Here is a 99,775-nt window from a genome sequence, read left to right as displayed (position 1 = left end):
CAGGAGTTCATCACCCAGTTGGGTCGTAACTTCCAGGTGATCTACGAGCAGGCCAACGCCCACGGCCAGAAGGTGCAAAGCGCCGGCAGCAACATGGCCAGCACCGACAGCGCCGTCGGATCCAGCTGGGCCTGACCAGTCAGCCCGGGCCGTCCGCGCACATCACTGACGTCATCACTCGTTGTCGTCCAGCAGGCCGAGACTGTGATCGCCATGACGCCATATCGCTCGCTCATCAGCGACAACGCCGCCGGCGGCGCGCCTGAGATCATCGCCGCTGTCGTGGCGGCAGCAGCCGGGCAGGCACCGCCCTACGGCACCGACAGTTGGACATCGAGCGCACGACGCCGCTTCAGCGAAGCCTTTGATTGCGACGTCGATCTGCTCCCCGTCTCCACCGGTTCGGCGGCGAATGCTTTGAGCCTGGCTGCGCTGACCCCCCCGTGGGGCAGCGTGTTGTGCCACCGCGACAGCCATATCAACAACGACGAGTGCGGCGCCCCGGAGTTCTTCACCGGCGGCGCCAAACTCGTTGCTCTGGGCGGGGATAACGCCAAGATCGACGCCGACGAGCTGCGGGCCGCGGTGCGCCGCAAGGTCGGCGACGTGCACAGCGCCCAACCCTGCGTGTTGAGCCTCACCCAGGCAACCGAGACCGGCGCGGTATACACCCCCGCCGAGATCGGGCACTTGGCCTCCATCGCCAAGCACGCGGGCCTGCGCGTTCACCTGGACGGTGCCCGCCTCGCCAACGCCGTCGCCGCGTTGGGCTGTACGCCCGCCGAATTGACCTGGCGCGCCGGCGTTGACGTGCTGTCCTTCGGCGCCATCAAGAACGGGAGCCTCACCGCCGACGCGATCGTCGTCTTCGAGCGCTCCCTGACCACCGAGCTGAGCTTCCGGGCTAAGCGCGCCGGACAACTCGCGGCCAAGATGCGTTTCGCCGCCGCTCAGCTCGACGCCTATCTGGCCGACGATCTGTGGCTCCGCAATGCGTTGCACGCCAATGCCATGACCGCGCGGCTCAAAAAGGGGCTGAAATCCGTTGCCGGTGTTCGTCTTTCGGGCACGCCGGAGGCGAATATCCTCTTCTGCCGCCTGTCCCTGCGGGTCATCGACGGACTTCTCGACCAGGGATACGACTTTTACCACGGCCGTTGGGAGCCAGGTGTCGTCCGCTTCGTCACCTCCTTTGCCACCACGACCGACGACGTCGACGGGCTGGTACACGCGGTCCGCCGACTCACCGCCGCCGAGATCGAGGAAAGCCGGGCCAAGCGGGCTCGCACGCAGAGATCGGCCGGCGGCCGCCGAACCGAGGTGGTTTGCATGGGAAGTGTCCGATGATCGAGATGGCCATCGTGGGCCTGGGCGCGTGGGGTCTTTGCGTCCTCGAGCGGGCGGTGAACCGGGCCCGGCAAGTCAGCACGCCGGTGCGGGTGCACGTGGTCGAGCCCGCTCAACTCGGGGGCGGGGTCTACTCGGCCGAACAGCCCGACTTCCTGGTGCTCAACAACGCCTGCGGTCAGCTCTCCCTCTACGTCGCCCCCGACGGCGACCCGCTGCCCCCCTACGCGGTGGGCCTGCACCCCTGGGCCGTGGTCCGCGGTTACCGCTGGATGGGTTACGAGTGCCGCATCGGCGCCGGGGGTGACCCGATCTTGCCCACCGACTACCTGCCCCGGCGGTTGATGGGCGAGTACCTGGTCTGGTTCTACGACACGCTGGTGTCCTATGCGCCGCCCAACCTCGAGATCGTTCGGCACTACGCGGCGGCTGTCGACATTTCGCCGGCCTTCCGGGGGCGCGAGGAGGTGCTGCTCGACAACGGCACCACCCTCACCGTCGACCACGTGGTGCTGACCTCCGGGCACACCTGGAACCACGAGCGCGGGGCCGACGGGGGCGTGCGCTACTTGCCGCCCTACCCGGTCGAATGCCTCGATCGCAGCGCTCCGGCCGGATCCTCGATCGCCGTGGCCGGCATGGGCCTGGTCTGCTTCGACGTCCTGACCGCCCTCACCGTCGGACGAGGCGGCACCTTCGAGCGCCGGTACGACCGGAGCGACCGCATGCGGTACATGCCCTCGGGACGCGAGCCAACCATCACCCTCTACTCGCGCTCGGGCGCGCCGTACTGCGCCAAGTCGGCCACCGGCGTCGACCCCTACGGGCGGTACCAGCCGGTGGTGTGCACCGCCGAGGAGTTCGCTGCGCTCACCAATCCGGGCGGATCGCCGATGCGGCGGCACGTGGACTTCCGGGCCGAGCTTCTGCCGCTCGTCTTCGCCGAGATGCAGGCCCGCTACTACATACACGCCGCCTTGCTGGCCGGGGGTGACGCCGAGTCCACCGAAGTCCGCTCCGTCCTTCGCCAGGGCTGGCTGGACGGGCATTACGAGAAGGTCGTCGACTGTCTCGAGCCGCGCTACGGACGCTTCGATCCGGCCAGTCACCTGTTCGCCGGGTCGGACCGCCACTACGCCTCGGCCGCCGACTACCAAGGCCAGGTCTACGACATGATCGACGACGACCTCACCGAGGCCCTGCTACCCGGGGGGAGCCCGGTCAAGGCGGCACAGGAGGTGCTGCGCATCCTCCGGGACAAGCTGCGTTCGGTGATCGAGTTCGGTGGCCTCTCCCTCGACTCCTACGTCGAGTTTCAGTCCAACGTCCGGGGCCGCATCAACCGGCTGGAGGCGGGCGTGCCTCCCCTGCGCTCCCAGCAGTTGCTGGCGCTGCTCGACGCCGGTGTCGTGCGCGCCCCGCTCGGACCGAGCCCGGAGTTGACCGCCTGTCGTGACGGCGTGCGGTTGAGCTCGACGGCCCTCGACGAACCGACCTCCGTGCGGGTCGACGGAGTGGTGCGTGGCTACCTCGACCTGCCCTCGCTGGCCCGGTCCGGCTCGCCCCTTCTCAACCGCCTCTACGCCAAGGGAAGACTGACCCAGCTCACCTACGGAGACACGCCCGTGGGCAGCGTGGCCATCAACGAGGACTTCCACCCCTACGACACCGAGGGCCGGCTCCAGCCCAACATCTCCTTGCTTGGCGTGCTCACCGAGGGAGTCCGCTATTTCACCCACTACCTGCCCTCGCCCCGCAGCCGCCTGCGCGCCGTCTACGACGCCCAGGACTGCGTCGAGGCCGTGATCGGCTGAGCGCATGAGCGATGCGGATTTGTCGGTGACAGGGCGGGCGCGGCCGCTGGTGGCGGTGGGCTACGGGCCGCGGTGCGTCCCGGTGATGCAGCTGGCCGAAGCGGCCGCGGGCCTCTGCGACCTGCTGTGGATCGTCGACACGATGCAACCGGAGATGCTCGAGATGACCAGTCTCCTCGACCGGTTCGGCCCCGTCGTCGACCTCGCGGGCATGAGCGCCGAGCAGGCGATCAAGATCCTGGGCGACTGGGAGCCCGACGGCATGACCACTTACCTCGACGCCGGCATGGTCGAGCTGGCCCAGGTGGCCGAGGGACTCGGCCTCCCCTTCCACAGCCCGGTGACCGCCGCCGCCCTCACCGACAAGGCCCGCCAGCGCCGCGCCCTGGCCGACGCCGGCCTCGACATCCCCTCCTGCCACCTCATTCGCGCCGACCAGCCCGAGCCCGACCTCTCGACGGTCGAGTCCCAGGTGGGGTGGCCCGCCGTCCTCAAGCCCCGCTCGGCCCAGGGCAGCCGCTGCACCTTTCTGGCCCGGGACCGCGCGGAGCTCGAGAAGCTGCTGAGCGCCCTTGGCCGGAGCCGCCCCGACATGGTGGTCGAGGGTTACCTCCCCGACGATCCGGCCCGGGCGGGCAGCCCCTACGCCGGCTATGTGTCGGTCGAGAGCGTCGTGGCCGACGGCGTCGTCAGCCACCTGGCCCTGACCGGCCGCTTCCCGCCGGCCGAGAATTTCCGCGAGACCGGGTTCTTCATTCCCGCCGCGCTGGACGCCGAAGACCGTTCGGCCGTCCTCGACATCGCCACCCGGGCGATCGGCGCCCTCGCGGTACGCACCGGGTGCCTGCACACCGAAGTCAAGTTCACCCCCGACGGGCCCCGCATCATCGAGGTCAACGGGCGGCTGGGCGGCGGTGTGCCCGAGATGCTGAAGCGGGCCGCGGGTATCAGCCTGCTCGACCTCACCCTGCGGGTGGCCCTGGGCGAGCCGGTATCCATCGACGGACCGGTCGCCACCGACCGCATCGGCTACCGCTTCTTCCTCCAGCCGCCGACCGTCTCGGCCACCGTGACGTCCATCGAGGGCATCAACGACTTCAGCGACCAAGCCGGCGTTGACACCGTCAGCGTCCACCAGCGCCCGGGGTCCGCCCTCGACTGGCGGGACGGCTCCGGCAACCACATCGTCGCGGTAGTCGGCTCGGCCGACGACGAAGAGCAGTTGCAGGCGGCCTACCGGCTCCTCCACCAGGAGGTCACCGTCACCTACACCGACATCAGGCATTGACGGCGATGGGCGTTCGACTGGCAGGGGGCCCCGACCCGGCGGGGACGACCGTCGCGATCGAGCAACCGGCGCGGTGGACGTGCGCGCTGGTCAACAACATGCCGGATGGGGCGTTCGACGCCACCGAGCGACAATTCCTGGGGCTGCTCAGCGCCGGGTCCGGGCCTGAGACGGTCGTCGTAACCCGCCACACCATGGTCGGGGTTCCCAGGGGGGACCGGATCCGGGCCCGTATCGCCGCCGAATACCGTCCCCTCGAGGACATCACCTCGAACCCCCCCGACCTGCTGATAGTGACCGGCTCCAACCCGATCGAGGCCCGCATCGAGGACGAGCCCTACTGGGCCGATCTGCACGGCCTGCTGAAGTGGGCGAGCGAGAACGTGCCGGTCATGGTGCTGTCCTGCCTGGCGGCCCACGCCGCCCTGGCGGTCTTCGACGGCATCGAACGGACCACCCTGCCGGTCAAATGCACGGGCATCTTCGCCCAGGAGGCCGACCCGACCCACCCCCTGGCAGCCGGCCTCGACGGCCCACTCGTCCTGCCCCACTCGCGGCTCAACGCCGTGCCCGCGGAGACGGTGGCAGCCGCCGGCTACGCGGTCGCCCTGCACTCGGAAGAGGTGGGGTGGAGCGTGGTCACCAAGGCGGTGGGCATTTCCCAAGCCGTGCTGTTTCAGGCCCATCCCGAGTACGACCCGTCGAGCCTCGTGCGCGAGTACGGCCGTGACGTGCGGCGCTACGCCGGCCGCGAACGCGACGAACCGCCCTGCCTCCCACGGGATTGCGTAACCGGCCCGGACTGGGACGAGCTTCGCCGGCTGCACGAGCGCGTGCTGGGCGGCGACCGGGACCCGGCCCTGGTGGCCGAATTCCCCTTCGACGAGATCAGCGCGCGCGCCCCCTGGCGGTGGCGCGGCGCGGCCCTGTGTATGTACGCCAACTTGTTGGCCACCATTCCGAAGAGGAGCGCCTGAGGCCATGCACGACGAAACCATCGCCATCCACGGCGGCTACACACCCGACGGGACGCGGGCGGTCGCGGTGCCCATCTATCAGACGGTGGCCCACGACTTCATCAACGCCGCCCACGCGGGTGCCGTGCTCGACCTCGAGACGCCGGGGTTCCACTACAACCGGCTCAACAACCCGACCCTCGACGTCCTCGAGCAGCGCATCTGCGCCCTGGAAGGCGGGACGGCGGCCCTGGCGGTGGCCTCGGGCATGGCCGCCGTCAGCTACGCGATCCTGACGGTGGCCAGCGCCGGCACCAACATCGTCGTCGCCCCGCAGCTCTACGGGGCCACCTTCACCTACTTCGCGCACGTGCTGCCCACCCTGGGCATCAAGGCCCGTTTCGCCGCCGACGACCGGGCAGAATCGATCGCCCCCCTGATCGATGCGGACACCCGCGCCGTCTTCTGCGAGACCATCGGCAACCCGGCGGGCAACATCGTGGACCTCGAGGCCGTGGCGGCCGTGGCACACGCGGCCGGCGTGCCCTTGATCGTGGACAACACGGTGGCTACGCCGCTGATGCTCAAGCCCTTCGAGCACGGGGCCGACGTGGTCGTCCACTCGCTGACCAAGTTCGTCGGCGGCCACGGCACCACCCTTGGTGGGGCCATCGTGGACGGCGGCCGATTCCCCTGGGCCGACCATCGTCACCGTTTCCCCCAGTTCAACCGACCGGAGCCCGCCTTCCATGGCGTCGTGTTCGCCCGCGACTTCCCCGAGCGGCCCTTCGCCGTGCGGGCCCGCTCCATCCAGCTGCGCAACAGCGGCGCCACCCTCTCGCCCTTCAACGCGTTCATGCTCCTGCAGGGCCTCGAGACCATGGCCCTGCGGCTCGAGCGTCACGAGGCCAACGCCCGGGCCGTCGCCGAGTACCTGGCCACCGACCCGCGGGTGGCATGGGTGAGCTTCGCCGGCTTCCCCGACCACCCCTACCACCGCCTGGTCGAGCGCTACCTGCACGGGCGCGTGCCGTCGATCGTCACCTTCGGGGCCGAGGGGGGCTACGAGGCGGGACTGGCTTTCTTCGATGCCCTCCAGCTGGTCAAGCGGCTGCTCAATCTGGGGGACGCCAAGACCCTGGCCATCCATCCGGCCTCCACCACTCACCGCCAGCTGTCCGATGCGGAACTGGCGAAGGCCGGCATCCGGCCGGAGACGATTCGCCTGTCCATCGGGATCGAGCACATCGACGACATCATCGCCGACATCGACCAGGCGTTGGACAAGGCGATGGCCGGCTGACTACCTGGGGTCGAACTGCCTGCACTTTCCCCGCGACAACCGCTCGATGAAGTCCACCTGTCGCACCCGGACGTCCGAATCGGGGCCGCCGTGCCGGCGGAGCACCTCGACCAGGTCGGTCCGCAGCCGCTGCAGGTCGGTTGAACCGTCCGTCACAACGGACACCTCGAGACCCTGTCGGGCCTTGCCGATGGAGAAGTTGGCGACGCCGGGTGTGGCGACGACAGCTTGCTCGACGGCGGCGCGCGGGACCCGAGCGCCGTCGTCGTACTCGAAGGCTCCGTTGATCCGGCCGTTGACCGAAATGATGCGGCGATGAGCGCAACCACACGGGCATGGGTCGTCGGACATCGTCACCGCGTCCACAAGGTCATAGCGGATCAGCGGTTGGTCCAGGTTGTACAGGTTGGTCAGCAACATTCGATCGGCGGGTTGCCCGTAGGGCACCACGTTGCCGTCGGCATCCGCCGGCTCGAGGATGACCAGGTCGTCGGCGACATGCCTGCCTTCTCCGACGCCGCACGGAAAGGCGTAGGTCCCTTCCGAGCAGCCCCAGAATTCCGAGGCCTCGATGCCCCACGCGGCCCGGACGGCCTCGCGCACGGGCGGTAGGCAGAGCTCTCCCGCAACGCTGACCCAGGTCGGTTTGATGGTGAGCCGTCCTTGCATCGCCTCCAGGGCCAGCTCCCGGATGAGGCTCGGCCAGCCCTGCAGTGCCTGGATCGCGGGGCGGGCGTTGTTGAGGCGGTCGACGATCTTGTCCAGGGGGAGCGTCGCATCGACGCAGTGCGATGTGGGGCCCCCGCTCTCAAAGGTGCTGAACGCGTAGAAGATTCCGGATTCGTGCTTGGGGCTGCAGCTGAAGCACTGCGCCAGCACCGCGTCCGGGTCCTCGCCGCGCCGCCCGGTCCAGCGCGAGCCCTGCATCACGAAGGTGACGAATGCGTCCCAGCCGTAGACGTGCAGTGACGGCGCTTCGACATACCCAGACGTGATGATCGCTCGGTACTCGTTGTCGAGGTAGCCGTCTCCGCTCATCTCATCGAGGTGCTGTTCGACTCGGGCACGTGTCAGGCCGGGGACGGTGACCAGCCGGTCGAACTCTTCCATCATCTCGGCTTTGGTCAGGATCGGCAGCGAGGGGAGGTCGGCCTCGGTGAAATTCGCCAGATCGCGACCCGCCAGCCGTTCGCTCCAGAACGGCGAATGCTCGGCGGCGTACACCAGGAGCTCGCGGAGAAGCCGTTCGCGCTCGGCGGCGAGACGCGCGGCGTCCCAGCGCAGCCGGCGGACCCCCTTCAGGTAGGTGTCCTGTAATTGGGCGCGCTGGCGGCGGACCAGCTGTTCGTACGATTCCCCCGCGGCCGCGCCAGTCGCCCTCGCCTGCACCCAGAGATCGTAGCTCAGGCGCCGCGGTTTAATGCCGGATTCCGACCATGTCCATGTGACTGAGCTGGGCCTACGCCGGTGCGGATAGGCCGGCCTCCCTCAGCAGCCGCCGCTCGTCGACCTTGCTGGAAGACGTCAGCGGCAAGTCGGCCACCAAGACGAATTGGTCGGGCAGCATGGTCTCCGGGAGTCGTTCGCCGGCGGCCTGGCGGATGGCGACGGGGGTGAGTTCGCCGTCCGGCACCACGAACGCGACGACCCCGAGACCGCCCTCCAGGTTGAAGGTCGTGCACGCGGCGGACGCGACCCCGTCGACACCGCCGAGGGCGTCGGTCACCTCCACCAGCGACATCCGCACGCCATGACGCTTGATGACCCGGTCGGCGCGCCCCACGTACACGTAGTTGCCCCGGTCGTCGCGGAAGACCAGGTCACCGGTGCGATAGAGGGTGGTTCCTTCGACGACGTCCCTCCGCAGCGCCGCCGCGCTCAGCGTCGGGTCGTTCAGGTATCCCGCCATGAGCTGCGGTCCGCCGATGTAGAGCTCGCCGACCACGCCGGGCTCATCCACCAGCCGTCCGTCCTCGTCGACGAGGTGGAACGAGCTGCCGGGGTGGGGATGACCGATCGGTACCGGCCCGGCGTCGAGCAGCTCGCGCGTCAGCTCCAGGTGGGCGACGGCGATGGTCGTCTCGGTCGGGCCGTAGCGGTTCACCACCCGCAGCCCCGGGCTGGCGGCCCACAGCGCCCTGATGTCGGCGCTGGATGGCGCCTCGCCGCCCAACGCGATCACCCTGAGCGCGGTGCCGGCCAGCCGCTCCAGGCGGCCGCTGGACCGGAGCAACCGGAGATAGCTCGGCGAGAAACTGGTCGCCGTGATGCCCTCGCTGTCGACGATCGAGAAGAACCTCCGTGGAAACAGCAGCGCTTCCCGGTCGGGAATGACGAGTGGCACGCCGCGGATGAGCGGAGGAAACATCGCGGAGAACGACCCGTCGAAGTGCACGGGCGAAACGCAGAGGGCCCGGTCCTCGGACGTCAGCCCCACCGCGTCGGCGCACGCCCGGGCCGCGTTGAAGAAGGCCCCCGCGGGGATCTGCACCCCCTTGGGGGCGCCGGTCGTGCCCGACGTGTAAATGATGTAGGAGACGGGACCCGTCAGCGGTGGCGGCGTCGGCTCATCTGCGGAGCTCAGGTCCGATAACGAGGTCCACGCCGTGCCCGCGGGAAGCCCGGACGGCGCCGCTGGGTCCGAGCCCGCCGTGACGACCTGCGCGGGCCGGCAGTCGGCCACGATCTGCGCACGGCGGAGATCCGGATCGGTGATAGCCAGCGGAACGAACGTGACCCCTGCCCACAGGCAGCCCAGTGCCGCCACCACGAAGTCCACGGAATTGCCGATCAGCAGGGCAACCCGATCCCCGGGTACGACGCCTTTCTGGATCAGGCCGGCGGCCACTCGCCCGGCCGCGGCGCGCAACTCGCCGCGGGTCAGCGAGCTGTCCAGGTCCTTGACCGCGGGCCGATCCGGAGCTTGGTCGGCGTGGTCTAATACCGCACCCAGGACGTCGCGGTCCGCTACGCCTTCCGCTATGTCGTGTACAGGCACAATGGTTTCCTCACGAAGGGTTGGAGCCGGGCGGGATTGCCTACCTTAGGTACGATTTTACCGCAGATCGCAGATATGTCAGTATGTATCCTGTGAGCGCTACCTGGGCCGCTCGTTCCCTAGGTGCCGCATTGTTGGGCGCCTGGGCGGCGTTGAACGCAGCGGCGAGTACGACTTTCACCGCCGCCGCGGGCCCATGCCCCGACGTCGAGGTGGTGTTTGCTCGCGGCAGCGATGATCCACCCGGTGCCGGCCTCATCGGACAGGCTTTCGTCGATTCGCTGCGATCGCACGTCAGCGGGAAATCTCTCGGGCTGTATGCGGTTGACTACCCGGCGACGAACAGGAGCAACGAGTTGGGTAGCTCCGCCTCCGCGGGCGCCGCAAACGCGAGCGCGCACGTCGAGTACATGGCGGCGAACTGCACCGACACCAAGATGGTGCTCGGCGGATATTCGCTCGGGGCCGCCGTGATCGACCTCATCACCGGGGCCGGTGCGCCACCGCAGGGCTTCGTCCCCGCGCCCATGCCGGCGGAGGTGGCCCACCACGTCGCCGCGGTCGCCGTCTTCGGGAACCCGTGGGCGAAATCGGGCGCGCCGCTGAGCGCGACCAGCCCGCTGTACGGGGGCAAGGCCATCGACTTGTGCAACCCGGGGGACCCGATCTGCTCCAACGGCGGGGATTCGTCGGCGCACGTTGGCTACGCGCAAAACGGAATGGTCAACCAGGCCGCGGCTTTCGCCGCGGGTCGGCTGTAGCGCAACCTATCCGGATCAGGCGCGGCCCATCATCCAGCGCGGCCGCGACCAGAGCTGCCAGTATTCGACGACCTCGTAGCCCAGCCCGCGGTAGAGGCGCTCGCCCTCCGCCGACGACTGCAGCAGCGATCCCTCGGCGGCCCCCGCTTCGAACCGCGAACGGAGGGCGGTGACCAGCAGCCGCCGCCCGTAGCCCTTCCCTTGATCCTGCGGCCGGGTGGTCATGGACCACACCACCGCCAGCCCGTCCTCGGTGGCCGAGGTGAGCACGGACACCATGCGGTCGCCGTCGAACAACCCCCACGCACCCAGGGTCGGGTCCTCCACGGCCGCGACGGGGACGGCCACCGCGGTGACCGCGTCGGACATGCTGTAGGTGTCGGTCAGTATGGAACGCGCCTCGGGCAGGTCATCTTTGGTGAGCGCCCGCACATCGGACCCGTCCACGTCCGGCAGATTCCGGCCCTCGAGCAGCATGAGGGGCAGCGCCGCGACCACCACCCAGCTGGCATCGACCAGCTTCTGCGCGGTGGCCAGGCCGGGTCCGGCGAGCATGATGATGCCGGGCTTCTTCAGGTCGAGGAGCGGCTCGAGGCAGTGGTGGACCAGCACGTCGTTGTAGGACGATTGGCAGCAGGCGACGTTGTAGTCGACGCCGGTCTCGCCGCTGAAGGCCGTCCACCACTCCGCTTCCACGGTGTGATGGGCCGGGGCGGACCAAAGGCGCGCGGCGGTGCCGAGAGCCCGCCTCAACTCGATCGGAGTTCGCGCCATGCCCGTGGATGCTATCGGGGCCGGGGCCGCCCCGATACTCGAACGAGCGCCGACGAAGGTCGCGATCGAACTCAGCCCGTTCGCGCTCGCTGGACCGCTCGGGCGGCGTCTTCTTGTCCGCCGGCCATCAGCCCAGAGATCACACCGTCGACGTCGGCGGCCGATCGGTTCTGGCTGAGCTTGAACTTGGCCTCGATGCGGCTGATCCGCACTTCCATTCCCACGATGCCGCGCAATTGGCTCTCGATGAACTGTCGCGGCGCGTCGTCGACGGACCATGGTTGCGGTCGGCCGGCCTCGTGACGCTCGGTCAGCTCACGCACATTCCGTTCGACCCAGGCCGGGTCGTCGTGCACCGCCAGTCGCCCGTAGACGTGGGCGGTGACGTAATTCCACGTGGGCACCACACGCCCGTGCTCGGCCTTGCTCGGATACCAGGCCGGAGAGACGTACGCGTCCGGTCCCCGCATGATCACCAGTGCTTCGCCGACCACCGGGCGCCGCCACTGGTCGTTGCCGCGGGCGATATGACCGCGAAGCGTCCTCATCTCCGGGTCGTAAACGAACGGCAGCGTCGTGGCGACCATGCCCTCCGGTGTCGCAGTGATCAGGTCCGCGGCGCCGTGGTGAGTGAGCAGGTCGTCGACGGCCCGTTCGTCGGCGGCGAAATGGGCGGGAATGTACATGTCGTCCACAGTATGTCGAGCGGTTTAAGCGCCACTGCTGGGCGCTTCAACGACCGGAAACGGCAATCGATTCCGCCGTCGAATAGGCATCCCCAGATTAAAAGTCTGTTCATCAATTACGGCGCCTTTCCAGCGGTAGACTACGACCCTGGCTAATAGGTGGCCTACGGCGAAGACGAGAGGGCGAGCGCGATGCAGGACCGGATCCGGGAGGTGCTGGCCGCCCATGGCCGTATGGCTGTCGATCCACGCGAGGTGGACGATCAGGCCGACCTTTACAAGCTCGGCCTGACGTCGCACGCGTCGGTAGACGTCATGCTTGCGCTCGAGGATGCGTTCGGCGTCGAGTTCCCCGACGAGGTGCTCAAAAAATCCACGTTTGCTTCCATCCGCAGTATCGAGCAGGTGCTCGAAGGCCTGGTCACGTCGTCGGCGTGACGCGGTGTGCGGGCCCGAAGTGAATCCCCTTACCGCGGCGACGATTACGGCGAACGCATGATGACCTTGCCGGGCGGGGTTGGCGGGTCCGGCGTACGCGCCGGATGCGATGTCGTGGCCGTTGGTGACGTCCGCGATTCGCTGGCGGCTTTCGGCGAACGCTACCTGCGCAAAGTCTTTACGGCGGGTGAGGTCAGCGACTGCAATGGCCGCAACCGGGTGCACAGCCTGGCGGCCCGGTTCGCGGCCAAGGAGGCGGTGATCAAGGCATTCGCGGAACCCGACATGCCTTTTCCGCTGCGCGAGATCGAGGTGACACTGGACGGCCCACTGCCGCAGCTTCGGCTGAGCGGAACCGTCGCCGAGCGGGCGCGGCACCAGGGCTGGGTCAGCTCCTCATTGTCGCTTTCGCACGCCGAATGTCACGCGATGGCCGTCGTCCTGGTGGTCTGCCGAGAGGCCGACTCCGAATAGGAGCGCTCGAAAGTCAAGGCGCCGGGCTGAATTGCACGCTGTTGACGAACGTGTACCCCAAGGGCCGGCCGCAGGCCGTGCTTCTCCCGGTGAGGTGAACTGTGCCCGCGAGCGTGTTCGGATTCCACACATAGTGGGCGTCCTCGGCCTGGAAAACCGTAATGTCATTGCGGCACAGCGCATTGCTCGTGGTATCCAGCGACCATTGTCCGTCGGCCAACCGCGCATGGCCCCAGGGCTGAACCGAGGCGCATCCGTCACCGCAGGGAGTGAAGTACCAGTCTTCCCTGGTGGTTTGGCCGGTGATGGCGTTGTTGACGATCACGACGTAGTGGCCGCTCATCACGGGGGAAGCGGTCGCTGGAGTAGCGAGTCCGAGAGCCAAACCCCCGAGGATGGCAGCCATTGCGGCGAGGCCCCGTGCGACAACCATGATCGGCACTTCCCTAGCCGATGTTCCGGTACGAGTGATCCTGTGATGGGGGAACCGCCTCCACCGGCAGCACAGCGGCGCGGATCGCCGTGAGCATCGCCGGGTGATGGGCGACGTGGTCGCCGGTGGGTGCGGCGATCAGGCGGGGTGGGCGCGACGCCCGTCGCAGCCGGTCAAGGGCCTTCCGACCGCCCCGGGCGGCGAACAGCTCCGCGTCCTCGGGGGAAACGATCAACGTCACGTCTGTGCCACGGCGGGCAAGCGGTGTCAGGACAACCTCCGGCAGCCACACCAGACCCAGCCAGCTCAACACGCGCAGCACGGCTCGCGGGAAATGGTTGTGCATAAGGGTTTTGGCCGGCTCCCGAGCCGGGTTGAGCAACGCTCGCAGCCGCGACTTCTTGGGTTCCGCAGGACCGCCGCCGTCCGTCTCGATGGCCGCGTTGGCATGCCTCGCCCTTTCCCGGCCGATCCACTGCATGAACATCGACGGGGTCACGCGCCAGTTCCACATCACCAGGTTGACCAGGATCGCCGACGGGGCGCCGAGTTTGCGGGCGGCGTGAGCGGCGTACCACGAGCCGGAGCAGATGCCGACGACCTCGAGATCGCCGCCGTTTCGGCCCGCATGCCGGGCCACCGCTATCGAGTCGGCGATGTCGGCCGTGGAATAGATGCTGCGCCAGGGCTCTCGGTTGATCCGGCCCGACAAGCCCTGTCCCGCCGGGTCCCAGCGCAACGCCTGCGCGCCGCTCGCCGCAATCCGCCGCGACAATTCGACCCACTCCCGGATGGGTCCCACGTGCAAGTCGTGGCCTGTCACGAAGAACACCACGGTCTTGGTCGGCGCGGGACTACGGTGTGGGGGCCGCGTGCGGATGGCGAATATACCGTTGGGTTCGATGCGTTCGATGGTCTCGACTACGTCGACCCCGTCGGGCCCTTCGGCCGGCATCGTCACCGTTGTCCGGTATCGGGGCACGGCGAGATGTGTGCGGGTGCAGACGTTTCCGTCGATCCAGTCGGTGATCGAATCGACCGCGGCGAACGGGATCGGCAACGTGTAATCCCTCGGGCTCGGCCCGGCGCATTCCGGCAGCCCGCCAATGGTGATCGAATGGACCCCTTCGGCGGACGCCAGGGCGGTGAGGCGCTCGTCGGTCTCGTCCGGTCGTCCCACCACAAGCACCTTGTCGACGCGATGGGCGCCGACGGGATCGGGGCGGATCCGCAGCGCGGCAAACTCTCTGGCGGCATGGGCGGTCAGTCGCCCACCGACGATCGACATTTCGTCCGGCGTCACCGCATCTTCGCCCACCGACAGCCGGAACAGCGCGGCGTGTTCCCGGAGATAGCGCCTTCCCGCTGCCGCGGGGTCGAGGTAAACCACGCGCTGGACGGAGTGGGATTGGGTCAGGAACTCGTCGAGGATGAGGCACCCGGCGCGGATGCCGATGACCGTCGTTGACTCGGCGCCGATCAGTGTCAGGTAATCGAGCGCGTGGCCCACGCTGGCCACCCAGTTGGCCACCGCGTCGTCGCGGACTTGGCTGTATGCGGAATTCCCCGAACCCAGATAGTCGAAATGCAGCACCGCGAATCCGCGGCGCGCCAGGCCGTCCGCGAGAATCCGGTGTAATCGGACGCTGTCCATTCCGTCTTTTCCGAGCGGACCGCAGATCAGCACCCCGCCCCTGATCCGGTTATCGATCGGCAGATGAATAACGCCGAACAATGGCGAGTCAGGCGGTCCGAAAAATGTCGGCACTTCGGTCGTTGGCAATGCCGCGCCCGGGCGCTCTCCGGTGGCCGCAACGTCGCGCGCGCGGACCTCCTCGGTGGTGGGTGCCCGCGTCTCGCGGGCGGTCGACGCCGGCATGGTTCCCCGGTTCTGAGCTAGAGGGCGTCGGCTGGTGCCGCATCGAGCGGGGCCGCTGCCACAGTTGACGCGATGTCTATTCGGTTGTTGCACGAGCTGCCGGGCCGTGCCCGCGCCCACCGAACAAATCTATACTCTTAGTCGGTATCAAGGCCAGGTTATTGTATGGCCGGTTTGTAACTTGCGTCGCCGCGACGCCGGCGAGCCAGCGCCCACCGACCCGCGTACAGCGCGCCGGAAACCGCGAACAGCAGCGCGCTGACACCGACCCAGTTGAACAGGTAGACGTCCTCCGTGAAGCCGGTGGTCGCCTGGTAGTCCGCGTCGGACAGCCGGAAGATCAGCGGGAACGCGATAGCGAAGAGCACACCCGAGATGAAGGCCGGAGCGCGGACGTGGTTGATCCACGGGACCAGCAGCCCTCGTGTGGCGGCCTGCCGGCTTTCGGCGCGTTGCAATCTGCGGTCGACCCACGCGTAGACCGGCCAACCGATCAGGTCGTGGGCGACGACGCACAAGATGAACCACAGGAATACCGCGGCCCATCCTCCTTCCTGCAGCACCCGCGTCGCGGCGTAGGCGGCGACGGCGAAGCAGGCGAGCAGGCCGACGAGATTCAGCGGGCCGGCCCCGTAGCGGTGGCGGAGCCACTGCATCTCAGCTCGCCTCCGAGAACGCGATCCGCTTGATCCACTTCAAGTTGTGAGTACCGGGCGCTGCCGGAACCATGACCCTGGCCGGGAATCCGTGATCGGGGGAGAGGTCGGCTCCGTTGACGCGCAAAGCCAGCATCGCGTCGGCAGCGCCGATTTGGACGGCCGAGAGCATCACCGTCAAAGAGTCGAGGGACTCGATCCGGGCGGAACCCGGCCGTTCGATGCCGGCGAGTCGGGCCAGGTCGGCGAGGGGGACACCGGTCCAGGTCTGCGTCGTCGACCAGCCTTCTGTGCAGGCGATCGGCATGGCCGCGCTGGTCAACCGCATGCTGGTCAGCTGTGTCCTGCTGACCGACAGCCGTTGCGTTCCCGTGACGACCAGCCGCCAGTCCGGCCCGGTCTGCGAGGCGGCGATCCGCCGCGCGGCGGCCGTGTGATTCACCGGGAAGTCGTTCCCTGCAGGGCCATTCGACCGATAGTGGGTCCCGAAGACGGCGAACCGGCGCGTGAAGCCGCCGATGGTGTCCCCGGCGTTCGACAGAACCACGACGAGCGACGTGCCGCCGACGAGGGCGAGGATCCCTCGCCGCGAGATCGTGGGAGCGGCCGGCTCGAGGGGGACGAGGCCGTCGTCCGCCTCCTCCGGTCGCGTCTCAGCCAGCCCGGTCCGCAGCTCGGTGCGTAACCGCCGGGAGCGCAGCGCGGTCAACATGTCTCCGAATTTCAGGCAGACGTGGACGACGAAGCCGGCGATGAAAGCCCAGGCGCCGAAGAAGTGGGCGCTGTAGAAGTTGATCGTCGTGAGGTAGTCGATGTTCAGAATTCCGGTGGTCATCTCCACCGCGACGCCGCCGACCACGAGGATGAGGCTGGCCCGCTCGAGGACCTGGGCCACCGAGGGCCGGCGCGGCCAGGCGAAAAGCTTCGGCATCACCGACCAGAGCTTTGCGAGGACCACCGGCACGAGCGCGAGACCCAGCATGACGTGGACGCCCTCGGTGAGCCGGTAGACCCAACCGGGCGACGTGAGCCAGTCGAACAGGTACAGCCCGAACAAGCCGTGCTTCGGGTTCGGGTCGTTGGAGCGGAATCCGGGGTTGTAGGCGGCGTACGACGCGAGCCCCGTGAGGAATTCGATCGGGATCCCGATGAGCAGGACCAAACCGAACACCGAGGTGAGCCACGGGCCCCTGACCGGGCTTCGCCACCGGCCGGGACCGAGCGCGCTCCGCGCCCGGCCGGGTGGCGGCCCGGGATCCGCCACCTCGCCCGGGGCATCGTCTCCGGGATGCCGATGCATCGCGCATTTCCTAAACTAAACGTTGGCTATCTGCTTAAATTATCGTCTAATAGTATGCAAACTAGGAGTCGAGGTGCATCAATGGTATACGCGCACGCTCGCACTCCGCGTGCCGGCGGGACAACCGGGGTGGGGGTGAGGGTTCATGACCGGGATCCCTCAATCCGCTGACATCCCGAAGGATTCGCTGATCAGCCACCTCGAACTCCCGCACCCATGGCGCGCGCCCGAGTTGGCTCGGCGACCGGACCTGAGGGCGCGCATCGACTGGGCGCGCGGACTCGTCGGCCGGGCCCGCAGCGACTCGCTCCTCCGCAACGGCGTGTTCAGTACCGCCACTCAGGTGGTGAACTCGGCCTTCGGGTACGTGTTCTGGCTGCTGGCAGCGCATTCCTACAGTCCCGCGACAATCGGGCTGACGGCCGCGGCCACGTCGACCACCAGCATCGTGCTGATGTTGTCCTGCCTCGGCGTCGGCGGGATGCTCATCCAGTCGCTTCCTCGGCAGGATAAGCACACCCAGTGGTCTGCCACGTTCTGGGCGGGAATGGCGACGGTGACGTTCTTTGCCGCGGCGCTGTGTGCGGCCGGCGTTGCGGTGCTTCCGCTGATCTCCCCGGAACTGGCGGCGCTGCGCGGCGTGGGCTTCGCGGCGGCGTTCGCGGTCGGCACCGTCGCCCTGACCGTCGGCACCACGCTCGACTGCGTCTTTCTCGCCGAGCGCAAAGCGAATTACGCGTTCACGCGCAACTTTTCTGTCGGCGTCGTGAAGGTCCTCCTGCTCGGGCTCATGGCGCTCGCCTTCGGACCGGATGCCGTGCGCCTGCTCGGGGCATGGGGACTTGCGGCCGCGGTGGGCCTGGGTACCGGTGTGGTGCTGCTCGTCCGCCATATCGGCGTTGCGCGACCCCCCGGGTTCTCGGTCCTGATCCGGACCGCTCGGGGGTTTCGTTCGCGCGTCACGCTCCACCAACTGATCGGACTCGGCGCGGGGCTGTTGACGTATCTGCTCCCGCTGATCGTGACCGTGCGACTCTCTGCGAGCGAGAACGCCTACTTCTACACGACCTGGATGTTGGCGGCGCTCTTCCTCGTCATCGCGCCCGCGTTCTCGAACAATTTGTTCGCCGAGGGGATGCATCGGCCCGAAGAGCTCGGCGCGCTGGCCCGGTCGGCGTTCAAGATCATGGGCGCGATCATGGTGCCCGGCCTGGTGGCGATCCTCGTTCTGGGTGGCACGATGTTGTCGGCCTTCGGTCATTCCTACAGCGGCCATGCGGTCGGGCTGCTGAGGCTGGTCGTGTTGGCCTCGATCCCGGACGCGGTGGTGCACGTGTACGTCGGGGTGCTGCGCGCCGAAGCACGGCTTGTCGCCGCCGCATCGCTGCTGGTCGGAATCGGCATCGGAACGGTGGTGATTTCGTGGTTCCTGCTGCCCGTGATCGGCATCAGCGCGGTGGGTTACGCGTTCCTGGCGACGCAGCTGTGTGGCTGCGCCTATGTCGTCGTCGACTGGCGTAGACGGGTATCGGGCGCTCGGGCGCACAGCGGCCAGGAGACTCGGTGACGACCCAGCGCGAATTCGTCGTGAGCGCTTCCGGCGGCGTCGCCACCATCCCCCGTGGGTTGGATCCCGGACCCATCCGCTCCGGAGGAGCGCGCAACGCCCGACCGATCAGCGACGGCCGGACGAGGACTTCGGCTGCGGCGGAACGGCTTTCGAAGCAGCTGGCCGACGAGGAACCGCGGTCAGCTCGATTCGCTTTTGGGTGGATGGCTGCGATCGTTCTGTGCAGCACCGCCGGGCTCGGCGCCCTCGCGCTGGCCGACCAAGCCAATCGGCACGAAAACACCTCCATCCCAACATATGCGCTGTTTTGGGTCGGGGTGCTGCTGATCTTCGTTCCGATCGCGATGCGCGCGCTGGCGCGTGATGTCAATCCGCTGGAGCGGCTGACGCTGATCGTCTTCCTCGGGCTGGCTCTTTACCTGGTGAAGGTCTTGGGTTCGCCCTACGACTTCACCTTCGTCGACGAGTACGTCCATGTGCGCAATACCCACGCGATCATCAGCAAGGGTCACCTCTTCACGTGGAACCCGCTGCTGGACACGGCCGCTTACTACCCGGGACTGGCGGCGCTCACCGCCGGAGTGGTGGAGCTCACCGGACTGAGCCTGTTCGCCGCGGGCCTGGTGATCATGGGCGTTGCACGCGTTTTGGTGTGCGCTTTCTTCTACCTCATCTTCGAGAGCGTGACGCGTTCGGGACGGGGAGCGGCGGTCGCCAGCCTGGTCTACATAGCCAACCCCATGTTTCTGTTCTGGTGCTCGACGTTCACCTACGGGAACCTCGCGGTTCCCCTGGCCGCGTTCGTGGTCTGGTGGGTGGGGCGGACACGCAATCGCGGCGGCATCACGTCCATCGTCGTCGCGGTGGTGGGCATAGTCGCGGTGACCGTCACCCACCATGTGGTCGGGTTCGGCCTGTCGGGGCTGCTCGTAGCCTGGTGGTTCGCCGAGCATGTCGGCTCCCGCGCGGCGAAAGCGGCGCGACGGCGGGTCGGATTCCTCGCGTTGGTGGCTTGCTGCGTGACGTTCACGTGGTTCTTCGTCGTGGCGCGTCCGGCCGCGGCGTACCTGATCACGGGCAATCTTCTTCCGGCCCTGCAGAGTACGGTCAACGTCATCCGCGGGACCACCGCTCCGCGCAAGCTGTATCACATCATCGCCATGGCGCCACCGGCTTGGGAGCCCATGGCGGGTTACGCGGCGGTGCTGGTGATCCTGGCGGTCCTGCCGGTCGCGCTGCTGCGCGCGCGGTGGTCTTGTCGCCGGGCACCCGTGGCGGTTGCCACGGTGCTGGCGATCGCCTTCCCGATCAGCCTGGTGCCGCGGTTCGCTCCGAACGGTGTCGCCGTATCGGGCCGGTCCTCGGAGTATGTCTACACCGGCCTCGGCTGCGTTTTCGGCCTGCTGTTCAGCGCGGCGGCATCGAGCTGGTACGAGTCGCGGGTGTTCCGGCGCGCCGGACGTGATGGGCCTCGCGACGAAAACCGAACGGGCGGCATGGCCGACGTGATTGGAAAGGCGTGGCGGGACTCGTTGCTTCCTACCGCGATTGCCGCCGCCCTCATCACCGTGGTGTTCGTCGGTAACGTGACCGTGGGCACCCGGTTCTTCGAGCGGCTCCCCGAGGGAACGAAACCGCACGGCTACGAGAGGTCGCTACAGCCCGACGTCATCGCCGCTTCGATATGGGCTCTGCAGAATCTGGGGCCGAACAACATGTTCGGCGCCAACGACATGGATTCGTGGGCGCTCGCAACGTATGGGGATCAAGACCTGGCCGACTCGCGCAGACTCTGGCCCGTCTTCTTTTCCGAATCGATCGACAGCGCGATCGTGCAGGACATCAAAGACCTGCGCATGCGCTACATATTGGTCAATTGGCGTATGACGCTGAGCATTCCGAACCTGGCCGACCACTATGTGCACACCCAGGAACCCGAGGCCGGCCACCAAAGCCATCCGTTCCCGGCGAAGGCCCTCGAGAAGTTCTCGGCCGACCCCTGCATCCAGTTGATCTACGATGCGGGACCCATCCAGATCTATGACGCCACCCGCATCGAAAGCGGTGCCTGTTCATGAGCCTTGCCATGCCGCACCCAGGCCAGTCAGCCATGACGCCACGCGCTCGCCGGTTGTGGTTTTACACGTCGTTCGCCGTCGGGTGCGCCGGCATGAACGCGGCGACCGGTTACGCGGGGCCGGTACGCGTCCCGCAAGCGATTCAGCTGGTGCTGGGGCTGCTGATGGTGTTCGTTGTCCCGGGTTTGTCCGTCATCTGCGCTGCACTGCCCGAATGGCAATCATGGGTGGAGCGGCTACTTGCGAGCGTAGGTATCAGCATCGCTCTGGCGACCTGCGCGGTGGTGCTTCTCGCGGCGATGCCAATGGGTTTCTCCCGGCAGCCTTTTGGGCAGTTGTTGGGCGGCTTGACGGTATTGCTGTCGCTGGGCGGACTGTACCGTTTGAGTCCGGGCGCCGCCGTCTGGGAGCCCCGCGCTTGGCTGAACGAAAAGCTCGCACAGATCACCGGAGGCGTCGCCGCCGAACAACGTGGGGCGCAACGGCCGAACAACCCGGCACGGACCGCAAGGTCGCAGCCGAGCGCGGAGAACGATGGCCGGTCATCCGTGGTGGTTCTCAACTTCTCGTTCGACGGAAAGCCGGCCGACCCGCGGGGTTGACCGTCGTCGCGTCGGGTTCCCCAAGGGGGCGCGGCAGAGCCGTCAGGTCGGGCACGGGCCCTGCCGCATCACGCCGCTTTCGAGCGTCGCTGACTCTCCCGTCGATCATCTTTCGCCGAGCGCGCGCCCCGCAGTTCGGTGTCCGACGACGGTGTAGAGCGGTACCGGCAAGGTCACCCGATGCCGGGTGGAGAGCTGTTGGTGATAGGTGACAGTCGATGATTCGAAACCCAGCGCCCCGATCAACCGCTTGACAAGTTTGGGGCTCAGCGTCCACCACGTTTCGTCGGGCCTTCCCGTCTTGGGGTTCGGCTTGAAGCGCATGGCCGGGCGCTGGAACATGTCGAGCATCTTGAGCGGAAACACGTCTCGCGGAGACAGGATGTCGGTGACGATGACCGTTTCCCGGGTGAGGCGGCATGCATTCCACAACGCCTGGAAGGGGTCGCGAAGGTGCAGCAGGATCGAGCCGAAGGTCGCGACATCGACCGCCCCGATCTCCTCGGGAACCGAATAGGCGGACGTATATACAACTTTGGCCCGGGAATTGAAAGCGCCATGCGCCAGCCACCAGGCGTTGTTGATCTTGCGCATGTGCGCTTTGCGGGCCGAGTCATCTTCTCGCGCATCAGATCTGGCGAACGGAACGATGTCCCAGGACTGTTCCTCGGACAGGTCGACCCCGACGACGTCCGCCCCGCGCCGCTCCATCTCAAAGCAGAGGAACCCGTTCGCGGTTCCCATCTCGAGCACTCGTTTTCCGGCGAGGTCGACCCCGCCGAGATAGCGGTCGACCCCCTTTCTCAAATCCCATTCGCCGTTCATCGTGCCGTAACCCGGGATGTCGATGGTGTGGTAGAAGAAGCATGACTCGGGGTCCGTGACGGTTCGGGGTGGCGCGTAAATCGACGGTATTGGAGCGTGATTCGTTGTCGCAAGGTTGTCGCTCAGGACGTCCACGGTTTTGTTCCTCCTCGTTGGAGATGGGTGATGGGCTTTCGTCGTTGTGCAAGCGTGTTCAGTTGTCGGCCGCCGCTCCGCTCCGCCGGCGTTGGAACAGATGTCGGCGGTGAGCATCTGTGGCGTCTCGAACGCGAACCGCACCCCGGTTCACGGTCACACTCGCGGTCTTCATTCGGGCACTCGCGTCCGCGAGCCAGGGGTTCGCGTTTCGAGCACGTCGTGGAACATCCGTTCCCACGCCCCCACGACCACGTCCGAGGAGTACGCGATTGCCCGGTCGCGACCCGCCTCTCCCAATCGGGCGCGCAAGGGCGCGTCGGCGACGATGCGCTCGAGCGCGTTGCGCAATGCCGCAACGTCGCCCGGCGGCACCTGGATCCCGGTAATGCCGTCCTGGACCAGCTCGGCCAACCCGCCGACCGCCGACGCCACCACCGGCTTACCCGCCGCCATCGCCTCCGCGGCGACCAAGCCGAAGGGCTCCGGCCACACCGATGGCACCACGGCGGCAAGGCAATGGCCCCAGGCGCGCAGAACCTCCTCGCGAGGGAGGACATCGTCGGCGACGATGACGCCGGGGGGAAACGAGGTCGGGGTGTCGAATCGCCGGATTCCGGCCAAGACCAACGGTGGCCTGTTTCGAAGGCCTGACCACGCCTCCAGCAGGACGTCGATGCCTTTGTGGGGTCCGAGTGCGCCGGCGAACATGAGGTAGTCGCCTTCGGGGGGCACGAAGGCCGGACGTGGTCCTCGTGCGGCATGAAATGCCTCGTCGGGAACGAATGGCGGGATTACGTCTATGCTCTGGCCGCGACCGGCCACCAACGGGGCCGAGGCGTCAGCGACGAATCGGCTGTTCGCGACGTAGCGATCGACACGCCCGCGCCACGGCTTCATCGCCGCCAGCCCGGTGGTGAGCGCGAAACCCTTTGCCGCGCCGTATTGCTCGCGTGAGCACGAGAGGCACTTCGTGTACGCGGGGCCCGTGCACACGCTGCCGCGGTGGACATACCCGACCCTGGGGCAGACGAAGCCGTAATCGTGCAACCAAACCACCAGCCGCGTTTTCGCCGACGGCAGCAGTGGCAGCAGCGAGTACAACAGCCAGGAGTGCACGTGGACGATATCCGGCTGCCGCTCCTCGATCAGCCGGGCGATCGCGCGGACCAGGCCCGGATCGGGAAGCGTTGGGTGGAAGGGTTTTTCGGGGTCGACATAGAGCGAATTGAGGACGCGCCCCCACCCGGCCATCCGGTGTACTCGTACGTCGCCGTCGCGCTCGGTGCGCGGGCCCTTCGGCCCGGCCAACGTCAAGACGTCGACTTCGTGACCCCGGCGCGCCAGCTCCCGAGAGAGCAACTGCACGGCGAGATCACGGCCCCCGACCAGCGGGGGCGGGTAGCAGTCCGTTGCCTCGAAGATCCTCATCCGATGTCTCCCGACCTAGGCAAACGCCGGTTCCAGGGCCTCACCGACTGCGCCGGTCAGATAAGCCGCATACGATTTGGTGAAGTGGAACCGCTCGTAATACACGCGTATGTCGGCGATGACGGGCTCGCAGCGATCCGCGCACACCCACGGCACCGTCGGCACGTACAGCGCCCCGGCGGCCGTCGCGGCGGTTTGCTCGGCGTCGAGATTTCCCGACGGGGTGCCCTGAGATCTCGGCACGCTGCACTCTTGAACCGCCGTGACATGTGCCGCCAGGCAGTGCGCGTCGTCTTGCTCCCACGACGGAATGTCGCCGAGCATCGCGAACCGGGTTCCGGGTTGGGCCAGTTCCCGGAAAGTCGAGGCCCAGCCCTGCTGCCACTGAGCGGCGGCCGGCTGGCTGCCGTCGGCAAGCATCTGCAAGCTGGCACCGGTCGTGATCACCAGATCCGGATGCAGGCTTCGAATCGCGGCTACTGCGCTTCGATGGAACTGATAGCACTCGTCGTTCGGCGCCTGGGTCTGATACGACATGAAATGGAGATCCAGGGCCGGACAGCTGTTCATGTAGAACGTGCGCAACTTATAGCCGTACTTCGCCGCCACGCCCTCGAGCGCCGCCCCCCACATCCATGCGCGGGAATCTCCGAATGTGACCATGAGCTTGCTGCCGTGCTCAGACCCGGCCGCGCACTGCCCGAATTCATGCCCCAACTCCGACTTGGAGAAGTCGACGAAATCGGGGGGAAGCGCGATCTGGTAGCAGTCGAAGCGTCCCGTGACCTTTGCCAGGTCAGGTTTGGTCAGCGACGCCGCCACGGCGTTGGGCAGGACTTGGAGGTGTTGGGCCGCCTTGACGGCTTCCAGGACCTGCGCCTGCCCCGCTGGTGGCGATTGCGGTGAGCGTGTGGTCCAGGTTCCGTCGTGCGACGCAATCTGCCGCTGTGCTATCCCGATTGTCACCAGCGTCAGGGCCACGCCGATCGCCAGAGTCAATTGCGTACGAGACCTCAGGATGGGGGAGTTGCGCACGGGATTCTCTATCAGCCGAAACGTGATTGCCGACGCCGCGACCGCAGCCAGGAGCAACCCCGAGTTTTGCCACAGACTGAGATGGTGCCCGGCATACCGGGCGGCGATCACGAGGATCGGCCAATGCCACAGATAAAGCGAATACGATCGCGCCCCTAACCACTGCATCGGGCGGACGGACAGAACGCGGCCGACGGCCGTCTGCGGATTGCCGCATCCGGCCCAGATCAGCATCGCGCTGCTGACCGCCGGGAGGGCCACCGCGCAGCCGGGATACGGCGTCGATGAGTTCAAAAGCACTGCGCTGGCTGCGATCCCGGCCAAGCCCAACAGCGCCGTAGCCTGGTGGACCGACCGAGGTGCTCGTGACACCACGGGTCCGAGCACTGCGATCAGGGCTCCCAGAGCGAGCTCCCAGGCGCGGGTCAGCGGAGAAAAGTATGCCCAAGTCGCATTCGACGACGTCTGAAGAACCGACCACGCAAGGGAGGCGCCGACGACCACCAGCAGCGAGGCGGTGAGCACGGCCCGCACATCGCGGTGCTTCGACAGGCGAACGATGACGGCCACCAACAGAAACAGGGTCGGCCAGGCGAGGTAGAACTGCTCCTCGACGCCGAGCGACCACATGTGCTCCAGGGGGGAAGGTGGCAGTCGCGATCCGAGGTAATCGGTTCCCAGCAACGCGAAGTGGATGTTCGCGGCGAACACGGCTGTCCATTTCGCGTCGTTGGCGACTTCGTTGCCGGAGATGAAGCCGAGCAGGTGATAGGTCGCGAAGACGGTGACGAGCACGGTGAGGGCTGCCGCCGGAAGGATGCGCCGCACTCGCCGGGCGTAGAAGCGCCAGAGGGAGATTCGGCCATCGTTGACCTGCTCGTGGAGGAGCAGGCCCGTGATCAAGAATCCGGAAATGACGAAAAAGACGTCCACACCGGCGAACCCGCCGGTGAAGGGTTTACCGTAGCCGTGAAACAAGAGCACGAGTCCGATCGCGACGGCGCGCATCCCCTCGATGTCCGGTCGGAACCGATCGCCGTGAGGCTTCGCCGGCGGGTTTGTATCGGGGGCTCGCGATCGACGGTCGACGGCGGCATCCAGCGATGCGACCACCGCGTCGCAGTTTGCCGTCGCCCTGTGCGTCATCGCGCTCGCGGAATGGACTTCGCCGGCGAGGGACTTGTGGCCGGATGCCGCTCCGGATTTTCGGTCGTCTGTGCCGGCATCCGCGGCCGCGTGATCACGAACGGCATCTGCTCCTCCCAGGGTAAGCAGGGGACCACAGGTGGTCCGTCGGTCACCGCGGCCCGTGAGTCCGGGCCCTGCGCGCATATACCGATGATGCGCTTAAACGCTCACAGTACATTCATTTTGTCTCAAATAGTGCCGAATCGCAAACCAATGGTTTCTTGGGGTACGCGCCGACCGCGGGCGATATCGCGCGGCGAGCGGTAAGCCAACACCCGGGGGCCTACGGCTCAACGCCGCCGCATCAGGGCAGTGTGCCCGCCACCGTCACACCAGGTCAGGCCCGATGGCGTCCGGCGCGGACTCGTCCGCGGGCACCGCGGCGCGTGGTGGCCAAAGGGACCATAGCGTCAGGTAGGCCAGCCCGAACAAGGCCCCGACGGCCAGCGCCAAACCGGTCGGCTGGACGTAGGTCAGCGGCGAACGCACCCAATCGAGCGTCGTCGCCGCCACGGCGCCCGGCTGCGTGACCAAATCCCATGAGTTCCAGCGCTGAAACCGACCGATCACCACGCCGACAGCGCACAAGCCGATCGAGACGACTACCGCGATCCACCCGGTCAAAGCGCCGAAGTCCCGCTCAATTCGCCGACACACCAGATGCACCGACACCACGCCGAGGATGACGCCGGTCCATGCGGCAACCCCGTATTGCATGACATGCCGCCACATTTCGACGTCGCGACGCAGGTGCACGAGGTCGGTCATCAGATACGGGGCATTGGGCAGGAACGCCAGCCACAGCAGCCCGACCGGGACCAACCAGATCCGTCGGCGCACCACGCCGAACGCGGCCGCGAAGAGCACCGGAATCCATGCCAACGCCAGATTCCACACGAAGAACCGGGTGGGATAGCTCGCGGGCGGGAACGGATCGGTCACACCCAGCACGAGTGTCAGTCCGGTGGTGGCCACCAGCGACGCCACCAAGATCACCCGGCGTGCAGCTGTCATGAGTGCAGTTTGCCAGTCACGGGCGAGAGGCTGCGCGCAACCGGGCTGGATGTGGGCGACGTCCAAAACCGCCGCGCGCGCCGCACGCCGATGACAATGCTTGGCGCACTACGACTTTGACGATCAATGGCCTAACCGGACCGGGAACGTGGAGAACGGCTGGCCGATGTCTTGGCGCAACTGCCGCCGTTGGTCGAACAGGCCTGTCTGCATGTCTTTCGTCGTCCCGAAGTCGTAGGCGGACCAAGCCAGCGCGCCCATACAGCGGGGATCGTTGTCGATCATCACGCGCACCGCGTTGTAGTAGGCGGCGCGCTCCTCGGGTGACGACGTATTGGTGATGCCGAATTCGCCGATGATCATCCTTTTGTTGGCGCTGGTCGGTCCTCCGTACGCCTGGAGCGAGTCCGTGGCCTGCGGCAGGTAGTAGACGTGGAAGTCGAGAAAATCGCCCAGGTAGTCGGTGAAGTAGTCCTGCGTCCATGCGCTCCTCGTCGTCACGCTGCGGGAATAGGTGATGGGAAGTCCGACCGACCGAACGACGTTGCCCAACTCGGTCAGCATTTCGGCGACCGGTTCTGGCTGGTTGTACGTCCAGCCCACCGGCAGCAGTGGCTGCGACGCCTCGTTGACGATGTCGACACCGATGACGTTGGGGTAGCTCTTCAGCAGTTGCGCGAGCTGGCTGTAGGTCTCGGTGGATTGCGCCCACGTGTACCGGCCCCAATGACCCAGATCCCCGCCGCAGGCGTAGACGAGGAGCCCGAGCGATTGGGCGTGGTCGAGGAGCTGTTGCCATCGGGCGAGGTACTGGGCGAGGGTGATGCTTTCTAACGCCATGACCAGCGTATTACCGAAGACCCGGACCGCATTCGCGATCGTGGCGATGTCTTCCAATTGCGGCGCAATGAGACCGTGCCAATCCCAGACACCCCAAAGCGAAGCCCAGATGTCGTTGCCGTCGGCGGCTGTGGTCCGAGTGAAGCTGTTGACGAGGTTGACCCCACGAAACTTGGCGCCCGGAGAGATGCCCGGATCGCTCAAGCTCTGCGCATTCAGGATGGCCGCGGCCCCAACGGATCCGGAGAGCGCGCCGACGGCCGCGACGCCACTCGCGCCGTGCAGAAACGTCCTGCGCGAAATGTTGCGCGTCATGCGGCGATCGTCCTGCGAGCCCGGCGGAGCCTAGCAGCCAACAGCCGTGTCACGGGTTCGCGCCTCGTGGGGTCTTGACGGGTGACAGAGCCGATCGCGTTCCAGGCGAAGGTTCATCGTCGGCCCCTAGGTGAGTGCCGGCTGGAGTGCCTCACCGAGTGCGCCGGTGAGGTAGACGGTGTAGGCGTTGGTGAAGTGGAATCGGTCTTGGTACACGCGGATGTCGGCGATGACGGGTTCGCATCGTTCGGCGCATACCCAGGGCACGGTGGGGATGTAGAGGGCGTGGGCTGTGGTGGCCGCGGCTTTTTCGGCGGCGAGGTTTCCTGAGGGGATGCCTTCTGATTGGGGCACGCTGCATTGTTGGACTGCCATGACGTGGCCGGCCAGGCAGTGTGCGTCGTCGTTTTCCCAGTGGGGTATGTCGCCGAGCATGGCCAGTTGTGTTCCGGGTTGGGTGAGTTCCTTTAGCGTTGTCTCCCAGCCTTTTTGCCATTGAGCAGGGGTCGGCTGGCTGCCGTCGGCGAGCATGTGGGTGCTGAAGCTGGTCACGATGACAAGATTTGGGTGCAGCTTTCGGATCGCGGCGATCGCGCTTGGCCGGAATTCATCGCAATCGGCGTCCGGCGTGCGCTTCTCGTACGAAAAGAAATGGAGATCGAGAGGCGAACAAGCCGCCATGAGGAAGGTGCGGAGCTGATAGCCGTTCTTTGCGGCGATGCCTTCGAGCGCCGCCCCCCACATCCGAGCGCGCGAATCGCCGAATACCACCATGAGTTTGTTGCCGTGCTCAGCGCCGGACGCGCACTCTCCGAACTCTGTCCTCTTCGGGTCGACAATGTTGTCGGGAACCCCGACGACGGGGTGGCAGTCGAAGTGCCCTTTGGCCAACGGCCAGTCAGCTTTGGTCAGGAAGCCCACCGAGTCGGGCAGGGTGTCGATGGTTTGGGCCGCCTTGACGGCTTCCCGAACCTGTGCCGCCGTGGCAACGGTCCGGCCCGGGTTCGTCGAGGCGCCCTGCGGGACGGCCGGCGTGTTCGACGTCGAGCAGGCACTCAGTACGACGGCCGCGGCCGCGATCCATCGCGCGGCCCGGTTTCCTCGCCGATTCCGAATCCCGAAAGTTGTCATAGATTGCGACCCAGTTCATAGCTCCGCGGCTGAACGCGCCGACCCAACGACGATACGCCCGGAAGCGTAGCCTTACATACCTATTTCCGGGAAACAAGCCGAAAAGCAGACTAGTGGCCTCTCGATCCGCGCCACTCAGACGGCCGCGGCGAGGGCGCGACCGGGACCGGCGATGCGTCGGACGGCAGGCCGCGCGCCGCTGCATCCCCGCCGTGCGTGCCATGCTCAGCAGGCTGTGAGACCGCCGACCGGGAGGCCACGGCGGGCCTACGGGTTCGTGTCAGCACCCAAGCAAGGGCCGATACCTAGAGTTGGCTATTGCCCTGCTAGACATTTAAAAAGTATGTATACTCTCGATTTGTGCCTATAGTCGGTACGGACGTCTCGAGCGGTTCGACGACCGCTCCTAACAGGCCTACGGTCGCGAACGGCGTGCCGGTAGGCGGTGGGTACCGCCTGCGGACAGCCCTCGACGCGAGCGGTCCCGCGGCCCTCGAATCTGCTGTCGCCGTCGGCAACGACTAACCAAGGGATCAAAAATGCCCGCACATACTGTGACGGCCAACTATTGGTTACAGACGAACAGCGGTCTGTGCGAGCGCGACAGGCGGCGACCGGCCCACCGGGTCCGTTCGCGTGCGCCGCTACGGATCGGCCTTGCCGGGGGCGGAACAGACGTGGCGCCCTATTGCGACACCTACGGCGGCATCGTCCTGAATGCCACCATCGACCGGTATTGCTACTCGACCCTGGAAGAGACCCAGGATGGCGCCATTGAGTTCCGTGCACCCGATATTGAGGTCACCGAGCCTGCCGCTGCCGGGCCGAAGCCGGCCGGCCCCTCACCGCTGACCCTTCACCAAACCATCTATGACCGCCTGACTCGCGAATTCGATCTGGGCAGGCCGGGTGTTCGGCTGACTACGGTGTCGGATGCGCCTCCTGGGTCCGGCCTGGGCTCGTCGTCGGCCCTGGTCGTTTCGGTGGTGGAGGCGTTTCGCGAGTTCTTTGCCTTACCGCTGGGCGAGTATGACGTCGCCCGGCTCGCGTTCGAGATCGAGCGCAACGACTACGGCCAGGCGGGCGGAAGCCAGGACCAATACGCGGCGACGTTCGGTGGGTTCAATGTGATGGAGTTCGGGCCTGCCGGACGGGTTGTCGTCAATCCGCTGCGAATCAAAGAGGCAACCCTGCGGGAACTGGAGGCCTCGATTGTTCTGTTCCACACCGGGGTTTCGCGCAAGTCCGCCGAAATCATCGAGCGTCAGACCACCTACATCTCAACGGGCTCGGCGTCGCAACTCGCAGCCACCCATGAACTGAAGGAAGAGGCCATCGCGATGAAGGAGGCCCTTCTCAAGGGGGATCTGGTACAGCTCGCCGGCGTTCTCGATCAGGGGTGGCGAATGAAAAAGAAACTCGCCGAGGGCATTTCAACTCCCCGCATCGAGCATTGCTTTGATGTCGCCCTCGCGGCCGGCGCTCTGGCGGGAAAGGTGTCAGGCGCAGGGGGTGGGGGATACGTACTGTTTCTCGCCGACCCGGTCCGACGGCCAGCGGTCATGAGGGCTCTCGGTGACTTGCCCTTCGGGGCGCTACAGCCAGCACATTTTGTATCGGAAGGAGCGGTAGCGTGGTCGCTGCGGTGAACACTGAGATGCTCGCTTTCATCGATGGGGAGCTAACCAAGACCCGGGTCAGCCTGGACGCCCTGCAACATCCGCAATACCAAAAAACCTTGATGGACATTTCCTGCCAAATAATCGCATCGTTGCGGTCGGGCGGGAAGGTGATGTTCTGCGGAAATGGCGGTTCCGCGGCAGATTCGCAGCACCTGGCCGCAGAGTTGGTCGGGCGCCAGAACTACGACCGGGCGCCCGCCGCCGGGCTTGCCCTGACCGTCGACACTTCGGCCCTCACCGCGCTCGGCAATGATTACGGATATGAAACCGTTTTCGCCCGGCAGGTCGAAGCGCTCGGCCGCGAAGGGGACGTTCTGATCGGAATTTCGACCTCGGGTCGCTCTGCGAACGTCGTGCGGGCACTCGAGGCGGCGAAGGCCAAGGGCATTGTCACGGTGTCCTTCACCGGTGATCGTCCCCGAGACATGGGCATCGCCGAATATCAGCTGAACGTGCCGGCCGACGAAACCGCCAAGATCCAAGAACTCCACATCCTTTGCGGTCACATAATCTTCGCGCTCGTGGAACGCGGCCTCTTTCCCATCGCTCGAAGTTCGGATTCCCGGCTTCTGGCCGGCACGGGCCGGTGAGCGTGGCCCCGGTTTCTAGTGCGGCACACATGCGCAATGGGGCGAACCCGTCTGCAAAAGTGAGCGGGGTCCGACAGGCGGGGATCAGCGGTGGATCAGACGACGTCATGGTCGTGGGCCCGGGCGCCCGTTTCCTCTCTGCCGTCGGGTATCACAACGCCGCGATAGCCAGGGCCATTGCGCGGCGCGGGGATTCCGTGAGCGCCCTGCTGATCAGAGATTTGTGCCCGCGTCGCTTCTATCCCGGACGGGACAGAGTCGGAACGTACGGTCCCGAGGCCCTCCACCTCGACGGCATCCCGACATGTGAGGGTCTCGATTGGTATTGGGGCCTGTCGATCTATCGTTCGATCCGGTTTCTCGCGCGTCGGCGACCGAAGGTCGTCCTGCTTCAGTGGTGGGCGGCCATGACTGGCCACAGCTACCTCGCAGTGGCGTTGGCCGCTCGATTGTTCGGCGCTCGCGTGGTGCTGGAGATGCATGAAACAACGGACGTGGGGGAGGCCGCCGTTCCCTTCGTCACCACATACGCCCGTTTATTGATGCGCCTCCTGGCCCGGTTGATCTCCGGGGTCGTTGTTCATTCGAAGTCTGACATCGATGTGATGCGGCAATTTTATCCTTCGCTGCGGCGACTGCCTTTCTCCGTGGTGTTTCCCGGACCGCTGGACGACGTCGGCGTCGGCAGATCCACTGCGAAGGACAGAGTGCGGAGCGACGAGGACCCGGTGAGGTTTCTCTTCTTCGGTGTCATTCGTCCGTATAAGGGCATCGATGAACTCGCGGAAGCCTTTTCGTTATTGGTGAACAGCGGCGTGCGCGCTCATCTCACGGTGGCCGGCGAGCCTTGGGGTGGCACAGAGGAGGCGTTGGAGACCATCCGAAATACCGGTGCCGACAACCACGAGATGTTTTTTGGTTTTCTTCCCGAGGAGCACGTCAGAGAATTATTCGCGCAAGCCGACGTCATAGTCGTGCCCTATCGCCGTGCCTCGGCGTCCGGGCCCGTCAACCTGGCCATGGAGGCGGGGCTTCCTCTGGTCACCACAAAGGTGACCGCGCTCCTGGAGGCCTGCCAGGACTACCAGGGCGTCTTCTTCGCCGAAGTCGGGGATCCGATCGGACTGCGCGATGCGATGCTGCAGTCCATGACGAAAGTCGGCGTGCGCTTTGACAATCCACACAGCTGGGATGCCAACGCCGATTGCTACGCCGATTTCTTTCGCGAGATCGCCGGGGGGTAAGGGTGCGATCGAATCGGTCTCCTCGATGGTCGGGCAACAACGGTTGATTCATGCTTCGCTACCTACGCCGTGACGCCGATTCGTCGCCTCGACCCGCGCTGTTCTTGGACCGCGACGGGGTCCTGAATCGGCATATCGCCGACGGGTACGTCATCGAGCCTGGTGACTTCGAGCCGATCGACATCGCCCTCGAAGCGGCCGTCGCCGCTCAAACAGTCGGTGCCGCAGTGGTTGTCGTCACCAACCAGGGAAGCATCGGCAAGAAGAGGGCCACCGAGTCACAGGTGATGGTTATCCATGGCCTGCTTCTCGCTGCGCTCGGCGCTCGTGGGATCGCTATTGACGCAATCTATGTATGCCCCCACCACCCGATGTCCGCCGACCCGGCCCAGAGGGATTGCCACTGTCGAAAGCCCAAACCGGGTTTGATTCTTGCCGCGGCGCGCGACCTGAACCTTGACTTGGCCAGGTCAATGTTGATTGGTGATCAGCCCAGCGATATCGCGGCCGCCCGCGCCGCCGGTATCGCCCCGGACCGGGCCCTGCTAGTCGGGCCGACCGCCCGGCCAGATTTGGTCAGGTGCGTCCAGGAGAAGTTGGTGCAACCGGAAAGCCTTGTGGGCCTGCGGAGTCGCTAACCGGCGATCGATCATGCGTTTCCCCCCGCGAAGGTGCCGGCACGACCGGCCAGCCCATGTGTCGCGAGGTGACGCCGCGACGGTAACGCATGGCGTCCCCTGGCTCTGACGAAGGCTTCCATATCCGTTCTCGCCAGGGCACAGAGAATCCCGACGGCGGCGACCGAACGCATGCTGGCTCCTCCCGATCGAAATGCCGTCGAGAATGCGCCGGTGGCCGCTCCCCAGTTTCCTTCGATCAGTTCGATCCGTCCTCGGGCTATCCACGCTTCCTGGTTCTGCCGAGAGGCGTCCAGACACGCCGCCTCTTCCAAAGACGCGGTAACGCTCGGTGGGAGGCGGTCGCGGACGTCCGACACGAACGCCTTCAGAAACGCGGTCCTGTCGTTGGTGTTGTCGAGCCAGCCGCGTGTCGTCACCTGCGTCGAATGCCGGCGCCAATAACCGACGACCTCAGGCGCAGGGGCAAACCTACCGGCCATGGCGAGCCGGAGCCAGGTGGGAAGGTCAACATAATTCGTGTTCGCCGGTTGCCAGAAGCCTCCGACCTCATCGAGGGCGGTTCGCCGGATCATCACCGTCGAAGCGTTGATGAAGTTGAGGCGGACCAGGGCCGGAAGGATCGAGCCAACCGGGTCGTTGCGGGCGACGGCGCCGCGAGGTTTGTGCCAGTATTTCGCGTAGGTCACCCCGTTCTCATCCATGAGACCTGCTGGCCCGTAGCTGAGTACAACGCCAGGGTCGGCGAACAGGGGCAACTGCTGCTCGATTTTGTGATCCGGCCACGTGTCGTCACCGTCCAAGATCGCGACGATCGGGCTTGTCGCCCGCGCCAGTGCCGACGCGTACCCGCGCCCGAGCCCACCGATTCCCTCATGAGGTCTCCGGATGACGATGATTCGCGGATCCCCGAAGGACTCGGCGATGTCCGGAGTGCCGTCCTCGGAGCCGTCGTCGACGATGATCATCTCCCAGTCGGGATTTGTCTGCCGGAGAACACTTTTAATGCAGGTCCCTATGAACGCGCCATGGTGATACGTCGCCGTGAGAACGCTGACAGACGGCACTTTTGCCTCCTAGGTGAGCGCCGGTTGGAGGGCCTCACCGACCGCGCCGGTCAGATAGACCGTGTAGCTGTTGGTGAAGTGAAATCGATCTTGGTAGACGCGGGTATCGGCGATGACGGGTTCGCAGCGCTCGGCGCATACCCACGGCACGGTGGGGATGTACAGCGCTCCGGTTGCGGCCGCGGCGGCCTGTTCGGCACCGAGATTTCCCGACGGCATGCCCTCGGCTCGGGGCACGCTGCACTTCTGGACCGCCGTGACGTGGGCCGCCAGGCAATGGGCGTCGTCGGTTTCCCAGTCGGGTATGTCGCCGAGCATCACCAACCGCGTTCCGGGCTGGGCCAATTCGCGCAAGGTCGACTCCCACCCCGTTTCCCACTGGGTGGCGGTCGGCTGGCTGCCGTCGGCCAGCACATGGGTGCTGAAGGCGGTCACGATCACCAGATCCGGATGGAGCTTCCGAATCGCGGCGATGGCGCTCGGACGGAATCGGGAGCAGTCCTGGTCCGGCGTGTGCTTCTCATAGGAGAAGAAGTGAAGATCCAAGGGCGCGCAGTCGCCCATGTGGAAGGTCCGCAGCTGGTAGCCGTCCTTTGCGGCGATGCCCTCTAGCGCCGCCCCCCACATCCCGGCCCGCGAATCTCCGAAGGTCACCATCAGCTTGGTGCCGTGTTCCGCACCGGCTGCACACTGCCCGAACTCCGATATGGAGGGGTGGAGAAGATCGGCGGGAAGGCCTACCTCCCGGGCGTCGACCTCGTGGCAGTTGAAGTGCCCCATGGCCATCGGCCAGTCCGCCTTGGTCAGGAAGTAGCCCACGGAATCGGGGAGCGTGTCGATGTTTTGGGCCGCCTTGACGGCTTCCAGCACCTGCGCCGTCGTGGCAACGGTTCGGCCCTGGTTCGCCGAGGCGCCCGGTGGGACGGCCGGCGCCTTCGACGTCGAGCAGGCGCTCAGAACGACGGCGACGACCGCCATCAGCGCCGCCGCGCGCGCACTAACAGCTCTTGTCGGGGAAACTGTTGACGCACAATGGTTTCGGGTCATCACCGGACCTCTGATGCCGCGGCGTCAATCTCTAGGGGAGGGCGAGCGGTTGGCGGCTGAGGAGTACATCGGCGGCATGGGCACGGGTCTCGCGCCAGCCCCGGTGAGAGAAGTCGCGGTATGCCGCCTCGGTAATCGCCGGGACCTTGTCCTCGTACACCCACCGATAATCGTTGTGTAGGTCGTAGACGTGGAAACCTTGGTCCTGGAACGGCTTCAGCGTGGCCTCTATTTGCGTCCTCACCTCTAGGGCCACCACCAGGTTGGGATGGGTGAAGTCAGCGGCGATCTGCGGCGCGATGGCCGTTTCCGCGCCCTCGACGTCCACCTTGATGAATGAGACCCGCGGAGCGTCGGCGCCCACGATGGCCGCGAGCGTGTCCGCGGTCACGGCCGTGGGAATCCAGGTGCTTCCCGTGAAGCGGCGGTCGAAGTCGCCCTTGACCGGGGGGCTGAGCCGGGAGAACGCGTCAACGCGGGGATGCAGGTAGAAGGTGAGCTCGCCCTTCTCCGCGGCGCAGGCCGCCTGGACGACGTCGACGATCCGGTCCACCCCGTTGAGCTCGACGTTGGCCCGCAGCCGCCGCGCGGTGTCGGGCGCGGCCTCGATCGCGATGACCTTCCCGGACGGCCCGACGCGCTTGGCGAACAGGAGGGTGAAGTAGCCGATGTTGGCGCCCGCGTCGACGCAGACGTCGCCCTCCTGCACGTGCCGCAGAATGAACTCCGAAAGCACCGGTTCGTAGGTGCCGCGAAAGCGCAGGCAGGCAGTGATGATTGAGCTGTCCTGGCCGGCTACGAACTTGGTTCCGTAGATCGATTCGACCGGCGTCTCGCCCGGCTCGTTGCCGAGCGCCGTGAGCAGCCGGCTGCATCGGTCCACGAAAACCCTCTTGGCGAGCATCGGCAGGTGTTCGTTCGCAACGCATGCGCGCATGGACCCGACCAGGGCATGGCTCGCGCGTCGCTTGGTCGTGTCGAGAGCGGGCATATTGCTTCCCAGGGTCTCCGTTGCTTCTACGTGGCGCGGGCGTGGTGGTGACTGATAGTCGCCGATTCGCCCGAAAATCATCTGTTTAGTCAGCATAACACGTGACAGCCAAACTAGAAGAAGCTTAAAATGCGTGAAAAGATACGATTGATCCGCTGACGGAGCTAGAGGCATACCCTTCGCCGTGCGCCGCACGACGTCCCCACATCGGATCGTGGCGGGTCCTGTGGAGGTCCGATGGAGATTGTGATCGTGGGATCTGGTCCCTCGGCTGCTGCGGCCGCCCTGGCGCTCGACGGTGTCCGCGAGGCGGCAATCACCGTTCTGGATCTGGGCGCCGAGCTCGAGAGCGCGCGACAGGACGCCCGGGCGGCCATGGCGAGCACGTCGCCGGACCGGTGGAGTCCGGACGACCTGGACTTGGTCTCCTCGCTTCCGCAAGCCGCGGCCCCGGGTCAGCTTCCGGTGAAGCAGATCTACGGATCGAACTTCGTGTTCGCGAACGCGGGCCAACTCGATGACATCGACGCGGACGGTGAAGCGAACCCGCTGGTGGTGTCGGGGGCCTACGGCGGGTTCTCGAACACGTGGGGGGCGCAGATGATGCCGTACTCGACGGGGACGTTCAAGACCTGGCCGATCTCACGCCCGGATCTGGAACCGCACTATCGCGAAATCCTCAGCCAGATTCCGTATTCGGGCGAGCACGACGACCTCGAGGAAACCTTTCCGCTGATGGGCGCGCCCGACCATCTGCCCGCCGTCACCGATCGCACGTCGTCGGTGCTGCGGCGCTACGAACGGAACCGCATCGCAGTCCGGCGGCATGGGGTGACCGTTGGGCTTGCGCGCCTGGCGTTGAAGGGATCGGCATGTCGCCGTGTCGGCCTCTGCATGACCGGCTGTCCCTACCAGCTCATCTACTCCGCGTCGCAGACTTTCGATCGCCTCAGGGCGAGGGGCCGGGTGGACTACCGATCCGGCATGCGGGTTGACCGCATCGAGGAGGACGACGCGGGCCGTGTGTCGGTTCACGCCACCGAAGTCGACACCGGACAGCGCCGGGTTTTCGGTGCGGATCGGGTTCTGGTCGGGGCCGGAGCGATCGGCACGACGAGGATCGTTGCGGGCTCTCTGGGGCTGACGAATCGTTCCATCAGATTGGCGGAATCCGTGCAGTTCATGACGCCGTTTTTGTCGTTGAGGCCGGTCGCCGAGCTGACGCAGGCCGGCGAGTTCACGCTCAACCAGTTCAATCTCTTCGTTACCTTCGACAGCGACGGCAAAGAGGCCGCACTGGTGCACTGCTACCCGTACAACGACATCATGTTGGCGGCCCTCCCGGGCGTCTTGACCTCCGGCTCGCTCAGCGCACTCACCGGGACGGGTCTTCGGCGCCTGACCGTCGGCCTCGGCTACCTGCCCTCGTGGGCCTCGCCCCCTGTCGAGCTGCGTATCGGTCGAGCGACGACTGACGGTTCGCTACCGCCGATCCGGGTGACCTCAGGCCGCAACGACGCGACGCAGCCGATGCTGGAACGGGTGCTGCGGCAACTGCGGCGTTGCGGTCGAGCGCTCGACCTGCACCCCATACCGGGTCAGACCAAGCTCGCGGGCGCGGCGAAGAGTTACCACTACGGGGGATCGTTCCCCATGCAGGCGAAGCCTTTCGGCCGGTTCGCCAGCGACTCCCTTGGTCGGGTAAACCCTTGGCGCAACGTACATCTCGTGGATGCCTCGGTGTTTCCGACGGTCGCGGCCACCACGTTCACGTTGACGATCATGGCGAATGCGCACCGCATCGCCACCGAAGCCCTAGGGAGAGCGTGATGACGTCGCAGCGGGTAGCGATCACGGGCGCGACGGGTTACCTCGGATCCGTTTTGTCGGATCATCTCTCGAATCGCGGCGACGAGGTGATCGCGCTGACGCGCCGCCGTCCGCAAGGCGCGGCCAGCGAGTGGCGCCACTTCGAACTCGGTCGAGACGTCGACCGGGCAATTCTGCACGACGTGGACACGCTGATCCACGCCGCCTGGGTTCTGAGCGGCAAAGACACGGGCCAACTTTGGCGCGAGAACGTGATCGGTTCGCGCAGGCTGATCGAAGCCGCCGCGACCGCCGGCGTCAAACAAGTCGTGTTCGTTTCCTCGATGTCCGCCTATTTCGGGACACGACAGGCCTATGGCTTGATGAAGCTGGCCGTGGAACGCACCGCCCTCGATATGGGTTGCGTCGTGGTCCGTCCCGGTCTGATCTACGGAGAGTCGCCCGGCGGCATGGCGGGCACGCTACGGAAAATCTCACGCCTCCCGCTTTGGCCGCGGTTTAAATCGGCGAAGCTCTTCCTGGCGCACGAGGACGACGTAGCCCACGCAATCGCAACGGTCATTGACCACTACGACGAGCTGTCCGGCGAGGTCATCGGGCTGGCCAATCCGCGGTCGGTCGACCTGCCGTCGATCTTTGCGGGCCTTTCGCCCGAGCAGAAGCGCCGGACCAGCTTGCCGGTACCCGCCGGCCCGGTGATGGCCGCCCTGCGCCTGCTCGAGGTCGCCGGCGTCCCGTTTCCATTCCGTTCCGACTCACTGCTCGGGCTGATCGAGGCCGTCGATGTGCTGCCCGGTCAGGAGTGTCTGGCACGGCACGGCGTTGATTTCCGAAGTGTCGGATCCCGCCCCCAGCCGCAAGTGGTCCGGCGGATCGGGCGCCGCAAAACCGCCGTGGAACTCCAGGTTTGACTGTGGCGCAAACGGATTAGACCCGGCCCGGGTCACCGGTCGGTCACACCATTGCAGCCGGGGTGAGCGAAGGCTCCGATGGCTCCGGTACCGCGTCCAGCTCTGCCGCATCCATCTCTGTTGAGCCCAAACCCATTTCGAGTTGTTCGTCGACCCGCAGCGCACGCGACGGCACCACCAGCGGCGGCCGCTGCGCCGGGGCCGGCAGGCTCGCCCGCGCGGCGTTCAACTGACGGCCGATGAGGCGATTCAGCCCATCCACCGCACCTTTCCCCAGCGGCTCGGCGCTGTGATAGCGCACCCAGGCCGACATCTCGGCCCGGCCGTCCGCGTCCGTGAGCCGGAGCGTCACCACGGTTGCGTCGGTATCGAGCAGCCACAACCGATCTAGCGTCTCGGAGCTGATATCCCGCGGCGAAACCCAGAAGCTGGTGACGTACCCGTCGAAATGCTTGAGATGACGCAATCCGGGCCGAATACGAGCCGGCTCCAGGCCCGCCATGATGGCGGTGTCCACGTCGGCGAGCTCAGCCGCGGTCAAAGGCCTTGCTGCGCAGCGCTTTCCATTCAGCGCGCCAGCGAGCCGCTCCGTGACCGCCGCCACGGTCGACACGACCGAGTCGCGCACCGCCACCGCCGCGACATTGCGCTGCGGATCCATCCGCAACACCAGCCAGGTACCGCGTTCGGTCACCGCGAGTCGGTCGTCCACCGACGACGTGGCCGATGGGTCGGCGACCTCGGAGACCTGCCGCCTTCGCACCGAAACGATGTCGATGGCGTCGAGGCGGACATCGAACTGGCGTAGCCCCGCCGCAACTGCCTCCACCGGCAAGGTCGGCGGCGGCACCCCCTCGCCCTGATGCCCCTGCGGTGGATCCGGCGGAGTCATTGCGATCACCGCGACCAGGTGGCCCTGGTGCTGGCGGACCCCGAGCACGTCGCGACCGAAGCGGCGCCGGTGATCGATCGCCGGCGTGCATCCCGGGCTCGGTGCGGCCTCCGCGCCGGGCGACGAGTCTCGCGGCTCGGCGGACCACTCCCACACCCACCGCGCCACAGCTGCGATGACCGTGACTCCGCGGTAGGTGAGCACGATGGCGATCGTGACCAGTGCCGCAACGGCGATACCCGCCCACCACACGGTGGAGCGGCCCGGCGCCGACAAGCGATTGGCCACGGTCAGCACCGCGACGTCGATCAGCAACGCACAGGTGATCGATGTCCACGACAGGTCCAGCCCGAGCGGGCGCTGCGCCTTCATCGGCGCCTCCGAGAGCGCCCTCGCACCGAAAAACTTAAAGTCTGTCCACACCTATCCGATGATACAGAAAGTATTGTACATTGGTATATCACTAGGTAAGCCGTATGTTACGGGCGCCCCAATGTTGGCTGCGACGTCAACGCAGCGGCAGCGGTGGCCTATCCATGAGGAGCGGCGTATGTCGTTCTCGTTCACAGTCCCACTGCGAGTGGCGGTCGCCGCCGGGTGCGTCGTCGTCGGTGCGACCGCGGGGTGTTCTCGCTCGCCGGATATCACGCCGGCCGCACCGGCAGGTTCGGCCACCGTCGCGATGCTGCCGTTGGCCGCAGCAAGCCAGGCCGAGTCGATGCCCGGCCTCGGGGCCACCCGGGCCGCCTGGGACGACTCGCACACGCCGAACTACGCGGCCGCTGATGCTTACGGTCGCGATCCCAGCCTGCCGGAGTACCTCGCGCATGGCGGTGTTGTCTACAACGACGTAGCCGACCTAGGTACCGGGAGGGTCCGGTCCTATTCCTTGAACATGCATACGGTCGACCGATTCGAGGTTCTGCGGCGCGTCTGGCAGGAGCTACCTCACGACGCGACGTTCGCATGGGATCTCATGCGCGACCACTGTTATCGCGTCGCGTTCAACAGCGCGAGCCTGCGCGCCGCCGGGGATTTCATGGCGGAGGTCCAGGTTCAATACGTTCAGGCGGACGGCAAGAAGGCGACGAGTTCTGACCGCTTCAACCAAGCCCTGTTCTGGCTTGACCCGGCCGGTTCGCCACCCGACTATGCCAGAGGCTGCGGGTAGTAGGTCGCAGCGTCGACGGCGCCTGGGCGCGCACGCACCGAGAGTTGTCGTCCCGCGCCGAGACTCCGCGACCCCGTAGGATTGTCGCGGTGGCCGAACTGACCGGCGCGCGGGCAGAGGAGCTCGCGAGGATGGACGTCTTCGCGGGCTGTCCCACCGAGGACCTGGTGCCGTTGGCGGCCCGCCTCCAACCGCTGCGCGCCGCGGCCGGCCAGGTGCTGATGCGGCAGGGCGAGCGGGCCGTGTCCTTCCTGCTGATCTCGTCGGGCACCGCCGAGATCCACCGCGTCGACAGCGACGGCGCGGTGATCGCCGGACAGGTGTCGCCCGGCACCATCGTGGGCGAGATCGCCCTGTTGCGGGACATCCCGCGCATCGCGACCGTTACCACCGCCGAACCGCTGATTGGCTGGATCGGCGACAACGACGCGTTCACCCGGATGTTGCACCTGCCCGGGGTCATGCCCCGGCTGCTGCGCACGGTGCGCCAGCGCATCGCCGCGTTCATCTCGCCGATCCCGATACGCGTGCGGGACGGGACCCATCTGATGCTGCGCCCGGTGCTGCCCGGCGACGACGAGCGGACCGTTCAGGGCCACATCCAATTCTCCAGCGAGACGCTGTATCGGCGGTTCATGACGGCGCGGGTGCCCTCCCCGGCGCTGCTGCACTACCTTTCCGAGGTCGACTACGTCGACCACTTCGTGTGGGTGGTCACCGACGGCGACGACCCGGTGGCCGACGGCCGCTTCGTGCGCGACGAGCGCGATCCGACGATCGCCGAGATCGCCTTCACCGTCGCCGATGCCTATCAGGGCCGGGGCATCGGGAGTTTTCTGATCAGCGCGCTGTCGATCGCGGCCAGGGTCGACGGCGTCGAAAGGTTCTCCGCGCGAATGCTTTCCGACAACCTCCCGATGCGCACCATCATGGACCACTACGGCGCGGTCTGGCAGCGCGAGGACGTCGGCGTCATCACCACCATCATCGACGTGCCGCGCCGGCTGGCCTTCGGGCGGCACCTGGCCGATCAGATCAGGCGCGTCGCCCGACAGGTGATCGAAGCGGTCGGCTGAACGGGCATGCGGCCGTTCTGGATTGGTGTGCTCACGATCCTGCTGGCCGCGTGCGCGCAACCGCACGCGCCCGCTCCGTCGACGACCACCAAGGCGACGCCCCACGACGCCGCCGTCAACCCCGCCAACCTCAAGCGGGTCGTGCGCGACCTGCCGCCCCACTACGAGGTGACGACCGGCATCCCCAGCGGGGTTTCGCCGAGGGTGATCTGGAGCCTCGAAGCCGACGCGCGGGCCGACCCGCCGCAATGCGCCGCCCTCGCCGACCCCGGCAACGGGCGCGAGCAGACCGCGCAGGGCTTCTCCGCCTCGGGCACCGGTGGCATCGTCAACGCGGTGGTCGTGGCTTTGCCCGGCCCGGTCGACCTCGACCGGGGCGTCGTCGGGGCGTGCGACCGGTGGACCATGAGCGACGGGCACACGACGGCGAACGTCCACCTGGTCGACGCCCCCCACATCGACGGCGCCGACACCCTCGGCATGGTGGCCGACACCAGATCATCGGTCGAGTCGGGCACCGAAATCGATTCGCGCGCATACACCTTCACCGCATACCTGGGCAACTACTACGCCTTCACCACGCTGACCACGGACCCGGGCTCGGCCCTTCCGGCGCTGCCGCCCCAATTCGTCGCCGATCTGCTCGTCAAAACGGTCTCCGCGTTGCGCAGCTGAGCGCCCGCTTTGGGTAGATTGGCCACGATGTTCAAGCTGATGCTCGCGACCGCATCCGTGTGCGTGCTGGCCGGCTGCTCATCGGGTGGCGATCCCGCCGTCAAGGCCGACATCGGCAAGGTCACCGACGTGAAGTCGAGCTTTGGGCCCGAATACAAGGTCACCGACATCTCCGAACGCGCGATCGACCCCAAGCTGCTCTCGGCGCGCAAGCTGCCCGAAGGCCTGACCTTCGACCCCGCCAACTGCGCGAAAGTGGCGGTGGGACCGGACATGCCGCCCGACCTGCAGGGCAACATGGCCGCCGTCTCCGCCGAAGGCAACGGAAACCGGTTCGTCGTCATCGCGATCGAGACCTCACAAGCCCTGCCGTTCAACGACCCCGGAAAGGACTGCGGCAAGGTCGCATTCGCCGGCACCGGTGTCCGGGGCGGCATCGAGGTGATCGACGCGCCGCACATCGACGGGGCGCGCACGACGGGCGTGCACCGGGTCCTGCAGGCAGTCGTGGCGGGGGGCGCGCGCACCGGCGAGCTGTACGACTATTCGGCTCAGTTCGGCGAGTACCAGGTGATCGTCATCGCCAACCCACTCGTCATCCCCGACCAGCCCCTCGCCAAGATCGACACACAGCGGGCCCGCGACCTCCTCGTCAAGGCCGTGGCCGCGGTACGCAGCTAGCTGAGTCGATGGTGGCGACCCACTGCGCCCGGCTACGCCGCGCTTGTGATCGCCACTAGCGCACGTCGCGGGGGCGGAACTGGATGCTCACCCGCGGGCCGGTCGGCGCCGACGTCTTGGGCACCGCGTGCTCCCAGGTGCGCTGGCACGATCCGCCCATCACCAGCAGATCCCCATGCGCCTGGGGCAGCCGCAGCGACGGGCCTCCGCCGCGGCGCCGCATCGCGAAGGTACGGGTCGCGCCGAGGCTGACGATCGCCACCATGGTGTCCTGCGAGCTGCTGCGACCGATGGTGTCGCCGTGCCAGGCGACGCTGTCGGAGCCGTCGCGGTAACAGCACAGTCCGACGGTGGTGAACGGCTCACCGAGCTCGCCGGCGTAGATGTCGTTGAGCCGCCGGCGCAGCCGCCCGAGCACGGGGTGCGGGGGCTCCTCGACCGCCAAGTCGTGAAAGCTAACCAGCCGCGGCACATCGACCACCCGGTCGTACATGTGGCGGCGCTCGGCCCGCCACGGCACCGTCGAGAGCAGGTCGACGAGCAGGCCGTCGGCGTCGGTCAGCCAGCCGGCGCGGATCTCGATGAACGCGCCGTCACCGAGCTCCCTGCGCTCGGTGTGCTCGAACAGCGAGCCCTGTACCGCGATGCTCACGCCGCCCAGTTTATCGCACACCCGTTCGATCGGAGGTGGCCCGGGCGGCCGACCGGCTACCGTTTCCCCCGTGGGTGTTGTCGAGTTGGGCACCAATTCCGAGGTCGGCGCGCTGCGGGTCGTCATCCTGCACCGCCCCGGCGGCGAGCTGTTGCGGCTCAATCCCCGCAACAACGACCAACTGCTGTTCGACGGGCTGCCCTGGGTGGCGCGCGCGCAGGAGGAGCACGACCAGTTCGCGGAGCTGCTGCGCGCCCGCGGCGTCGAGGTGCTGCTGCTGTCCGACCTGCTGACCGAGGCCCTCAACCACAGCGGGGCTGCCCGGATGCAGGGCGTCGCCGCGGCGGTGGACGCTCGCCGGCTCGGAGTCCCTTTGGCCCAAGGGCTTTCGGCGCACCTGCGGGGCCTCGAACCGGTCAGATTGGCCAACGTGCTGATGGCCGGCATGACGTTCAACGAGCTGCCGCCCGACATCCGCTCCGACGTCTCGCTGGTCCTGCGGATGCACCACGGGGCGGATTTCGTCATCGAACCGCTGCCGAACCTGGTGTTCACCCGCGACTCGGCGATCTGGATCGGGCCGCGCGTGGTGATCCCCACCCTGGCGCTGCCGGCCCGCGTTCGCGAAGCCTCGTTGAGCGACCTGATCTATGCCCATCACCCGCGATTCACCGGGGTGCGGCGCGCCTACGAGTCACGCACCGCCCCCGTCGAGGGCGGCGACGTGCTGCTGCTCGCGCCGGGGGTGGTCGCCGTCGGGGTGGGGGAGCGGACCACCCCGGCCGGCGCGGAAGCGTTGGCGCGCAGCCTGTTCGACGACGACCTGGCGCACACGGTGCTGGCGGTGCCGATCGCGCAGCGGCGCGCGCAGATGCACCTCGACACGGTGTGCACGATGGTCGACACCGACACCGTGCTCATGTACGCCAACATCGTCGACACGCTGTCGGCGTTCCCGATCCAGCCGGCGCCCGGCGGCATCACGATCGGCGACGAGACGCCGTTTTTGGAGGCCGCCGCCAAGGCGATGGGCATCGACAAGCTGCGGGTGATCGACACCGGGCTGGACCCGCTCGTCGCCGAACGCGAGCAGTGGGACGACGGCAACAACACGTTGGCGCTGGCGCCGGGCGTGGTGGTCGCCTACGAGCGCAACGCCCAGACCAACGGCCGCCTGCAGGACGCCGGCATCGAGGTGCTGACGATCGCGGGCTCGGAGCTGGGCACCGGCCGCGGCGGCCCCCGCTGCATGTCCTGCCCCGTCGCTCGGGACCCGGTCTAGGCGGCGTCGAGACTGCGTCCAGCGCGCCGGATTGGGCCCTGCGGACGCGCTGTGCGCAGTTTCGGCGCAATAATCAGCGCCAGCTGGGCAGCCAGATCTCCATGTTCCACGTCTGCTGGGAGATGGGCAGGCCGGTGAGCACCGGAAACAGCCAGGCGAAGTTGGTGACCACCAAGGCCAGATAGCACGACACCGCGATCAGCCCCAGCGTCCGGCGCTCGGAGCTTTGACGGCGGGCGTAGAGGATGTCGCCGCAGATCAGCGCGATGCCCATGGTCAGAAACGGCGCCATCGTCGACGCGTAGAAGAAATACATTTGCCGGTCGATGTCGGCGAACCAGGGCAGCCACCCCCCGCAATACCCCGTCAGGACGGCCGCGTAGCGCCAGTCGCGGCGAATCAGCATGCGCCACAGCGCATACAGCAGCACCGGCACGGCCAGCCACCACATGGCGGGGGTGCCGACGAGCATCTCCGCCTTGACGCACGACTGCGGGCCGCAGCCGGGAACGTTCTGCTGGTCGATGGCGTACAGCACCGGCCGCAACGACATCGGCCAGCTCCACGGCTTGGATTCCCACGGGTGGTAGTTGCCGGCGGAGTTCGTCAGGCCCGCGTGAAACTGGAAGGCCTTGGCGGTGTAGTGCCACAGCGAGCGAATCGCGTCGGGCATGGGGACCACCGAGTGGGGCCCGATCGACAGGCCCACCTCGTGGCGGTCGATCGCGGTCTCGGAGGCGAACCACGGCGCGTAGCTGGCCAGGTAGACGCCGAACGGGATGAGCGCCAAGGCATATGCCGTCGGGACGAGGTCGCGGCGCAGCGTCCCCAGCCATGGCCTGGTCACCTGGTACTGGCGCCGCGCCGCCACGTCGAACGCCAGCGACATCGCGCCGAAGAACAACACGAAGTACAGGCCGGACCACTTTGTGCCGCAAGCCAATCCGAGCAGGATGCCCGCCGAGAAGCGCCACCAGCGCACGCCGAGGCGGGGCCCCCACAAGGTCTCGGCGCTGCGGCCCTCCATCAGCGCGACGTGCAGGCGCTCGCGCACCTGGTCGCGGTCGACGATGAGCGCGCCGAACGCCGCGACCACAAAGAACGTGAGGATGCCGTCGAGCAGCGCCGTGCGGGCGGTGACGAAGCTGACGCCGTCGCAGATGACCAGCACGCCGGCGATCGCGCCGACCAGCGTCGAGCGGCTGATCCGCCGCACGATCCGCATGACCAGCACCACCATGACCACGCCGAGCAGGGCGCCGGTGAACCGCCAGCCCACCCCGTTGTAGCCGAAGAAGGCCTCGCCGATGGCGATGAGCTGCTTGCCGACGGGCGGGTGCACGACCAGCCCGAAGCCTGGGTTGTCCTCCACCCCGTGGTTGTGCAGCGCTTGCCACGCCTGCGGCGCGTAGTGCTTCTCGTCGAAGACGGGCGTGCCGGCGTCGGTGGGGGAGCCCAGGTTGAGGAACCGGGTCACCGCCGCCAGCACCGCGATCACGCCGGTGACGACCCAGCCGCGGATGTGGTCGGTGGGCCCGAAGTCCGCGACCGGAGCCAGCGGCCCCGGGCTGACGACGGGCACGACGCGCTCGTCGCGGTCTTCCAAGACGACGGGGCTTTCGCGGGGCGGGGCGGACATCGGTGTCGATCGTAGGCTGTCCGTCATGACCTCCGGCCGCCTATTGCTGGGCGCGACCCCCCTGGGCCAGCCGTCGGATGCCTCGCCACGCCTGATCGACGCGCTGGCCCGCGCCGACGTGGTGGCCGCCGAGGACACCCGGCGGGTGCGCGTGCTGGCCAAAGCGCTGGACGTGGGGATCACCGGCCGGCTGGTCAGCCTGTACGACCGGGTCGAGGCCGCCCGGGTGCCCGGGCTCGTCGACGCGATGCAGGCCGGTGCGACGGTGCTGCTGGTCAGCGACGCCGGGATGCCGCTGATCAGCGACCCGGGCTACCGGCTGGTCGCGGCGTGCGTCGAGGCCGGGGTTCCCGTGACCTGCCTGCCGGGGCCGTCGGCGGTGACGACCGCGCTCGCCGTGTCGGGCCTGCCGTCGGAACGGTTCTGCTTCGAGGGTTTCGCCCCGCGCAAGAAGTCGGCGCGCCGATCGTGGTTCGCCTCGCTGGCCGACGAGCGGCGCACCTGCGTGTTCTTTGAATCCCCGCGCCGGCTGGGCGCGTGCCTGCGCGACGCGGTGGAGGAGCTCGGCGGGGCGCGACGGGCGGTGGTGTGCCGGGAGCTGACCAAGGTGCACGAGGAAGTGGTGCGCGGCACGCTCGACGAGCTGGCGGCGTGGGCGGACGACGGGGTGCTCGGCGAGATCACCGTCGTGCTGGCCGGCGCGACCCCGCGCGCCGACGTCGAGTCCCTGGTGGCCGAGGTCGAGACCCTGGTCGCCGCGGGTGTGCGGGTCAAGGACGCGTGCAGCGAGGTGGCCGCGGGTCATCCGGACGTGCGCACGCGCCAGCTCTACGACGCGGTGCTGCAATCACGCGGCGGCTGAGCCGCGCCGCACGTCAGGGGGTGCAGACCCCGATGGGGCCGAAGCCCGGGGTGCACAACCGCGGGTGCGGCAGTGGCGGCGGACCCGGCAGCGGCGGAGGCGCCGGCAGGGCCGGCAGCGCCGGCGGACCCGCGGGGAGCGGGGGCAGCGCGGGAAGCGCGGGCAGGGCCGGTGGGCCGGCCGGAAGTGGCGGCAACGCGGGGATCGGCGGCGCCGCCGGCAGCGCGGGTGCCGCCGGCAGCGCGGGCAGGCCCGCGGGGAGCCCCGCCGGGACCGACGCCAACACCGCCGGGATGGCCGCGGCCGCGCCGGGGACGGCCGCCGCCGCGACGGGCAGGCCGGCGAGGCCGAACCCGGGGAGGGCCGGGACCCCCACGCCGGGGATGCCCAGCGTGAAGTTGGCGGGCAGCAGCCCCGCCTGCTTGAGGTAGACGAGCGCGATGGCGGCGGTCGACGCCGTGGCGACGACACCCGTCCCGATGCCCACGACGCTGCCGCCCACGCCGACGACGCCCTGCACGACGGACAGCGCGACGGCCGCGTCGTTCGGGATGGCCGCGGCGGCCGGTAGCCCGGCCAAGGCCGGCAGCACGAGGTTGGGGTCCGGAAGTCCGGCCAGGTCAGGCACCCCGGGCACGCCTACGCCGGCCCCGGGGGCGCCGCCGCCCGGCGCCCCGCCGATGCTGACTCCCGGCGAGCTTCCCCCGGGCACCGCGGCGGCCGCGGGGCCGCCCGGCGCGGGAGGCGTGCCGGGGCCGGTCACGTTGGCCGCCTGTTGGAACGGCGTGGGCGGACCCGCCGCGGCCTCGGCGCCCGGCCCGGACGGCTTCGGCGTCTCGGGCATCAGGACCTGCGCCACCTTCTGGCAGCCCGCCCCGCCGCTGGTGCATGGCCCGGCGGCCGGCAGCGGCGTGCTGACCGAGGTCAGAGGCGTAACGGCGAGCGTCCCGCCCATCAGGGCGGACGCCGCGGCGCCCAAGACGGCGATTCTCATGACGGCCCCCTAAAGCTGTCGACTCGCGATCGGCGCGGGTCAATCCCTGAAGCTTAGGACGGCCCGGCACGCGGCGTGGGGCATTATCCGAAATTCATGGTCGGGGCGCTGAGGTTTCACCTAACCGACGGCTCTAGCCCACGGACGCCGCGGCCGCGACGGACGGCAGCCCGACGATCGGGGCGGCCTTGTGCAGGCATTCCAGGAATTCGGCGTCGGGATCGGAGTCGGCGGTGATCCCGCCGCCGACCCCCAGCACGGCGCCGCCCCGGGCGTCGAACTCGACGGTGCGGATCGCGACGTTCAGCTCGCAGCCGGCGATGGGTGACGCCAGACCAATTGTGCCGCAGTATATTCCGCGGCGATGCTGCTCCCATTGCGAAATCAGTTGTCGGGCACGGTGTTTCGGGGTTCCGGTGACGGAGGCCGGGGGGAATGCGGCGTCCAGCAGCGCCGACATCGGGAGGTCGGGGGGAACCCGCGCCGACACCGTGGAAACCAGGTGCCACACGCCGGGCGCGCGCCGCACCACCAGCAGCTCGGGCACGGTGACCGTGCCGACGACCGCGACGCGGCCCAGGTCATTGCGGACCAGGTCCACGATCATGATGTTTTCGGCGACCTCTTTGGCCGAGGCCCGCAGCGCCGACGGCCACGCGTCCAGGGGCAGGGTGCCCTTGATGGGGCTGGACGCCACGACCGTTCCGCGGCGCCGCAGGAAAAGCTCCGGGGACAGCGACGCCACCGCCCCCCAGGGCCCGGCGACGTAGGCCGCCCGGGCCGGCGACGTCCGCGCGACCCCGTCGATGAAGAAGTCGAGCGGGGCGCCGGTGACGGGGCCGGTGAATTGCGTGCATACGCAGGCCTGATACACCTCGCCGGCGCGGATGGCCTCCAGGCAGGACAGGACCCCGTCGCGGTGGGTCGCCCGGTCGGCGGCGCCCCAGTCGATCCGGCAGTCGCGCGGCGGCGACGGCCGGGCCGCCAGCGCGGTGGCCAGCCAGTCCGGCATCGGGGCCCCGGACAGGCTTTCGTACCACCACTGCCCGTCGCGGTCGCGGCGCAACACGCAGTCGGTCCAGCCGCCCGCGGCCTCGGGGATCCGGTTGCCGCGCCCGTCGGCGCCGGGGTCGGGGTAGGACAGGTAGCCGATCCAGCCGCCGCCCACCGCCTGCGAATCGGGCGCCGGCGCGGCCTGCGGGACCGCGAACGCGTCGGCGGCGGGCACCGGCCGCGCGGCCACGCTGGGTGCGATCACCGCCAGCGCGCCGAACCACTCGCCGGTCAGCGCGGCGGGCGGCGGCAGGCCGAGCCGGCCGGTGGCGTCGCCGACGGCGCGGAGCACCCGGGGCGCGGCGCCCAGGTCGCCAAGCCGGTCGATTCGCACCGACCTAGCTTGACAGAGCGGCACGCCCGTCGCTCAGCCGCGGCTGATGTCGCGGGCGCTGGCCAAAGCCGCCAGTTTCTGCGGGTTGCGCATCACGTAGAAGTTGGTGATCTTGCCGTCGGAGATCTCCAGCGTGATCACCCCTTCCAGCTGGTCGCCGAGGTAGAGCAACACCGCCGGGGCGCTGTTGCAGGTGACCATGTCGACGCGCGCCCCAGCCATGCCCGCGGCCCGGCGCATCAGCCCGGCGATCGCCCGTGCCACCCGGTCGGCGCCGACCACCGGCCGGCGCGCGGCGCTGACGATGCCGCCGCTGTCGGCCGTCCAGGTGGCGTCGGGCGCGAGCATCGTCATCAGCGCTTCCACGTCGCCGGTGGCCGCCGCGGCCAGGAACTGGGCGGTGATCTCGGCGTTACGTTCCGGATCCGCCGCGTCGAACCGCTTCCGCCGCGCCCGGACGTGTTCGCGCGCGCGGTGCGCCACCTGGCGCACGGTCGGCGCCGGCTTCCCGACCGCCTCGGCGATCTCGCGGTAGTCGAAACCGAACACCTCGCGCAGCACGAACACCGCCCGCTCGTCGGGGCTCAGGGTCTCCAGCAAGACCAGCATCGCCATCGAAACCGATTCCGCCAGAACGACATCGGCCGAGGGATCCTGGTCGTCGAGCAGCAGCGGCTCGGGCAGCCACGGGCCCACGTACTCCTCGCGGCGACGCGCGTCGGCGCGCAGCGCGTTGAGCGCCTGCCGGGTGACCAGCTGGGCGAGGTAGGACTTGGTGTCGCGCACGCCTCCCAGGTCCACGCCCGCCCAGCGCAGGTAGCTGTCCTGCAGCACGTCGTCGGCCTCGGTCGCCGAGCCGAGGATCTCGTAGGCGATCGTGAACAGCAACGGCCGCAGCAGCGTGAACCGGTCGGCGTGCTCGGATGCGCCCGTCATGGCAACGCGACCCGCTCGTCGGCCGGGGACTGCTCGAGCCGCCGACCCCCCTTGAACCAGAAGTACGAGCCCGGCTTGGCGGCCTCGCGGCGGATGGCCCACAGCGTGCCCTTGCACACCGTTTCCTTCACCGACGCCGCGAACCGGCCGCCGAGGTACAGCTCCACCGGGGTGTCGTCCTTGCGGGCGAGCTGAACGGTGGCGTGCGAGCGCCCCACGCTGATGCACTGCCCGGTGAACGCCTGGTCCAGCGGCGCCGGGGTGTCCCCGGCGATGCGACTGAGCACGGTGTTGGCGGCCTGGGCGCCCAGCGGCCCGGCGGCCTGGCAGCTCATCCGCAGCGGCTGGCCCGACGGCGCGGCCGCGTCACCGGCGGCGACGATGCGGGTGTCGTCGATGCTGGTCAGCGTCTCGTCGGTGAGCAGCCGGCCCACCGCGTCGGTGCTCAGCCCGCTGCGCGCGGCCAGGTCGGGCACGGTGAACCCGGCCGTCCACACCGTCGCCGCGCTGGGCAGCACCGCGCCGTTGCTGAGGACCACCGCGTCCCAGCGCACCTCGGTGACGGAGACGGATTCGAGCACGTTCACCTCGAGGCCGCGCAGTTGCTTGGCCACCGACCGCCGGCCCCGCCTGCTCAGCGACGGACCGAGCAGGCCGCCGCAGACCAGGGTCACCGGGCGTCCCAGCTCGGCCAGCTCGGACGCCGTCTCGATGCCGGTCAGCCCGCCGCCGACGACGGTGATCGGCGCGGACAGCGGCAGGTCGGCCAGCGCGTAGTGCAGCCGCTGCGCGCTTTCCAGGTCGGCGACCGAGTGGGCGAACTCCGCCACCCCGGGGACCGTCACCGGCACGGCGCCGGTGCTGCCGACGGCGTAGATCAAATAGTCGTAGTCCAGTTCGGCGCCCGAGCCCAGCACCACCCGGCGCTCGGCGGGCACGATCCGGTCGACGGTGTCGACGATCAGCCCGATGCCGTCGCCCAGCAGGCTGTCGTAGTCGGCGATCGCGGCGCTGGTGTCGGCGACCAACTGGTGCAGGCGGATCCGCTCCACGAAGACCGGTCGCGGGTTGATCAGGGTGATCTCGACGCCGGCGCGCTGACGCAGGTGGTTGGCGGCCAGGGTTCCGGCGTATCCGCCGCCGACGACGACGACGTGGGTGCTTGGGGCGGCCGGCTCGGTCATGTCTGTCTCCTACTCTCACGGGACTCTTGCCCTTGAGACACCGGAGCCCGCCCCGCCGTGACAGCCGCGGCGCGACTGTGAGCTGTCTCACTCGCCCTTCGGGACGAAGACGAAGTTGTTGACGTAGACGCCCCGGGCCGCCCAGCCGTCCTCCCGGCCGCCGATGTTCGCCGGGTCCTGGTGGGCGGCCGCATCGAACTCTTCGACGGGCCGGCGGCCGTCGCCGCCGTCGAAGTAGCCCTGGTAGCCCAGGCCCGCCAGCAACTCGGTGATCGCGGCGACGGCGCCCCGGTGATGGCGTTCCTCGGCTTCGACCAGCACCGCCGGCCGGTTGCGGGTGAGGGTGTCCACGGCGCCGCGCAGCACGGCCAGTTCGTGGCCCTCGACGTCGATCTTGATCATGCCGACGTCGTCGAGGCCCAGATCGTCGAGTCGCCTGACCGGCACGTCGATGTCGCGGACGGCGCTGCCGTCAGCGTCGCCGAGGGCGTTGCCCGTGTCGATCGTGCTGCGGCCCGGGTCGGATTCGACCACGCGCATCGTGGTCACGCCCGGCTGGTCCGACAGCGCCACGGCCTCCACCCGGACCGCTGCGCCGACCGCGTCGAACATCGCCGCCAGCTCGCGGGCCTGAGCCGGCCGGGGCTCGAACGCGATCACCGAGCGCGACGACGCCAGCATCGCGATGGTGAACTCGCCGACGTCGGCCCCGATGTCCAGCGAGACGCGGGCGGGATCGCACAGGGACGCAACCAGTTGCACGTCCGGGCGGGACTCGCCCAGCCGTCGCAGGATCCGGAATTTGCGCCGCCAGAACAGCCGTGGCGCCAAGGTCTTCGCCGCCGGCGCGAGCCGACGTTTCGCCGAGCGTGCGACGGACATTTCGCGGGTTTCCCATCCTCGTTGGCGGCCAGCTTGACCCGGGCTGAGCCGGGTCGCACATGATACGCTTCGCAGCAATTCGTGACCTGCCCCGGGCCGAATGCAGTCATCGCGGAAAATCCTTGATTGGGCCCCTGAAAACGCAAGCCCAGCTGGGACACGTGCCCGATCGGAGGAGTCCTTGCCGCGCAGCCTGGATCTCGTCGTCACCTCCGTCGCCACGCAGCTGATGGAGGCCACCGGATCCACTGCGACCCAGGTGAGCGAGAGGGTGCTCGCCCAGCTCGTCGAGCAGTTCAACCTGGACGCCAGCTTCCTGCGCCACCACGACCACGACATCCGCGCCTCGGTGCTGGTGGCGGAGTGGCCGCCGCGCACCGACATTCCGGACCCGGATCCGGTGGCCGTCGTCCACTTCACCAGCGCCGACCCGGTGCTCGCGCAGTGCGAGCACGGTCGCAAGCCGGTCGTGATCCGCCCGGAGCAGAACAACCGCGGATTCGGCCGCTGGGCGGGTGCCAAGCAACCGGCGTCGCCGTCGGTGGCGGCCGCACCGCTGGTCTCCGGCGACACCACCACCGGCGTGCTCGGTTTCGTGAAGAACGGCGCCCGGAAGTGGAAGCAGGAAGAGATCAACACGCTGGAGGCGGTCGCGGCGCTGTTCGCCCAGCTGCAGGCCCGCATCGCCGCGGAGGAAAGGCTGCGCTACCTCGCCGAGCACGACGACCTGACCGGCCTGTACAACCGGCGGGCGTTAGTCGCGCACCTGACCGAACGGCTCGCGCCGGGCAATCCGGGGCCCGTCGCGGTGTTGTACCTCGATCTGGACCGGCTCAAGCCGATCAACGACTACCTCGGCCACACCGCCGGCGACTGGTTCATCCGCGTTTTCGCGCAACGCATTCGGGTCTGCGCGGGCAGCCAGGCGATGATCGCCCGGCTGGGTGGCGACGAGTTCGTCGTCATCCCGGACCAGGCGATGTCGACCGGGACCGCGGAGTCGTTCGCGCGCCGCCTCGGGACCATGCTGCGCGAGCGCCTGGCGATCGGCGGGCACATGATCACCCGCACCGTGAGCATCGGGCTGGCGGTGGGCATGCCGGGGCGCGACAACAGCACCGACCTGTTGCGCCGGGCCGACGAGGCCGTGCTGACCGCCAAGCGCGGGGGCGGCAACCAGGTCGCGCTGTCCACCGACGACATGTCGCTGAAAAGCGCCTTCCGCAACGACATCGAGCTGCATCTGCAGGGCGACATCGACAGCGAGGCGCTGCTGCTGCATTACCTGCCCGAGGTCGACCTGTGGACCGGGGCCATCGTCGCCGCCGAGGCGCTGGTCCGCTGGCGGCACCCGATTTGGGGTCTGCTGCTGCCGGATTCGTTCATCGGGGTGGCGGAATCGACCAACCTGGCCGGCGAGCTGGGCCGGTGGGTGATGCGCAGCGCCTGCGCCGAATTCAGCCGGTGGCGGGCCAACGGCGTCGGGCAGAGCGCCGTACTGCGCATCAACGTCTCGCCCATCCAGCTGATCACGCGCGGCTTCGTGCGCAGCGTCGCCGACACCATCGAGGAGTTCGGCATCGACGGCGGATCGGTCTGCCTGGAGATCACCGAGCGTGCCGTGGTGCACGACATCGAAACCACCCGCAAGACGCTGCACGAGCTGAAGGAGGTCGGCGTCCAGATCGCCATCGACGACTTCGGCACCGGCTATGCGGTTCTGTCGCACCTGAAGTCGCTTCCGGTCGACATGCTCAAGATCGACACCGGCTTCGTGCGTGACCTGGGCACCAACGCCGGCGACCTGGCCATCGTCCGGGCGATCATCGGGTTGGCCGAGGCGTTCGGCCTGCAACTGGTCGCCGAAGGGGTCGAAACACCCGCCGCCGCACTGACTTTGATGCAACACGGCTGCCACCGCGCGCAGGGCTTCCTGTTGTCCCGGCCCGTGCCCGGCAACGCGATGGAAGCGCTGCTGGCCGCTCGCTGGATGCCGATGCCGTTCCTCGCCGACCGCGAGGCCCTGTCGTTAGGCGCGATCTAGCCCACATGTTTCGTTCCTCGAATAACAGGGGTAAAAGGGCCCTCGCCGCGGTCATCGCGTGCACGGCGCTGCTGCTGAACGGGTGCGGCGGGCATCCCAATCCGGGGCCGCTGTCCGCGATGGTCTTTCCGGCCATCCCGCCCACCGTCCAGGAGATCGCCAACCCGCTGCGCGGCCAGTACGAGGACCTGTTGATTCCGCTTTTCCCGCAAGGCAATCCGGCGCAGCAGCGGTACCCGGCGTGGCCGGCTTCCTACGACGCCAGCATGCGCATCTCGTGGCGGCAGTTGCAGCCCGTCGACCCGCGCACCCTGCCGCCCGACGCCCCCGACGACCGCAAGTTCGACTTCAGCGCGATCGACGACGCGCTGACCAAGCTGCAGAATCGCAACATGCGGCTGACGCTGCGCGTGTACGCCTACAACTCCTGTTGCAACGACTCCTATCCCGACAACACCAACATCGCGATCCCCGACTGGATGCGGTCGGCGTCCACCGCGTATCCCGCGCCGGCGAACAGCCCGACGCCCGGGGTGACGCAGGTGGTGCCGAGCTGGAACGACCCGAATTACCTCACCGCGTTCTCCGATCTGCTCGCCGCGCTGGGCCGCCGCTACGACGGCGACGAGCGGCTCAGCGTGTTCGAGTTCTCCGGGTACGGGGATTTCAGCGAGAACCACATCGCCTACCTGCGTGACGTGTTGGGCGCACCCGGCCCCGCGCCCGACGAGAGCAAGGCGATGCTGGGGTATTACAGCCAGTTTCGCGATCAGAGCATCACCACCGACTCGATCCGGCAGCTGGTGGCGGCGAACGTCAACGCCTTCCCGCACACGCAAGTGGTTGTCACGCCGCAGAATCCGGAGATCGTGCGCGAGCTCCTGGCCGACGACGTGACGAAGAAACTCTCGGCGCCGGTGGGCGTCCGCTCGGATTGCCTTGGGGTGCAGGCGCCGTTGCCGGCGTGGGCCGAATCCAGCGACTCGCAGTACGTGCGCAGCAACGACGCCGTCGTGGGCGCCCTCAAGCAGCGGATGGCGTCCGCCCCGGTGATCACCGAGTGGTGCCAGCTGCCCAACGGAACCGACCCCCGGTCCTACTACGAGAAGGGCCTGCACGACGTCGTCCGCTACCACGTGTCGATGACGTCGAGCGTCAACTTCGCGGACCGCGAATCCCGCTCGGCGATGGACCCAGGCCTGTTTTTGCTGTGGGCGCAGGCCAATACCTCGGCGGGCTACCGTTATTCGGTCGAGGGCCGCCCGGGCTCCCAGTCGCTGCAGGGCAAGGTGGCGACCATTTCGGTGGCCTGGACCAACTACGGCTCGGCGGTCGCCACCGAGCAGTGGGCCCCCGGGTACAAGCTGGTGGACTTCTCGGGAGCGGTGGTGCGCAGCCTGCCGGCGACGGTCAACCTCAAGACGTTGGTGAGCGACGACACCAGCTCCTCCCGCGAGGAGGCGGTCCCGACGTCGACGACGGAAACCGTGCGCGTCGACCTCAACGGCTTGGCACCGGGCCACTACACGCTGCGCGCGTCGGTCGACTGGCAGCAGCACAAGCCGGGCGCATCGCACGTGGTGAACTACGCGCCGATGGCGCTGGCCCGCGACGGCCGCGACGGCGCGGGCCTGTATCCCATTGCCACGCTGGATATTCCGCGAGACTCGACGGTATCAGCGAACGGGCAGTGACCCCTGGCGCCGCGGCGCGGCCGTCTCCGCCAGGGCGGTCCACAGCCGGGCCAGCGAGTCGTACCAGCGCTGCAGCCCGAAGTCTCCGACGCGGGCGCGCGCGGCGGCGCCCAGCCGCGCCCGGAGCTGATCATCGGTGACGAGCGCGGTCAGCGCGCCGGCGATCTGATCCGGCGAACCGGGCTGCACCACAACGCCGGTGACGCCGTCGCTCACCGCTTCGCCGATGCTGCCGACCGTCGTGGTGACCGGCGCCAACCCGTGCGCCATGGCCTCCAGCAGCGCCATCGGCAGGCCCTCGTCGCGGCTGGGCAGCAGGAAAACGTGTGCGGCGCAGAGCAGTTCGTCGCGGGCGGCGGCATCCAGCCAGCCGGCCACCCGGATGGTGTCGCCGAGACCGGCCGCGGCCACGGCGGCGCGCACGCCGTCGACCTCGCCGTCGCCGGCCAGGGTCACGCGCAGGCGGCGGCGCACCGGCTCGTCGAGCGCCCCGACGGCCGAGACGATGTCGTAGCTGCCCTTGCGCGTTCCCATCCGGCCCAGGGCCACCGCGTGCACCCGGTCGGCACCCGCCTGGTCCACTGCGGTGTCGGGGATGCGGACGGCGTTGTGCAGCACGCTGATCCGGCGGTCGGGCAACCGCAGCCGGGCCGCGTACTCGTCGACGTGGCGCTCGCCCAGCACCAGCCAGTGGTCGGCGACGAGCATGCGGCGCACCGCGGCCCGCACCGGCGCCGGCAGCCGGTCGAACCAGCCGCCGAAGTCGTAGCTGTGCCCGTGCACCACGGCGGGCACGCCGGCCAGCCGCGCCGCGGCCAGCGGCACCGCCTTGCGCAGCACGCTGCCGCCCTGGGCGAGGTTCGCGTGCAGCACGTCGGCGCGGCCGCGCACCAACAGCCAACTGGCGCGCAGCATTCCGCGGATGCCCACCAGCAGCTTGACCGTCCGCGACCGGTCCACGTAGGTGGGCACCACCGCGACGCTGATCCGCTCGTCCGGATGCACGGCCATCAGGGCGGCCACCGTCGCCATGCCGCCGCGGCTGTCCGCCGCCGCGGGCGCCGGCCCGATCACCAACACCCGCACCGGATTTCGTCCCGCGCTCACCGCGCGGCCCCCGCGAGCAGCGGCTCGGCGTCGGCCTCCGCGGCGCCCGGCCGGTTCCGCAGGCGCGCGAACGCCAGGGCCGCTCCCAGCGCCATGCCCAGCGTCATGGCGTTCGCCGGGTCTTCGGGCAGCGGGTCGACGATGCACATCACCAGCAGACCGGCGGAGACCGCCGCGGCGGCCTTCGCCGGCGCCGACGCGCTGCGCAGCGCGGCGACCAGCTGGGTGAGCGCGAACACCGCGAACGCGGCCATGCCCACGGCGCCCGACTTGGCCAACCACCACAGGTAGAAGTTGTGCGAGTAGGTGGTGCCCAGCGTGTTGGTGAATTCGTCCGGGTCGTTGCCGAACGGCTCCTGATACGCATAGCCCAGCCCGTGGCCGAACACCGGCGCCCCGGCGATGGCCCGGTTGAGCTTGGCGTCCTCGGCCAGCCTCGCCAGCGTCGAGGAGTCCACCGCCAGCGCGTTGCTCGAGACGCCGCCGAGCACCCGATGGCTGAATCCGGTGATCTGGTCGCTCAGCCACTCGCCGGCCGTCGAATGCTGCAGCAGAAACAGCGCACCGGGCACGGCCACCGCCAGGATCCCCGCCCCGGCGAGCGCCAGCCTGGCCGCCCGCCGCAGCGACGACCACCCCAGCGTGGCGATGAACGCCACCACCGCGGCGACCCCGAGAGCGATCAGGGTGTTCCGGGAGAAGGCCAGCACCGAGATGATCAGCGCGGGCAGGCCCAGCGCGAGGTACCAGACGGGTTTGAGGCGCCCGACGATCTGCGCCGCCACCAGGGCGGCCAGCACGGCGATCGCCGGGGTGAGGGTGGCGGTGATGACGCGGTTGGCCGTGTCGCCCGTGTCCGTCTGCAGGCTTTCCAGCCGGCCCGCCAGCCGCAGGCCGCCCGAGGAGCTGAGGACGGCCATGGCCGCCGAGAACCACAGGGTGATCACCATCGCGTGGACGGACAGCTTGACGTAGTCGCCGTACACGATCGCGAGCGCCAGTACGAAGCCGCCGACCATCTCGAGCAGAAAGGTGGCCTCGCGCACGACGATCGGCGCGGAATGACCGGTCGCGAAACCGACCGCGGCGAAGTACGCCACGGTCAACACGAACATGCCCGGCAACAGGTACTCGGAGAAGCGCAGCCGCACGACCGGCAGCACGAAGCAGATGGCCAGCAGCAACGCCACGTGGTAGGCGTTGACCGAGACGGGGCCGATCACCTTGGCGACGTGCAGGCCCTGCGGCAGTGCCGCGAAGGCCAAAAACAGCGCGACGCCGATCATCGTCGCCGGGCGCGTCCAGTAGATCACCAGGCAGAACGACAGGCCGATCAACATCACCCCTTGGGTGGTGTTGCGCACGGACAGCACGCCGAAGACGAAGCAGCCCAACGCGAACACCGCCAGGACGGCTCCAGACATCGCCAGGCGGTGCCGGCTCCGCAGGTACAGGATCACGCCGGCCGGCCTACCTTGGTCCGGTAGGTGCGCGCCGCGGCCCGGGCGTGGCGGGGGATGCGGGCGTCGGTCAGCACGGTGCCGACCACTTCGGCGCCGGCGGCGCGCAGCGCGGTGAGGGCGTCGGTCAGTTCGTCCTCGGTGGTGCGTCCCGCCCGGACCACCAGCACGGTGGCTTGCACCGCACCGGCCAGCAGCCCGGCGTCTGCGGTCGCCAGGACCGGTGGGCCGTCGACGACAGTGCGGTCGAAGCTGGCCGACACGTCGGCCAGCACCTTGTCGAGGACCTCCGGCAGGTAGGCGCTGCTGGGCAGCGTGTCCCGGCGAACGGCGCGGGCCGCCAGGATGAACAGGCGCGGAATCGTGGTCGGCTTAACGGCTTCCGTCGCGATGTCGGGGTCGGACAACGCATTGCCCAGCCCCTCCCCGGAGTCGACCTTCAGCAGGCCGGCGATCACCGGCCGGCGCGTGTCGCCCTCGACGAGCAGGGCGTCTTCGCCCGATTCGGCGAACGCCCTCGCCAGGTTCACCGCCGTGGTCGTGGTTCCCTCGCCGCCGAACGGCGCCGTCAGCAGCACCCGGCGCGCGCCCGGTTCCATCGCGCGCAGCAGGCGCGCCCGCAGGCCGCGCACCGCGTCGTCGAACGAGATGTCGGTGCCGAATCTCGGTGCGCTGCCGCGCCTTCCGGGCAGCTCGGCCAGGGTCGGCAGGTTGGAGAGCCGCTCCAGCTTCGCGCGGTCGCGCACGGTACGATCGGCGGCCTCGCGCGTCAGCGCCACCCCCGTCCCCAACAGCAGGCCGGCCGCGAGCCCCATGGCCATGTTGCGCACCGGAACCGGCTTGATCGGACTGTCCGGCACGCCCGGCTGCTCGATCACCGTCGCCCTGGCGATCGGCGTGTTCGGGGCGACCTGGGGCGGCAGCGCCTGCGGCGTGGCCGCCTGTGCGGGGGGCGCCGGTGGTTCCGCCGTCGGGGTGGTGTCGCCACCGGGCTGGGTCGCGGGTGGGCCGTCGGCGTCCGGCGCCGCGGGCACCTGCGTCGGGCCCTGCGTCGGTGGCGCCTGCGGCGGGGGTGCCTGCGGCGGCGAGCTGTTCACCAGCGCCACCGGGTCTTTCGGGTTCACCCCCAAGGTGCCGACGATCCCGGTGAAGGTGTCGGCCATCGCCTTCGCCAGCGCCGCCGCGCGATTCGGGTCGGTGTCGGTGACGGAGATCGTGAAGAGCGTCGACTTCGGCGTGTACTCCACATGCGTCTCGCCGGCCAGTGCGTCCGCGCCGATCGGCAGGTGGAACTGCTTGACCGCGCGCTCGGCGACGGCGTGCCCGCCGGCGATCGCGGCGTAGGACGACAGCCGTTCCTGGGCGGCCTGCGTGCCCGAGTACACCTGGGCCAGGTCGGTCTCGCCCGAAAACGAGATGAGGACGGTGGCCGACGACTGGTAGCTCTTGGTCTGGAGCGCGGTGACGGCGGCGGCCCCCGCGAGGCAGGCCAGCAGCGCGCCGACGAACAGCTTCCAATGCGCCGTCAGCGTCCGGACAAACGTGCGGAAATCCATGAACTAAAACCTTTCCCGGCGCCTGCCGGCGCGTGCCAGTTCCCGCGCGCCGAACGGCGGGCGCGCGGCCCGCACCTCGGCGAGGATGTTGAGCAGGCGGTCCGCGGCCGCGTCGCCGCAGCAGCGCCGCGCGTAGTGGCCCGCCGCCTCGGCGCCGTGGCGCGCCGCGACGGCCGGATCCGCGAGCTTGTCGAACGCCGCGGCCAGCCCCGCGACGTCGTCGACGCCGACCACCGGGCCGCCCGGCGGCTGGTACTCGGGCAATCCCCCGGCGTCCGAAACGATCGGCATCACGCCCAGCTGCATCGACAGCACCTGCACGCCGCTCTGCGAGGCGCGCCGGTAATGGGCCACCGAACCCTTTGCCGCGGACAGTGTTTCGACGATGTCGGCGTAACGATACGAGCCGGAGATCCAGCGCGCATGCGGCGGCAGGGCCGTGTTCCGCAGGTCGATCGGCCCGTCGCCGATCAGCAGCAGGTTGTCCCCGCGCCAGGCCCGGCCGTTGACATGGGCTTGCCAGGCGCGCAGCACGACGTCGATGTTCTTGTACGGGTTGAGCCGGCCCACCATCACGAAGTCGCGGCGCCCCTCGGCGTGCACCGGTGGCGGGACGAGCGCCACGTCGAGGTCGCTGGTGAGGGGCAGCACGTGCATGGGGGTGCCGGCCACGTCCCGGCGGCTGATGATCGCCTCGGCGACGTAGTCGCTGTAGGTGACGGTCGCCGCCGAATGGGCGCCCCACCGGTCGAAGACCGCGCGCTCGTAGCCCGGCCGCTGTTCGCCGGCGTCGTGGGGGCTGTCGTCGTGCACCAGCTGCACCCGGGGCGCCCCGGAAGCCAGCGGGATCCAGCGCGGGTCGCGGACCAACTCGGCGATCACCACGTCCGGACCGTAGTCCCGGACGCGACGCCAGGCGGCGATGCTGGCCGGCCACGTCGCGGCGGTGCGGAACCGCGGATCGAGCACCAGCTCGTAATCGCGGGCGGCGTCGGACTCCGGGTGCTGATCGGACGTCACCAGCAACACGTCGGCTCCTCGCCGCCGCAGCGCCTCGGCCTGGACGCGCGCCAGCGGCCGCATCCAGGGCGAAAGCCAAAGCACCCGAATCGAACTCATAGCGCCGGCCGCTTCCCGCCCGCGCCGGGGTCGATCGACCACCGCCCGTCGAGCTGGGGATATGCCTGACGGACCTCGTCGTAGAGATCGGGCAGCGTCAGCATGACGCGGTCGGGGTCGGCCGCGACGAGCTGCTCGGGCGAGATGATCGCGACGTCGGTCCCCGGGATCCTGCGCCCCTGCTTCGCCGGCGACGCGTCGGCCACCGCCTGCAGCAGCCGCCGGTCGATGCCCGCGAGGCTGAACAGCGACACCACGCGCGACCCGGCGCCGTACCCGTACACCGTGCGGCGGTCGGTCGCCTGCGCCGTCAGCCAGTCGCGCAGCTGGGCGGCGTGCTGCTCGGCGGCGCACTGCAGGCGGCCCACGACGGCCGGGTCGGTGATGCCGAAGGCCCGCTCCCGCCGCAGAATGTCCTTCGCCCGTGCGTCGGGTTCGGCGCTGCCGTGCACGGCGGCGATCAACACGGTGCCGCCGTAGAGGTCGAACTCCCACGCCGAGGCCACGCTCATGCCCGCGGCCGCCAGCAGCCCGGCCAGCGCGGTCAGCGAGTAGTAGGCAAAGTGGCCGTGGCGCAACGCGTTCCATTGACCCTGCCCGACGATCGTCAGCAGCGAGTGAAATTGCAGCAGCAGGACGCCATCCGGCGCCGTGGCCTGGGCCCGGACCTCGAAGGCCCGCCGCTGGTCCGGCTCGTGCATGATGCCGAACGAGTCGAGCACGACATCGGCGCGCTGCGCCGACGCGAACCCGCGGTCGGCCAGCAGCGGCAGCCACGTCCCGCCGTGCGGGCTGCCGAATTCGCGCACGGTCGCGCCGCGCAGCCAGCCCGCGTCGGCCACGCGCCGGACGGCGTCGGCCGCCTGCTCGCGCAGGGCCTGCGGCTCGATGCCCCGCGGTTCGGCGGCCACGGTGTCGTCGTGGGCGAGCTGGGCCAGGCCGCAGCCGGTGCACAGGTCCATGGCGAGCGGATGGGACGACTCCTCCGGGCGCACGGGTTCGGCGAGCGGGGGAAACTCGTCGCCGGCCGGCACCGTCCCCAGGTCCACGACCCGGCGAAGGTCGGCGCCGCCGCACGCCCGGCAGGTGCTCATCGCCGCACACTACCGATTTCTGCGGTGTGCAACGTCGGAAGCGGAAAGACCAACTGGCCGCCCCAGTCGGCGATGTAGCCGAGCTGCTCGGTCAGCTCCGTTTCGAGGTTCCACGGCAACGCCAGCACCACGTCCGGGCGGTCGACGGCGATGCGCTCCGGCTCGTAGATCGGGATGCGCGTACCCGGCGTGAACCGGCCGTGCTTGTACGGGTTGCGATCGACGGTGTACTCGAGGAGGTCGGTGCGGATCCCGCAGTAGTTGAGCAACGTGTTGCCCTTGCCCGGCGCGCCATAGCCGACCACCCGCTTGCCCTCGGCGCGGCACTGCAGCAAGAAGCGCAGTAGCTCCTGCCGAATGGCCTCGGTCCGCGGGCGCAATTGCAGGTAGCCGTCGACGTGGTGCAGCCCGGCCGCCTCCTCGAGCCGCATCACCTTGTTCACCCGTTCGGTCGGCTTGCCGGCGATCTCCGCCGACCGGGCCCAGACCCGGATGGACCCGCCGTGGGTGGGCAGGAGCTCGACGTCGACCACGGCCAGCCCGGCCGTCGCCAGCGCGCAGATCGCCGAAAACAGCGTGTAGTACTGGAAGTGCTCGTGGTAGATCGTGTCGAACTGCCCGAGCCGCACCAGGTTCAGCGCGTGGTGCACCTCGATGCTCAGCCAGCCGTCGTCGTTCATCAGCACCCGCAGGGACCGGGTGAAGCCGCGCAGATCGGGGATGTGCGCGTAGACGTTGTTGGCGACGACCAGGTCGGCCGGACCGTGATCGTTGCGAACCTTCGCCGCGACCTCCTCGTCCAGAAACGCCGTCACCGTGGGGACATTGCGCTCGCGCGCGGCCGAGCCGACGTTCGCCGACGGCTCGATGCCCACGCACGGCACGCCCGCCGCGACGACGTGCTGCAGGAGATAGCCGTCGTTGCTGGCGACCTCGACCACGCGCGAATCGGGTCCGAGCCCGAGCCGCCCGATGGCCCCGTCGACGAAGTCCTTGGCGTGCTGCACCCAGCTGTCCGAATACGAAGCGAAGTAAGCGTATTCGGTGAACGTGTCCTCGGGCGTGATCAGCGCCGGTATCTGCAGCAGCAGGCAGTCCGCGCACAGCCGCAGGTGCAGCGGGAAGGTGGGCTCCGGCAGATCGACCTCGTCGGCCGCCAGGAACTTCTCACACGGGGGAGTGGCGCCGAGATCCAGGACGCTGACCAAGCGGTCCGAATCACACAACCGACAAAGCATCTGACTCCCGATCCTCCCTGGGGGCGCTGTTCACGGCGGCTGAGACGTCCGCGAGGCGCCGCGCCCGCCGCCGCGTGGCGTCGTAAATCAATTGGCCGAGCCCATTTTGGTACAGCCACAGGCTGTTCTGCTGGCCCGTGAAGGATTCCTCCCCGGCCATCGCGCCCCGCGGCAGGAACCCGCTGCCGAGCCCGACGCCGAACACGCCCGGGACCGGTGTCCCGTCTTCGGCCAGCAGCCGTGCGTCCGGCGTGACCGCCGGGCCGCATCGCGCCAGCGGCACCCGGGCGCCGCGCGCGTCGTAGATGGGCAGCGTGGCAAGGCGATAGCCCAGCGCCGGAACGATGAGATCGCAGTCCGTCAGAAGGCGCAGCAGGTCCGCGCGCGGCAGGCCGCCGATCGGCAAGGCCACCACGCGGTCGTCCCGCTCGGTGCCGGGCTTGCGGTGCAGGCGCCGCCACACCTCCCGGCCGTCGCCCTGCAGCCCGCCCATCCGGTGCACGCGACCGGTGGCCGCGCACACGTCGGATTCGGAGAACTCGTAGTAGTCGACATGGGCGGCGGCGCGCGACGGGTACGTTGGTCGCGGTTCGCTGCGATGCAGGATCTGGATGCCGTGCGGGCCGAAGCCGTGGGCCGAAACACGTTCCAGCAGAAGCCACGCCGCCGAAAACGCGCTGTGCGCGCCGCCCAGTATGACCACGCGGGGGCTGCCCGGCGCGCGGGCCAGCCGGCGCGCCACCTCCTGAACGCCGCCACGGCTGAGGAGCCGGTGGCTGGAAACGATCTTGTCCCGCCAGTGCCCCAGGTGCACGCCGGGCGCCAGCTCGGTCTCCGACCACGACGCGTTCGGGCGCCCGCCGAGCGCCACGACCGCGCTGGCCGCGCGGACCACGACGCGCCGCCCGTCCGTCGCATCGGTGACGACCGTGACGGAGCCGTCGTCCTGCAGCCGTATCGCCTGGGCGCGGGTGCCGGTGAGGGCGCGGCTGTTGGGATGCCGGCCGAACTCCGCCAGGATGGCGGCGCCCAGGCACCGCTCGAAACGGCCGACCAATTCCAGCGTCGGGTGCCCGGTGCGGAAGCTTTCCAGTTCTGCCGCAACGGGATCTGTCTTGAGGTCGGCGAGGAACGGCGCGCAGTCCGGGCCGTCCAGGCATTCCAGGAAGGAGGTGCCGCGCGAGTCGGCGTTCAGCGGGTATTGACCGAGCGAACCGCCCAGCTCCTCCGCCTGCTCGACCAGCGCGACGCCGCCGTCCAGCCAGGCGTCCAGGCGGCCGTGCCGCGCCGCCCAGACGAGCGGCCCGGTCCCGGCCGGGCCGCCACCCAGGATCACCGTCTCGTACAACGGCGTTCGTTCGGGGTCGGCCGCCCGCCCGCGCCGCCGGCCGAGCACGGGGGACTTCCACGCCGTTCGCAAGCCGCTCACAGCACGGCCTCGATGGCACGCAGGTAATCATCGGTCATCGCCTCGACCGTGTAGCGCCGGCGCATGCGCTCGTGGCCGCGCCGCCCCACCGAGGGCAGCGCCGCGGGGTCGGCCAGGATCTCCGCGAGGCGTTCGTGCCAGGCCGGCACGGACGCGGGCTCGACGACATAGCCCGCGTTGCCGAAGTCCAGCATTTCCGGGACCGCGCAAATCGCCGACGCCGCAACCGGTACCGCCCGGGCCATCGCCTCGAGGATCGCCAGCGGGAACGCTTCGGAGCGGCTGGGCACGCACAGCAGGTCGGCCTCGGCCAGCGCCGGCCCCGGCCCGGCCGACCAACCGCGCCAGTGCACCCGGTCGCGCAGCGCGGCGGGGGTGCGGGCCTGCAGCCGCTCGCGGTCGGGGCCGTCACCGAAGATGGACAGCTGCCAAGGCATATCGGTGAGGCCGCCGAGCGCCTCGATCAGCAGGTGCGGGTTCTTGTGTTCGACGATGCGCGAGAGCATCACCAGGTTCACCGGCTCACCGGCTGCCCTCGTCCGCGGTGCCGGCTCTTCCGCCAGGGCGACGCCGTTGGGCGCGATGAACCGGCGATCGCCGAGTTTGTGATGCTCGGTCAGCATGTCCCAATGGCGCCGGGCCAGCACGACGAACGCGTCGCAGCGGCGCATCGCGGCGGCCAGCGGCCGCGAGTAGATGGGCCGGTCGGGCTCCGGCGGAACGTGGGGCGCGACCAGCCAGCGCCGGTCGGCGCCCGCGGCCCGCCACAGGGTGGCGAATCCCGTCTCGGTGTTGGTGTCGCCGCTGATCAGCACCGCGGGGCCGGCGGGAAGGTCGACGGCCGGCGCCCACCAGGGCTGGCGCACCACCCGGACGCTGTGCGGGATCTCCCTGATCAGCGGTCCGAACCGCTGCATGCAGACAACGGTGACGGGGTAGCCGCGACGATCCAATTCGGTTGCCAGCAGCGCCTTTTGGCGTTCGGCGCCGCCGTAGACCAGGCGGTTGGTGGTGATCACGATCGCCGGCTTGGCGGTGCGGCGCGAGGCTGTCAGGGCGCGCCGGCGGGCGTCGCGCTTCGACCGCTGCATCCGCTCCAGCACGGTGGTGCCGGCCAGATAGGCGTCCGCGTGGTGGACGCCGTCCTGGTGTTCGAGCAGCAGGGCGATGTTGGCCCGCAGCAGGTCCCGGTTCCGGCGCCGTTCGGGGGTCGAGACCGCGGCCCCGTGCGCGGCGTCGGCCTCCTGCGATTGGCTCGCGGCCGCCGGGTTGCCGTGGTCGATGTCGGTTTCGTGGGCCAGCAGGATGCGCCAGCCCGCCGCGGTGGCCCGCGCCTGCCAATCGGTTTCCTCCCCGTAGAGGAAGAACTCCTCGTCGAAGCCGCCGATCTCGTTCCAGGCGGCCCGGTTGATCGCCAGGCAGGCGCCGCCCACATAACCGTCGATGCTCTCCGATTCGTCGGGCTGGCGAGCGTACAGGTGTGAAATCGGCGTGCCGCGCAGCCGATCCGAGTAGCCGGCGGCCGCGACCAGCGCCCGGCTCAGGGTCCGGCGCCGCGTCGCGATGTCCCAGCGCGCCGGCCCGGGCGCCCCGTCGTCGTGCACCATCGGCGACACCGCGGCGACCTTCGCCTGCAGCAGCAGTTCCCGGGTCCGCGCCAGCGGCCCCTGCAATCGGGCGTCGGCGTTGAGCAGCAACAGATCCGCGTCGGCGGGGGTGTGCTCCACCAGGGCGTTGAATGCCGCCGCGAAGCCGAGGTTGACCGGGCCCAGCACCCAGTGCACCCCAGGGTGCCGGGCGGCCAGCTCCTCGCGGCCGGGATACCCGTCGCCGCTGTTCTCGTAGACGAACACCGGCAGTTCGGGCAGGTGCTCGGCGACGCTGGCCAGGCACTGCTCGACGAGATCATGGCTCTTGTAGGTCACGATCATCACCACCATCGGCCGGCCGGACCGGACGAGCGTGCCGACCGGGCGTTTCAGGTATGCCCGGTCCAATTCGCGTGTCATGCCACCGCCCCCCTCTGGCGCAATGCGGTCAATTGAATGCGCAACGATGACCAGGTGAACGGACCGACCGTCAAGCTGGTGACCAGATACACGGCGGCGGCGACGGTTACGACCAACACCACGTGGTGGGCCGCCAGGAGCAGCGCCACCGCGACACAGGCCCCCGTGGGCACCAGCAGCCGAAGCAAGAACGCCACGGGCGTGCGGTAGTCGCACGCGCGGCGCAGCCACCAGCTGGCGATCACCATGCCGAAAACCTCGGTGCCCACCAGCGCCAGGCCGGCGCCCACCGCGCCGAACGGCTTGTCCAGCAACAGGTTCAACGCGATGTTGAATGCCAGCGTGGCGATCGAAAGCCGGAACAGGAACTTCTGCTGGTGGCAGGCGAACAGGCCCTGGCCGAGGGTGCCGGTGACGAAACGCAGTGCCACGGCGACGAAGAGCGTCGCGAGTGTGGGTGCGCCACGCTCCACGAACTCGCGATCGCCGAAGAGCTCGATCAGGGGGCGCGCCAGCACCGCGCCGACGACGGCGACCGGGACACCCACGAAATACATCAGCTCGACGCAGCGCCGCAGGAAGCCGGCGAAGGCTTCGGCGTTGCGCGCGAACAGTTCGGTGGCCGTCGACAGCGTCGCCTTGAGGAAGAACATCGAAACCACCAGCGTGTTGAACGCCACCGTGTAGGCCAGCCCGTAGACCCCGACCTCGGAGTGCGTGCTGACCTTCGACAGGATGACGCCGTCGGTGCGCCAGTACAGGACGCCGACCACGGCCACGCCGATGGGAAACAGGCTCTCCCGCAACAGGTCCGCCACCTCACGCGGCGCGAAGATCGGCCGCAGCGAGATGTGCCGTGCCGCCGCGCTGCCCTGGATCAGCAGCTGCAGCGCCGGCGGGATGAGCTGCGCGACCGCGAACCAGACGACGTCGGCGCGGGTGGCCACCAGGTAGCTGACCATGCCCAACGTGCCCAGCCGGCCCAGGACGTCGGACATCGCGACGGCCGAGAAGCGGACGGTGGACAAGAACACCGGTTCGAACCGCGTCGTCATCGTCAGCATCAGCAGCTGACCCGACAACACCACCAGCATGACGCGGACGTCGGCGTCGCGATAGAGCAGCAGGCCCGTGCCCGCGGCCGCCGCCGCGAGCGGCAGGCAGTACACCAGCGACAGGCCGCTGTTGACGCGGACCAGCCGCTCCAGATCGCCGGTGCCCGAGGTGACCCGGCGCACGATCACGGTGCCGATGCCGAGATCGGCCAGGCTGGCCCACATTCCGACGAAGGCGACCGCGATGGTGAGCTGGCCGTAGCGCCCCGGGCCGAGGTAGCGGGCGGTCATCGCGACCGAGACCACCGAGGCCAGCATGCCGAGCGCCCGGCAGATCAGCTGGACCGAGAACGCGTGCGCGATCCGCGACCGCGGCACCGAGATGTCGGTCTTGGCCGCTTCCGCCGGCTCAATCGTGTTCTGGTGCGGCATCAGTAGGCCCCGTCGCTGGACATGACGGCCTTGAGCGTCCGGGCGATGATCAGCAAGTCGCCGGTCATCGACCAGTTGTCGACGTAGGACAGGTCGAGCCGGACCGAGTCCTCCCAGGAGAGATCCGACCGGCCGCTGACCTGCCACAGGCCGGTGACCCCCGGCTTCACCAGGAGCCGGCGCTTGACCTCGCCGTCGTAGTTCTCGACCTCCCGCCGCAACGGCGGCCGCGGGCCGACGACGCTCATGTCCTGCTTGAGCACGTTGATGAACTGCGGCAGCTCGTCGATGCTGAACCGGCGCAGGATCTTGCCGACCGGCGTCACCCGCGGGTCCTGGCGGATCTTGAAGAGCATGCCGCCGGCGCCCTCGTTGAGCGGCAGCAGGCGTTCGACCTGGGTGTCGGCGCCGTCCACCATCGTCCGGAACTTGAGCATCGTGAAGGGCTTGCCGTCCAGGCCGATGCGCTCGGCGCGGTAGAAGACCGGGCCCTTGCTGGTCGCCTTGATCCAGATGGCCGCCGCGATGAGGAGCGGCGACGTGCCGATCAGCGCGGCCAGCGAAAAGCAGAAGTCGAAGGCGCGCTTCTGAAACCGTTGGGTGCCTTCGTATTGCGGCTTGTCGACGTGCAGCAGCGGAAATCCCGCGATCGGCTTCAGGGTCAACCGCGCGCCGGCGACGTCGGCCACCCCGGGCGCCACCACCAGGTCGACGTCCATCGTCTCCAGCCGCCACATCAGGTCCCGGATGCCGTGCACGCCGAAATGCTCGGTGCGCGTCACCGCCACGGTGTCCGCGCCGCAGCCCGCGATCGCGGTCACCGCGGTGGTCTCATCGCCCAGGATGTCGATCTGCTGGCCTTGGACCGTAAGGGTTTCGCCGCGCGGCGGACCGTAGCCCGGAATGCACACGCCGACCACCGCGTAGCCGTCGTTCGGGTTGCGGATCAGCTCGCGGGCCAGGTGCGAAACACCCAGCCGGTCGCCGATCGCCAACACCATCGACTGGTAGTCGCCCTGCGCCCGCTTGCGCCAGACGTGCTTGCGCCACAGGTTGCGGCTCGTCAACAACCCGATGGTGCCCACGGGCAGCGCGACCGCCAGATAGCCGCGGGCCAGTTCGATCTTGGCGAGCAGCGTGACCATGGCGATGAACCCGAACGTCCAGAACGAGGCGCTGGCGATGCGCCGGTACTCGTCGATTCCGGCGCCGATGATGCGCGTCGACCGGGTCTGGAACATCGACATGGACGAAAGCCACAGTGCGGCAAAGAGAGCCGAGAACAGCGTCATGACGGGGCCGGGGTAGCCCGACGTGTTCGGCGCGTCCCCGAACCGGACGAACTGGGCGAGCGCAACCGCGGCGCACACGATCGCCGAGTCGGTGACCCGCAGCCTGGCCGAGTACCTCTGCTGCCAGCGCGAAACGCCCTTGGCGCGCGGCCCCCGCACGGCCGGCACCCGAAGCGGCGATACGCCGCTGTCGGCTCGAAGCGTTGTCGTCATGCTGGCGGCTTCCTGGCTTAGGCCGTCGCCGATTCGGCTGCGCCGGACAGGGTCCGGGCAACGTGCTGGATGGGCGTCCCGGCGTAGTAGGAGCCCGGATAGCAGATCAGCTGGGCCCGCGACGCGCGCAGCAGCGCGAGCGGACCCTGCACCAGGTACCGGCGTGCCAGCCGGCGTGGTTCGCGGGTCAGCCGGTAGAACCATTCGAGGCCGACCCGTTGCATCCACTCCGGGGCGCGGCGGGTCTTGCCGGCCAGGAAGTCGATCGCGCCGCCGGACGGCAGGAAGACCCGCGCCCCGGTGGCGAACCCGTGCCGGTCGACCCATTGCTCCTGACGCGGTTTGCCCAGGCTGACCACCAGGATGTCGGTGCGCGCCGCGCGGATTGCGGAAACGAAAGCGTCAGAACCCGATTCGATGTCCGCCGCGCCCGGCGCCCACATTCCCGAGATCGCGAGCCGGGGGTACTGCGCCAGCAGCCGCTGCGCCAGCAGGCGGTGCGTCTCGGCGCTGCCGCCGAAGAAGCCGACCCGCTGGCCCGTCGACTCGGCCAGCGACAGGACCGCCGGCAGCAGGTCGGCGCCGGTGACGCGCGGCCACGGCTGCGCGGTCAGCAGTTGCCCGCGCCAGGCGATCGGCATGCCGTCGGCCAGCAACAGCCACTCCAGCCGGCCCGCCGGCGCGGCGCCGAGGGTGCGAAAGTGGTGCAGGTGGTCGAGATTCACCGAACCCACGGCCAGGCCCGGCGACCCGGAGTCCAGGCGGGCCGCGATGATCGACAGCACTTCGTCGGTGTCGCACCGCTCGACGACGCTGCCGCTGACGACCATGCGCACCGGGGCCGTGACCGATGTCATGACGCCTCGCTCTCCACCGACTCCTCCAACGGGGGCCAGCTGGCGTCCTTCTCCGACATGACGGTCACCGGCAGCGGCCACTTGATGCCGAATTCTGCCTCGTCCCAACGAAATCCCTCTTCGCTGTCCGGCACATACGGACCGCTGATCTGGTACAGGATCTCGGTGTCGTCGGTCAGCGTCTGGAACCCGTGTGCCACATAGGGCGGCAGGAACAGCGCGCGGCGGTTCTCCGCGCTCAGCTCCACCATCACGTGCTCGCCGTAGGTTTGCGACTCGGGGCGGACGTCGACGGCGACGTCGGCGATGGCGCCGCGGACGCAGCGCACCAGTTTGGCCTCCGCGTGCGGCGGCGCCTGCCGGTGCAGGCCGCGGACCGTGCCCCGGGTGTAGTTGAAGCAGATGTTCGTCTGTGCCACTTCGGGAATCAGACCGTGGTTGAGGAATTCGTCGGCGCAGAAGGATCGAGAGAAGAAGCCGCGATGGTCGCGATGGGGCTCGATGTCGATGATCGTCACCCCTGCGACACTCGTGGGCGTGTACTTCACTGCGTCTCCTTCCAGAACAGTCGCTCGTCGACCTGCCCCGTCTTGAGCAGGTATTCGATTTGCTTGAGGCGAGTGTGCCCGCGACCGTAGAACGTCTCGGGGTCCATGGCGATCGCCTGGAACACGCGGTGCAGCTGCGCCGCCCCGGCCGCGACGTCCCACGCCGCGCGGAAATCGGTGAATACCTCGTGGATCTTGCCGAACGAGACGCGGTAGCTGCGGTTGTCCGCGTTCGGCGGGCCGAAGGTGAGTTCGCAACCGGGAAACTCGGCGCTGACCGCCTGCGCGATTTCGCGCACCGTGCGGTTGTTTTCGTCGCTGCCGACGTTGATTACCAGGTTGTGCACAACCTGCCGGTCGGCGCGCAGCGCGCACCGGATCGCCCGGGCGATGTCGAGCGCGTGGACGAGCGGCCGCCACGGGGTGCCGTCGCTGGTCATCGCGATGCGGTGCTCGGTCCACGCCAGGCCGGCCAGATTGTTCAGCACGATGTCGAAGCGCATGCGTGGCGAGGCGCCGAAAGCCGTTGCGTTGCGCAGGAATGCCGGCGAGAAGTCGTCGTCGGCCATCGCCGTGAGGTCGCGTTCGACCAGAGCCTTGCATTTGGCGTACGGGGTCAGCGGGTTGATCGGACTGGTCTCGTCGACGGTCCCGTCGGCGATGCCGTACACGCTGCACGACGACATGTAGATGAACCGGCTGACGCCCGCTTTCTTGGCGCACTCGGCCAGGTGCACGCTGCCGCGGTGGTTCACCTCGAAGGTCACGTCGCCGATCAGGTCACCGATCGGATCGTTGCTCAGCTCCGCCATGTGCACGACCGCGTCGACCCCGCGCAGGTCCGCGACGGTGACGTCGCGAATGTCCTTGATGAGGGTGAGCGGCGCGACCCCGTGGCGGCTGTCGGCGAGCGGGCCGGGGCACAGCCAACCGGCCTTGTAGTAGCCGGTGTCCAGGCCGACGACGTCGTGGCCGTCTTCGAGAAGTAGCGGCGCCAGAAGGCAACCCAGGTAGCCTTCGGTCCCGGTGACAAGCACTCGCATCGTGGTGTCGCTCCCGTCTTATGATTGGGCGCCGAAGGGATTCAGGATCGCCTTCTCGCTCACGAAGGCTTCGGCGTAGCGGACCCGCGACTGCACCCCGCGCATCCGCATCAGGCCGAGGAACGCGGCGTCGTCGAACCAGTCGCGGCCCGCCTGAGACGGGTACCACTCGGCGAGCAGCTCCGCCTTCTGGCGCGCCAACTCCTCCGGAATGTCCACGTAGAGAGTCGGATTCGGCAAGTCGGACTCCCATTTGAGAATCTCGTAGCCCAGCACCAGATGCGCGCGGAATTCGGTCGGTAGCAGCTCGGCGACCAGGCGATGGTCCTGGTGGTAGTCGTGGCGGTGCGGGCCGATCACCAGGTCGGGCTCGCATTCGCTGCGGAACTGCGCGAGGTGCTGCTTGACGGACCCCCAGTGGTCCGGCAGGCGGCCGTCGGGCAGGTCGGCCACCGTCAGCCGAACCTCCGACCACGGGAAAAGGGCCGCGAAGGCGTTCTTTTCCTCGATCTCGCGCTCGGTGCCGGCGCCGGTCAGCACCAGGGCGTGCACGACGACATCCGGGTTGTGCCGGGCGATCTGCAACAGCGTGCCGCCCGCGCCGATGGCGATGTCGTCGCAGTGCGCCCCGATGACCGCAACCGAATTGATTGCGCCGGTGTGCAGGCCGATCATGCGGAACGTCTCGCCGGAGATTGCTCCCACACCATCCACGGGCGGTTGCCGGCGTTGTAGTCGGCGTCGAGCTCGGCGCGCTCCTTGAACGTGTCGGCGGGCTTCCAGAAGCCGTCGTGCTGGTATCCCAGGAGCCGGCCGGTCCCGGCGAGCGCCATGCAGGCGTCGCCGACGAGGTCGCCGTTCTCGGGGATGAGGTCGAAGACCTCCTGGGTCAGCACGAAATAGCCACCGTTCACCCAGATCGGGAACTTGGCGATCGGGGCGATCTCCTTGATGTCGCCGGCGGAGCTGACGTCGACGCAGTGGAACGACGACTGCGGCGGCACGATCAGCATGGAGGCCGCCGCGCCGCTGGTCTTCAACCGGTCGACCATGGTGTCGAGCGGGGCGTCGGTCAGCACGTCGGCGTAGTTGGCGAGGAAGTACTCGTCGCCCGCGACGTACTTGCGCACCCGGCGCAGCCGCTCGCCGATGGGCGACTCCAGCCCGGTGTCGACGAAGGTGATGGTCCAGTCGGACATGTCGGAATCGAGCAACTCGATCTCACCGGCGCGCATGACGAAGTCGTTGGACTCCATCTCGCGGTAGTTGAGGAAGAAGTCCTTGACCATCGCCTGGCCATAACCGAGGCACAGGATGAACTCCTTGTGCCCGTAGTGGGCGTAGTAGCGCATCACGTGCCACAGCAGCGGTCGGGGACCGACCATCTGCAGCGGCTTGGGAACCAGGTCGCCTTCGGCCGTGCGCATGCGCATGCCGTAACCGCCGCAGAAAAGTACGACTTTCATGACATCCAACCCTTCGGACGACGGACCGCGCGCGGGCAGCGCGCGAGGGGGAGAAAACCAGATATCCACTGAGGGGCGATCGACGATACTTTTGGTATTTCCGGCGTGGGACCGCGTCCAACGCGCGCCGACGCGGTCATATGATCGCCGCCCCATAGCCGCCGGACGGCGGTTGCGCCATCACGGTGGGGATCAGCCCGTACCGCGGACCGGGCGCTCCCCGGCCTCCGGCCCCCCGCGGTAGGCCGCCGAGCAGGCTCGGTGGCAGGTTGCCCGCCCCGCCGGGGGCGGCGGCGTTCGCCAGCTCCGCCCCGGCGCTGGTCAGGTGGGCACTGGGGATGACGCTGGTCCAGCTGGCCGGCACCGACAGCGAGCCGAGGGAAGCCGCTTGGCCCATGCTGCCGACCAGGCCCGCGCCGACGGCATCGGCCGCCCCGGCGACCTCGGCGGCGGCTGAGCCTGCGACATCCGCCGCGCCCGCGGCCGCGCTCGTCGCCATGCCCTGCAGGGTCTGGGCCATGCCCAGTACGCTGGACAACCCGTACAAGGGAGTGGCCGCCACCATCAGATAGCCGGGCAGCAGGGCCGGCATGTTGCTCTCGAACTCGCTGATGAAGCTCGACAGCGAGAGCCCGCCCGTCCCGGACGAGAGCCCGCCGAGCAGCGTTCCCCACGGCGTCGTCTCGGCCGCGGCGCCCGCCGTGGCCGGCGTCGCCATGCCCTGCAGCATCGAGGACAGCGCGGACATCAGGCTGGCCAGGGTGAGTTGTTGCGTGGACGAGCCCGCGGCCGCTTCCGAGACCGCGGTGGCCTGGCCCGCCGCGCCGGCGGCGTCGGTGACCTCGGGCGCCGATGCGAACGGCGTCAGGTCCGCGGCTTCCGCGGCATTGGCGGCGTATTGATACATCGCAGCTGCGTCCTGCGCCCACATCTCTCCGTACTGGGCCTCGTTGGCCGCGATGGCCGGCGAGTTCTGGCCGAAGAAGTTGGTCGCGGTCAGCACCGCGAGTTGAACCCGGTTGGCGGCGACCGCCACCGGGGGCACGGTCATCGCGAAGGCCGCCTCATAGACCTCCACGGCGAGCCTGGCGTGGCTGGCCGCCTCCTGGGCGCGTGCGGCCGCACCGGCGGTCCATGCCGCATAAGGGCCGAAGGCGGAGGCCATGGCCAGCGACGATGGGCCCAGCCACCGCCCGACGGTCAGCCCCGAGATCACCGATCGGTAGGACGCCGCGGCCGAGTGCAGCTCGGCGGCGAGGTCATCCCACGCCGCCGAGGCCGCGACTAGCGAACCCGGGCCGGGGCCGGCGTACATCCTCGCGGAGTTGATCTCCGGCGGAAGGGCACCAAAGTCCATCGTTTTCTACCCCTGGCCTAACCGGGCGGCGGCCGGGGCCGGCGGGTGCGACGTGACCAACGACACACGCTGCACGCACTGCAAACGGGCCCCCTGGAGCAGTGGTTGACGTCGTGAGCCGGGCACCCGGGGCCGGGCAATAGGCCTCTGACCAGGCAAACAAACTGATAGCCACATGGATGCCAAGTATACATACTTTTAGTTCGTAGTGAAGCCGAAACTCTCACCACAAGTATTTTAAAGTTCGTGATGTCGACCCGCAGCGTTGAAGCCGCGAGGCGACGACTGACTGCTAACCTCAGAGACGGCCCTATTGCCCCCGAGACCCGCCGGTGCGTGCTGGCTCCGGAAACGAGGTGCGGGCCCTGCTCGAGGAAGGCTTCGTGAACGTGACATCGATCGATCCGGGCCATGACACAGACCCCGGAATGATCAATCGCGTTGCTTCGCCAGGAACGCGATCAGGCCGCTCCGCGCAGCCGAGCTCCCGGTTCCGATGACGACTCACTCGACCGACGGACGCGCGGACGCGACCCGGCGACAGATTTTGCGGGCCGCGTCGCATCAGTTCGCTCGACGCGCCTATCACGATGTCGGCCTCGATGACATTCTCGCGGAGGCTGAACTGACCAAGGGCGCGATGTATTTCCACTTCCGGTCCAAGCACGCCTTGGCCGTGGCGATCATCGAACGTCAGACCGTCGCCGGCGCCACTGCGGTGGAAGATCTGCTGACCCGCGGACTTTCGGGTCTGGAAACCCTCATCGACTTCTCCTATCTGATCGCCGTCGGCGACATCAAGACCGACGGGGTCCGGGCGGGGCTGAACCTGCTCGAGTCGGTCGGTCGGTCGGAGGGGCTGCAGAAGCGGCTGCTGGAGGAATGGGCCAAGGCGCTGGCAGGAGTCGTCGAGCAGGCGATCGCCGAGGGCGACATCGACCAGCATTGTGATCCGCAGGACGTGGGACGCCTGATGGTCTCCCTGCACATGGGGCTGCGGCAGACCAGCAATCTGGAAGAGCCGGAACGTTTCCTGCACGACCTGGAAAAATCCTGGCTGCTGCTGCTGACCGGGATCTTGCAGCCCGAACGGATCGACTACTTCCGCCAATTCCTCAAGCGGCGTGCCGCGCTGGCGGTCTCCAGCAGTTCGACGGCAGCGGATGCGGACTAGTGCGCGTGCTGCGCATCGCGCGATCGGGACCGGTGGGGGCGGCTGTTAATCTTGACGCTTCGGCCGGAAGATTCGTGAACACGTCGAGATCCGGAATCTAGGCCCATCGACCGAATTCCGGAGGTGCAGACGCGATGGCGCGACAGGTTCGATCGGAAGCCACCCGGCGAAAGATCCTCGATGCCGCAATAGACGTTTTCGGTGAGGTCGGGTACGCCGCGGCGGGCTGGAACACGATCATCGAGCGGACGGGCATGACCAAGGGTGCCCTGTATCACCACTTCGATTCGAAGGAGTCGTTGGCGTCCGCCATCATCGAAGAAGGTTCGGAGACAATACTTGTCGCGTTCCGTAACGTGTGCGGCTCGTCCTCGCCGGCGCTCGAGAACATGATCCACGGCACGTTCACAATCGCGAACGTGCTCACGACCGACAAAACGGCCCGCGCCGCCGAGCAATTGACGGCGGCCCTGAGCGGATTCAACGAAGCCGCGACGCGCTTCTGCGCGGATCTGGTTGAGCTGATGGCAACTCAGGCCCGCAGGGCCGCCGCCGAAGGCGACGTGCGTGAGGAGCTGGACGCCGCGACGGTCAGCGAGTCGCTCGTCGGCGCCATCTTCGGTACGCGTTTGCTGGGCAACGCGATCGCGGCCAAGGGCATCGAGCGCAACGAAGAAGCCGGCGCCGTCGCCGACCGCCTCGCCGGCCCGCCGAGCCAAATCTGGGAGCTCATGCTGGCCGGCATCGTCACCGACGCGTCGCTGCCTTACTTCCGCGAGTTTCTTTCGCGCGAGGCGCTCCGCCATGCCCGGCCCGCCGCACCCGCGGCCGCGGACGCCACGGCGGTTCCGGAGGTCAGCTGAGCGCGACGCGGCCGACCGCCCGATGAGAAGGTCGGCGCGAAAGGCCATACTGCAGGTATCTAATTGCGCCCCAGTGATTCCTATTGGTTTATCGGGGGCGCTAGCGCTCTTCTTCCCATAATTGCTCGGTCAGATCCTGGAAAGCCGCGAGCACGAACTGATCGTCGGCGCGCAGCAGCGCCGACTTGCTCATCAGGGCGCGCACCATCGAGCCGTCCTTGTGCGCCAATTTGACGACCATGTTCGCGAGGGCGTGGACCACCGATAGCAACGACCCCGACTCGGGCGCCTCGTGAAATATCTCTTGAAACCGCAGCTCCAAGACTTCTTCGGGCTCGAACCCCAGCATCTCGGCGAACGCGGTGTTGGTGAACAGGATGCCGCCGTCGTTCCCGATCGCGAGCACGGGGACCGGAATCCTTTCCAGGACGACCAGCGCAGGCAACTGCTTCAAGGTAGTCAGCGGCTCGCTCGTTTGCGGGTTTCGTCGTCGCTCCACAGCCCGATTATGGCCTATGACCGGAGGTCGTTTGGGCGCTTTTATCCGGGGCGGCGCGATATTCATCGAATAGACCTGTCGGACAACTCAATAACCGCTCGTGGCTCAGCCGATTTCGGTCGGCGGCGGCTGATAACGCGGGAACACGCCCGTCGGCGCCGGCAGCACGGTGCCCGGGCTAAGCCGCGCGCCGATCGCGCTGAACGCGCGCCGGTCCTCGGCCTGACCGAGCAGGTCCAGCAGCCTGCCGGCCGACTCGGGCATGACGGGCTGAACCAGCAGCGCCGCGATGCGCACCGCCTCGCAGGTGGTGTACAGCACGGCGCGAAACCTCGCCTGATCGGCGTCGGACTCGCTCTTGCGCAGCACCCACGGCTGCTGGGCGGAGAAGTACTTGTTCGCCTCCCCGAGCATCAGCCAGATCGCCTCGAGCGCCAGATGCATTGCCTGCGCGTCGAAGTGGGCGCGCACCCGCTCCAGCAAGCCGTCCGCGGTGGCCAACAGTTCGCTGTCATCGGCGTTCAACTCGCCAGGGTCGGGCACCACCCCGCCCAGATTCTTGGCCACCATGGACAGCGACCGCTGGGCCAGGTTGCCGAGCTCGTTGGCGAGGTCGGTGTTGATGCGGGTGACGATCGCCTCTTCGCTGTAGCTGCCGTCCTGGCCGAACGGGACCTCGCGCAGCAGGAAATAGCGCACCTGATCCACCCCGAAGGTGTCGACCAGCTCCTCCGGCGCGACGATGTTGCCCACCGACTTGCTCATCTTCTCGCCCCGGTTGAGCAGGAACCCGTGCGCGAAAACCCGCCTCGGCAGCTCGATTCCGGCCGACATCAAGAACGCCGGCCAGTAGACGGCATGGAACCGGATGATGTCCTTGCCGATCATGTGCAGGTCGGCGGGCCAGTAGCGGCGGAACAACTCGGAGTCGGTGTCCGGGAATCCCGCCCCGGTCAGGTAGTTGGTCAGCGCGTCGACCCAGACGTACATGACGTGGTCGGGATGTTCGGGGACCTTCACACCCCAGTCGAACGACGTCCGCGAGATCGACAGGTCGCGCAGGCCGCCGGAGACGAAGCTGACCACCTCGTTGCGCCGCACCTCGGGGGCGATGAAGTCGGGGTTCGCCTCGTAGTGGGCCAGTAGCTTGTCGGCGTACGCCGAGAGCCGAAAGAAGTAGGTCTGTTCCTCGGTCCAGGTGACCGGGGTCCCAGTTTCGACGGCGATCCGGGTCCCGTCCCGAACCTCGGTCTCGGACTCGACGAAGAAGCGCTCGTCGCGGACCGAATACCAGCCCTCGTAGGTGTCCAGGTAGATGTCGCCGGCGGCGGCCATCCGCCGCCAGATCTCCTTGGACGCCTCGTGGTGGTCGGCGTCGGTGGTGCGGATGAACCGGTCGAAGGAGACGTTGAGCCGCTCCTGCAGCCGCTGGAACACGTCGGAGTTGCGGCGCGCCAGGTCGGCGGTGGGCAGCCCTTCGGCCGCGGCGGCCTGGGCGACCTTCAGGCCGTGCTCGTCGGTTCCGGTCAGGAAGCGCACGTCGAAACCGTCGAGCCGCTTGAACCGCGCGACGGCGTCGGTGGCGATGTACTCGTACGCGTGCCCCAGGTGCGGCGCGGCGTTGGGGTACGTGATCGCGGTGGTGACGTAGTACGGCTTCATCGGAACTCACCCTATTGTGTGGCGGTGAGCTCCAACCGCTCTGGTAAACGCGAGGCGCCGCCGGCGCCCGAACCGTTGGCGCCCCTGATCGACGCGCACACCCATCTCGACGCGTGCGGGGCCGGCGACGCCGCCGGGGTGCGGGCCATCGTGGACCGCGCCGCGGCCGTCGGCGTGCAGGCCGTGGTCACCATCGCCGACGACCTGGACTCGGCGCGCTGGGTGACGCGCGCCGCCGAGTGGGATCCCCGCGTCTACGCCGCCGTGGCGCTGCACCCGACCCGCGCGAACGCGCTGGACGACGCCGCCCGCGCCGAGATCGAGCGACTGGTCGCCCTGCCCGGGGTGGTCGCCGTCGGCGAAACCGGGATGGACCTGTATTGGCCCGGGCGCCTGGACGGCTGCGCGGAGCCCGAAGCGCAGCGGGAGGCCTTCGCCTGGCACATCGACCTGGCCAAGCGGTGCGGGAAACCGCTGATGATCCACAACCGGGAGGCCGACGACGCGGTCCTCGACGTGCTGGCGGCCGAGGGCGCGCCCGACGTCGTGATCTTTCACTGTTTTTCCTCGGACGCCGCGATGGCCCGCCGCTGCGTGGACGCCGGGTGGTTGCTGAGCCTGTCCGGGACCGTGAGTTTCCGCAACGCCCGCGCCCTGCGCGAGGCGGTGCCGCTGATACCGCTGGAGCAGCTTTTGGTGGAAACGGACGCGCCATTTTTGACGCCGCACCCCTATCGGGGCGCAGTTAACGAGCCGTACTGCCTTCCCTATACTGTGCGGGCGATCGCTGAACTGCTGGAGCGCCGCCCGGAGGAATTGGCGGAAATCACCACCAGCAATGCTCGGCGGGTCTACGGGCTGGCCTCGTGACCGGCGCATCGGTGGGTGATTTGCCTAACAACGTCGCGCCGGAGTTGCCCAACATTGGCCGGTTCGTTACCGTCTTGTGATCGTACGGACGGGGCCCTGTGGCCCCGCTGTCGTTTGTAGTCATTTTTCATGCTGAGTGGTTCGTGACTGGTTGCTGAGGTCGGGGTAACGCGCGTTGACTGTATTGACAAAACTTCATCACAATTCATCGCCCACGTTGCGCCTCCTGGTCGGAGCGCTGCTGCTCGTGCTGGGGTTCGCCGGTGGGCTCGCGGTTTCCGCGTCCAAGACGGTCACGCTGACCGTGGACGGAATCGCCATGCGGGTGACGACGATGAAGTCGCGAGTGATCGACATCGTCCGGGAGAACGGCTACAACGTCGACGACCGCGACGACCTTTACCCCGCCGGCGACGTGCAGGTCCACGACGCCGCCAACATCGTGTTGCGGCGTAGCCGGCCGCTGCAGATCTCGCTCGACGGCCACGACGCCAAGCAGGTGTGGACGACGGCGTCGACCGTCGACGAGGCGCTGGCCCAGCTCGCGATGACCGACACCGCCCCGGCCGCGGCCTCCCGCGGTAGCCGCGTGCCGCTGGCCGGGATGACGTTGCCGGTCGTGAGCGCCAAGACGGTCCAGATCAACGACGGCGGCGCGGTGCGCACCGTGCACCTGCCGGCGCCCAACGTCGCGGGGCTGTTGAACGCCGCCGGCGCGCCGCTGCTGGAGAGCGACCAGGTGACGCCCGGGGCCGCGTCCCCGATCGTCGACGGGATGCAGATCCAGGTCACCCGCAACCGCATCCAGCGGGTGACCGAGCGGGTTCCGCTGCAGCCGCCCGCGCGCCGGATCGAGGACCCCGGGATGAACGTCAGCCGCCAGGTCGTCGAAGACCCGGGCAGCCCGGGCACGCAGGACGTGACGTTCGCGGTCGCCACCGTCAACGGTGTCGAGACCGGCCGGTTGCCCGTGGCCAACACGGTGATCACGCCGGCCCGTGAGGCCGTGGTGCGGGTGGGCACCAAGCCGGGCACCGACGTGCCCCCGGTGAGCAACGGATCCATCTGGGACGCCATCGCGGGCTGCGAGGCCGGCGGAAACTGGGCGATCAACACCGGCAACGGGTATTACGGGGGTGTGCAGTTCGACCAGGGCACCTGGGAGCGCAACGGCGGCCTGCGCTTTGCGCCGCGCGCTGACCTCGCCACCCGCGAGGAGCAGATCGCTGTTGCCGAGGTGACCCGGGAGCGGCAGGGCTGGGGCGCCTGGCCGGTGTGCAGCGGAAGAGCTGGTGCGAGCTGACCATCCGGCTCCTCGGGCGCACCGAGATCAGGCGGCTGGCCAAAGAACTGGAATTTCGGCCACGGAAGGCTCTGGGGCAGAACTTCGTCCATGACGCCAACACCGTGCGGCGGATCGTGTCGACGTCCGGCATCGGCCGGTCCGACCACGTCCTCGAGGTCGGGCCCGGCCTCGGTTCGCTCACCCTGGCGCTGCTGGACCGGGGCGCCACCGTCAGCGCCGTGGAAATCGACCCGGTGCTGGCCGGCCGGCTGCCGCAGACCGTCGCCGAGCATTCGCACAGCGAGGCCCATCGGCTGACGGTGTACAACCGCGACGTGCTGACCCTGCGCCGCGACGAGCTGTCCGCCGAACCCACCGCCCTGGTCGCGAACCTGCCGTACAACGTCGCCGTCCCCGCGTTGCTGCACCTGCTCGCCGAATTCCCGTCTATTCGCGTCGTCACGGTGATGGTGCAGGCGGAGGTCGCCGAGCGGCTGGCCGCCGAGCCCGGCGGTAAGGACTACGGCGTGCCCAGCGTGAAGGTCCGGTTCTTCGGGCGCGTCCGTCGCTGCGGCATGGTGTCGCCGACCGTCTTCTGGCCGATTCCCCGCGTCTATTCCGGGCTGGTTCGCATCGACCGGTACGAGACGTCGCCGTGGCCGACCGACGAGGCCTTCCGCCGGCAGGTGTTCGAGCTGGTGGACATCGCGTTCGCCCAGCGGCGCAAGACGTCTCGCAACGCGTTCGCCGCGTGGGCGGGCTCGGGCAACGAATCGGCGAATCGGCTGCTGGCCGCCAGCATCGATCCGGCGCGCCGCGGTGAGACGCTGGCCATCGACGACTTCGTGCGGCTATTGCGCCGCTCGGCCGTTTCGGGGCACGCTTCGGCGAGCTGACCGCGATAGTCTGCTGCCGTGGCTGACGGGGCTGATCGTGTCTGACGGCAACACCGCCGCGCAGTGGGTGCCCACCGGGTCGGTCACCGTCCGCGTGCCGGGAAAGGTCAACCTGTATCTGGCGGTGGACGATCGCCGCGAGGACGGCTACCACGAGCTGACCACGGTGTTCCAGGCCGTTTCGCTGCTCGACGAGGTGACCGTCCGCAACGCCGACGTGCTGTCCCTCGAGCTCGTCGGCGAGGGCGCCGGCACGGTGCCCACCGACGAACGCAACCTCGCCTGGCAGGCGGCCGAGCTGATGGCCGACCACGTCGGGCGGGCGCCTGACGTCTCGATCATGATCGACAAGTCCATTCCGGTGGCCGGCGGCATGGCGGGGGGCAGCGCGGACGCGGCCGCGGTGCTGGTCGCGATGAACTCGCTGTGGGAGCTCAACGTGCCGCGCCGGGACCTGCACCAGCTGGCCGCGCGGCTGGGCAGCGACGTGCCGTTCGCCTTGCACGGCGGCACCGCGCTGGGCACCGGCCGCGGCGAGGAGCTGGCCACCGTGCTGTCCCGCAACAGCTTCCACTGGGTGCTGGCGTTCGCCGACGGCGAGCTGCTCACCCGCGACGTCTTCACCGAGCTGGACCGGCTCCGCGAGGGAGGGGATCCGCCGCGGCTCGACGAGCCCGGGCCGGTGCTGGCGGCCCTCGCCGCCGGTGACCCCGAGCAACTGGCACCGCTGCTGGGCAACGAGATGCAGGCGGCCGCGGTAAGCCTCAACCCGGCGCTGCGCAAGGCGCTGCGGGCCGGGGTGGAGGCCGGGGCCCTGGCGGGCATCGTGTCCGGCTCGGGTCCGACGTGCGCCTTCCTGTGCACATCGGCGGGCGAGGCCGTCGACGTCGGCACCCGGTTGTCGGGCGAGGGCGTCTGTCGCACCGTCCGGGTCGCCAGCGGTCCGGTGCCGGGCGCCCGCGTCGTGCCCACACCCACTGAAGTGTGAAATCGCGCTCACCGCGCGCCACAGTTTGGCAGTTACTTAAGAGGAGTTTAAGATGGCTCCCGGTGACGAGCAGCGCTAAGCACGACCACTCGATTCCTTTGTCCGCCGGGCATCCCGGCGGACTCGTCGGCTCATCACCGCTTCGAGACCTAACCGCCGCTCAACTGTGCTCGCGCGCCTGCTACCGGGCGGGGGCCGGCAGGCGGAATATAAGAATCCGGGCCTTGGGGAAATCGCCGGAACCGAGGAGGTTTTTGTGAGCAGGTTTACCGAGAAGATGTTCCGCAATGCCCGCACGGCGACGACGGGCATGGTCACCGGTGAACCGCACGCGCCCGTCCGGCACACCTGGGGCGAGGTTCACGAGCGCGCCCGTCGCATCGCCGGCGGCCTGGCCGCCGCGGGCATCGGCCTCGGCGACGCCGTCGGCGTGCTGGCCGGCTTCCCGGTGGAGATCGCCCCGACGGCGCAGGGGCTGTGGATGCGCGGCGCCAGCCTGACCATGCTGCACCAGCCCACGCCGCGCACCGACCTGGCCGTGTGGGCCGAGGACACCATGACCGTCATCGGCATGATCGAGGCCAAGGCCGTCGTCGTCTCGGAGCCCTTCACGGTGGCCATCCCCGTGCTCGAGGAGAAGGGCATCAAGGTCCTCACCGTCGCCGACCTGCTGGCGTCGGAGCCGATCGACCCCGTCGAGGTCGGCGAGGACGACCTGGCGCTGATGCAGCTGACGTCCGGGTCGACCGGTTCGCCCAAGGCCGTCCAGATCACCCACCGCAACATCTACTCCAACGCCGAGGCGATGTTCATCGGCGCGGAGTACGACGTCGACCGCGACGTCATGGTCAGCTGGCTGCCCTGCTTCCACGACATGGGCATGGTCGGCTTCCTGACCATCCCGATGTACTTCGGCGCCGAGCTGGTCAAGGTCACCCCGATGGACTTCCTGCGCGACACGCTGCTGTGGGCCAAGCTCATCGACAAGTACAAGGGCACCATGACCGCGGCGCCCAACTTTGCCTACGCGCTGCTGGCCAAGCGGCTGCGCCGCAACGCCAAGCCCGGCGACTTCGACCTGTCGACCCTGCGGTTCGCGCTGTCCGGCGCCGAGCCCGTCGAGCCCGCCGACGTCGAGGACCTGCTGGACGCGGGCAAGCCGTTCGGCCTGAGGCCCTCGGCGATCCTGCCGGCCTACGGCATGGCCGAGACGACGCTGGCCGTGTCGTTCTCGAAGTGCAACTCGGGCCTGGTGGTCGACGAGGTGGACGCCGACCTGCTGGCCGCGTTGCGCCGCGCCGTGCCCGCCACCAAGGGCAACACCCGCCGGCTGGCCACCCTGGGCCCGCTGCTCAAGGACCTCGAGGCGCGCATCGTCGACGAGAACGGCAACGTGATGCCCGCGCGCGGCGTCGGCGTCATCGAGCTGCGCGGTGAGTCGCTGACGCCGGGCTACCTGACCATGGGCGGTTTCATCCCGGCCCAGGACGAGCACGGCTGGTACGACACCGGCGACCTCGGCTACCTGACCGAGGAGGGCCACGTCGTGGTCTGCGGCCGCGTCAAGGACGTCATCATCATGGCGGGCCGCAACATCTACCCGACCGACATCGAGCGCGCCGCCGGCCGCGTCGAGGGGGTCCGGCCCGGCTGCGCCGTCGCGGTGCGCCTGGACGCCGGCCACTCGCGCGAGACGTTCGCCGTCGCGGTCGAGTCCAACGCGTGGCAGGACCCGGTCGAGGTGCGCCGCATCGAGCACCAGGTCGCCCACGAAGTCGTGGCCGAGGTCGACGTGCGGCCGCGCAACGTCGTGGTGCTGGGCCCCGGCACCATCCCGAAGACCCCGTCGGGCAAGCTGCGCCGCTCCACGTCGGTCAGCCTGGTCAGCTAGGCGATCGCGAGCGCGGCGGAGCCGGGCGCTGCGGGTCGCCGCCGTCGGATTCAGCGGCGATCGCGAGCGCGGCGGAGCCGGGCGCTGCGGGTCGCCGCCATCGCTTTCAGCGGGTCAACGGTCACGCCAGCGGGGCCAGCCCCGTCCGCACCAGGTCCAGGCAGGTGGCGGAGATCGCGCCCAGATCGTCGACACAGCCGTTGCGCCCCCACGTCTCGACCCCGATGACCATGGCCGCCGCCAGCGTGGAGCCGGCCACGGCGGCGACGAGGTCGATGTTGTCCACATCGGGGTAACGCTGCCTGACGAAGTCGGTGATGACCGCGGCGAACGACGACTGGACCACCCGCAGGTGGCTGGCGATCTGCTCCCCGGTGATCAGTTCGGCGCGGGCGAGCGCCGCCTGCCGGACCAGTTCCATGTCGTGCGGATAGCTGGCCATGCTGGCCAGCACCGCCTCGAACACCGACTCGGAGCGCGGCCGTTGCGCGAGGGCCTCCGCCAGCCACTCCACCTGGGTGTCGTAGTCCTGGAACAGCACGGCCTCCTTGGTGGGGAAGTGCCGGAAAAACGTGCGCTCGGTGACGCCGGCTTCCTGCGCGAGCTGCTGCACCGTGACGTTGCCGAAGCCCTCGCTGGCAAACCGCTTCAAGGCCACCTGCCGCAGCGCCTCATGGGTCCTGCTGTGGCGAAGCTTGTGCAGGTTTGTCCGCTCGCTCATACCTCGCATCCCATCACATCCGTTGGCTTGTCAGTGCCGACATCTTTCAATTGGGTCAGTACTGACATATATTAGGGGCGCCCCGCGATGGGCGCCTGGCCAGGTCGCCTCGAAGGCCACTCGGAGAAGGAGCATGAGCGATGACGGATTATGACGCGATCGTGGTCGGGGCCGGCCACAACGGCTTGACCGCGGCGGCGGTCCTGCAGCGCGGCGGCATGCGCACGCTGTGCTTGGAGGCCAACACCTACAGCGGCGGCATGGCGGCCACGGTCGAGCTGATCGACGGATTCCGTTACGAGATCGCGGGTTCCGTGCAGTTCCCCACCGCCCCGGCCATCACCAAAGAGCTGGGGCTGGACACCCTGCCCACCGTCGACGCCGAGGTCCAGTCGGTCAATCTCGGCGACGACGGCGAAGAACCCATGATCTTCTACCGCGATCCGATGCAGCTGATGACCCACCTCGCCGAGAAGCTCGGCACCGAAGCCGTCACGGGCATGGCCGAGATGATCGGCTGGAGCCAGGGCCCGGCGAAGGCGCTCGGCCGCTTCGAGGTGCGTACGCCGCCCAAGACGCTCGACGAGATGTATGCCTGCGCCGCAAACGAATCCGAGCGCCGCGCCATCCACGAGGTGCTGTTCGGCACGGCGATGGATCCCATCGACCGCTTCCTTCCCGACATGGACAAGCACGCGGTGCTGCGCGGCATGCTCGCCTTCCTCGCCATCAACTCCACCTACCGCGGGCCCTACACCCCGGGCAGCGCAACGTGTTTGGCGTTCGCGCTCGCGGTCCCGAACGAGGGCACCGCGATGATGACGAAGCTCGAGGGTGGGATCGGGGCGCTCGGCCAGCACCTGCACGAGCTGTTCGTCTCCCACGGCGGCGAGATCAGGTATCGCGCCAAGGTCGAGAAGATCCTCGTCGAAAACGATCGCGTGACCGGCGTGCGTCTCAAGGACGGCTCCGAGATCAGCGCCCCGGTCGTCGTGTCCAACCTGTCGCCAGACCTGACCATGATGGATCTGGTCGGCGTGGACCACTTGAGCGCTGACCTGGTCGCCCGGCTCAGCGGGCGCGACCACCGGGCGCCTTTCGTCCAGATCCACTTCGCCCTCGACGGCCTGCCGGAATTCGCCCCGCCGTACGACTTCCTCAACGAGCCCGGCATGCAGTCGTCCATCGGCATCTTCGGTTCACCCGAAGAACAGCAACGCCAATGGGAGGAGTGCAAGCGGGGCATCATTCCCGACAATCCGTCGATGGGCATGCAGATCCCGTCCGTGCACGATCCCAGCATGGCGCCCCCGGGCAAGCACGCGGCGAGCGCGTTCGCCTATGCGTTCCCGGTCGAAACCCCCCGCGAACTCCACGGCCAGCTCAAGAACATCATGGCGGAGAAGGTCATCGACAAGATCACCCGCTACGCGCCCAACTTTCGCGACATCCAGATCCGGCACATCACGTTCGCCCCGTATCACATGCAGACGATGTTCGCCGCCCCCGCCGGCGACTTCTGCCACGGCATGCTGCACCCGGACCTGATGGGGCCCAACCGGCCCGGGCCCAAGGGCTTCATCGACATGCCCATCGGCATCGAGGGGCTGTACTTGGGCGGCGCGGGATGCCATGGGGGACCGGGGATCACGTTCACGCCCGGGTACAACGCCGCCCACCAGGCGCTGGAGGACGTCTCGCGATGACCTACGTGATCGCCGAGCCGTGCGTCGATCTCAAAGACAAGGCATGCATCGAGGAATGCCCGGTCGACTGCATCTACGAGGGCGCCCGGATGCTCTACATCCAGCCCGACGAGTGCGTCGACTGCGGTGCCTGCGAGCCGGTCTGCCCGGTCGAGGCCATCTACTACGAGGACGACCTGCCCGACCAGTTCAGCGGTTACACGCAGCTCAACGCCGACTTCTTCGGACAGCTCGGTTCGCCCGGTGGCGCGGCCAAAGTCGGTGTGTCCGAACACGATCCGTCGGCGATCAGGAAGCTGCAGCCGATGGGAGGGCAGGGCCGATGACGCGACCCCTCGACGGAGCGGTGGCCCTGGTGACCGGCGCGAGCCAGGGCATCGGGCAGGGCATCGCGATCGAGCTCGGCCGGCAGGGCGCCACCGTGTGGCTCACCGCCCGCACCGCCGCCGGGCTCGAGCAGACCGCCGGGCAGATCGCGGAGCTCGGCGGCGTCGCCGTGGCCCGGCCGTGCGATCACGCCGACGACGCCCAGGTGGTGGCCGTGTTCGACGCATTGCGCCGCGAGGCGGGCCGCCTCGACCTGGTGGTCAACGTCGCGTCGCCCGACTTCACATCCATGGTGGGACAGCCGTTTTGGACGCTGCCGTTCCAGGCGATCACCGACAGCCTCGCCGTGGGGCCCCGGGCGAACTTCGTGACCTCCGCCCTCGCCGCCCCGATCATGATCGAGCAGGGGGGCGGGCTGATCGTCAACATCTCGTCGCACGGCTGCGAGGACTACATACTGTCCGCTCCCTACGGGGCGGCCAAGGCCGCCATCGAAAAGATCACGCACGACACGGCGCTCGAACTTCGAGAGCACAACGTGGCCGTGATCGGGTTGTGGCCGGGCCTGGTGCTCACCGACCGGATCCTCAGCTTCGCGACCGAGGGCCCGTCGGGGTCGCGCCAGCTGTTCGGGCTCGACCTCGACATCTGCGAGTCCCCGCGGTTCTCGGGCCGCGCCGTCGTCGCGCTGTTCACCGACCCCGACCGGATGGCCCGCACCGGACGGTCGTCCTTCGCCTCCCGCCTCGCCCGCGAGTACGGCTTCACCGACGTCGCCGGCCATCTACCCCCGGAGGTGCGGCTGCTGGTCGACCTCCTCGGTGACGGCAACGTGCCCGAGTATTGGCAGATGGTGGAGCGGTTCGGCCGCGGCTTCGCCGAACCGTCGCCGGCGTAAGCGGAGTTCGCCGGTCGAATCGGGACAAATTTGTCAGTACTGACTACTTCCAATTGAGTCAGCACTGACATATTCTGGCGTCACTCGCGGGGACCGTGGCGGGGAGCCCCGGAGCATTGTCGACAAGGAGCTCGAGCATGACTGATCAGCACGCGGTCGCCCGAGTGCGCGGTAGCGATGGCACGTAGCTTGGCGGCCGGCTGATGGCCGCGCGTGCCGTTCGTCCGCTGATGGGCGTGGTGACCATCGCGGCGGTCGCCGGGATCATCGCGCTGGCCGCGGGCTCGTTTCGGGGGGACTTCACCGACCGCGTGCCGGTGACGGTGCTGTCGCCCCGCGCCGGGCTGGTGATGAATCCGGACGCGAAAGTGAAACTGCGCGAGGTGCAGGTCGGCACGGTTTCTTCGATCGAAGAGCGGCCGAACGGCCAAGCGGCGCTTCACCTGGCGATCGATCCGTCGAAGCTGCGATTGATTCCGGCGAACGTGCTCGTCGACATCGCCTCGACGACGGTGTTCGGCGCCAAGTTCGTCCAGCTGATTCCGCCGGCCGATCCGTCCGCGCAAAAGCTGCACGCGGGCCAGGTCCTCGACGCCAAAAACGTGACGGTGGAAATCAACACGGTGTTTCAGGAGCTCACCTCGGTCCTGGCGAAGGTCGAGCCGGAAAAGCTCAACGAGACGCTGGGCGCGCTCGCCTCGGCGCTCAACGGTCGCGGCCACCAGATCGGTCAGATGCTCTCGGATCTGGACTCGTTTTTGGCCAGACTGGATCCCGGTCTGGCCAACCTCGGCCATGACATCGCGACCTCCCGAAAGGCGTTCGGCGCCTATGCCGATGGGGCGCCCGATCTGGTCGAGGTCGCCGGCAATGCGACGCGGATCGGTCAGACGATCGTGGACCAGCAGGCCAACCTCGATGCGCTGCTGATCAGCACGATCGGGCTGTCAGACATCGGAAACGACGTCGTGGGCGGCAACCGGCGCGCCCTGACCGACGTCGTCCAATTGCTCATGCCGACCACCGATCTCACCAACGAGTACCACGAGGCGTTGAACTGCGCGATCGCCGGCACGCTTCCCGTCGCGAAGAATCCGCCCCCGTCCGACCCCGGCGTCGTGGTGTCGGTCAGCTTCACGTTGGGACTCGAACGCTACCGGTACCCCGGTCACCTGCCGAAGGTCGGCGCCAAGGGCGGGCCGCATTGCGCCGACCAGCACCTGCCGGCCGTACCGCCCGAAACGGCTCCACCGTTCCTGGTCACCGACGTGGGAGCCAACCCGTGGCAGTACGGAAACCAGGGCATTCTGCTCAATTCCGACGGGCTTAAGCAATTGCTCTACGGCCCGATCGACGGGCCACCGCGCAACTCCGCTCAGATCGGACAACCCGGATGAGCGGCGGCGGGCGGGCGACGCTACTCAAGTTCGGAGTCTTTGCCGTCGTGATGGCCACGCTGACCGCGTTTCTCTTCTTCATCTTCGGCGAGTACCGCACCGGCGCGACCCACGACTACTCCGCGGTCTTCTCCGACGTCTCGCGTCTCAAGGTCGGCGACTCAGTGCGCGCGGCGGGGATCCGGGTCGGCACCGTCAACGGCGTCGAACTGCGCACGGACAAGACCGTTTTGGTGACGTTCGACGCCGACCGCGGCGTCGCCCTCACCACCGGGACCAAGGCGGCGGTGCGCTACCTCAACCTGGTCGGCGATCGCTACCTCGAGCTCGTCGACGGCCCGGGATCGACCCAGCGACTGCCGGCCGGGGCGGAGATTCCGCTCGAGCGCACCGCGCCCGCCCTCGACCTCGATCTGCTCCTCGGCGGCCTGAAACCCGTTGTCCAGGGGCTCAATCCCCAGGACGTGAACGCGCTCACCTCATCGCTGGTCCGCGTCTTCCAGGGCGAGGGCGACACCCTGGACTCCGTCTTCTCGAAGACGTCGTCGTTCTCGAATGCCATGGCCGACAACAACCGAACGGTCCAGCAACTCATCGACAACATGCACGCGGTGCTCGCCACGCTCGTCAAGGACGGCGACAAGTTCTCCGGCGCCATCGACCGGCTCGAGCGGTTGACCACCGGCCTTGCCCAGGACCGCGACACGATCGGCGCCGCGATCGAATCGCTGGACAACGGAACCGCGTCCATCGCCGATCTGCTGAGCAAGGCGCGGCCGCCGCTGGCCGGTGCCGTGCAGCAACTCGGCCGCCTGGCCCCGCTGCTGGATCAGGGCAAGGACCAACTCGACGTGGCGCTGCAAAAGGCCCCGAACAACTATCGCAAACTCGTCCGCCTCGGCGCGTATGGCAGCTTCATCCAGTTCTACATCTGCGGCATGACCGTCAGGGTCTCCGACCTGCAGGGCCGGACCGCGGTGTTCCCCTGGCTCAGGCAGGTCGGCGGGCGGTGCGGGGAACCCGATGCGTAAGTACCGCGGTGCCCACCTGATTAAGGCCGGCTTCATCGGCATCGTCCTGATCATCCTCGTGATCGCGGTGGGTTTGCAGCCGCAGCAACTGGTTTCGCTCGCGACCGACGTCCGCTACCAGGCGCTGTTTGCCGAGGTGGGCGGGCTGGAGCCAGGCAACGACGTGACGACATCGGGCATCAAGGTCGGCACGGTATCGGGCATCGAGCTGCGCGACGGCGACGCCCTGGTCACGTTCACCGTGAACGGGAAGGTCCGGCTCGGGTCGTACAGCACCGCGCACATCAGGACCGGTTCGCTGCTGGGCCGGCGGGTGCTCACCCTCGATTCGACGGGCAGCGGGGCGCTGCGCCCGTCCGACGTCATCCCGATCTCGCGCACCTCGTCGCCGTACACGCTGACGGAATCGGTCAGCGACCTCACGACCAACCTCGCGGGAACCGACACCGCCTCGCTGAACCAGTCGCTGGACACGCTATCGGCGACGATCGACCGCGTCGCACCGCAATTGGGGCCGATGTTCGACGGCCTGACCCGACTGTCTGAGTCACTCAACAGCCGCAACAAGACGCTCGGCGACGTTCTCAAGGACACCAGCACCCTCAGCGGCATCCTGTCGGAACGCAGCCAGCAGGTGAACAGCTTGATCCTCAACACCAATGACCTGCTCGACGTGCTGGCGCGGCGGCGCGAGGCGATCGTCGACCTGCTGGCGAACGTGTCGGCCGTCTCCAAGCAACTCTCCGGCCTGGTGCGCGACAACGAAAAAACCCTGACGCCGATGTTGCAGAAGCTGAACGCGGTCACGGCCGTCCTGGAGAAAAACCGCGACAACATCGCCAAAGCCCTCCCGGGCCTGGCCAAATACGAGGTCACCCAGGGCGAAGCGGTGTCCAGCGGGTTCTACTACCAATCGTTCACCCCGAACGTGATGCCGCCGCAGTTCATCCAGCCGTTCCTCGATTACGCGTACGGGTTCCGCAGGGGGAACATCCCCGGCCAGCCGCCGGACAACACCGGCCCGCGGGCGGAATTCCCGTTCCCGCGCAATGGGATTCCACCGGGACCGCACTGATGTCGCGGAACAAGCTGGTGGTGATCACGGCCATCGCGCTGAGCGCGCTGGGCGTCGGCGGCACGGTTTCCGTTGCCTACCAGGACTTCCTGCGCCCGAAGACGATCACGGCCTACTTCGCCACCGCGACCGCGATCTACCCGGGCGACCGGGTGCGGGTCTCCGGCGTCAGGGTCGGCGAGATCACGGCGATCCGCCCGGAGGGCAACCTGGTCAAGGTCACCCTGCACGTCGATCGCGATGTGCGCGTCCCGGCCGACGCCAAGGCGGTGATCGTCGCCCAGAACCTGGTCGCCGCGCGCTACATCCAGCTGGCACCGGCCTACCGCGGCGGCGGCCCGACGATGCCCGACGGGGCGGTGCTGCCCGTGGAACGGACCGCGGTACCCGTCGAATGGGATGAGGTGAAGACCCAATTGACCCGACTGGCCACGGATTTGGGACCCAGCAGCCAGGTGTCGACGCCGTCGGTCGCGCGGTTCATCGACAGCGCCGCCAACGCGCTGAGCGGCAACGGCCAAAAGCTGCGCCAGACACTGGCGGAACTGTCCGGGGTGGGCCGGATCCTGGCCAACGGCAGCGGCAACATCGTCGACATCATCAACAATCTGCAGGTCTTCGTCACGGCGCTGCGCGACAGCAACGAGCAGGTGGTTCAGTTCGAAAATCGGCTCGCCACGCTCACCAGCGTGCTCGACGACAGCAGGTCGGAGCTGGACGCCGCGCTGACCGATCTGTCGAGCGTGGTGGGCGAGGTCCAACGATTCGTGTCCGGAAGCCGCGACCAGGTTTCCGAGCAGATCCAGCGGCTGGCCAACGTCACGCAGAACCTGGTGGACCATCGCACGGACCTGGAGAACCTGTTGCATGTGGCCCCGAACGCGTTCGCCAATTTCTACAACGCCTACAACCCCGACACCGGTGACACCATCGGATCGATTGTGCTCAACAACTTCTCGAATCCGTTGCAGTTCATCTGCGGTCAAATCGGGGCGCTGGAAAACGCCACCTCGACCGAGACCGGCAAGCTGTGCGCCCAATATCTCGGTCCGGCACTGCGGGCGATCAACTTCAACTACCCCCCGTTCCCGATGAGCATGGTCCTGATGAAGTCGGCGAACCCCGACAACATCGTCTATTCCGAGCCGCGCCTGGCGCCGGGCGGCGAAGGACCCGGGGCCCCGCCGCCCGAGCTGCCGCCCGCGGTCTCGGCTTACACGGGCCTGCCGGGCGACACCCCGCCGGCGGCGCCGCCGCCACCGCCACTGGGACGCATCCCCGGGGCGGCGCAACCCGAGCCGCCACCGACGACGGCGACCGGCACCGCGGCGCAAGACCTCCCGGCGCGCGATCCCGCGAACGTGCCCGACATGCTGCTGCCGGTGGGAGGGGCCCAGCCATGAGCCGATTTCCCCAACCCCGCCGCGCGCTCGCCCTCGGCGCCGTCGTGCTGTCGACCGCGACCGGTTGCGCGTTCCAGGGCTTGAACTCGCTGCCGCTGCCCGGCGCGGTGGGCCGAGGGCCGGGTGCGGCCATTTACCACGTCGAGCTGGCCAATGTGAGCACGCTAGAGGCGAATTCGCCGGTGCTGCTCAACGACGTGGCCGTCGGCAGCATCAATCGCCTCACCTTTCGCGACTGGCACGCCGACGTCGAGATCTCGGTGCAACCCTCCGTCGTGGTGCCCGCCAACGCGGTGGCCCGCGTCGGGCAGACCAGCTTGTTGGGGTCGATGCATCTCGAGCTGAACCCACCCCCCGGCGAGGCTGCCACCGGCCGGCTGCAACCGGGGTCCACCATCCCGCTCAACAGGTCCGCGACCTACCCGTCCACCGAGCAGACGCTGTCGTCGCTGTCGGTGGTGGTCAACGCCGGAGGACTGGGACAGATCGGCGACATCATCCACAACTTCGGCGCCGCCATGGCCGGCCACGAGGACCAGATCCGCGACCTGCTGACCCGGCTCGACGCCTTCGTCGGCACGCTGGACATGCAGCGCGACAACCTGATTGGCTTCGTCCAGGAGCTGAACCGCCTCACCGACACGTTCGCCGGGCAACGCGACGTGATCACTGCCGCGCTGCACAAGATACCGCCGGCGCTGGACGTGCTGATCCGGGAACGCCCGCGCATCACGACGGCGCTGGACAAGCTGCGGGTCTTCAGCGACACCGCGACCGGCCTCGTCAACGAAACGCGAGACGACCTGGTGCACAACCTGAACAACCTGGAGCCGACGATCAAGGCGCTCGCCGATATCGGCCCCGACCTGGATACCGCGCTGGCGTGGGCGACGACCTTCCCGTACGGCCAGAATCTGATCGACCGGGGCGTCCGCGGCGACTACATGAACATGTTCCTGGTCGCCGACCTGACGCTGCCGCGGGTCAAGCGGACACTGCTGCTCGGCACCCGCTGGGGTCAGGTGGGCGCGAAACTGGTTCCGGCACCGGGCGAACCGGAATACCTCAACTTCACCTACGACCCGCTCGAGGCGGGTGCTCCGCCGCCCCCGCCGCAGAGCCCTCCGACGCCCGTGGCGCCGCCCGCGCGCGGGACGGAGCCCGGCCCGACGCCGCCCACCCCGGTCGTCCCGCTGCCCACCGACTTCCCGCCACAAGATCAGGCCGGTCGCTGATGCTGACCCGCCTCGTCAAGATCCAACTGGCCATCTTCACCGTCGTATCGATCCTCGGCGTCGTTTCCATGGCCCTCGTCTACATCCAGGCGCCGACCCTGCTGGGCATCGACCACATCACCGTGCGGCTCGAATTGCCCTCCGGCGGCGGGATATACCGGTTCGCCAACGTGACGTATCGCGGCGTGCAGGTGGGCAAGGTGACCGCGGTCGACCTGGCACCCGACCGGGTCCAGGCGACGCTGTCGCTTGACACGTCGGTGCGGATCCCCGCCGATCTGCAGGCCGAGGTCCGCAGCGTCTCGGCGGTGGGCGAGCAGTATGTGGACCTGCGGCCGCGGAACAACGCCGGCCCCTACCTCCACGACGGCTCGGTCATACCCGCCGAGCGCACCACGATTCCGCAGGCGGTCGGGCCGATGCTGGACCGGGTCAGCGCGCTGATCAACAGCATCCCCAAAGAGAAGATGAGCGCGTTGCTCGACGAGTCGTTCAAGGGGCTCAACGGGGCGGGCTTCGACCTCGGCTCGCTGCTCGACTCGTCGGCCCAATTCACCCGGGACGTGGCGCCCGTCTCCGACCGCACCCGGACGCTCATCGATGACGCTGTGCCGCTGCTGGATTCGCAGGCCGACACCACGTCGGCGATCCGAACCTGGGCGCACAGCCTGGCGGGGGTGACGCACACCCTGGCGGCCGACGATCCGCAGCTGCACACGCTGCTGAAGACCGGGCCGGGCGCCGTCAATGAGGTCTCGCGCCTGCTCGACCAGATAAAGCCCACGCTGCCAGTGCTATTGGCGAACCTCACCACGGTGGGCCAGATCCTGGTGACGTACAACCCGTCGGTCCAGCAGCTGCTGGTGCTGCTGCCACCGGTGATCGCGTCGCTGCAGGCGTCGGGTTTGTCGAAGAACAACCCGACCGGGATGGCGCTGGGTGAGTTCGCGATCAGCATCGGCGATCCGCCGCCGTGCACGGTCGGGTTCCTGCCGCCCTCGTCGTGGCGTTCCCCCGCCGACACCACCACCGTCGACACGCCGGACGGGTTGTACTGCAAGCTGCCCCAGGACTCCCCGATCGCGGTCCGCGGCGCCCGCAACTATCCCTGCATGGGCAAACCCGGGAAACGCGCGCCGACCGTACAGATCTGCGACAGCGACAAGCCCTACCAACCGCTGGCCATGCGCCAGCATGCGCTCGGCCCCTACCCGCTGGATCCAAATCTGATCTCACAAGGCATCCCGCCCGATGACCGGGCCACGTTCGGCGATCACACGTACGGCCCGGTGGACGGGACCCCGCTGCCGCCGGGCGCCGCGCCGTCGGGAACGCCCCCCGACGCCGCGCCGAGTTCACTGACGACCGAAGGGCCGGCGGCCAATCCGCCTGTCGCCGTTGCCAGATACGACCCGCGAACCGGCAAGTACATGGCGGCCGGCGGCCAATTGTTCCAGCAGTCCAACCTGGTCGCCGCCGCGGCGCCGAAGTCGTGGCAGGACATGCTGCCGAGGTAGGGCGTTCCGGTCTACCAGGCGTGGACGCGGTTCTGCGCCGGTTCCAACCCCAGCTCGATGAGCAACTCGGTGGCGTCGGCGGCCTGCTCGCAGATCGTCGGGACCTCGCCGCGCTCGGAGGCGGTGAAGTTCTCCAGCACGAACGCCGCCGGGTCCTTGCGTCCCGGCGGGCGGCCGATGCCGATGCGCACGCGCTGAAACTCCTTGGTGCCCAACGCCGCCGCCACCGAGCGCAGCCCGTTGTGGCCACCCTCGCCGCCGCCGATCTTGAGCCGGATGCTGCCGAACTCCAGGTCGAGGTCGTCGTGGATGACGATGATGTCGGCCGGGGCAACGGAGTAGAACTTCGCCAGCGGCCCGACCTGGCGGCCGGACTCGTTCATGAAACACCGCGGCTTGGCCAGCAACACCGAGTGCCCGGCCAGCCGACCGCTGACGACCTCGGCACCGGACCGCTTGTGCGCCTTGAACTTTGCGCCCACCCGCGCCGCGAGCAGGTCGGCGACCATGAAGCCCAGGTTGTGCCGCGTGCGGGCGTAGTTGTCTCCGGGATTGCCCAGGCCGACCACCAAGAGCGGTTCGGCCACGTCGCGAACCGCCTACTCGGACTCTTCGGCGGCCGCCTCGGCTTCGCCGCCCTCTTCGGCCTCCGGAGCCGCCGCTTCGCCCTCGGCGACCTCGCCGGCGCCCTCTTCCTCGAGGTCCGCGGCGGTCGGCGCGTTCACGACGTTGACCACCAGCATGTCTGGGTCGGAAACCAGGCTGACGCCCGCCGGCAGCGGGATCTGCCCGGCGGTGAACTGGGTGCCCGGAGGCGCGTCCTCGACGGACACGGTCAGCTGCTCGGGAATCGACATGGCCTCGGCCTCGATCTCGATGGTGTTGGTCTCCTGGGTGACCAGGGTGTCGGGCCCTGCCTCGCCCTCGACGACGACGTTGACCTCCACGTGCACCTTCTCGCCGCGGCGCACGACCACCAGGTCGGCGTGCTGAATCGTGCGGCGGATCGGGTGGATGTCGAGCGCCTTGGTCAGGGCCAGCTGCTCCTTGCCGGCGATGTCGAGGGTCAGCACCGCGTTGGTGCCGGAGTGCCGCAGCACGGCCGCGTAGTCGTGGCCGGGCAGTTCCAGGTGCTGGGGCTCGGCGCCGTGACCGTAGAGGACCGCGGGAATCTTGCCGTCGCGCCGGGCCCGGCGCGACGCGCCCTTGCCGGTCTCGCTACGCACCGTCACCGCGAGTTGGTTGACTGCTGACTTGGCCATCGTGTCGCTCCTGTTGCTCACTCGTTCGGGGCACGGCCAGGTCGCGACGATAACGTCGGTCTCCGTCGATAACGGTGTGCAAGCACCCTCGCCGTGACGCCCGGCCAGGGTAGCGCATCTGCGGCTGGGAGCGGAAATCTGGTCACATCCGCCACAGTGGTCTCTGGCGGAGGCGACGTTCGGCGTGCCCGCCTCATAGCGACAAAGGCGGTTGGCGTTCGGTCGGGCCGGAGGCCGGTGTGACGGGTGTGTCGACCGCGGCGCGTCAGAGCGGGAATTTTGTGCCGGTGAGCTGCTCGGACAGCTCCCACAGCCTGGTGGCGGTGGCCGCATCCTTGGCCCGGCGGCTGCGCCCGACCGCTTGCGTGCCGCCCAGGTAGCCGAACCGGGGGCCGATGAACGTGTCGCCCGCCAAGTCCTGCGAGGCCGCGTACAGGGTTTGCCGGGCGCCGAAATCGGCGTCGGTGGCCACCACCCG

General features: G+C 68.5%; 88 protein-coding genes and 1 pseudogene (1 of these 89 only partly in view). 42 read left to right on the top strand and 47 right to left on the bottom strand.

Annotated elements, in window-relative coordinates; translation table 11 throughout:
• The 6 genes and pseudogenes from AWB89_RS06740 to AWB89_RS06715 all read left to right on the top strand — a co-directional run.
• Nucleotides 1-135 (top strand): annotated as a pseudogene (locus AWB89_RS06740) (type VII secretion protein EsxI); the annotation flags it as partial.
• Nucleotides 136-213: 78 nt separating this feature from the next.
• Nucleotides 214-1,347 carry a threonine aldolase family protein gene (locus AWB89_RS06735; RefSeq protein WP_085172417.1) on the top strand — a complete coding sequence of 378 codons (1,134 nt, stop codon included), beginning with the start codon at nt 214-216 and terminating at the stop codon, nt 1,345-1,347.
• Complete coding sequence (locus AWB89_RS06730) at nt 1,344-3,161, top strand: FAD/NAD(P)-binding protein (protein WP_085172377.1); 1,818 nt, start codon at nt 1,344-1,346, stop codon at nt 3,159-3,161. Before AWB89_RS06735 ends, AWB89_RS06730 begins: the two co-directional genes overlap by 4 nt.
• Before the next feature lie 4 nt (nt 3,162-3,165).
• Nucleotides 3,166-4,449 carry an ATP-grasp domain-containing protein gene (locus AWB89_RS06725; protein ID WP_085172375.1) on the top strand — a complete coding sequence of 428 codons (1,284 nt, stop codon included), beginning with the start codon at nt 3,166-3,168 and terminating at the stop codon, nt 4,447-4,449.
• A gap of 5 nt (nt 4,450-4,454) precedes the next feature.
• Nucleotides 4,455-5,426, top strand: a complete 972-nt coding sequence (locus tag AWB89_RS06720) for a homoserine O-acetyltransferase/O-succinyltransferase family protein (protein WP_085172373.1) — start codon at nt 4,455-4,457, stop codon at nt 5,424-5,426.
• A 4-nt stretch (nt 5,427-5,430) separates the two neighbouring features.
• On the top strand, nt 5,431-6,708 hold the full coding sequence (locus AWB89_RS06715; RefSeq protein ID WP_085099053.1) for an O-acetylhomoserine aminocarboxypropyltransferase/cysteine synthase family protein: 1,278 nt from the start codon (nt 5,431-5,433) through the stop codon (nt 6,706-6,708).
• Here the strand turns inward: AWB89_RS06715 and AWB89_RS06710 are convergent, their stop codons facing one another.
• Both AWB89_RS06710 and AWB89_RS06705 read right to left on the bottom strand, forming a co-directional pair.
• On the bottom strand, nt 6,709-8,097 hold the full coding sequence (locus tag AWB89_RS06710) for a phenylacetate--CoA ligase family protein (RefSeq protein ID WP_085172371.1): 1,389 nt from the start codon (nt 8,095-8,097) through the stop codon (nt 6,709-6,711).
• 70 nt (nt 8,098-8,167) lie between these two features.
• Nucleotides 8,168-9,706 carry an amino acid adenylation domain-containing protein gene (locus AWB89_RS06705; RefSeq protein ID WP_085172369.1) on the bottom strand — a complete coding sequence of 513 codons (1,539 nt, stop codon included), beginning with the start codon at nt 9,704-9,706 and terminating at the stop codon, nt 8,168-8,170.
• Between the two features lie 83 nt (nt 9,707-9,789).
• Between AWB89_RS06705 and AWB89_RS06700 the strand changes: the two genes are divergently transcribed.
• Entirely contained in the window at nt 9,790-10,467 is a 678-nt protein-coding gene (locus tag AWB89_RS06700; RefSeq protein ID WP_085172368.1) for a cutinase family protein, read from the top strand.
• A 15-nt stretch (nt 10,468-10,482) separates the two neighbouring features.
• Here the strand turns inward: AWB89_RS06700 and AWB89_RS06695 are convergent, their stop codons facing one another.
• Complete coding sequence (locus AWB89_RS06695; RefSeq protein ID WP_085172366.1) at nt 10,483-11,241, bottom strand: GNAT family N-acetyltransferase; 759 nt, start codon at nt 11,239-11,241, stop codon at nt 10,483-10,485.
• Nucleotides 11,242-11,312: 71 nt separating this feature from the next.
• A complete protein-coding gene (locus AWB89_RS06690) occupies nt 11,313-11,927 on the bottom strand; it encodes an FMN-binding negative transcriptional regulator (protein WP_085172415.1) in 615 nt (204 codons plus the stop codon).
• A gap of 192 nt (nt 11,928-12,119) precedes the next feature.
• Here AWB89_RS06690 and AWB89_RS06685 point away from each other — a divergent pair, with 192 nt between their 5' ends.
• Nucleotides 12,120-12,365, top strand: coding sequence for an acyl carrier protein (locus AWB89_RS06685; protein WP_085099831.1), 246 nt, complete (start codon nt 12,120-12,122; stop codon nt 12,363-12,365).
• 57 nt (nt 12,366-12,422) lie between these two features.
• Complete coding sequence (locus AWB89_RS06680; protein ID WP_085172413.1) at nt 12,423-12,839, top strand: holo-ACP synthase; 417 nt, start codon at nt 12,423-12,425, stop codon at nt 12,837-12,839.
• Between the two features lie 13 nt (nt 12,840-12,852).
• On the opposite strand, the gene AWB89_RS06675 is transcribed toward AWB89_RS06680, so the two are convergent.
• The 4 genes from AWB89_RS06675 to AWB89_RS06660 all read right to left on the bottom strand — a co-directional run bounded on the left by AWB89_RS06675 (nt 12,853) and on the right by AWB89_RS06660 (nt 17,107).
• Entirely contained in the window at nt 12,853-13,164 is a 312-nt protein-coding gene (locus AWB89_RS06675) for a hypothetical protein (RefSeq protein WP_158089810.1), read from the bottom strand.
• A 121-nt stretch (nt 13,165-13,285) separates the two neighbouring features.
• Entirely contained in the window at nt 13,286-15,271 is a 1,986-nt protein-coding gene (locus AWB89_RS06670) for an alpha/beta hydrolase family protein (protein WP_142282466.1), read from the bottom strand.
• Between the two features lie 38 nt (nt 15,272-15,309).
• The gene (locus AWB89_RS06665; protein WP_085172363.1) at nt 15,310-15,807 is read right to left on the bottom strand and encodes a hypothetical protein; all 498 of its coding nucleotides are present in this window, start codon (nt 15,805-15,807) and stop codon (nt 15,310-15,312) included.
• A gap of 1 nt (nt 15,808) precedes the next feature.
• Entirely contained in the window at nt 15,809-17,107 is a 1,299-nt protein-coding gene (locus AWB89_RS06660; protein ID WP_085172361.1) for a molybdopterin-dependent oxidoreductase, read from the bottom strand.
• Between the two features lie 145 nt (nt 17,108-17,252).
• Between AWB89_RS06660 and AWB89_RS06655 the strand changes: the two genes are divergently transcribed.
• From AWB89_RS06655 to AWB89_RS06645, 3 genes are all read left to right on the top strand, one after another.
• Nucleotides 17,253-18,674: a lipopolysaccharide biosynthesis protein gene (locus AWB89_RS06655; RefSeq protein WP_085172359.1), complete on the top strand. Its 1,422-nt coding sequence runs from the start codon at nt 17,253-17,255 to the stop codon at nt 18,672-18,674.
• A gap of 206 nt (nt 18,675-18,880) precedes the next feature.
• Nucleotides 18,881-20,755, top strand: a complete 1,875-nt coding sequence (locus tag AWB89_RS06650; protein WP_085172357.1) for a hypothetical protein — start codon at nt 18,881-18,883, stop codon at nt 20,753-20,755.
• Nucleotides 20,752-21,357 (top strand): DUF1616 domain-containing protein, encoded by a 606-nt coding sequence (locus tag AWB89_RS06645; RefSeq protein WP_085099086.1) that lies wholly within the window; start codon nt 20,752-20,754, stop codon nt 21,355-21,357. Before AWB89_RS06650 ends, AWB89_RS06645 begins: the two co-directional genes overlap by 4 nt.
• Before the next feature lie 105 nt (nt 21,358-21,462).
• On the opposite strand, the gene AWB89_RS06640 is transcribed toward AWB89_RS06645, so the two are convergent.
• The 6 genes from AWB89_RS06640 to AWB89_RS06615 form a co-directional block, all read right to left on the bottom strand.
• The gene (locus AWB89_RS06640; RefSeq protein ID WP_158089809.1) at nt 21,463-22,317 is read right to left on the bottom strand and encodes a class I SAM-dependent methyltransferase; all 855 of its coding nucleotides are present in this window, start codon (nt 22,315-22,317) and stop codon (nt 21,463-21,465) included.
• Nucleotides 22,318-22,488: 171 nt separating this feature from the next.
• Nucleotides 22,489-23,748, bottom strand: coding sequence for a glycosyltransferase family 4 protein (locus tag AWB89_RS06635; protein ID WP_085172354.1), 1,260 nt, complete (start codon nt 23,746-23,748; stop codon nt 22,489-22,491).
• Nucleotides 23,749-23,763: 15 nt separating this feature from the next.
• On the bottom strand, nt 23,764-25,896 hold the full coding sequence (locus AWB89_RS06630) for an acyltransferase family protein (RefSeq protein ID WP_241520436.1): 2,133 nt from the start codon (nt 25,894-25,896) through the stop codon (nt 23,764-23,766).
• A 402-nt stretch (nt 25,897-26,298) separates the two neighbouring features.
• Entirely contained in the window at nt 26,299-26,985 is a 687-nt protein-coding gene (locus AWB89_RS06625) for a DUF1361 domain-containing protein (RefSeq protein ID WP_085172350.1), read from the bottom strand.
• 123 nt (nt 26,986-27,108) lie between these two features.
• The gene (locus AWB89_RS06620; RefSeq protein WP_085172348.1) at nt 27,109-28,140 is read right to left on the bottom strand and encodes a hypothetical protein; all 1,032 of its coding nucleotides are present in this window, start codon (nt 28,138-28,140) and stop codon (nt 27,109-27,111) included.
• A 126-nt stretch (nt 28,141-28,266) separates the two neighbouring features.
• Complete coding sequence (locus AWB89_RS06615) at nt 28,267-29,271, bottom strand: SGNH hydrolase domain-containing protein (RefSeq protein ID WP_085172346.1); 1,005 nt, start codon at nt 29,269-29,271, stop codon at nt 28,267-28,269.
• Nucleotides 29,272-29,825: 554 nt separating this feature from the next.
• On the opposite strand from AWB89_RS06615, the gene AWB89_RS06610 reads away from it, so the two are divergent.
• The 4 genes from AWB89_RS06610 to AWB89_RS06595 all read left to right on the top strand — a co-directional run bounded on the left by AWB89_RS06610 (nt 29,826) and on the right by AWB89_RS06595 (nt 33,425).
• Complete coding sequence (locus AWB89_RS06610; protein WP_158089808.1) at nt 29,826-30,920, top strand: GHMP family kinase ATP-binding protein; 1,095 nt, start codon at nt 29,826-29,828, stop codon at nt 30,918-30,920.
• On the top strand, nt 30,905-31,543 hold the full coding sequence (locus AWB89_RS06605) for an SIS domain-containing protein (protein WP_206601243.1): 639 nt from the start codon (nt 30,905-30,907) through the stop codon (nt 31,541-31,543). The genes AWB89_RS06610 and AWB89_RS06605 overlap by 16 nt, the downstream gene beginning before the upstream one ends.
• A gap of 197 nt (nt 31,544-31,740) precedes the next feature.
• On the top strand, nt 31,741-32,787 hold the full coding sequence (locus AWB89_RS06600; protein WP_158089807.1) for a glycosyltransferase family 4 protein: 1,047 nt from the start codon (nt 31,741-31,743) through the stop codon (nt 32,785-32,787).
• A gap of 50 nt (nt 32,788-32,837) precedes the next feature.
• Entirely contained in the window at nt 32,838-33,425 is a 588-nt protein-coding gene (locus AWB89_RS06595; protein ID WP_085172342.1) for an HAD-IIIA family hydrolase, read from the top strand.
• Nucleotides 33,426-33,436: 11 nt separating this feature from the next.
• On the opposite strand, the gene AWB89_RS06590 is transcribed toward AWB89_RS06595, so the two are convergent.
• The 3 genes from AWB89_RS06590 to AWB89_RS06580 all read right to left on the bottom strand — a co-directional run bounded on the left by AWB89_RS06590 (nt 33,437) and on the right by AWB89_RS06580 (nt 36,626).
• Nucleotides 33,437-34,492 carry a glycosyltransferase family 2 protein gene (locus AWB89_RS06590; RefSeq protein WP_085172341.1) on the bottom strand — a complete coding sequence of 352 codons (1,056 nt, stop codon included), beginning with the start codon at nt 34,490-34,492 and terminating at the stop codon, nt 33,437-33,439.
• 9 nt (nt 34,493-34,501) lie between these two features.
• A complete protein-coding gene (locus AWB89_RS06585; RefSeq protein WP_085172339.1) occupies nt 34,502-35,470 on the bottom strand; it encodes an SGNH hydrolase domain-containing protein in 969 nt (322 codons plus the stop codon).
• A 100-nt stretch (nt 35,471-35,570) separates the two neighbouring features.
• Nucleotides 35,571-36,626 (bottom strand): FkbM family methyltransferase, encoded by a 1,056-nt coding sequence (locus AWB89_RS06580; RefSeq protein WP_158089806.1) that lies wholly within the window; start codon nt 36,624-36,626, stop codon nt 35,571-35,573.
• 141 nt (nt 36,627-36,767) lie between these two features.
• Here AWB89_RS06580 and AWB89_RS06575 point away from each other — a divergent pair, with 141 nt between their 5' ends.
• Nucleotides 36,768-38,360 (top strand): GMC oxidoreductase, encoded by a 1,593-nt coding sequence (locus AWB89_RS06575; RefSeq protein ID WP_085172335.1) that lies wholly within the window; start codon nt 36,768-36,770, stop codon nt 38,358-38,360.
• Nucleotides 38,360-39,271 carry an NAD-dependent epimerase/dehydratase family protein gene (locus tag AWB89_RS06570; protein WP_085172333.1) on the top strand — a complete coding sequence of 304 codons (912 nt, stop codon included), beginning with the start codon at nt 38,360-38,362 and terminating at the stop codon, nt 39,269-39,271. Before AWB89_RS06575 ends, AWB89_RS06570 begins: the two co-directional genes overlap by 1 nt.
• A gap of 43 nt (nt 39,272-39,314) precedes the next feature.
• On the opposite strand, the gene eccE is transcribed toward AWB89_RS06570, so the two are convergent.
• The gene (eccE, locus tag AWB89_RS06565) at nt 39,315-40,535 is read right to left on the bottom strand and encodes a type VII secretion protein EccE (RefSeq protein ID WP_085172331.1); all 1,221 of its coding nucleotides are present in this window, start codon (nt 40,533-40,535) and stop codon (nt 39,315-39,317) included.
• 178 nt (nt 40,536-40,713) lie between these two features.
• Here eccE and AWB89_RS06560 point away from each other — a divergent pair, with 178 nt between their 5' ends.
• The 4 genes from AWB89_RS06560 (at nt 40,714) to AWB89_RS27470 (ending at nt 43,766) form a co-directional block, all read left to right on the top strand.
• Nucleotides 40,714-41,334 carry a hypothetical protein gene (locus tag AWB89_RS06560; protein ID WP_142280358.1) on the top strand — a complete coding sequence of 207 codons (621 nt, stop codon included), beginning with the start codon at nt 40,714-40,716 and terminating at the stop codon, nt 41,332-41,334.
• An 80-nt stretch (nt 41,335-41,414) separates the two neighbouring features.
• A complete protein-coding gene (locus AWB89_RS06555; protein ID WP_142282474.1) occupies nt 41,415-42,410 on the top strand; it encodes a GNAT family N-acetyltransferase in 996 nt (331 codons plus the stop codon).
• Between the two features lie 6 nt (nt 42,411-42,416).
• Entirely contained in the window at nt 42,417-43,085 is a 669-nt protein-coding gene (locus AWB89_RS27475; protein ID WP_085172325.1) for a DUF5642 family protein, read from the top strand.
• A 27-nt stretch (nt 43,086-43,112) separates the two neighbouring features.
• The gene (locus AWB89_RS27470; protein ID WP_085172323.1) at nt 43,113-43,766 is read left to right on the top strand and encodes a DUF5642 family protein; all 654 of its coding nucleotides are present in this window, start codon (nt 43,113-43,115) and stop codon (nt 43,764-43,766) included.
• Nucleotides 43,767-43,821: 55 nt separating this feature from the next.
• Here the strand turns inward: AWB89_RS27470 and AWB89_RS06540 are convergent, their stop codons facing one another.
• Entirely contained in the window at nt 43,822-44,418 is a 597-nt protein-coding gene (locus AWB89_RS06540; protein ID WP_193791150.1) for an alpha-ketoglutarate-dependent dioxygenase AlkB, read from the bottom strand.
• A 70-nt stretch (nt 44,419-44,488) separates the two neighbouring features.
• Between AWB89_RS06540 and arcA the strand changes: the two genes are divergently transcribed.
• Nucleotides 44,489-45,700: an arginine deiminase gene (gene arcA, locus AWB89_RS06535; protein ID WP_085172321.1), complete on the top strand. Its 1,212-nt coding sequence runs from the start codon at nt 44,489-44,491 to the stop codon at nt 45,698-45,700.
• A 73-nt stretch (nt 45,701-45,773) separates the two neighbouring features.
• On the opposite strand, the gene AWB89_RS06530 is transcribed toward arcA, so the two are convergent.
• Entirely contained in the window at nt 45,774-47,339 is a 1,566-nt protein-coding gene (locus AWB89_RS06530; RefSeq protein WP_085172319.1) for a dolichyl-phosphate-mannose--protein mannosyltransferase, read from the bottom strand.
• Between the two features lie 25 nt (nt 47,340-47,364).
• Here AWB89_RS06530 and rsmI point away from each other — a divergent pair, with 25 nt between their 5' ends.
• Nucleotides 47,365-48,201: a 16S rRNA (cytidine(1402)-2'-O)-methyltransferase gene (gene rsmI, locus AWB89_RS06525; RefSeq protein WP_085099152.1), complete on the top strand. Its 837-nt coding sequence runs from the start codon at nt 47,365-47,367 to the stop codon at nt 48,199-48,201.
• A 13-nt stretch (nt 48,202-48,214) separates the two neighbouring features.
• Here rsmI and AWB89_RS06520 read toward each other — a convergent pair whose 3' ends face one another.
• The 5 genes from AWB89_RS06520 to AWB89_RS06500 form a co-directional block, all read right to left on the bottom strand.
• The gene (locus AWB89_RS06520; protein WP_085172317.1) at nt 48,215-49,195 is read right to left on the bottom strand and encodes a hypothetical protein; all 981 of its coding nucleotides are present in this window, start codon (nt 49,193-49,195) and stop codon (nt 48,215-48,217) included.
• A 133-nt stretch (nt 49,196-49,328) separates the two neighbouring features.
• A complete protein-coding gene (locus AWB89_RS06515) occupies nt 49,329-50,582 on the bottom strand; it encodes an aminodeoxychorismate synthase component I (protein WP_085172315.1) in 1,254 nt (417 codons plus the stop codon).
• Between the two features lie 33 nt (nt 50,583-50,615).
• Nucleotides 50,616-51,518: an RNA polymerase sigma-70 factor gene (locus AWB89_RS06510; protein WP_085099162.1), complete on the bottom strand. Its 903-nt coding sequence runs from the start codon at nt 51,516-51,518 to the stop codon at nt 50,616-50,618.
• A complete protein-coding gene (locus tag AWB89_RS06505; protein ID WP_085172314.1) occupies nt 51,515-52,702 on the bottom strand; it encodes an NAD(P)/FAD-dependent oxidoreductase in 1,188 nt (395 codons plus the stop codon). The genes AWB89_RS06510 and AWB89_RS06505 overlap by 4 nt, the downstream gene beginning before the upstream one ends.
• A gap of 87 nt (nt 52,703-52,789) precedes the next feature.
• Nucleotides 52,790-53,584: an FkbM family methyltransferase gene (locus AWB89_RS06500; protein ID WP_085172312.1), complete on the bottom strand. Its 795-nt coding sequence runs from the start codon at nt 53,582-53,584 to the stop codon at nt 52,790-52,792.
• Between the two features lie 181 nt (nt 53,585-53,765).
• On the opposite strand from AWB89_RS06500, the gene AWB89_RS06495 reads away from it, so the two are divergent.
• Both AWB89_RS06495 and AWB89_RS06490 read left to right on the top strand, forming a co-directional pair.
• A complete protein-coding gene (locus AWB89_RS06495) occupies nt 53,766-55,628 on the top strand; it encodes a putative bifunctional diguanylate cyclase/phosphodiesterase (protein ID WP_085099171.1) in 1,863 nt (620 codons plus the stop codon).
• Nucleotides 55,629-55,633: 5 nt separating this feature from the next.
• Entirely contained in the window at nt 55,634-57,322 is a 1,689-nt protein-coding gene (locus AWB89_RS06490; RefSeq protein WP_085172310.1) for a hypothetical protein, read from the top strand.
• Here the strand turns inward: AWB89_RS06490 and AWB89_RS06485 are convergent.
• From AWB89_RS06485 to AWB89_RS06410, 16 genes are all read right to left on the bottom strand, one after another.
• A complete protein-coding gene (locus AWB89_RS06485) occupies nt 57,305-58,429 on the bottom strand; it encodes a glycosyltransferase family 4 protein (protein WP_241520435.1) in 1,125 nt (374 codons plus the stop codon). The two genes, AWB89_RS06490 and AWB89_RS06485, sit on opposite strands and share 18 nt — an antisense overlap.
• On the bottom strand, nt 58,426-59,889 hold the full coding sequence (locus AWB89_RS06480) for an O-antigen ligase family protein (RefSeq protein ID WP_085172308.1): 1,464 nt from the start codon (nt 59,887-59,889) through the stop codon (nt 58,426-58,428). Before AWB89_RS06480 ends, AWB89_RS06485 begins: the two co-directional genes overlap by 4 nt.
• Nucleotides 59,886-61,445, bottom strand: coding sequence for a tyrosine-protein kinase domain-containing protein (locus AWB89_RS06475; RefSeq protein ID WP_085172306.1), 1,560 nt, complete (start codon nt 61,443-61,445; stop codon nt 59,886-59,888). Before AWB89_RS06475 ends, AWB89_RS06480 begins: the two co-directional genes overlap by 4 nt.
• A 3-nt stretch (nt 61,446-61,448) precedes the next feature.
• The gene (locus AWB89_RS06470) at nt 61,449-62,564 is read right to left on the bottom strand and encodes a glycosyltransferase family 4 protein (RefSeq protein WP_085099182.1); all 1,116 of its coding nucleotides are present in this window, start codon (nt 62,562-62,564) and stop codon (nt 61,449-61,451) included.
• Complete coding sequence (locus tag AWB89_RS06465; protein ID WP_085172304.1) at nt 62,561-63,658, bottom strand: class I SAM-dependent methyltransferase; 1,098 nt, start codon at nt 63,656-63,658, stop codon at nt 62,561-62,563. Before AWB89_RS06465 ends, AWB89_RS06470 begins: the two co-directional genes overlap by 4 nt.
• Nucleotides 63,655-64,896 carry a class I SAM-dependent methyltransferase gene (locus AWB89_RS06460; protein ID WP_085172302.1) on the bottom strand — a complete coding sequence of 414 codons (1,242 nt, stop codon included), beginning with the start codon at nt 64,894-64,896 and terminating at the stop codon, nt 63,655-63,657. The genes AWB89_RS06465 and AWB89_RS06460 overlap by 4 nt, the downstream gene beginning before the upstream one ends.
• The gene (locus tag AWB89_RS06455; protein ID WP_085172300.1) at nt 64,877-66,325 is read right to left on the bottom strand and encodes a hypothetical protein; all 1,449 of its coding nucleotides are present in this window, start codon (nt 66,323-66,325) and stop codon (nt 64,877-64,879) included. Before AWB89_RS06455 ends, AWB89_RS06460 begins: the two co-directional genes overlap by 20 nt.
• A complete protein-coding gene (locus tag AWB89_RS06450) occupies nt 66,322-68,265 on the bottom strand; it encodes a glycosyltransferase (RefSeq protein ID WP_372515279.1) in 1,944 nt (647 codons plus the stop codon). Before AWB89_RS06450 ends, AWB89_RS06455 begins: the two co-directional genes overlap by 4 nt.
• A gap of 65 nt (nt 68,266-68,330) precedes the next feature.
• Nucleotides 68,331-69,821: an oligosaccharide flippase family protein gene (locus AWB89_RS06445; RefSeq protein ID WP_085172296.1), complete on the bottom strand. Its 1,491-nt coding sequence runs from the start codon at nt 69,819-69,821 to the stop codon at nt 68,331-68,333.
• On the bottom strand, nt 69,821-71,326 hold the full coding sequence (locus tag AWB89_RS06440) for a sugar transferase (protein WP_085172294.1): 1,506 nt from the start codon (nt 71,324-71,326) through the stop codon (nt 69,821-69,823). Before AWB89_RS06440 ends, AWB89_RS06445 begins: the two co-directional genes overlap by 1 nt.
• A gap of 17 nt (nt 71,327-71,343) precedes the next feature.
• A complete protein-coding gene (locus AWB89_RS06435; RefSeq protein WP_241520434.1) occupies nt 71,344-72,183 on the bottom strand; it encodes a WecB/TagA/CpsF family glycosyltransferase in 840 nt (279 codons plus the stop codon).
• On the bottom strand, nt 72,180-72,731 hold the full coding sequence (rfbC, locus tag AWB89_RS06430) for a dTDP-4-dehydrorhamnose 3,5-epimerase (RefSeq protein WP_085172292.1): 552 nt from the start codon (nt 72,729-72,731) through the stop codon (nt 72,180-72,182). Before rfbC ends, AWB89_RS06435 begins: the two co-directional genes overlap by 4 nt.
• The gene (locus AWB89_RS06425; protein ID WP_085172290.1) at nt 72,728-73,774 is read right to left on the bottom strand and encodes an NAD-dependent epimerase/dehydratase family protein; all 1,047 of its coding nucleotides are present in this window, start codon (nt 73,772-73,774) and stop codon (nt 72,728-72,730) included. The genes rfbC and AWB89_RS06425 overlap by 4 nt, the downstream gene beginning before the upstream one ends.
• Nucleotides 73,775-73,792: 18 nt before the next feature.
• Entirely contained in the window at nt 73,793-74,449 is a 657-nt protein-coding gene (locus AWB89_RS06420; RefSeq protein ID WP_085099212.1) for a PIG-L deacetylase family protein, read from the bottom strand.
• Nucleotides 74,446-75,240, bottom strand: a complete 795-nt coding sequence (locus AWB89_RS06415) for a glycosyltransferase family protein (protein WP_085172288.1) — start codon at nt 75,238-75,240, stop codon at nt 74,446-74,448. Before AWB89_RS06415 ends, AWB89_RS06420 begins: the two co-directional genes overlap by 4 nt.
• Before the next feature lie 136 nt (nt 75,241-75,376).
• On the bottom strand, nt 75,377-76,597 hold the full coding sequence (locus AWB89_RS06410; RefSeq protein ID WP_085172286.1) for a PPE family protein: 1,221 nt from the start codon (nt 76,595-76,597) through the stop codon (nt 75,377-75,379).
• A 496-nt stretch (nt 76,598-77,093) separates the two neighbouring features.
• Between AWB89_RS06410 and AWB89_RS06405 the strand changes: the two genes are divergently transcribed.
• Together AWB89_RS06405 and AWB89_RS06400 are read left to right on the top strand one after the other, a co-directional pair.
• Entirely contained in the window at nt 77,094-77,771 is a 678-nt protein-coding gene (locus AWB89_RS06405; RefSeq protein ID WP_085099221.1) for a TetR/AcrR family transcriptional regulator, read from the top strand.
• 134 nt (nt 77,772-77,905) lie between these two features.
• Nucleotides 77,906-78,634: a TetR/AcrR family transcriptional regulator gene (locus AWB89_RS06400; protein WP_085172284.1), complete on the top strand. Its 729-nt coding sequence runs from the start codon at nt 77,906-77,908 to the stop codon at nt 78,632-78,634.
• 100 nt (nt 78,635-78,734) lie between these two features.
• Here the strand turns inward: AWB89_RS06400 and AWB89_RS06395 are convergent, their stop codons facing one another.
• Together AWB89_RS06395 and metG are read right to left on the bottom strand one after the other, a co-directional pair.
• Nucleotides 78,735-79,097: a PAS domain S-box protein gene (locus tag AWB89_RS06395; protein WP_085099845.1), complete on the bottom strand. Its 363-nt coding sequence runs from the start codon at nt 79,095-79,097 to the stop codon at nt 78,735-78,737.
• A gap of 141 nt (nt 79,098-79,238) precedes the next feature.
• The gene (gene metG / locus AWB89_RS06390; RefSeq protein WP_085172282.1) at nt 79,239-80,795 is read right to left on the bottom strand and encodes a methionine--tRNA ligase; all 1,557 of its coding nucleotides are present in this window, start codon (nt 80,793-80,795) and stop codon (nt 79,239-79,241) included.
• A gap of 18 nt (nt 80,796-80,813) precedes the next feature.
• Here metG and AWB89_RS06385 point away from each other — a divergent pair, with 18 nt between their 5' ends.
• The 5 genes from AWB89_RS06385 (at nt 80,814) to AWB89_RS06360 (ending at nt 86,725) form a co-directional block, all read left to right on the top strand.
• On the top strand, nt 80,814-81,665 hold the full coding sequence (locus AWB89_RS06385; RefSeq protein ID WP_085172280.1) for a TatD family hydrolase: 852 nt from the start codon (nt 80,814-80,816) through the stop codon (nt 81,663-81,665).
• Between the two features lie 175 nt (nt 81,666-81,840).
• Nucleotides 81,841-82,968 carry a resuscitation-promoting factor gene (locus AWB89_RS06380; protein WP_085099233.1) on the top strand — a complete coding sequence of 376 codons (1,128 nt, stop codon included), beginning with the start codon at nt 81,841-81,843 and terminating at the stop codon, nt 82,966-82,968.
• Nucleotides 82,932-83,846, top strand: a complete 915-nt coding sequence (gene rsmA, locus AWB89_RS06375) for a 16S rRNA (adenine(1518)-N(6)/adenine(1519)-N(6))-dimethyltransferase RsmA (protein WP_085099236.1) — start codon at nt 82,932-82,934, stop codon at nt 83,844-83,846. The genes AWB89_RS06380 and rsmA overlap by 37 nt, the downstream gene beginning before the upstream one ends.
• Nucleotides 83,847-83,877: 31 nt before the next feature.
• Entirely contained in the window at nt 83,878-84,834 is a 957-nt protein-coding gene (locus AWB89_RS06370; protein ID WP_193791138.1) for a 4-(cytidine 5'-diphospho)-2-C-methyl-D-erythritol kinase, read from the top strand.
• 256 nt (nt 84,835-85,090) lie between these two features.
• Nucleotides 85,091-86,725: a fatty acyl-AMP ligase gene (locus AWB89_RS06360; protein ID WP_085172407.1), complete on the top strand. Its 1,635-nt coding sequence runs from the start codon at nt 85,091-85,093 to the stop codon at nt 86,723-86,725.
• A 121-nt stretch (nt 86,726-86,846) separates the two neighbouring features.
• On the opposite strand, the gene AWB89_RS06355 is transcribed toward AWB89_RS06360, so the two are convergent.
• The gene (locus AWB89_RS06355) at nt 86,847-87,446 is read right to left on the bottom strand and encodes a TetR/AcrR family transcriptional regulator (protein ID WP_085099239.1); all 600 of its coding nucleotides are present in this window, start codon (nt 87,444-87,446) and stop codon (nt 86,847-86,849) included.
• Between the two features lie 140 nt (nt 87,447-87,586).
• Here AWB89_RS06355 and AWB89_RS06350 point away from each other — a divergent pair, with 140 nt between their 5' ends.
• From AWB89_RS06350 to AWB89_RS06310, 9 genes are all read left to right on the top strand, one after another.
• Nucleotides 87,587-89,152 carry a phytoene desaturase family protein gene (locus tag AWB89_RS06350; protein ID WP_085172278.1) on the top strand — a complete coding sequence of 522 codons (1,566 nt, stop codon included), beginning with the start codon at nt 87,587-87,589 and terminating at the stop codon, nt 89,150-89,152.
• The gene (gene fdxA / locus AWB89_RS06345; RefSeq protein WP_085172276.1) at nt 89,149-89,478 is read left to right on the top strand and encodes a ferredoxin; all 330 of its coding nucleotides are present in this window, start codon (nt 89,149-89,151) and stop codon (nt 89,476-89,478) included. Before AWB89_RS06350 ends, fdxA begins: the two co-directional genes overlap by 4 nt.
• Entirely contained in the window at nt 89,475-90,377 is a 903-nt protein-coding gene (locus AWB89_RS06340; RefSeq protein WP_085172274.1) for an SDR family NAD(P)-dependent oxidoreductase, read from the top strand. The genes fdxA and AWB89_RS06340 overlap by 4 nt, the downstream gene beginning before the upstream one ends.
• 203 nt (nt 90,378-90,580) lie before the next feature.
• Entirely contained in the window at nt 90,581-91,774 is a 1,194-nt protein-coding gene (locus tag AWB89_RS06335) for an MCE family protein (protein ID WP_085172272.1), read from the top strand.
• Nucleotides 91,771-92,805, top strand: a complete 1,035-nt coding sequence (locus AWB89_RS06330) for an MCE family protein (RefSeq protein WP_085172270.1) — start codon at nt 91,771-91,773, stop codon at nt 92,803-92,805. Before AWB89_RS06335 ends, AWB89_RS06330 begins: the two co-directional genes overlap by 4 nt.
• Entirely contained in the window at nt 92,798-93,880 is a 1,083-nt protein-coding gene (locus tag AWB89_RS06325; RefSeq protein WP_085172268.1) for an MCE family protein, read from the top strand. The genes AWB89_RS06330 and AWB89_RS06325 overlap by 8 nt, the downstream gene beginning before the upstream one ends.
• Nucleotides 93,880-95,283, top strand: coding sequence for an MCE family protein (locus AWB89_RS06320; protein WP_085172266.1), 1,404 nt, complete (start codon nt 93,880-93,882; stop codon nt 95,281-95,283). Before AWB89_RS06325 ends, AWB89_RS06320 begins: the two co-directional genes overlap by 1 nt.
• A complete protein-coding gene (locus AWB89_RS06315; RefSeq protein WP_085172264.1) occupies nt 95,280-96,518 on the top strand; it encodes an MCE family protein in 1,239 nt (412 codons plus the stop codon). The genes AWB89_RS06320 and AWB89_RS06315 overlap by 4 nt, the downstream gene beginning before the upstream one ends.
• Nucleotides 96,518-98,035 carry an MlaD family protein gene (locus tag AWB89_RS06310; protein ID WP_085172262.1) on the top strand — a complete coding sequence of 506 codons (1,518 nt, stop codon included), beginning with the start codon at nt 96,518-96,520 and terminating at the stop codon, nt 98,033-98,035. The genes AWB89_RS06315 and AWB89_RS06310 overlap by 1 nt, the downstream gene beginning before the upstream one ends.
• 11 nt (nt 98,036-98,046) lie before the next feature.
• Here AWB89_RS06310 and pth read toward each other — a convergent pair whose 3' ends face one another.
• From pth to AWB89_RS06295, 3 genes are all read right to left on the bottom strand, one after another.
• Nucleotides 98,047-98,622 (bottom strand): aminoacyl-tRNA hydrolase, encoded by a 576-nt coding sequence (gene pth, locus AWB89_RS06305; protein ID WP_085172260.1) that lies wholly within the window; start codon nt 98,620-98,622, stop codon nt 98,047-98,049.
• A gap of 12 nt (nt 98,623-98,634) precedes the next feature.
• A complete protein-coding gene (locus AWB89_RS06300) occupies nt 98,635-99,297 on the bottom strand; it encodes a 50S ribosomal protein L25/general stress protein Ctc (protein ID WP_085099857.1) in 663 nt (220 codons plus the stop codon).
• 265 nt (nt 99,298-99,562) lie between these two features.
• On the bottom strand, nt 99,563-99,775 hold the end of the coding sequence (locus AWB89_RS06295) for an oxidoreductase (protein ID WP_085172258.1). It continues 660 nt past the right edge of the window; only the last 213 of its 873 coding nucleotides appear in the window; its start codon lies off the right edge, out of view — the gene reads right to left on this strand; its stop codon occupies nt 99,563-99,565.

The organism is Mycobacterium paraense, assembly GCF_002101815.1.
Taxonomy (GTDB): Bacteria; Actinomycetota; Actinomycetes; order Mycobacteriales; family Mycobacteriaceae; genus Mycobacterium; species Mycobacterium paraense.
The sequence above is the reverse complement of the archived record's forward strand: the minus strand, read 5'-3'. Positions and strand labels throughout refer to the sequence as shown.

Bases quoted from the DNA above. Each gene is read 5' to 3' on its own strand.
- AWB89_RS06330 (WP_085172270.1), top strand. From the start codon at position 91,771: ATGAGCGGCGGCGGGCGGGCGACGCTACTCAAGTTCGGAGTCTTTGCC.
- AWB89_RS06615 (WP_085172346.1), bottom strand. From the start codon at position 29,271: ATGACAACTTTCGGGATTCGGAATCGGCGAGGAAACCGGGCCGCGCGA.
- AWB89_RS06340 (WP_085172274.1), top strand. From the start codon at position 89,475: ATGACGCGACCCCTCGACGGAGCGGTGGCCCTGGTGACCGGCGCGAGC.
- AWB89_RS06645 (WP_085099086.1), top strand. From the start codon at position 20,752: ATGAGCCTTGCCATGCCGCACCCAGGCCAGTCAGCCATGACGCCACGC.
- AWB89_RS06355 (WP_085099239.1), bottom strand. From the start codon at position 87,446: ATGAGCGAGCGGACAAACCTGCACAAGCTTCGCCACAGCAGGACCCAT.
- AWB89_RS06415 (WP_085172288.1), bottom strand. From the start codon at position 75,240: ATGAAAGTCGTACTTTTCTGCGGCGGTTACGGCATGCGCATGCGCACG.
- AWB89_RS06730 (WP_085172377.1), top strand. From the start codon at position 1,344: ATGATCGAGATGGCCATCGTGGGCCTGGGCGCGTGGGGTCTTTGCGTC.
- AWB89_RS06530 (WP_085172319.1), bottom strand. From the start codon at position 47,339: ATGTCCGCCCCGCCCCGCGAAAGCCCCGTCGTCTTGGAAGACCGCGAC.
- AWB89_RS06650 (WP_085172357.1), top strand. From the start codon at position 18,881: ATGGCTGCGATCGTTCTGTGCAGCACCGCCGGGCTCGGCGCCCTCGCG.
- AWB89_RS06695 (WP_085172366.1), bottom strand. From the start codon at position 11,241: ATGGCGCGAACTCCGATCGAGTTGAGGCGGGCTCTCGGCACCGCCGCG.
- AWB89_RS06475 (WP_085172306.1), bottom strand. From the start codon at position 61,445: ATGGATTTCCGCACGTTTGTCCGGACGCTGACGGCGCATTGGAAGCTG.
- AWB89_RS06510 (WP_085099162.1), bottom strand. From the start codon at position 51,518: ATGACGGGCGCATCCGAGCACGCCGACCGGTTCACGCTGCTGCGGCCG.
- AWB89_RS06300 (WP_085099857.1), bottom strand. From the start codon at position 99,297: ATGGCCAAGTCAGCAGTCAACCAACTCGCGGTGACGGTGCGTAGCGAG.
- AWB89_RS06325 (WP_085172268.1), top strand. From the start codon at position 92,798: ATGCGTAAGTACCGCGGTGCCCACCTGATTAAGGCCGGCTTCATCGGC.
- AWB89_RS06595 (WP_085172342.1), top strand. From the start codon at position 32,838: ATGCTTCGCTACCTACGCCGTGACGCCGATTCGTCGCCTCGACCCGCG.
- AWB89_RS27470 (WP_085172323.1), top strand. From the start codon at position 43,113: ATGTTCAAGCTGATGCTCGCGACCGCATCCGTGTGCGTGCTGGCCGGC.
- eccE (WP_085172331.1), bottom strand. From the start codon at position 40,535: ATGAAGGCGCAGCGCCCGCTCGGGCTGGACCTGTCGTGGACATCGATC.
- AWB89_RS06335 (WP_085172272.1), top strand. From the start codon at position 90,581: ATGGCCGCGCGTGCCGTTCGTCCGCTGATGGGCGTGGTGACCATCGCG.
- AWB89_RS06460 (WP_085172302.1), bottom strand. From the start codon at position 64,896: ATGCTTTGTCGGTTGTGTGATTCGGACCGCTTGGTCAGCGTCCTGGAT.
- AWB89_RS06450 (WP_372515279.1), bottom strand. From the start codon at position 68,265: ATGGTGGTGATGATCGTGACCTACAAGAGCCATGATCTCGTCGAGCAG.
- AWB89_RS06680 (WP_085172413.1), top strand. From the start codon at position 12,423: ATGATGACCTTGCCGGGCGGGGTTGGCGGGTCCGGCGTACGCGCCGGA.
- AWB89_RS06425 (WP_085172290.1), bottom strand. From the start codon at position 73,774: ATGCGAGTGCTTGTCACCGGGACCGAAGGCTACCTGGGTTGCCTTCTG.
- AWB89_RS06405 (WP_085099221.1), top strand. From the start codon at position 77,094: ATGACGACTCACTCGACCGACGGACGCGCGGACGCGACCCGGCGACAG.
- AWB89_RS06620 (WP_085172348.1), bottom strand. From the start codon at position 28,140: ATGACGCGCAACATTTCGCGCAGGACGTTTCTGCACGGCGCGAGTGGC.
- AWB89_RS06585 (WP_085172339.1), bottom strand. From the start codon at position 35,470: ATGGCGGTCGTCGCCGTCGTTCTGAGCGCCTGCTCGACGTCGAAGGCG.
- AWB89_RS27475 (WP_085172325.1), top strand. From the start codon at position 42,417: ATGCGGCCGTTCTGGATTGGTGTGCTCACGATCCTGCTGGCCGCGTGC.
- AWB89_RS06700 (WP_085172368.1), top strand. From the start codon at position 9,790: ATGTATCCTGTGAGCGCTACCTGGGCCGCTCGTTCCCTAGGTGCCGCA.
- AWB89_RS06470 (WP_085099182.1), bottom strand. From the start codon at position 62,564: ATGAGTTCGATTCGGGTGCTTTGGCTTTCGCCCTGGATGCGGCCGCTG.
- AWB89_RS06685 (WP_085099831.1), top strand. From the start codon at position 12,120: ATGCAGGACCGGATCCGGGAGGTGCTGGCCGCCCATGGCCGTATGGCT.
- AWB89_RS06720 (WP_085172373.1), top strand. From the start codon at position 4,455: ATGGGCGTTCGACTGGCAGGGGGCCCCGACCCGGCGGGGACGACCGTC.
- AWB89_RS06575 (WP_085172335.1), top strand. From the start codon at position 36,768: ATGGAGATTGTGATCGTGGGATCTGGTCCCTCGGCTGCTGCGGCCGCC.
- metG (WP_085172282.1), bottom strand. From the start codon at position 80,795: ATGAAGCCGTACTACGTCACCACCGCGATCACGTACCCCAACGCCGCG.
- AWB89_RS06665 (WP_085172363.1), bottom strand. From the start codon at position 15,807: ATGCAGTGGCTCCGCCACCGCTACGGGGCCGGCCCGCTGAATCTCGTC.
- AWB89_RS06560 (WP_142280358.1), top strand. From the start codon at position 40,714: ATGTCGTTCTCGTTCACAGTCCCACTGCGAGTGGCGGTCGCCGCCGGG.
- AWB89_RS06490 (WP_085172310.1), top strand. From the start codon at position 55,634: ATGTTTCGTTCCTCGAATAACAGGGGTAAAAGGGCCCTCGCCGCGGTC.
- AWB89_RS06690 (WP_085172415.1), bottom strand. From the start codon at position 11,927: ATGTACATTCCCGCCCATTTCGCCGCCGACGAACGGGCCGTCGACGAC.
- AWB89_RS06725 (WP_085172375.1), top strand. From the start codon at position 3,166: ATGAGCGATGCGGATTTGTCGGTGACAGGGCGGGCGCGGCCGCTGGTG.
- AWB89_RS06660 (WP_085172361.1), bottom strand. From the start codon at position 17,107: ATGCATCGGCATCCCGGAGACGATGCCCCGGGCGAGGTGGCGGATCCC.
- AWB89_RS06625 (WP_085172350.1), bottom strand. From the start codon at position 26,985: ATGACAGCTGCACGCCGGGTGATCTTGGTGGCGTCGCTGGTGGCCACC.
- AWB89_RS06655 (WP_085172359.1), top strand. From the start codon at position 17,253: ATGACCGGGATCCCTCAATCCGCTGACATCCCGAAGGATTCGCTGATC.
- rsmI (WP_085099152.1), top strand. From the start codon at position 47,365: ATGACCTCCGGCCGCCTATTGCTGGGCGCGACCCCCCTGGGCCAGCCG.
- AWB89_RS06520 (WP_085172317.1), bottom strand. From the start codon at position 49,195: ATGAGAATCGCCGTCTTGGGCGCCGCGGCGTCCGCCCTGATGGGCGGG.
- AWB89_RS06445 (WP_085172296.1), bottom strand. From the start codon at position 69,821: ATGCCGCACCAGAACACGATTGAGCCGGCGGAAGCGGCCAAGACCGAC.
- AWB89_RS06440 (WP_085172294.1), bottom strand. From the start codon at position 71,326: ATGACGACAACGCTTCGAGCCGACAGCGGCGTATCGCCGCTTCGGGTG.
- AWB89_RS06400 (WP_085172284.1), top strand. From the start codon at position 77,906: ATGGCGCGACAGGTTCGATCGGAAGCCACCCGGCGAAAGATCCTCGAT.
- AWB89_RS06580 (WP_158089806.1), bottom strand. From the start codon at position 36,626: ATGCTGACTAAACAGATGATTTTCGGGCGAATCGGCGACTATCAGTCA.
- AWB89_RS06315 (WP_085172264.1), top strand. From the start codon at position 95,280: ATGAGCCGATTTCCCCAACCCCGCCGCGCGCTCGCCCTCGGCGCCGTC.
- AWB89_RS06465 (WP_085172304.1), bottom strand. From the start codon at position 63,658: ATGAGCACCTGCCGGGCGTGCGGCGGCGCCGACCTTCGCCGGGTCGTG.
- AWB89_RS06635 (WP_085172354.1), bottom strand. From the start codon at position 23,748: ATGAGGATCTTCGAGGCAACGGACTGCTACCCGCCCCCGCTGGTCGGG.
- AWB89_RS06735 (WP_085172417.1), top strand. From the start codon at position 214: ATGACGCCATATCGCTCGCTCATCAGCGACAACGCCGCCGGCGGCGCG.
- AWB89_RS06420 (WP_085099212.1), bottom strand. From the start codon at position 74,449: ATGATCGGCCTGCACACCGGCGCAATCAATTCGGTTGCGGTCATCGGG.
- AWB89_RS06410 (WP_085172286.1), bottom strand. From the start codon at position 76,597: ATGGACTTTGGTGCCCTTCCGCCGGAGATCAACTCCGCGAGGATGTAC.
- AWB89_RS06320 (WP_085172266.1), top strand. From the start codon at position 93,880: ATGTCGCGGAACAAGCTGGTGGTGATCACGGCCATCGCGCTGAGCGCG.
- AWB89_RS06505 (WP_085172314.1), bottom strand. From the start codon at position 52,702: ATGACCGAGCCGGCCGCCCCAAGCACCCACGTCGTCGTCGTCGGCGGC.
- AWB89_RS06500 (WP_085172312.1), bottom strand. From the start codon at position 53,584: ATGTCCGTCGCACGCTCGGCGAAACGTCGGCTCGCGCCGGCGGCGAAG.
- AWB89_RS06715 (WP_085099053.1), top strand. From the start codon at position 5,431: ATGCACGACGAAACCATCGCCATCCACGGCGGCTACACACCCGACGGG.
- AWB89_RS06350 (WP_085172278.1), top strand. From the start codon at position 87,587: ATGACGGATTATGACGCGATCGTGGTCGGGGCCGGCCACAACGGCTTG.
- fdxA (WP_085172276.1), top strand. From the start codon at position 89,149: ATGACCTACGTGATCGCCGAGCCGTGCGTCGATCTCAAAGACAAGGCA.
- AWB89_RS06310 (WP_085172262.1), top strand. From the start codon at position 96,518: ATGCTGACCCGCCTCGTCAAGATCCAACTGGCCATCTTCACCGTCGTA.
- AWB89_RS06435 (WP_241520434.1), bottom strand. From the start codon at position 72,183: ATGACATCGGTCACGGCCCCGGTGCGCATGGTCGTCAGCGGCAGCGTC.
- AWB89_RS06570 (WP_085172333.1), top strand. From the start codon at position 38,360: ATGACGTCGCAGCGGGTAGCGATCACGGGCGCGACGGGTTACCTCGGA.